The sequence below is a fragment of the Thauera sp. SWB20 genome, assembly GCF_000831325.1.
GTDB lineage: Bacteria > Pseudomonadota > Gammaproteobacteria > Burkholderiales > Rhodocyclaceae > Thauera > Thauera aminoaromatica.
This window is the reverse complement of record NZ_JTDM01000019.1, coordinates 280,340-391,451: the sequence shown is the minus strand read 5'-3', so window position 1 is coordinate 391,451 and position 111,112 is coordinate 280,340. Positions and strand designations below refer to the sequence as shown.

The window sequence follows — 111,112 nt, the reverse complement described above, 5'->3', positions numbered from 1 at the left end:
GCTTCGCCCACACCTCCAGACGGTGGTTTTCGAAGGCGTCCCGATCCGCACCCTCGATATCGACGGCATGCTGATGACGAAACAGACCTCGCGCGATACCGATCTACCCGACCGCAAACGCTTGCGACAACTGCGCGACGCCCTGCGTGCAGCGCAGGCACACCGCCCCCCGGACTCGAAATGACCGCTTCCCCGACTTTCCGCTCTACGCTGCTCTCGCAACGCGCTGCCGACATCCAGCCCTTCCACGTCATGGAACTGCTGCGCCGCGCGCGCGAACTCGAGGCGCGGGGGCGCGACATCATCCACATGGAGGTCGGCGAGCCCGACTTCGGCACCCCGGCACCGGTGGTCGAGGCCGCCACCCGCTTCCTCGCCGGCGGCGACGTGCATTACACCCCGGCGCTCGGCCTGCCGGCGCTGCGTGAGGCGATCGCGCGCTTCTATCACGACCGCTTCGGCGCCGACGTCGCGCCCGAGCGCATCGTCGTCACCGCCGGCGCCTCGGGCGCGCTGATGCTGGCGCTCGCCGCCACCACCGATCCGGGCGACGAGTGGCTGCTGCCCGACCCCGGCTATCCCTCCAACCGTCACCTGATCCGCGCCTTCGAAGGGGTCGCGCGCGCGCTCGCGGTCGATGCCGCGAGCCGCTACCAGCCCGGCCCCGAACAGGTCGACGCCGCCTGGGGCGAGCGCACCCGCGGGCTGATGGTGGCGACACCGTCCAACCCCACCGGCACGCTGCTGTCGGTCGCGGAGATCGCCGCGCTGCACCGGCGCACCCGCGCGCGTGGCGGCGTGCTGCTGGTCGACGAGATCTACCAGGGGCTGACCTACGGCGTGGAATCGGCCAGCGCACTTGGCGACCCGGTGCTGAACACGGCCGACGATGTCTTCGTGGTGAACAGCTTCTCGAAGTATTTCGGCATGACCGGCTGGCGGCTCGGCTGGCTGGTGGCGCCGGCGGGCTTCGTGCGCGAGCTCGAGAAGCTCGCCCAGCACTTCTTCATCTCGCCGTCGACGCCGGCGCAGCACGCCGCGCTCGCGGCCTTCGCGCCGGCGACGATCGCGATCCTGGAGGAGCGCCGCCACGAGTTTGCCCAGCGCCGCGACGTGCTGCTGCCGGCGCTGCGCGCGCTCGGCTTCGGCATCGCCGCGGAGCCGCAGGGGGCGTTCTACGTGTATGCGGACGTGTCGGCACTCGCCGACGACTCGGAAGCGCTCGCGCGCCGGATGATCGAGGAAGCGGGCGTGGCCGCGACGCCCGGCCTGGACTTCGGCCACCACCTGCCCCGCCGCCACCTGCGCATCGCGTACACCACGCACGGCGCGCGACTGCTGGAGGCTGCGGAGCGGATCCGCCGGCTGGGACTGGGAAGCTGAGCCGGAGGCCGCTCGCCCGAGGGGTGGGCGGTCGGCGCCTGCGACCGGCGCCAAACTTCGATCGGCGCCCGAATCGCGACTTGCGTCGCTCCTACGGCAAGACCCGCAGAGCCCCGGCGTAGGATGCAGCAACGCCCCACGCCCTCGAAACCGCCCCGGCTGCGATGAACCGCCCCGGCTGCGATGTAGGAGCGACGCAAGTCGCGATCCCCCCCGCCTGCGATGTAGGAGCGACGCAAGTCGCGATCCCCCGCCGGGCGCGGCGTAGGAGCGACGCAAGTCGCGATCCCCCGTCCGACGCCCCGCCCGCGCGCTTGCAGGGCGCAGGAACTCAGCTCGCCTGCTCCGCGCTGGAACGATCGCGGCCGGCGATCAGCATCAGGCGCTTCTTCAGCGCCATGACCTTGCGCGTGTAGCGTGCCTTCGGGTCGTTGAGCGCACCGTTGTAGTACTGCAGCGCGCGCTGCATGCTGCCGTAGCGCTGCAGCCCCTCGTGCAGCACCAGGGTGCCGACGCGGACATTGACCTCGGGATCGAACAGGACGTTGCGGCCGCGATTGGGACCGATCTTGTCCTTGTGATAGCGCGGAATCACCTGCATCAACCCGAGCGCGCCCATGTTGCTGACCGCGCGATGGTTGAAGCTCGACTCCACCGCCATGATCGCGACGATCAGCAGGGGGTCGAAACCGAGTTCCTCGGCGTGCGTCTCGGCCGCGGCCAGCGCGGGCTCGATCGTCTCCTCGGAAACCTGGTAGGTGTCGGCGATCCAGTCGCGCACACGCTCCATCTCGTCCGAGAGCGCGCCCTCGTCCTCGAAGGGGTTGTCGACCAGCGCCGCGATGTCGCGCAGCGCAGGCTGATGGAAGACCGGCGGGATCGGCTGCGCCACGGCGCGCGCGGCCTTGCGCTCGATCAGCCCCGGCGCGGCCACCGGCAAGCTCTCGTGCAAGCGGGTGGAGGCGGCGAGGGACGGAATCGAGGCCGCGAAGGAGGGAGCCGAAGCGCCCATCTCGCCCCGGCGGGGGGCAAAGGACAGCACCGAGGCCATGGCCAGTTCGGAAGCGGTCGGTTCGGCCTGCAGGCCGAGGACGTCGCCGTAGCGCACATCCGCGGCACCGGCGCCTTGCGTGCCGAGCCAGCCCATACCCATGAGTCCAACGGAAAGAACCGCACCGTGCGCCAGACTGCGCGCAGCGCCGCCCGCCTGACGCGCGAGCGCCTTGAATCGAGTTGCGTGTTTCATGGTGTCCTCCATGCTGTGGCCTGAGTCCTGCCGTGGAAGAGCCCTGTGGTGGGGGCCGCCCGGCACCGCCCTGTCGGGCAGCGTCCGCGTCGCTCGGCGGGTTGGCCGGCACGACGGGCAGGAGTACTCGGTCGCCAGTAGGTGTTAAGACCCATCGCCGCAACCAGACGACGGGCCCCGCGGTGCGTGCGTCCATGAAACTGCGTCTCCCTTCCAGGAGGCGCCGCACCGAGATCGGATTAGGAATGCTGCAATGCAACAGGAAGCGGATTGTATTCGCTCACAGGTTTATTGTCAAAACCTGACGACCTCATGGCAACAGCAAGAAACACTTGAATTCGCGGGAAGTTTTGAACGATCAGCAGCTTGCGCGGCGCTGTTCGCACATCACGTCAAGCCGCTTCCAGTCGAAAAAAGGCCCCGGATCGGTCTTGCGACCGGGCGCAATGTCGGAATGCCCGACCACCGCCTCGATCGGATAGCGCCGCTCCAGCTCGACGACCAGCGCCGCCAGGCGCGCGTACTGCGCGGGCTCGAAGGGCATCGTGTCGCAGCCCTCGAGCTCGATTCCGATCGAAAAATCGTTGCAGCGCTCGCGCCCCTTCCAGCACGACACGCCGGCATGCCAGGCGCGTCGATCGGGGTCGACGAAGCACAGCAGCTGGCCGTCGCGGCGGATGAAATAGTGGGCGGACACGCGCAGGTGGTGGATGGTCGCGTAGTAGGGATGGGCTTGCGGATCCAGGGTGTTGGTGAACAGTTGCTCGACTCCGGGGCCGCCGAATTGGTCGGGGGGGAGGCTGATGGCGTGGATGACGATCAGGCGGACGAGGGCGCCGGGCGGGCGCTCGTCGTGGTTGGAACACAGTGGGGTCAGGTCTTTCATTTACTCGTTTGCTCGCTTGCTCGCCCGGCGCCGGGAGGCTGGCGCGCCTTCCGGCCCTTGGCGACGATCCGGCTGATCGAACTGTAGTGGAGGCCGAAGAATTCGGCGAGTTGCGCGAGGGTGAAGGCGCCGGAGGCGGCGGCCTCGGCGATCGCGGCATCCCGCGACGGACAGCCTTCCGAGTACGCCTGCAAGGACGCGCCCTGCGGGCGGCGCTGCAGCCGCGGCACTTCGTTCAGGCGCCCGTCGTCCGGCACCGTGCGCGCCATCTCGTCGGCGAAGGCCTGGCTGCCCAGGTAGATCTGCGCGTTGAGACGGTCCCAGATCGGCGGCAGGCCGACGCCCGCGCGGACGAAATCTTCATATCGACGCACGGCGGCCGTGCGCTCCGTCCCGAACTGGCCCAGCACCCAGTCCGTCGCCAGCCAAGGGGGCGGATCGGCCAGCCCCATGAGCGCGCGATGGCTGCTCCAGGGCCACTCGCGCGCATCGCCGCAGAGGCCCGCGCGCACGGGATTGAGCACCACATAGCGGGACAGCTCGACGAGGTAGGCGTCGGCCTCGACCAGGATCGCCTTGTAGCGCCCCTGGAAGACGTGGCCGATGCGACCGTGGCGTCGATTCACGGCCTGGGTGTACACCCCGTTCAGCTGCCTCATGCCACGGGAGAGGTTCGCCTCGGCCGTCTCCACGACCAGATGATAGTGATTGCCCATCTGGCACCACGCGTGACAACGCCAGTTGAAGCGGTCGCACACCTCGCCGAAGACATCGAGCCACAACAGGCGATCGGCATCGTCGGCATAGATCGGCTCGCGACGGTCACCCCGCGAAGTCAGGTGGTACACCCCTCCGGCAAGCTCGATTCGCAACGGCCGCGCCATGATCCTCTCCCAGGGCAGGAACAGTGCGAATTATCCCGAATAGATAATCCGGAAGGCAAGACCAAAGCAAGAGCTCGCGTCCACGGCGGGGGCGGGTGAATGAGCAAATGAAAGACCTGACCCTAGGGGTCCCCTTTATTTCCGCCACTTGACAAAGTAAGGATCGTTCCTTACTTTCAGCCTCAATATCGATTCCCCGGAGGCTCACCATGCCGGCAATTCACGAAGTCGCAACCATCACATCCAAAGGTCAGATCACGCTACCCAAGTCCATTCGTCAGGCCCTGGGGGTGGATGTTGGAGGCAAGGTCGCCTTCGACCTCACCGGCGACCGAGTGATCGTGACGCGCGCAACCGAAATCGCGCACGAGGATCCCGCAATCGGCAGCTTCCTCGCTATTCTCGAAAAAGATATCCGTTCCGGCCGGCACATCACGATGCTACCCGACGATCTGACGCGCTCGATGCTCGCTGCGCTCGGCAAACACGTGGATCTGCGCGAAGACATCGAAGGCGACGTCGCGCTGTGATCCAGCGTCACGGATGGAATCTGCTCTTCCACGATTGCCTGATCGCGCAGCTCCAGAAACTGGATGCCGCTGCCGCGCGCGTGCGGGCGCAGGATCCAGAGCGCTACGAATCCAACGCAAACACCAAGCTGTTTGCCGCGCTGGCGAATTTGATCTTCGAGACCGTTCCAGGCGATCCGAACAGGGAAGAATACCGACAAGGCAATACCATGGGGCCGGGGTTCAGGCACTGGCGCCGCGCCAAGATCGGCCGGCGCTTTCGGTTGTTCTTTCGCTTCGACTCCAAGACCAGAATCATCATCTTTGCCTGGGTGAACGACGAGAACACCTTACGCTCGGCAGATTAGGAAGGTGGCGGCGTAAAACGCGAAATCGTGGCCTGTCCCCGACTTCCGTTGCGCACCAGGCGCTCGGACCGCGGGGAGCCCATCAACCCGCGCAGCTCGAGCACATCGGGGAAGGATGCGCACGGGGCGTTCCTTCGGAGGCTGCGGAACTCGCCCTGCGGGCTCGGACAGTCCTCGCCTCTCCAGGAACACCCCGCACGCATCCGGGAACCGTGGGCGCATCACGACCGAAAAGTGGAACTCGATGGGGGCGAAGCAGGCGCACCGCGAAATGCTTCCTGCCCCCGGCCTGCAGCACTCAACTGACTGCGGAGAAGGGGCGACGCATTCTGTCGCACGCCAAGGGCCGCGCCGCCACAATCACCGTAGCCCGGGATGTTGGGCATTCCCGGCGCAGGCGAGGACTGCCCGAGCGAAGCGAGTTCCGCAGCCTGCAGAAGGAATGCCCCGCGCGTCCCCGGCGGATTACGAGCACAGCGGGAAAGAGACACAAAAGTGGGAAATCGTGGTCTATCCCCCATTTCCCATCACGAAGCCACCGACGGGAGGGAAATGAGCAAATGAAAGACCTGACCCTGGAGCCCCCTCCGACCCTGGAGCCCCCCTTGATCTCGTGGGCGTAGACGAAAAAACGGGAGCCGAAGCTCCCGTTTTTACTTTCAAACCTGTCGAGGTGACAGATTAGAAGGTGTGACGCACGCCGACGGTGAAGATGTCGGAGTCGTCGCCGGTGTTGGTCGACACGGTCGGGACCAGGCCGAACTTCGAGGCATTGCTGTCGTTCGTGGTGCGGTTCCAGCCAGCGTACGCGGTGGTGCGCTTCGACACAGCGTGGGTGTAGGCCAGGGTGTAGCTTTCGGCACCAGTCTTGTTCGCGTTGTCGTAGTCGACTTCGCCGTAGGCGAGGTGGACGTTGCCAGCGGCACCAACCGGAACGATCACGCCAACTTGCCACAGATCCGCATCGTTGTTGTTGGTGTTGGCCAGCGACTCGGCGTTTTGGTACGAAGCAGCCAGCTTCACGACACCAAGGTCGTAGCTACCGCCGACGCCCCATTCCTTCTGCTTGCTGCTGTTGCCAGTGAAGCTGTTACCCTTCGACAGTTGATACACCGCACCAACCGCCAGCGGGCCGTTCGCGTAGTCCGCGCTCAGGCCGTAGGCGTCGTCGTAGCTGGGCGAAGTGCCAGCAACCGCCGGAGCCACCGCGCCCGAACGGGTCAGTTCGTTGCCGCGAGCAGCCCAGATGCCACGAACGGTCAGGCCCGAGAACGAACCGGTGTAAGCGACCGAGTTGTCCCAGCGAGCGGCGCTGTTCGGGGTGATGGTCATGCCGGCGTTGTACGACAGGATCGACTGCGGCGAAATGAAGGCACCCAGGACGGCGTCGTAGTTGAAGAAGTAGCCCGGAGCGTACTGACGGCCGACGCTGACGGTGCCGAAGGCGCCGCTCAGGCCCACGTAGGCTTGACGCGAGAAGACGGAGTCGCCATCGGTCGTGTCGTTCGTCGAACCATACTCGGGACCAGCAGTCGCGCCGGAAGCGGTACCAACGGCCGGCCAAGCAATGCCGTTACCGATGTCGAAGCCCTGCTCCAGAACGAAGACGCCCTTCAGGCCGTTGCCCAGGTCTTCGCTGCCCTTGAAGCCGATGCGGCTGCCCGACAGGACACCACTCAGAACACCGCGGAAGTCGGTGTCGCCGTGCGAACCGGCGGCCAGGCCAGCGTCAGCCACACCGTAGATGGTCACGTTCGACTGAGCGAAGGCCGGGGCCGAAACGAGGCCAGCGATAGCCAGCGCGATCAGTTTCTTTTGCATGTGTTTCTCCTCAAATTTGAAGTTGAGACCTTGGCACTTGCCTTGGCCCTACTCACCTCTCTGGCGAGAAGTTGGGGCGATTCTGCAAACCTGCGGCCGGCCTTGCAAGCATGACAACGCGAAAACGCGACATTCCGGGCTCGGTTGTTGCGGACGTGCAACACAACCCCCGATCAGCGCCGCGCATCGAGCCGCGGCAGATCCGAGTTCCATGCCAGCAGCTTTTCGTCCGCCGTCACCAGCGCCGCGCCGCGCACAGCCGCGGAGGCGGCGATGAAGCGGTCCGCGGGGTCGCGATGCAGATCGGCGAAGCCCGCGGCCGCGAGCACGATGCGTCCATCGAGCGCGATCTCGACCAGCCCCGCGCCCAGCAGGCCTGCCCGCCAGCTTTCAACAGCAAGCGGCAGGGCAATGCGCCCCTTCTCCACAAGCATCGCGCACTCCCAGAAGCTGATCGCGCTGACCGCGACCTCGCCCGCGCGCCAGGCCTGTTCGATGCGCGCACGCGCCTGCGGGCCGAGCGCGGCATCGTCGGCATCCATCCAGATGAGCACATGCGTGTCGAGGACGATCACGACAAGGCCTCCCAGTCCTCGTCCGCGACCGGCGACACGATATCGCCCAGGATGCGCACGCCCGGGTGCAGACCGAAAGGCGAGGATGCGCGCGCGCCCTGATAAGGATGCAGTTCGGCGACCGGCTTGCCGTTCTTCGTGACGACAAGGATCTCGCCGGAGGCCGCCACCTGGTCCATCAGGGCGAGGCAGCGAGCCTTGAATTCGGAGGCCTGGATGGTTTGCATGGTCGTACTCCCTGGATAATCGATGACCATGATCATGACCATGGTTGCATGCGAATGCAACAAGGCCTTGGGGCATGCAGCATGCACGGGTTCATTCAATACGAAATTGCGTCCATTTTGTACAAAACATACAATTCAATTTCACCAAAATGAACAGGAGTCGCCATCATGCGCACCGTATCCGCCACCGAAGCAAAGCAAGGGCTGGCCGGCGTGCTCGACCTGGCCGCGCACGAACCCGTCGTGATCCGCCGCCAGAAGCGCGATGTCGCGGTTGTTCTGTCGATGAAGGAGTACGAGCGCCTCACACGACTCAACGTCGCCGAGTTCCAGCGCTTTTGCGACGTAGTCGGCGAGAAAGCCGCAGCGGCGGGACTGACCGAGGACAAGCTCGCCGAATTGCTCGCCGATGACTGAATTCCTGCGCTTCGTCGTCGACACGAACGTCCTCGTCAGCCGCCTGCTGGCACCGCGCAGCACCGCCGCCCGGGCGGTCGATCAGGCGCTCGCCCGCGGCAGCCTGCTCGGCTCGGAGGAAACCTTGGCCGAGCTCGCCGAAGTGCTGGCACGGCCCAAGTTCGACCCGTATGTATCTCGAGAAGACCGGCGCGAGTTCATCCGTCTGCTCGGCGGCGTCATGCAGGTCGTGCCGATCCTTCGCAGGGTGGCGGCCTGCCGCGATCCGCGCGACGACAAGTTCCTGGACGTTGCGCTCGCAGGCGAAGCCGCGGCGATCATCAGCGGAGACAAGGATCTGCTCGTGCTGAATCCCTGGCACGGCATTCCCATCCTGACGCCAGCCGAGTTCCTCATGCGTTGAATGAAGGGCGCAGCGCAGCAGACCGGTCGGCTTACGAGTTCGAGGCATAGCCCGCCCACTCGAAACAAACAACGGACGTTTGCGCTGTTGCTACGCGAGCACTAAAATACACACGCCAGCGTATTTACAAAAGGTGATGCCATGGAAACACTGCCCAGCCGCGTCTTCAACAACGGCAACAGCCAGGCGGTCCGCATCCCGGCAGAGTTCCGCCTCGATACCGACCGCGTCAGCATCACGCGCAACGACGCGGGCGACCTGGTGATCCACCCCTTGCGGGTACAGCGTGGCACCGCGCTGATGCAGGCCCTGAAAGCGCTGGGCGAAGTGGACGACGACTTCGTCGCCGCGCTCGAGGCCGAGCGGGAAGCGCCGCTGCCGGTGCAGGAGCGCGAGGCGCTGTGATCTACCTGCTCGACACCAATATCCTGATCTACCTGATCAAGAACCAGCCGCCCAGCATCGCGCAGCGCATCGACGCACTTCCTGATAGCGACACCCTGTGCATGTCTTTCGTGACCTGGGCAGAGTTGTTGAAGGGCGCCGAGCGCAGCACCCGCAAGACGGAGGTGCTGCGGCGGCTGAACTCCCTGGCGCGCCAGATACCGGTGCGCTATCCCGCCGACCCAGCCATCTGCCGGCATTACGCGGAACAGGCCACCCGCCTCAAGGAGGCCGGCACACCGATCGGCGCAAACGACCTGTGGATCGCCTGCCATGCACTGGCCGAAGACGCCACCGTGGTCACCCACAATACGCGCGAGTTCAGGCGCATTGCTGGTTTGCGCGTCGAGGACTGGGTGTCCTCCGACGAGGACTGACGAGGACTACTCCGGAACTCCCGCCGCCCCTTAGCACTCTCACGCCCCGAGTGCTAAGATTGATGCGCAAGGAGGACCCAAGCCCATGTCACAAGCCCTGACTTTCCCCGTTCCCGCCGCCGGCAGCCTGGACCAGTACATCCAGAGCGTGAATCGCATGCCCATGCTGAGCGAGCAGCAGGAGGTGGAACTGGCGACGCGGCTGCGCGACGAGGGCGACGTGGATGCGGCACGGCAACTGGTGATGTCGCATCTGCGCGTCGTCGTGGCGATCGCGCGCGGATACCTCGGCTACGGCCTGCCCCACGCCGACCTCATCCAGGAAGGCAATATCGGACTGATGAAGGCGGTCAAGCGCTTCGACCCCACGCGCGGTGTGCGTCTGGTGTCGTTCGCGATCCACTGGATCAAGGCCGAGATCCACGAATACATCCTGAAGAACTGGCGCCTGGTGAAGATCGCCACCACCAAGGCGCAGCGCAAGTTGTTCTTCAACCTGCGCGGCATGAAGCAGGACAGCAGCACGCTGCAGCCCGCCGAGGTGCGCTCGATCGCGGCGCAGCTGGGCGTGAAGCCCGAGGAAGTGGTGGAGATGGAGACGCGCCTCACCGGCCGCGACATCCCGCTCGACGCCGGCAGCGACGACGAGGACGAGCGCTTCGCACCCATCGCCTACCTGCCCGATCCGCACGCCGAGCCCTCCGAGCAGGTCGAGCAGGCTCAGCTCGCCCGCCTGCAGGACAGCGGCCTGCGCGACGCGCTCGCCAGCCTGGACGAGCGCAGCCGCGCGATCGTGCAGCGGCGCTGGCTCGCCGAGGGCGACAGCGCCACGCTGCACGAGCTGGCGGCGGAATACGGCGTGTCGGCCGAACGCATCCGCCAGATCGAGGCCAAGGCGATGCAGAAGATGCGCGGGATGCTGGCCGCGGTGGCGTGACCACCCGCCCCAGACAGCGAAACGGCGGCCCGAGGCCGCCGTTTTCCCTTGGAGCGCGCGCCCTCACTTCCCCGCCAGCAAGGCCTTGATGTCCGCCACGACCACCTGCGGGTCCTCGGCGTGCCTCACGTACAGCCGCGGCCGGCCGTCGGGGCCGAAGACGTAGGTGCCGGCGGTGTGGTCGATGGTGTAGTGGCCGGCGAGGTCACCGCTCTTGCGGTAGAACACGCGGAATTCCTTCGCCAGCTCGGCGATCTTCTCGGGCGTGCCGTAGAGGCCGAGGAAGCGCGCATCGAACACCGGCACGTACTGCGCGAGCAGCTCGGGCGTGTCGCGCTCGGGGTCGACGGTCACGAAGAGCACCTGCACGCGCTCGGCGTCGGGGCCGAGCTCCTGCATCACCGTACTCATGCCCGACAGCGCGGTGGGGCAGACGTCGGGGCATTGCGTGTAGCCGAAGAAGATCGTCACCACCTTGCCCTTGAAGTCGGCGAGCGTGCGCTCGCGGCCGTTGTGGTCGGTGAGGCGCAGCGTCTTGCCATAGCTCGTGCCGGTGATGTCGGTGCTCTTGAACACCGGCTCGGCGGGCGTGCAGCCGGCGAGCAGGAGAAGGGGCGCGATGACGGCGAGGAGGAGGGTGCGCAGCGGCGCGCAGAGGCTGGAGGGCATGAGGGGACGGGCAAGCGGATCAGGAGTCGATGATAGTCCCTTCGTCAGCACGCCGGAACCCGCGCCGCAACGGGGAATCGCGACTTGCGTCGCTCCCACGAGAAACCGCCGCGTGTCCGAAGGCCCCTGTGGGAGCGACGCGAGTCGCGATCGCAGCGCTGGAGCACGCGCCGACGCGGATTCCCCGCGCGGCGGGGATCGCGACTTGCGTCGCTCCTACGAAAAACCGCCGCGCCTTCCGAAGGCCCCTGTGGGAGCGACGCAAGTCGCGATCGCAGTGCGCCCGTCACCTCCCCCCACACCTCACCCCGCCGACATCCTGCGCCGCAGCCAGCGCAGCGGGGCGCCGATCAGCGGCAGCTTCTCGTACAGCTCCTCGGCGGCATCCCAGTAGTCGCGGTGCAGCACCACGCGGCCGTCGGCGTCGAAGCGCAGATGCGTGACACCGCGCACCACGAGTGGCCGTCCGCGCAGCGCGAAGTGGAACGCCCAGCCCAGCATCGCCTGCTCGCCCTGCTCGATGCAGTCTGTGACCTCGAAGCGCGGCGCCTCGGCGGTGGCGAACATGTGCGCGAAGATGCGGCCGATGGCGGCGGTGCCGGCGACCTCGTTGAAGGGGTCCTTGAAGCGCGCGTCGGGGGCGTAGAGCTGGTCGAGCCCAGGCAGTGCGGCGGGAGTGAGCGTCTCGTAGAAGCGCGCCAGGCGCCGGGCGGGAGATTGCCGCACGGGTTCCGCCGAAGCGGCGCTCGATGGAAGGTGCTCCGGAGGCTTCGGGTCGGTCATGGCGGCAAGCCCTACAGGCCAGTTGCGCGGCGGATCAGCGCGAAATACAGCGGCCGCGGCAGCAGCTGCAGGAGCTTGAGCGCGCGCGTGAAGCGCTTCGGGAAGTGGATCTCGAAGTCGCCGCGCGCGAAGCCGTCGACGATCGCAGCGGCCGCCTGCTCGGGCGTCTGCAGCGCGGGCATGGCGAAGTCGTTCTGCGCGGTCAGCGGCGTGGCGACGAAGCCGGGGTCGATCAGGAAGACGCCGATGCCGCGCGGCGACAGGTCGAGGTGGAGGACCTCGGCGAAGTTGATCAGCGCCGCCTTGGACGGGCCGTAGACGAGCGCCTTCGGCAGTCCGCCGTAGCCGGCGACGCTGCCGACCAGCGCGATGGCGCCGTGACCCTGCGCGAGCAGGGTCGGCAGGACTGCCGCGGTGCCGCTCATGGTGCCGACGAGGTTGGTCTCCAGCGTCTCGCGCACGGCCTCCGCAGTGAGCTCCCAGGCGCGCAACGGGCGGTAGGTGCCGGCGTTGAAGACCACGAGATCGATGCCGCCCCAGGCGGCGAGCAGCCGGTCGCGCGCCCGTTCGATCTCGCCCGCGCGCGACAAGTCGAGCGCAAGCGCGAGCACTCCGGCGGAAGCGGGCGACTCGGCGCGGTGCGCAGGCTCGACGGCCGCATTCGCGAGCGCGCCCGCGTCCCCGGCGGTCGGGCCCGCGCCGGCAGCCGCGTCGCAGGCCGCGCACACCGCCTCGAGGCGCTCGCGCCCGCGCGCGGAGAGCGCCAGGCGCGCGCCCCTGCGGGCGAGCGCGAGCGCGAGCGCCTCGCCGATGCCCGAGGACGCACCGACGATCCACACCCGCCGCCCCGCCCATTCGCGGATCGGCGTGTTGAGCGGCGCGAACCCGCCGCGGCGGACAGCCGGTGCGGTCACGGGCGCGGCCTCTTGTGGAAGGACAGCGTGACCTCGCCGAGGCGGAAGCCCCACTTGCTCATCAGCGAGCGGTTGAGCATGACCTGCTCGTCCATCAGGAACATCCAGTCGTCGAAGTCGACGTTGTACACCTTGCCATCCACCGGCAGCGCCAGCACGTAGCGCCAGCGCAGCGCGTTGCCGGCCGCCTCGCCGGCGGCCTCGCCGACCACGTCGTCGGCACGGCCGCTGTAGCGCCCGGGACCGAGGCGCGTGATCGTCCACACGCGGCGCTGGGTCGTGCCGTCGGAGTAGGTGAACTGTTCGTCGAGCGTGCCGGTGTCACCCTGCCAGCTCGCCTCGATGAGCACGTGGAAGCGCTTGACCACCTTGCCCGAGCGGTCCTGGAACATGCCCCAGGCGTCGATCGTGCCGTCGAAGTAGTCGCGCAGCTCGAGCACGGGCGTTTCGGCACGGTATTCGTCGATCTTCACGCTGCTGCACCCCCAAAGCCCCATCAGGGCGACGCACATCAGGAAAAAGCGTTTCACGATTCCTCTCCTCCGACCAGATTCCGGCTTGCTGCGTCGTCGCAGCGTCGGTGCTGCGATCGCGACTTGCGTCGCTCCTACGGGCCGCCTCACCCGCTGCCGTTCCCCCCCCCCAGCGCCGGTCGCCGCGTTATCGCGACTTGCGTCGCTCCTACGGGCCGCCTCACCCGCTGCCGTTTCCACTGCGGCGCCGGTCGACGCTTGTGGGAGCGACGCAAGTCGCGATCCCGGGCGGGTCGTCTCCCGTGCCGGGATCGAGCACGGCTCGCCCGTGCCAGAGCAGGGCGATGGCGGCGAGCTTGAGGGCGACCGGTGCGAAGCCGTACACCGCCCCGAGCGCGGCGACCGCAGTGGGCTCGCGCGCGCCCGGGGCGTAGCCGAGCAGCGCGAGCAGGGGCAGCGCCAGGCCGGCGGCGAGCGCCAGGTTGGCCTTGGTGACGAAGCTCCACCAGCCGAAGCAGGCACCCGCCTCGAGCGCGCGCGAGCGGGCCGGCGCACGCCCGTCCCGCCCGCGCGCGAGCAGGTCCGCGAGCATGGAAGGCGGCAGGGTGAGGTCGGCGCCGAGCGCCAGGCCCGAGAGCGCGCAGATGCAGGCATAGGCGAACAGATCGCCGCTGCCGAGCAGGCCTGCCCAGGCGAACACCGCCACGGCGAGCGCCATGCCGGCGAGCCAGGCGCGCAGCTTGCCGATGCGCTGCGACAGCCGCGTCCACAGCGGCAGCCCGGCCGCGGCGGCGAGGAAATACAGGGCAAGGAAGGCGCCGGCAAGCGCCTCGGCCTGCAGCACGTCGGCGACGAAGAAGAGCACCGTCGCCGAGGGGATCGCGGCGGCGATGCCATTGACCGCGAACACCGCGAGCAGGCGGAGGAAGGCCGCGTCGGCGAGCGCCGCGCGCAGGCCCCGCCACACCGGCGCGTGCGTCGCAGCGAGCCGCGGCGGAGCGGGCGCACGCCACAGCGTCCACAGGCCGAAGACCACGAGCAGCGGAAGGAAAAGCCAGGCGAGCCGTGCGAGCCCCGCCGCGCCGCCGTCGCCACCGCCCCCTGACGCACCGACACCGCCCGCGGCGCCGCCTTCAGTGGCGACCGCCGACTGGCCGACGCCAGCCGTGCCACCGATCACCCCCTCGCCCAGCAGCCCCGGCAGCGCCGCCGCCAGCACCACACCGACGAGCGCGAAGGCCTCGCGGCTGGCGACGAAGCGGGTGCGCGCGGCCGGCGTGGCGGCAACCTCGGCGCCCCAGGCGTTGTAGGCGATGCTCGCCACCGAATAGGCCAGCGACACCGCCACCAGCAGGCCAAACAGCCACGCCGCCCCGGCGCCTGCGGGCGGGATCAGCAGGCCGAGCATGCCGGCGCCGAGCGCGGGCAGCGCCAGCGCGACCCACAGCCGGCGCCGCGGCAGGCGGTCGCTGGCCCAGCCGATGAGCGGGTCGGTGATGGCGTCGACGACGCGCGCCGCGAGCAGCACGGCACCGACCAGCGCGAGCGACAGGCCCAGGCCTTCCGCATACAGGCGCGGCACATGCACGTAGATCGGCAGCGCCGCGAAGGCGAGTGGCAGGCCGAGGGCGCCGTAGGCGAGCAGCGCACCCCACTCGACGCGGTCGGCATCCGGAGCACGCCCGGCGCCAGGCGCGCAGGCCGCGCGGGCACATGCTCCGCCCCCGTGGTGGCGATCCGGCGCGGCGCGTGCGCGGTCGCTCATCTCGTGACCTCCTCGAGCCCGAGCAGGCGTGCGCGCAGCGCGGGCTCGCGGGTGCGCTCGTCGAGCCAGATGGCGAAGAAGGCCTGCGCCAGCGCCGGGTCGTCGAGTTCGGCGGTGGCGCGGCCGTCGTGCCAGAAGGCCGCGCCCTGCCCCGGACGGTGCAGGCCGGTCAGCGTGTCTCCGGCCGCGACCGAAGGCAGCGCGGCAGCGAGCGCCTCGCCCCAGCGCGCCAGCGTCGGCTCGTCGGCGAGACCGAGGCGGCGCATCTCGTCGAGGCTGAGCTCGACCAGACGCGCGGACGTGACCGCGCGCGCGTAGCGGATCGACAGCACGTGCTCGTCTGCCGTGGCCTGTTCGCCCGGCGCGCGCGCCCACAGCGCGGCGTCGTAGAGCTTGAAGCCGAGCCAGCGCAGCTCGCCGCGGCCGACCTCGCGCAGCCCGACCGTGCTCGCCACGAGCTGCGGCGGCAGGCCGAGCGCGTGCACCGTCTCCAGCGCCAGCAGCATGCAGCACGCCAGCACTGCGCCGAGCGCGCGCGGGAGGCGGGCGAACCGCTCGAAGCTGCGACGCAGGCTCCGCGGGGAGCGTGCGGGAAAGCGGATCGGGGCGCTCATGGGGTCACCTCCAGGCCCTGAAATGCGGGGACGGCGCGGCCAGGGGGTCGGCACAGATCGCTTCCCTCCGCCGCGCCCATCACCATTCAGCCGCCTTGCGACCCTGCGGCGGCATGCGCGAACAAGTAGTGATGCACGTCGAGGTCGCCGGTGTCGAAGCCCGCCTCGCAGTAGGCGAGATAGAAACGCCACATGCGCAGGAAGCGCTCGGGGAAGCCCTGGGCGCGCACCGCTGCAGCCTGCGCGTCGAAGCTTCGATGCCAGTGCGCGAGCGTGCGCGCATAGTCGCGCCCGAAGGCGAAGTCGCCCACCACCTCGAGCCCGGCGCGCCCGGCCTGCTGCGCCACCGCGCCCGGGCTGGGCAGCATGCCGCCGGGGAAGACGTGGCGCTGGATGAAGTCGGTGCCGCGCCGGTAGCGCGCGAACAGCGCGTCGGCGATCGTGATCGCCTGCACCACGCAGCGCCCGCCCGGCTTCAGCAGTGCGGAGAGCTGGGCGAAGTAGGTCGGCCAGAAGCGCTCGCCCACCGCCTCGATCATCTCGATCGACACCACATGGTCGTACTGGCCGCGCACGTCGCGGTAGTCGCACAGCTCCAGATCCACCCGGTCGGCGAAGCCGCCGCGCTCGGCGCGCGCACGCGCGAACGCCAGCTGCGCCGGCGACAGCGTGATGCCCAGCACCTTGCAGCCGAACTCGGTGGCGGCGACCTCGGCGAAGCCGCCCCAGCCGCAGCCCACCTCCAGGATGGTCTGCCCGGGCCGCGCGCCGAGCTCGCCGAGGATGCGGCGGTACTTGCGCAGCTGGGCGTCCTGCAGCGACTCGTCGGGCGAGGCGAACACCGCCGCCGAGTAGGTCATGGTGGGGTCGAGCCAGAGCGCATAGAAGTCGTTGCCGAGGTCGTAGTGGGCCTCGATGTTGCGCCGCGAGCCGCTGCGCGTGTTGGCGCGCAGCAGGTGCTGCAGGCGGTGGCTGAGCAGGCGGAACATGCGGCCGTAGATCGCGCCCTGCAGGCGGCTGCGGTTGGCCGAGAGCAGGCGCAGCAGGCCGGGGAGGTCCTCGGTGTCCCACAGGCCGTCCATCCAGGCTTCGCCGAAGCCGATGTCGCCGCGTGCGAGCGCCTCATCGAACACGGCGTGGTCGCGCACCCGCAGGTGAGCGACGAGCGCACCGTGGCCGGCGCGCACGCGCACGCCGTCGGGCAGCTCCACCGCGATCGCGCCGCCGTCGAGGCGGTCGAGCATCTCCAGGCACAGCCGGGTGGCGCGCGGCAGGCGCGCGAGGCGCAGGCCGGCGAGCGGCTGCAGGGCATGGTCGAGCGCGTTCATCAGGTAGTCTCCTCGAGCGGCGGCGCGGGCTTGCGGAAGAAGCTCACCCGCCGCAGGGCCAGGCGCAGCGCCTGCCAGTGGATGCGGGCGACGACGCCCAGGGTCATGAAGGGCTGGCGCGCGAGCCACTTCGCCATGCTGGCCCCACCGACGGCCTCGGCGCGGCCCGCCAGGCGGGTGGAGAGCTGGCGCTCGCCGCCGTCCCAGAGCTCGATCGACACCGCATGCACGGCGCCGCGCTGCTCGAAGCGGAAGCGGTACTCGCCGCGCACCGGGAAGAAGGGGGAGACATGGAAGCGCTTGCAGGCGCGCAGCTCATCGCCCGCGCCGATGGGGCGCAGGTCGGCGTGGTGCAGCAGGTAGTTGTGACGCTCGCCGAAGGTGTTGTTCACCTCGGCCAGCACCGCACGCAGGCCGCCCGCGCGGTCGTGGCAGAACCAGAAGCTCACCGGGTTGAAGACGAAGCCGAGAATGCGCGGCATGGTCTGCAGCACGATCTCGCCGTCGCATGCCGCGGCCAGCCCGCGCTCGTTCAGGAGGGCGCGGATCCACGGCAGCAAGGGCGAGCCGTCGCGCGCGCCGTGGTCGCGGCTGCGGAAGCTGAACAGGTTGGCACGCTCGATGCCGAGCAGCGGAGCGCGCACTTGGTCCAGGCGGCCGAGCGGCAGGCGCAGGAAGGCGCTCGGGTACACGAAGCGGTTGTGCGCCTGCACGTGGCGCTCGTGCATGACCGCGCCGAAGCACACCGCGGGCTGGAGCGCGTCGGGCATCACGCCGCCTCCAGCGCCGTCCCGGCCCGCTTCGCCGCCGGCACGCGGCCGCGCCGCCACGGCACTTCCACGCCCATCGCCTCGACCACCGCCACCGCCGACTTGAGGCCGTCTTCATGAAAGCCGTAGCCGGTCCAGGCGCCGGCGAACCAGCAGCGCTCGCGGCCCTGGATGGAAGGCAGCGCGGCCTGGGCGTCGATCGCTCCGTGATCGAACACCGGGTGGGCGTACTCGATGCGACGGAAGGTCTTGTCGGCTGCGGGCGCGATGAAGGGGTTGAGCGACACCACGACCGGGGTCTGGAAAGGCAGCGGCTGCAGGCGGTTGATGAGGTAGCTGACCGACACCGGACGCGCGTCGGGCGCGCCCTTGCCGGCGAGGTAGTTCCACGCCGACCACACCTTCGGGCGGCGTGGCAGGAGCGCGGTGTCGGTGTGCAGGTACGCAACGTTGGCCTGGTAGCGCACGGCGCCGAGGATGCGGCGCTCGTCCGGCGTGGCCTCGCTGCCGAGGATGGCCAGGGCCTGGTCGCTGTGACAGGCGAAGACGACCTCGTCGAAGCGCTCCGGCCCGGCCGCGGTGTGCACCCACACCCCGTCCTCGCCGCGTACCACGCGCTGCACCGGCGCGTTCACCCGCACGTCGTCGAGGCGGGCGAGCATGCGGCGCACGTAGCTGCGTCCGCCGCCCTTCACCGTCATCCAGGTCGGACGATCGAGGATCTGCAGCAGTCCGTGGTTGTGGCAGAACTGCACGAAGGTCGCGAGCGGATAGGCGAGCATGGTGTGCGTCGGACACGACCAGATCGCCGCGGCCATGGGCAGCAGGTACCAGTCGCGGAAGGCCTGCGAGTAGTCCTCCAGGTCGAGATACTCGCCGAGCGACAGGGCCGGCATGCCACCTTCGCTCGCCATCCGCGTGGTCTCGCGGTTGAAACGCAGGATGTCGCGCAGCATGACGAGGAAGGCAGGACGCACCAGGTTGCCGCGCTGGGCGAACACGCTGGCAAGGTCGGTGCCGGCCCATTCGAGCTCGGGTTCGGCCAGGCTGACGCCGAAGCTCATCTCGGTCTCCACCGCCTCGACCTGCAGCAGCGCGAACAGCGCACACAGGTTGGGGTAGGTGCGGCGGTTGAAGACCAGGAAGCCGGTGTCCACCGGATGGGTGAGGCCGTCGACGGTCACGTCGATGGTGTTGGTGTGACCGCCGACGTAGCTGCCCGCTTCGAACAGCGTCACGCTGTGCTGCGGCGCGAGCAGCCAGGCGGTCGACAGACCGGCGATGCCGCCGCCGATCACGGCGATCCGCCGCCCCTCGGCACCCCGGCCCGCCTCGCCCGTGGCGTGCAGGCGCTCGATCTCACCCATCTTCATGGCGATTACTCCGGCGCGTTCTCGCCCTCGACGAGGGCGTAGGCGGAATGGTTGTGGATGGACTCGAAGTTCTCCGACTGCACCCGCCACGAGGCCACGCGCGCATCGGCACGCAGGCGCAACGCGATGTCGCGCACGAGGTCCTCGACGAACTTGGGGTTGTCGTAGGCGCGCTCGGTGACCCACTTCTCGTCCGGGCGCTTGAGCAGGCCGAAGACTTCGCACGAGGCTTCTTCCTCGGCCATGCGCACCAGCTCGCGCAGGCCGAGGTCGCCGCGCAGCGTGGCCGACAGGGTGATGTGCGAGCGCTGGTTGTGCGCGCCGTAGGCGGAGATCTTCTTGGAGCACGGGCACAGGCTGGTGACCGGCACCACCGCCTCGAGGGTGCTACGGATCTCGCCGCCCGCGGTCTTTTCCACCACCACGCGGGCGTCGATGTCGAGCAGGCTTTCGACGCCCGAAACCGGCGCGGCCTTCTTCATGAACCAGGGAAAGCGCGCCTCGATGCGGCCGCTCTCGGCTTCGAGCCGCACCAGCATGTCGGCGAACAGGCCGCGCAGACCGTCGAGATCGAGCGCGTCGCGCTCGGCCTCGAGCAGCTCGACGAAGCGCGACATGTGGGTGCCCTTCACCTCGGCGGGCAGGCCGACCGTCATCTCCAGCCTGGCGACGGTGTGCTGCACGCCGCCGTCGAGATCGCGCACCGCCATGGGGTAGCGCAGACCGCGCACGCCGACCTGCTGGATCGCCAGCGCGCGGTGGTCGGCGCTGGATTGCACGTCGGGCAGGAAGAATTTTTCCGGGGCGTTCATGAATGATCCTTTTGCTTGGTGGGGAGGGGGCGCAGCGGAAGATCCGCGCGGTGCACGAAGAGCAGGAGTTCGAGCGGGGTCTGGATCGAGGCCGGGGCCGGGGTCGCGACCGTGTTGTCCACGACGGGCCCGGCAGGAGCGACGGCAGCTGCCGCCGCGACGACCTGGGGCGGTGCGGCCGAAGCCGCGGAGATCCCGAAGGAGACGAGCACCGTAGCGGCGGAGAGGATGCCGGCGCGCCTGGAGAGCATTCTCGCGTTCATGGCCGTGTCCTGGACAAGCGTGGATAACGATTCCACGATAGGCGAGCACCGCAGGGCTGTCAAGAATTTGTCCAGGACAAATTGAAATTGTTTGCCATCCGGTCCAAAGCGCGATGGTCCCCGCCGCGAACAATGCCCTCCCCGCCCGCGCGATCCGGCATTACGCTGTCGTGACGCCCCCTTCCCGCACGAGAGGCCCGCCCTGGACACCAGCCCGCTCGCCATCTATCCGATCGTCGCCGGCCTGCTCGGCGGCATCGGCCTGTTCCTGCTCGGCATGCACATGCTCACAGAGGGCCTCAAGCTCGCCGCCGGCCGCGCACTCGAGGGCCTGCTCGAGCGCGGCACCGCCACGCCGGTGCGCGGCCTCGGCGCCGGCATGACCATGACCGCGCTGGTGCAGTCCTCCACCGCGGTCACGGTGGCGAGCATCGGCTTCGTCAACACCGGGCTGCTGTCGCTGCAGAACGCGATGTGGGTGATCTTCGGCTCCAACGTCGGCACCACGCTCAACGCCTGGCTGGTGGCGGCGCTCGGCTTCAGCTTCCGGATCGACGCCTTCGCGCTGCCCTTCGTCGGCATCGGCGCGACCCTGATGCTGGCCGGACGCACGGTGCGCCAGCGCGCGCTCGGCCAGGCGCTGGCCGGCTTCGGCGTGCTCTTCCTCGGCATCGACGCGCTCAAGGACACCTTCTCGGGTTTCGGCGCGACCATGAACCTGCAGGACCACATCGCACCCGGCTTCACCGGCTGGCTGATCCTGGTCGGCATCGGCACCGTGCTGACGGTGCTGATGCAGGCCTCGGGCGCGGTGATCGCGATCATCATCACCGCCGCCCAGGGCGGGCTGATGTCGATCGAGGCGGCGTGCGCGATGGTGATCGGCACCAACATCGGCACGACCTCGACGGCGATCCTGTCGGCGCTGGGCGCGACCTCGAACGCGCGCCGGGTCGCGGCCACCCACGTGATCTTCAACCTGGTGACCGGCGCGGTGGCGATCGCGCTGCTGCCGCTGCTGATCGGCCTGCTCGGCGCGCTGCGCAACTGGTTCGAGCAGCCGGCCACGCCGGCGGTGATGCTGGCAATGTTCCACACCGCCTTCAACGTGCTCGGGGTGCTGCTGATGGTGCCGCTGGCACGCCCCCTGCGCCGATTCCTGGCGAGCCACTTCCGCAGCCGCGAGGAGGAGATCGCCCGCCCGCGCTATCTCGACGCGCCCTCGCTGGCGGTGCCCGATCTGGCGCTGCGCGCGCTGCGCCTGGAGTTGGGCCGCACGCAGTCCTTCGCCCTCACCGCGCTCACCGCCGCCACGCGGGTGCCGCCGGACGAGCCCTGGATCGAGCGTCAGGCGAGCACGCTCGATGCGCTGGCGCCGGCGATCGGCGACTACGTACGCAAGCTCAACGCCATGCGCCTGCCGCCGGCGCTGGTCGAGGCGGTGGCGCACAGCCTGCGCGCGCTGCAGTATCAGGAGAGCGCGGTCACCGCGGTGCGCCAGGCGTGCGCGCTGGCCACCACGCTCGGCGCGCCGCCGGGCAGCGAGCTCGAGCCGATCGCCGCGGCCTTCCGCCAGGCCACCGGGGCGCTGGCCGCGAGCGCGGACGCGGCGCGCGAGGACTTCTCCGCGCCGGCGGTCGAGGTGCGGCTGGAGGAGGCGGAGCTGCGCTACCAGGCCTTCAAGGAGGCGCTGCTGCTGGAGGGTGCGCACGCCCGCATCGACATTCGCACGCTGCAGGACTGGCTGCGCCTGGCCAGCCTGGAGCGCCGCGCGATCGAGCAGGTGGCCAAGGCGGCGCGCATGCTGGCGGTACTGGACGGCGACCTGACGCCGCAGCAGGCGGAGGAAAAGGCGGGAGAGAACGGGGTGGAGTGAGCGCCGATCGATTGGGGGCGTGGGCGCATGCATCGCGGTCGGAAAATGAAGTCGCCTCCAGCGTCGGCGCCTCATTTGTCCTGGACAAAATAAACTCTCCCGCCTACCATCCTCTTAACGACCATCTCCCGAAAGCTGCTGCCGATGAACGCCCCGAACCCGTCTGAAACCGCCTTCAGCATCGCTGCCGTCGAACGCGACACGGGCCTGGCGAAGGACACTCTGAGGGTGTGGGAGCGGCGTTACGGCTTCCCTGCGCCGACGCGCGACGCCAACGGCGAGCGTGTCTACCCGTCCGACCAGGTGGAGAAGCTGCGCATGATCCGCCGCCTGCTCGACCACGGCCGTCGACCGGCCCGGATCGTGGGCGCAAGCGTCGAGGAGCTGTCTTCGATGCTCGATTCCTGCCTGTGCCCGGAGGGCGGCACGCCTGCCGGTCGCGACGACGGTCTGCTGCAGCTCGTGCGCCTGCATCGCAGCGTGGAGCTCGCCGCTGCACTGCGCCAGGCGCTGATGAAGCAGGGGCTGCAGCGCTTCGTCGCCGAGACGGTGGCGCCGCTGGCGGCGGCGGTGGGCGAGGCGTGGATGCGCGGCGAGGTGGATGTTCCCGAGGAACATCTGTTCACCGAGCAGGTGCAGAACCTGCTGCGCAGCGCGATCGGCGCGCATGCCGCGAGCGAAGGCCGACCGCGCGTGCTGCTGACGACCTTCCCCGAGGAGGAGCACGTGCTCGGCCTGCTGATGGCGGAGGCGATGCTGGTGCCGGAGGGCGCGAGCTGCCTGTCGCTCGGCACGCGCACGCCGCTCGCGGACATCCGCAGCGCGGCGGTGGGTGGCGGTTTCGACATCGTCGGGCTGTCCTTCAGCATCGCCTATCCGGCACGCCAGGCGATCGACGGCTTGCTCGAGCTGCGCGCGCTGCTGCCGGAGGAAATCGGGATCTGGGCCGGCGGCGGCGCGGTCCGCGACAAGCAGAAGCGCCTGCCGGGCATCCGTGTGGTAGGCGACCTGGCGGACACGCTGGCGGCGCTGCAGGAATGGCGCAAGGCGAGCGCCTGAGCGCCGCACGCGCCCTGCGACCGTGCGCGCGCCCGCTGACGACGGGCCTATTCCGGGTTCATGTGCGGTAAAACTTCACGGCATCCGCGCCAAGCCGCCCCGTAGAATCTCGCAAGCATATTCTTGCGCTCGCGCGCGTCCGTCAGGGCGCGCGCTTCTGCCGGATGCGCCACCGCCCGTGTTTCCACAACAGGAGTGATTCCATGAAGGGACTTTCGAAGGGAAGTCTGTTTTTTTGCGCCCTGCTGAGCGCAGCAGCCGGTCCCGCGTTCGCCGACGCGCTGATCGACGCGACCAAGCCCGAACGCCTCTACGAGATCGCCCGAGGATTCGGCTCCGCCGAGCTCGACAAGGACAGCCAGGGGGATCCGCGCATCACCGGACGGATCGAGGGCACGAAATACGGCATTTATTTCTACGGCTGCGTGAAGGGCGCCGACTGCGACGACATCCAGTTCTCCGCCAGCTGGAGCGGCCCCAAGGTCTCGCTGGAGAAGATCAACGACTGGAACCGGACCAAGCGCTTCGGCAAGGCTTACCTCGACAAGGACGGTGATCCGAACCTGGAGATGGAGGTGAACCTCGACTACGGCGTCAGCGCCAAGAACATCGAGGACTCCTTCAATTGGTGGACCAAGGCCCTCAAGGAATACAAGAAGGTCGTCCTCGAGGAATGACGGATGCGGGCCCGGGCGTCGCAGACGCCCGGCTGCCACCGGTCCGTGTCATCGGACGAGACCCGGCGCGGTAAAATGCGCGCCATGCCCACCGACTTCCCCCGCCTGCCCGGCGAACCACGCACGCCCCCCCCGACCACGTTCGACCAGCGCGACGTTCCCCTCGGCGACGCCGCGCATCGCGTGCTCGAGCACGTCTTCGGCTACCCCGCCTTCCGCGGCGAGCAGGGGGAAATCGTCGAGCACGTGGCTGGCGGCGGCGACGCGCTGGTGCTGATGCCGACCGGTGGCGGCAAGTCGCTGTGCTACCAGATCCCGGCGCTGCTGCGCCACGGCACCGCGATCGTGGTGTCGCCGTTGATCGCGCTGATGCAGGACCAGGTGAGCGCGCTGGTCGAGGCCGGCGTGCGCGCCGCCTTCCTCAACTCCAGCCTGGACATGGAGCGCGCGCGCGCGGTGGAGCGCGCGCTCTGGGACGGCGAGCTCGAGCTGCTCTACGTCGCCCCCGAGCGCCTGATGACACCGCGCTTCCTCGACCAGCTCGACCACCTGCGTGACACCGGTCGGCTCTCGCTGTTCGCGATCGACGAGGCGCACTGCGTGTCGCAGTGGGGCCACGACTTCCGCCCCGAGTACCTGCAGCTCTCCATCCTGCCCGAGCGCTACCCGGCCATCCCGCGCATCGCGCTCACCGCCACCGCCGACCGCCAGACCCGCGAGGAGATCGCCGAGCGCCTCAACCTGCAGGCGGCGCGCCGCTTCGTCTCCAGCTTCGACCGCCCCAACATCCGCTACACCATCGTCGAGAAGAACGACCCGCGCCGCCAGCTGCTCGACTTCATCCGCGAGGAATGTCCCGGCCAGGCCGGCATCGTGTATTGCCTGTCGCGGCGCAAGGTCGAGGAGACCGCCGCCTGGCTGCAGGAGCAGGGCCTCGCCGCCCTGCCCTACCACGCCGGCATGACGCAGGAGATCCGCGCCGAGCACCAGAGCCGCTTCCTGCGCGAGGACGGGCTGATCATGGTGGCGACGATCGCCTTCGGCATGGGCATCGACAAGCCCGACGTGCGCTTCGTCGCCCATCTGGACCTGCCGCGCTCGATCGAGGGCTATTACCAGGAGACCGGCCGCGCGGGGCGCGACGGCCTGCCGGCGCAGGCCTGGATGGCCTGGGGCGCGCAGGACGTGGTGCAGCAGCGCCGCATGATCGACGAGTCGGAGGCGAACGAGGAGTTCAAGCGCCTCGCGCGCAACCGGCTCGACGTGCTGGTCGGCCTGGTCGAGGCCACCGACTGCCGCCGCCAGCACCTCCTTGCCTACTTCGGTGAACAATCGACCCCCTGCGGCAACTGCGACAACTGCCTGCACCCGCCGCAGACGTGGGACGCCACCGAGGCGGCGCGCAAGGCCTTGAGCTGCGTATTCCGCACCGGCCAGCGCTACGGCGCCGGCCACCTGATCGACGTGCTGCGCGGCGAGCTCACCGAAAAGGTGGTCGAGCGCCGCCACCAGGACATCACCACCTTCGGCATCGGCAGCGAGCTCGACGAGAAGCGCTGGCGCACGGTGTTCCGCCAGCTCGTCGCGCGCGAGTTGGTCGCGGTGGACCACGAGCGCTACAACGCGCTGCGCCTCACCGACGCGGCCCGCCCGCTGCTGCGCGGCGAGGCCGAGTTCCACCTGCGCCTGGAGCCCGAGCGCAGCCGCAGCCGCGCCCGGCGGCGCAGCGGCGCAAGCCTGGATATCCCCGACGGCATCCCCACCACGCTCTTCGACCGCCTGCGCGCCTGGCGCTTCGCCACCGCCAAGGAGCGCAACGTGCCGGCCTACGTGGTCTTCCAGGACGCGACGCTGCGCGAGATCGCCATCGCCCGTCCGCACACGCTGGCGGAGCTGGCCGGCATCAGCGGCGTGGGCGATCGCAAGCTGGAGCACTACGGGGCGGCGATCCTGCAGCTGGTCGCCGAAGCGGGCTGATCCTCGATCACAGATAGTGGTCCGCCAGCAGCACGAGGAACAGCATCATCAGGTGGGTGATCGAGAAGCGGAAGGTGCGGATCGCCGTGTCGGCGCGCGGAGCGAACTTGAGCCGCCAGGCGTGGTGCAGGAACCGCAGGTTCAGGGCCAGGCTGCCCGCCAGGTAGAACGGCCCGCTCATCCCCACCAGATACGGCAGCAGGCACACTGCAAGCAGCAGCACGGTGTAGAGCAGCACCAGCGTGCGGGTGAACTCGATGCCATGGGTGACCGGCAGCATCGGCAGGCCGGCGCGGCGGTAGTCTTCGACGCGGTGGATGGCCAGCGCCCAGAAGTGTGGCGGGGTCCACGTGAAGACGATCATCATCAGCAGCCAGGCCTCGGCGCCGACCGTGCCCGTCATCGCCGTCCATCCCAGCACCGGCGGCAGCGCGCCCGCGACCCCGCCGATGACGATGTTCTGGGGGGTGGCGCGCTTGAGGAACACGGTGTAGACGACCGCGTAGCCGAACAGCCCGGCCAGCGTCAGCCACGCGGTGAGCGCATTGACCTCCACCAGCAGCAGCACGAAGCCCGCCGCGGCGAGCGCGCACGCGAAGCCCAGCGCCTGCGCGCCGCTCAGGCGCCCGCTGGGCAGCGGACGCAGCCGGGTACGCGCCATGCGGGCGTCGATCTTGTGGTCGAGCACGTGATTGAAGGCCGCCGCCGCGCCTGACACCATGGCGATGCCCAGGCTCGCCACCAGCATGCGCGCGAAGTCGGGCAGCCCGGTGGTGGCGAGCATCATGCCCACCCAGGCGGTCAGCACCAGCAGCGCCACCACGCGCGGCTTGGTGAGCTGCCAGAACGCGCGACCGAGCGCGAGCGCCTCGCCCAGGCTGCCTGCCGCCGTCGGAATTCGCTTGTAGCCGTCCATGTCCGCCTCCCCTGCCTCTCTCCGTCGGGCCTTGCCGCCCGAGATCGCGCGCCACTCTCCGGCAAGCCGCTCGCGAGCCCTCATCGAGCCCTCAGCGGGCCCTTAGCGGGCCCTCGAGCGCTCCCCCGTGCGAAGGTCCCGCCCACGCCCGTCCTCGGGCACCCGCCCCTCGAGCCGCGTTCACCCGGATCTGCCGCACCAGCAGCACCAGGGCGGCCAGCAGGCAGGCCGCGGTCAGGTTGTGGGCGACCGCATTGAAGAGCGGTACCTGGCCGACGACGTTGACCAGGCCGAGCGTCACCTGCAGCACCAGCAAGGCGCCGACCGCCGCCGCGAGCCGGCGCAGGCGCACGCTCGCCGCCCGACGCCGGCACAGCAGCACCAGGCTGGCGAGCACGGCGGTGGCCACCAGTGCACCGATGCGGTGGAGCACGTGGATGCTCATCCGGGCCTCGTAGGGCAGCACGCCGAACTCGTAGGTCTCGTGTCCCAGCGGCAAACCGAAGGCGGCGCGCAGCGAGAACCGCGCGCTCCAGCCGCTTTCGCACAAAGGCAGTTGATGGCACACCGCCGCTGCGTAGTTGGCCGAGGTCCAGCCGCCGAGCGCGATCTGCGCCAGCAGCACGACGACGGCGAGCCAGGCCAGCGGCAGCAGCCGGACAAGCCCGGGCTCGGCGGGCCGGGCAGGCTCGGGGCGGTCGTGGCCGAGCTCGACGCGCAGCAGCGCCAGCATCGACAGCAGCGCGAAGCCGCCGAAGAGGTGCGCCACCACCACCACCGGCATCAGGCTCAGCGTCACCGTCCACATGCCGAGCGCGGCCTGCAACACCACCAGCGCCAGCAGCGCCGCGGCCAACCCGCGCCCGCGCGGCAGGCGGCGCGAGACCGCGAAGATCGCCAGCACGCACAGCCCGAGCAGGCCGGCGAGGTAGCGGTGCACCATCTCGTTGCGCGCCTTGAAGGGATCGACCTGCGCAGCGGGGAAGCGCGCCTGCGCCGCCGCGATGTGCTCGTCATGCACCGGCGGCGTCAGCCGTCCGTAGCAACCCGGCCAGTCGGGGCAGCCCAGCCCGGCGTCGGTGAGCCGGGTGTAGGCGCCGAGCGCGATCACCGCCAGGGCGAGCACCAGGGTTGCATCCACCAGCCAGCGCACGCGCGTCATCGCCCTCTCCTCACACACCGCTGCGCTCGTAGTTCATCAGGCGCAGCAGGTCGCTGCGGATGTCGCCCGCCACCCGCTGCGCCTGCTGCGGGCCGGGCTCGACCGCGTAGCGCAGCAGGGCGAGGCCGCGCGGATCGACCAGCACGATCCGCCCCTGGACCTCGACATCGCCGACCTGCGCGGCCTGCCATTCGACGTGCGGAAAGCGCGCGCGCACGACCGGGCTCTCCACCGCCAGCACCAGCGCCTGCACCCGCGCCTGCTTGCGGCCGAGGCCGGCGTGAAGCTGCTGCAGGATCCGCAGTGCCTGCGCGCAGCGGGACGCGGGAGTGCCCGCCCCGCCCTCCTCCGCGCACGCCGGCTCGCCCTCCGCCGCCGGCACGTAGACCAGATGCCAGCGCCCGCCGCCACGTTCCGGCGCCGGCAGCAGCCGCAGCTCCTGCGTCAGCCACTCGCCGTGATTGACGGTCGGCGCGGCGGAAAACCAGCCCCAGCGCAGGCTCGCCCACGCCGCCGCCAGCGGGACCAGCGCACAGAGCACGAAGAGGCTGAAGAACTTACGGCTGCTCATGCGCGATCTCCCCTGAAACGGCCGGCACCCGGCGTGCGCTCGCAGCCAGCGCGACGGCGACCACCGCGAGTGCGAGCAGGCCCCATTGCAGCGCGTAGGCGCGGTGGCGCGCGGGCGGCAGCACCACCGGCCGGTAATGGATATGGAAGGGCGAGGCCTGCTGCTGGTAGATCAGCCCCGGCGCCAGAGGCACCGCCAGCCAGACCGCGAGTTGCGCCGGGTCCGCGCGCTGGATGCGCATCGGCCAATGCCCGTGGTCCTCTAGGTTGGTGCCGAGCAGCAGGCCGCCAAGCTCGGTGCGCAAGAGACCGTGCACGCGCAACTGCGACGGGATGACCGGCGTCGGCAGCACCTCGCGTCCGCCCTCGGCCGCGATCCAGCCGAGATTCACCAGCGCCGCCCGCGCCGGGGCGTTGCGGCTGCCGGCGACGCGGGCCGCGCCGATGTCCTCGACCGCGATCACCACGTCGTAACCCGGCCTGCGGTCGACGACGCGGTTATCCACCAGCCACACCATCGGCGCGATCCAGCGCGCCTCGAAGTCGAGCACCATGCCGTCGATCTGTGCCGCATCGGTACGCGCACCGAGACCGTCCAGGCCCACCGCGCCCTCGCTCGCCCACCGCGCGATCCGCGCCAGCGTGGCGGCCTTGTCCTCGCCGCGCTGCCATTGCCACGCCGACAGGCCTGCCGGCAGCGCGGCGATGGCGAGCACCGCGAGCATCCATCGCCAGCGCAGCACCCAGGCGTGGCCGAACGCGCTAATCTTCATCGGTCCTCCGCCGGAGCTCACCCATGGCCTTCAAGCTCGTCATCGTCGTGCTGCTCGTGCTGGTCGTCGTCAGCCTGTTCCAGGCGCTGTACGTGATGCTGAAGGGCGACGGCAGCGCCCCGCCGATGTCGAAGTTCCTCGGCCGCCGGCTGGCGTTCTCGGCGGCGGTACTGGGGCTGCTGCTGGTGCTGCTCGCCACCGGGGTGATCACGCCGCATGCACGTCCGTACTGAGTCCGCATGGCCGGGCCTCACAGCACATAGACGAAGACGAAGAGGTTGAGCCACACCACATCCACGAAATGCCAGTACCACGCCGCGGCCTGAAAACCGAAGTGGCGCTGGGCGGTGAAGTGGTCCTTGATCACGATGCGCAGCAGCATCACGAGCAGGATCAGCGCGCCGATGGTCACGTGCAGGCCGTGGAAGCCGGTGAGCAGGTAGAAGGTGTTGCCATACACGCCCGAATCCAGGCGCAGGCCGAGATCCCGATAGGCGTGCATGTACTCGTAGCCCTGCAGGAACAGGAACACCACGCCGAGCAGCACGGTGATCGACAGGAAGAGCTTCAGGCGCAGGCGCTTGCCCTGCTCGATCGCCACGTGCGCCACCTGCAGCGTCACCGACGAGGCGAGCAGGATCAGGGTGTTGAGCAGCGGAATGCCGGTCCATGGCATGGCCTGGGTCGCGGTGCCGCCGGGGGTCTGGAGCAGCGGCCAGGCGGCCTCGAAATTCGGCCACAGGATCGCGGCGGTCATCGCGTTGTCGCCGGCGCCGTCCAGCCACGGCACCGCCACCACGCGCGCATAGAACAGCGCGCCGAAGAAGGCGAGGAAGAACATGACCTCGGAGAAGATGAACCAGCTCATGCACTGGCGGAAGGAACGCTCGAGCTGCGCGCTGTAGAGCCCGCGCTGCGATTCGTCGATGACCTTGCCGAACCAGCCGAACAGCGTCACCACCAGCAGCGCGAAGCCAGCGCCGAACACCCAGGGGCCGCTACGCGCCTCGGGCTGGTCGAGCTGGCTGATCCAGGTCGCCGCGCCGTAGCCGATCAGCAGCAGGGCGAGCGCCCCGACGATCGGCCAGGCGCTGTCGTGCGGGACGTAGTACTTCTGCTGCGTGGTCGTCGCCATGGTGCTTCTCCCTTGCTGCGGTCGCGCGCGCCCGGGCCGCGCCGCGTCAGCGGCTCGCGCGCTGGCCGACGCTGCGATACAGGCGATACGACAGCGTCAGGTTCTTGAAACGCTCGGGCAGTTCCGGATCGACGTAGAACTGCACCGGCATGAGCTTGCGCTCGCCCGGCGCCAGCGGCTGCTCCTGGAAGCAGAAGCATTCGATCTTCATGAAGTGGCGTGCGGCCTCGCCGGGCGACACCGAGGGTACTGCGGTGGTCACGATCGGCTGGTCGCTGCGGTTCTCGACCACGAAGGACACGAGCTGCAGCTCCCCCGGGTTGAGCCGCAGGCGCGCGGTCTCGGGCGCGAAGTCCACCGCCACCGCGGGGTCGTGGGTGGCGAGGAACTCGACGCTGACCTCGCGCCCGCGGTCGACGCGGTCCGGGGCCGCCGCCGCCACCTTGTCGGTCTTGCCGTTGATGCCGGTGATGTCGCAGAACACGTCGTACAGCGGCACGAGCGCGAAGCCGAAGGCGAACATCGCCGCACAGGCCAGCAGCAGCTTGTTGATCAAACTACGGTGGGCAGACATCTCGCGTCCTCCCTGTGCCGCCGTGCGCTCACTTGACCACCGGCGGAGTGTCGAAGGTGTGGTAAGGCGCGGGCGACGGCACCTCCCACTCCAGCCCCTGTGCGCCCTCCCACACGCGATCGGTGGCCTTGTCGCCGATGCCGCGCATGCAGCGCACCACGCCCCACAGGAAGAGCAGCTGCGACAGGCCGAACAGGAAGCCGCCGATGCTCATGAAGGCGTTGAGGTCGGCGAACTGCAGCGCGTAGTCGGGAATGCGCCGCGGCATGCCGGCGAGACCGACGAAGTGCATCGGGAAGAACAGCATGTTCACCGACACCAGCGAGCACCAGAAGTGCACCTGGGCGAGGCGCTCGTCGTACATCACGCCGGTCCACTTCGGGATCCAGTAGTACACCGCGGCGATGATGCCGAACACCGCGCCGGTCACCAGCACGTAGTGGAAGTGGGCGACGACGAAGTAGGTGTCCTGGTACTGGAAGTCGGCGGGGATGATGGCCAGCATCAGCCCGGAGAAGCCGCCGATGGTGAACAGCACGATGAAGGCGAGCGAGAACATCATCGGCACCTCGAAAGTCATCGAGCCGCGCCACATCGTCGCCACCCAGTTGAACACCTTCACTCCGGTGGGCACGGCGATCAGCATGGTGGCATACATGAAGAACAGCTCGGCGACCACCGGCATGCCGGTGGTGAACATGTGGTGACCCCACACGATGAAGGACAGGAAGGCGATGCTGGCAGTGGCGATCACCATCGACTCGTAGCCGAACAGCGGCTTGCGCGCGAAGGTGGGGATGATGGTGGAGACGATGCCGAAGGCCGGGAGGATCATGATGTACACCTCCGGATGGCCGAAGAACCAGAAGATGTGCTGGAACATCACCGGGTCGCCGCCGCCCGCGGCGTCGAAGAAGCTGGTGCCGAAGTACTTGTCGGTCAGCACCATGGTGACCACGCCGGCCAGCACCGGCATCACCGCGATGAGCAGGAAGGCGGTGATCAGCCAGGTCCACACGAACAGCGGCAGCTTCATCCAGCCCATGCCCGGCGCGCGCAGGTTCCAGATGGTGACGATGACGTTGATCGCCCCCATGATCGAGGACACCCCCATCAGGTGCACCGCGAGCACGAAGAAGGCGGTCGAATCTCCGCTGTACTTGGTCGACAGCGGCGCGTAGAAGGTCCATCCGGCGGCCGGCGCGCCGCCTTCCATGAACAGCGTGGACAGCAGGATCGCGAACGCGCACGGCAGGATCCAGAAGCTCCAGTTGTTGATCCGCGGCAGCGCCATGTCGGGAGCGCCGATCATCAGCGGGATCATCCAGTTCGCCAGGCCGACGAAGGCCGGCATCACCGCGCCGAACACCATCACCAGGCCGTGCACCGTCGTCATCTGGTTGAAGAAGTGCGGATCGACGAACTGCAGCCCGGGCTGGAAGAGCTCGGCGCGGATCACCATCGCCAGGCTGCCGCCGGTAAACAGCATGGCGAGCGAGAACAGCAGGTAGAGCGTGCCGATGTCCTTGTGGTTGGTGCTGAACAGCCAGCGCGCGAGGCCGCGCGGCTTGTGGTCGTGGTCGCGCGGACGCCCTGCAGCGCCGTGTGCATCGAGGGTGCCGGTGACCTGGGTGCTCATGACTCACTCCCCCTTCGCGATCGCGGCCGCGATGTCGGCCGGCTGCACCTGGTCGCCCTTGGCGTTGCCCCAGGCGTTGCGCTCGTACGTGATGACCGCGGCCAGCTCCTTGACACCGAGCTGCTTGCCGAAAGCCTGCATCGCGGTGCCGGTCTTGCCGAACAGCACGATGTGGAGGTGGGCCGCCGGCTCGCCGGTGGCGATCGCGCTGCCCTTCAATGCCGGGAACACGCCGGGCAGGCCCTCGCCGCCAGCCTGGTGGCAGGCGACACAGGCCCGCTCATAGACCTGCCGGCCGAGCGCCATCTGTTCGTCCATGCTCATCGGTACGGCGCTCTCGGCCTCGGCCTTGGCCTGCTCGGCGGCGGCCACCTGCTGCGCCGCCCAGGCCTCGAAGTCCGCGGGCGTCTTCACCTCGACCGCCACCGGCATGAAGCCGTGGTCGCGCCCGCACAGTTCGGCGCACTTGCCGTAGTACAAGCCGGGCTTGTCGATGCGCGCCCAGGTCTCGTTGATGAAGCCGGGCACCGCGTCCTTCTTGATCGCGAAGTCGGGTACCCACCACGAGTGGATGACGTCGTCGGCGGTCAGCAGGAAGCGCACCTTCTTGCCACTGGGCAGCACCAGCGGCTTGTCCACCGCCCTCAGGTAGTCCGGCGTCTTGTCCGCCGCGTTGGCGATCTGCGCGCGCGGCGTGGCGAGCACCGAGTAGAACTCGATCGGGTAGTCGAGGTACTTGTAGTGCCACTTCCACTGCGAACCGGTCACCAGCACGGTGAGCTCGGATGCGGAAGTGTCTTCCATCGCGATCAGCGTGCGGGTGGCCGGAACCGCCATCGCCACGAGGATCAGAACCGGGATCGCGGTCCACAGGATCTCGACCTTCAGGCTGCCATGGAACTGCGCCGGCACTGCCCCCCTGGCCTTGCGGTGACGCACGATGGACCAGAACATCAGGCCGAACACGACCAGCGCGATGGCGACGCAGATGTAGAAGATGGTCATGTGCAGGTCGAAGACCTGCCGGCTGAGCTCGGTGGCGCCGCGCGTCATGTTCAGGCGCATGTCCTGCGCGCCCGCAGGAACGCCGGCCACCAGCATCGAGGCCGCGACCAGGGCACGGCCGGGAGGGAGCGTCCCGGGCCTCGCCCCGGATGAATGGTGTCTCACTGCCGACCCCCCTTTATCGTTATGGGCGTGAAACCGCCGCGAATGCGTGCACGAAGGTCCGCCGTCCCGAGTCGGCGTCATGGCGTGGTGCGCGGTCCTGGGGAACGGACCCGGGCCGCCAGGCCTTGCCTGGGCGGCCGCCATCACGACGGGCGGAACTCTTACGTCAATATATGCGGGAAAATACGAAAGGCAAGGATGGATGCGAACGGCAGCGCGAGCCATTCGCATTCGCACTGCATGCAGGCGCATCGGCAAGCGCAAGACGATGCCTCGCGCGCGCAGCACAGGGACGCGCACGGCCGGGCCGCTGGGGGCTGCACCGAGCCTCGGGCATGGCCGAATGCCCGGAGGCGTTCTTTGCCGTGCCCGGGCGCGATCCGAACGCCTCCGAGCGTTCGATCGTGCCTTCGCTCGGGGCATGGTGGACGTGCCGTGCCGTGCAACCGCCCCGCGCGACGCCCGCGGCTCAGCGCCGGAAGCGCTCCTCGGCGATCGCGTCGGCGACCTCGGCGGTGGGACGGTCCTCCTCGCGCGCGCGCTCGAAGACTTCCATGAGGTTGTCGCGGATCCCCTCGATGTGGCGGATCAGTGCGGCGCGCTCGAAGCCGATGCGCTCGTGATACACGTCGATGATGCCGCCGGCGTTGATGACGTAGTCGGGCGCATAGAGGATGCCGCGCTTCATCAGCTCGAGGCCGTGGCGGGGCTCGGCGAGCTGGTTGTTGGCGGCGCCGGCGACGATCTTCGCCTTCAGCTGCGGGATGGTCGAATCGTTCAGGATGGCGCCGAGCGCGCAGGGCGCGAACACATCGACGTCGAGCCCGAAGATCTCCTCCGGCGCGACCACGGTGGCACCCAGTTCCTTGCCCGCCTGCACCAGCGGCTCGCGGTGAATGTCGGTGACCCACAATTTCACGCCCGCCTCCCCGAGCTGGCGGGCGAGATCGAAGCCGACGTTGCCCACGCCCTGCACGGCCACGCGCAGGCCTTCGAGCGAGTCGCGGCCGAGACGCTCCTTCACCGCCGTCTGGATGCCGACGAAGGTGCCGTAGGCGGTGGCCGGCGACGGGTCGCCGCTGCGCGTGCCCTCGTCCGAAGGCTTGTCGTGGATGCCGGCGACGTGACGGGTGAACTGCGTCATGTACTTCATGTCGGCAACGCTGGTGCCGGAGTCCTCGGCGGCGATGTAGCGGCCGTTCAGCTGCTCGAGCGCGCGCGCGAAGGCGGCGAGCAGCGCGGGCGTCTTGTCGGTACGCGGGTTGCCGATGATCACCGACTTGCCGCCACCGAGCTTGAGCCTGGCCATCGCCGACTTGTAGGTCATGCCGCGCGACAGGCGCAGCACGTCGCGCACCGCCTCCTCCTCGCTGGCATAGGGCCACATGCGGCAGCCGCCGAGCGCGGGGCCGAGGTTGGAATTGTGGACGGCGATGATCGCCTTCAGTCCGCTCTTGTCGTCGCTGACGAAGACCACCTGCTCGTGGTCGGCGAAGTCGCTCAGGGAAAATACGGCCATGCTGTGTCTCCTTCCTTGTGGGAACGTGGATGATTTCCACAGTCTCGGCGCCAGGGGTGGCGACGCCGGCGCTGCGGCAGGGGTGAAGAGGGGTTTCGGTTCGCCGTCGATCGCGACTTGCGTCGCTCCCACCGGCACCTCCGGAAGCGCGCCGGTTTTCCGTAGGAGCGACGCCAGTCGCGATTACGGCGCTGCCGGTCTGTACCGCGCTCGTTTCGCGATCGTCGATCGCGACTTGCGTCGCTCCCACAGCGCCTCCGCCAGCGCGGCGATCTTCGTAGGAGCGACGCAAGTCGCGATTACGGCGGCGTGCCTCAGCCCGGGATGATCGCGATGGTCTTGCGCGCCTTGGTTGCGAGCGGCGTGCCCGGTGCGCGGCGGTGGCGGAAGTCCTCCAGCAGTGCGGCCTGGCGCCTGCGTGCGCCGGCGAGGTAGCGCTCGCGCACGTGGCCGTAGCCGCGGATCTGCTCGGGGAGGGCCGCCAGCTCGATCGCGGCCTCGTGGTTGGCGCGGTCGAGGTTGACGACGATCTCGTCGACCACACGCTCGTAGTCGGCGATCAGCTCGCGGTCGAGCTTGCGGTCGTGGCTGCGGGCGAAGGGGTCGAGCCTCGATCCGCGCAGGTGGCGGAGCTTCGCCAGCACACGCATCGCCTTCAGCATCCAGGGACCGTAAGCCTTTTTCTTCAGCTCGCCGCTGGCTGGGTCCTTGTCGGCCAGCATCGGCGGCGCGAGGTGGAAGACGAGCTTGTAGTCGCCCTCGAACTGCTCCTCGACGCGCGCGAGAAAGTCGCTGTCCGTATACAGGCGCGCGACCTCGTACTCGTCCTTGTAGGCGAGCAGCTTGTGGTAGCCGCGCGCCACCGCCTCGGTCAGCAGGGTGATGCCGGGCGCGACCTTCGCCTCCGCGACCCGCACGCGCTCGACCAGGCGCAGGTAGCGCTCGGCGTAGGCGGCATCCTGGTAGTCGGTCAGATGGGTCTTGCGACGCGCGATCAGCTCGTCGACGCTGGTCGACAGGCGGTGGTGCGCGGGCGTGCCGAAGCGCGGCTTGGCGGCCTCACGCACCGCACGCAGATCGACCGCGGCGCGCCGGCCCCACAGGAAGGCGGCCTTGTTGGCCTCGATCGCGGTGCCGTTGATCTCGATCGCGCGCTCGATCGCCTGCCGCGAAAGCGGCACCAGGCCGCGCTGCCAGGCGAAGCCGAGCATGAACAGGTTGGTGGCGATCGAATCGCCGAGCAGCTCGGTGGCGAGCGCGGTGGCGTCGAGAAACTCGGCCTTGTCCGCACCGACCGCGTCGACGATCTGTGCCTCCATCGCCGCCGCCGGGAACTGCGGGTCGGGGTTGGCGAGCACGTCGCCGCTGCGCGCCTGGGCGGCGAAGCCGCGCACGAACTCGCTGGTGTTGGTCTGATCGCGATTGATGAGGACGCGGGTGAGCCCATGCTGCATCTTGGCGAGCGATTCGTCGCTGGCCGCCACCACGAGGTCGCAGCCGATCACGGCGTTGGCCTCGCCGGCGGCGACGCGCGCGGCGTGGAGCTGCTCCTGGCGGTCGGCGATGCGCACGTGCGACCACACCGCGCCGCCCTTCTGCGCCAGCCCCGCCATGTCGAGCACCGAGATGCCCTTGCCTTCCAGGTGCGCGGCCATGCCGAGCAGGGCGCCGATGGTCACCACGCCGGTGCCGCCGACACCGGTGATGAGGATGCCCCAGGGCGCGGCGGTGTCGGGCAGCTGCGGCTCGGGGAGCTCGTCCGCGAGACGGCCGCCGAGGGCGCTCGCGCCGCTCGCCTTGCCACGCCGAAGCTTGCCGCCCTCGACGGTGACGAAGCTCGGGCAGAAGCCCTTCACGCAGGAATAGTCCTTGTTGCACGAGGACTGGTCGATGAAGCGCTTGCGGCCGAACTCGGTCTCGACCGCGCCCACCGACATGCAGTTCGACTTGTCGCTGCAGTCGCCGCAGCCCTCGCACACGAGGTCGTTGATCACCACGCGCTTGGCGGGATCGGGGAACTTGCCGCGCTTGCGGCGGCGGCGCTTCTCGGCGGCGCAGGTCTGGTCGTAGATGATCGCGGTGACGGCCGGCGCGCTGCGCAGCTCGCGCTGCACGGCGTCGAGCTCGTCGCGGTGGCGCACCGCCACGCCGTGCGGCAGATCGGCCGGGCCGTAGGCGCGCGGCGTGCCGTCGTTGACCACCACCACCGTGCCCACGCCCTCGGCGAGCAGCTGGCGGGCGATGATCGGCACCGACAGCGTGCCGTCGTGCGGCTGGCCGCCGGTCATCGCCACCGCGTCGTTGTAGAGCACCTTGTAGGTGATGTTCACCTTCGCCGCCACCGCGGCGCGGATGGCGAGGATGCCCGAGTGCATGTAGGTGCCGTCGCCGAGGTTGGCGAACACGTGCGGGGTGTTGGTGAACGGCGCCTGGCCGATCCAGGGCACGCCCTCCCCGCCCATCTGGCAGAAGGTCTGCGTGTGCTCGGGCGACAGCCAGGTCGCCATGTAGTGGCAGCCGATGCCGGCGATCGCGCGCGAGCCCTGCGGCACCTTGGTCGAGGTGTTGTGCGGGCAGCCGGAACAGTAGTGCGGCACGCGCTGGATGGACAGCCGCGGCCTGGCGAGCGCGGCCTCCTTGGCCTCGATGAAGGCGAGCCGCGCCTTGATGCGGTCCGAGGTGTGGAAGCGCGCGATGCGGCCGGCGATCGCGCGCGCGATCATCGCCGGGGTGAGCTCGCCGGCGGCGGGCAGCAGCCAGTCGGCGTGCGGCAGGCTCCACTCGCCCTTCTCGTCGAACTTGCCGATCACGCGCGGGCGCACCTCATCTTTCCAGTTATAGAGCTCTTCCTTCAGCTGGTACTCGAGGAACTGGCGCTTCTCCTCGATCACGAGGATCTCGTCGAGGCCGTCGGCGAAGCGGCGTACGCCCTCGGCGTCGAGCGGCCACACCATGCCGACCTTGTACAGGCGCAGGCCGATCGCCGCGGCGGTGGTCTCGTCGATGCCGAGGTCGTCGAGCGCCTGGCGCACGTCGAGGTAGCTCTTGCCGCTGGTGAGGATGCCCAGGCGCGCCTGCGGCGGGTCGATGACCATGCGGTCCAGCCCGTTCTTGCGGCCGTAGGCGAGCGCGGCGTAGAGCTTGTGGTGGAGCAGGCGCTCCTCCTGCACCAGCGGGGGGTCGGGCCAGCGCAGGTTGAGGCCGTCGAGCGGCAGCGGGAACTCCTGCGCGCTCGGGATCCGGATGTCCACGCGGAAGGGATCGATGTCGACCGAGGACGAGGTCTCGACCGTGTCGGTCAGCGCCTTGAACGCCACCCAGCAGCCCGAGTAGCGCGACATCGCAAAACCGTGCAGGCCGTACTCCAGGTATTCCTGGATGCCGGCGGGGGCGAGCACCGGCATCATCAGCGCCTTGAACACGTGCTCGGTCTGGTGCGGCAGGGTCGAGGACTTGGCGGCGTGGTCGTCGCCGGCGATCACCAGCACGCCGCCATGCTGCGAGGTGCCGGCGGCGTTGGCGTGGCGGAAGACGTCGCAGGTTCGGTCCACGCCGGGTCCCTTGCCGTACCAGATGGAGAACACGCCATCGACCTTGGCGTTGGGGTCGAGGCCGAGCTGCTGCGTGCCCCACACCGAGGTCGCGGCGAGGTCCTCGTTGAGCCCGGGCTGGAAGCGGATGTTCATCGGCTCGAGGAAGCGCTTCGCCTTCCAGAACTCCTGGTCGACGCTGCCGAGCGGCGAGCCGCGGTAGCCGGTGACGAAGCCGGCGGTGTTCAGGCCGGCGGCCTCGTCGCGCAGCTTCTGCATCATCGGCAGGCGTACCAGGGCCTGGATGCCGGTCATCCAGGCGCGGCCGGTCTTGAGGGTGTATTTATCGTCGAGGCTGACGGTGGGGGCGATGTTCGACATGGTGGCGTGAACCGCCGCCGGTCGGCAGGCCTGCGCGTCTGGCGCGGGCTGCCGGCGGGTCGGCGTGGTCTCCTCTGCGGGTGGGTCGGTGCGCAACCGCGGCCGGCTCGGCCTGCGGCGCTCGTGGATGCACATGCTAGGGCGAGCGGCGGAAAAGATTTTGCGCAATCGGGGCTGCGGACGCCGATATAAGAAAAATTATTTCACGCATCAAGCCGTACGATGCGCGCCATCCGGACCCAACCGTCCGGCGACCACAAAAGGGGTCGGCACGGATCCGCACACGTCGCGGCGCAGGCATCCCCGCTTGGGCGGCAGGCCTCGGACGTTTAGAATCCGCGCCTTTTCCCTCCACACGCCACGAGCGTGAAACGATCCGAGGAGACCTGCATGAACCCGAACGCCGCCACCCGCGGCGCCGCCCCCGCGCGGCCGCACGCCCCCGTCGCACCCACTCTCCGCAGGGAACGCTGACATGGCCAAGCACGCACACAGCCAATGGTCGTCGCGGATGGGCTTCGTGCTCGCCGCCACCGGCTCCGCCGTCGGCCTCGGCAACATCTGGAAGTTTCCCTACATGGTCGGCCAGAGCGGCGGCGCCGCCTTCGTGCTGGTCTACCTGGCCTGCATCGCCTTCATCGGCGTGCCCATCCTGGTCGCCGAGTGGATGATCGGCCGGCGCGGGCAGAAGAACCCGATCAACACCATGGCCCAGGTCGCGCGCGACAACGGCCACAGCACCAACTGGGCCGTGGTGGGCGCGATCGGCGTGCTCGCCGCCTTCCTGATCCTGTCCTTCTACTCGGTGATCGGCGGCTGGGCGCTGGCCTACATGCGCGACGCCGCCACCGGCGCCTTCATCGGCCTGGACAAGGCGGCGATCGGCGGCGCCTTCGAGGGCTTCCTCGCCCGCCCGGCCGAGCTGCTGACCTGGCACTCGATCTTCATGCTGCTCACCGTCGTCGTCGTGGCGCTCGGCGTGTCCGCCGGCCTGGAGCGCGGCACCAAGCTGATGATGCCGGCGCTCGGGGTGATCCTGCTGGTGCTGGTCGGCTACGCGATGACCACCGGCAGCTTCGGCCAGGGCCTCGCCTACCTCTTCAACCCGGACTGGAGCAAGCTCGACGGCAAGGTGCTGCTCGCCGCGCTCGGCCACGCCTTCTTCACCCTGTCGCTGGGCATGGGCATCATGATGGCCTACGGCTCCTACCTCGGGCAGGAGGTGAACCTGCTGCGCGCCGCGCGCACCGTGGTGATCATGGACACGGTGTTCGCGCTGTGCGCCGGCATGGCGATCTTCCCGATCGTGTTCGCCAACGGCCTGGACCCCGCGGCCGGCCCCGGCCTGGTGTTCGTGACCCTGCCGCTGGCCTTCGGCCACATGGGCGGCGGCCTGGTCATCGGCGCACTGTTCTTCCTGCTGCTGACCTTCGCCGCGCTGACCTCGTCGATCTCGCTGCTCGAGCCGGTGGTGGAGCTGATCGAGGAGCGCACCCCGCTCGGCCGCGTCGCCGCCACGCTGATCGCCGGCATCACCATCTGGGCGCTGGGCATCGCCGCGCTGCTGTCCTTCAACGTGTGGAGCGACGTCAAGCTGCTCGGCATGAACATCTTCGACCTGCTCGACTATGCGACCAGCAAGTTCATGCTGCCGCTCGCCGGCCTGGGTGCAATCGTGTTCGCGGCGTGGAAGCTGGACCAGCAGGGCGTGAAGGCGGAACTGGGCCTTGGCGATGCCACATTCGGCTTGTGGACCCTGCTGTCGCGCTACGTCGCGCCGGTGGGCGTGCTGTTCGTGTTCTGGAGCAACCTGTAGGAACCGACGCACCGATCGCGACTTGCGTCGCTCCTACAAAATCGCGGCGCGTCCAGCCGCGCCCGTAGGAGCGACGCGAGTCGCGATTCCGCCCTGCCCGTAGGAGCGACGCGAGTCGCGATCCTGCCTCGCCCGTAGGAGCGACGCGAGTCGCGATCCGGCGCTCCAGCAAGCGCGGCGCGAAGCCTGCATCGTGCCGACACCGCGACCGCCCTGCCCGCCTCACAGCGGCAGGGCGGTCTCGTTCTTGATCTCGCGCAGGGCCACCGCGGAATGGGTGACGTCGATCTCGGGGATCTTGAGCAGGAATTCGTGCATGAACACCGACAAGGCCTCGAGGTTCGGCAGGTAGAGCTTGAGCAGGCAGTCGGTCTCGCCGAGCAGCTCGTAGCACTCCACTACCTGCTCGCAGGCCTTGACCACGCGCTCGAAGCGATCGAGCACGTCGGCGCTGTGCTGCTTGAGCTTGACGCGCACCCACACGCAGGTGCCCAGGCCCACCTTGTGGCGGTCGACCAGCGCGACGTAGCCGCGGATCACGCCCGCCTCCTCCATCTCGCGCACACGCCGCCAACACGGCGTCGGCGACATGCCGACCTTGTCGGCGAGCGCCTGCGTGCTGAGGGTGGAGTCCTTTTGCAGCAGGGTCAGGATGTGACGCTGCGCCGGGTCGAGTTTCATGTCTCCCTGCCTTGCCCGGCTCGAAACGCCGGGTTCTCCTGGTGTCGATGGCGAGGCGGCCGCGCCGCCTCGCGGCGGGGGCGCCCGCCCCCGCGAGGGATCACAGCACCTTGAGCAGTTCGACCTCGAACACCAGGGTGGCGTTGGGCGGGATCACGCCGCCGGCGCCGCGCGCGCCGTAGCCGAGCTCGGGCGGGATGGTGAGCTTGCGCTTGCCGCCCACCTGCATGCCCTGCACGCCCTCGTCCCAGCCGCGGATCACGTGGCCGGCGCCGAGCGGGAAGACGAAGGGATCGTTGCGATCCTTGCTCGAGTCGAACTTGCGCCCGTCGGTGAGCCAGCCGGTGTAATGCACCGACACCATGCGGCCCTTCTCGGCGGTATCGCCGCTGCCGAGCTCGAGTTCATCGATGACGAGCCCGCTGGCGGTGGTGGTCTGGGTCATGCCGTTCTCCTGCCGTGAGTGAAAGCGCGCATTCTACCTGCTGCCTTCGGGCCAGCGGCGCAGGTCGAAGTGGCTGCGGAATTTCGTGATCTTGGGGGCCACCACGTACTGGCAATACGGCTGGTCGCTGTTGTTCACATAGTAGTCGTGGTGCTCCGGCTCGGCCGGCCAGAAGCGCGGCGCACGCTCGACCCGGGTGACGATCGCCTTCGGGAACACGCGGCGCTCGCCGAGCGCCTCGATGGTGGCGAGCGCGGTGTGCAGCTGCGCCTCGGAGGTGGCGAAGATCACCGAGCGGTACTGCGGGCCCACGTCGTTGCCCTGGCGGTCGACCGTGGTGGGGTCGTGGATGGTGAAGAAGACGTCGAGCAGCTCACGGTAGCTCACCTTCGCCGGATCGAACACGATCTTCACCACTTCGGCGTGACCGGTGCCGCCGGAGCACACGTCGCGGTAACTCGGCAGCTCGACGTGGCCGCCACAATAGCCGGGCACGACCTCATCCACGCCGGCCACCAGGTCGAACACCGCCTCCAGGCACCAGAAACAGCCCCCGCCCAGGATGGCGGTCTCGCGTACCGGATCGTTCTTGCTCTCTGTCATCTGTTCGCTCCATCGGGGTTGGTCATGGCATCGGAGAGACCGCACGGGAGGGGAATCATTCCCCGCCCGCAACGCGCCTCAACGGAAGGAGAAGCCGTACTGGAGGTCGAGGGCGGTGTCGGTGCCGCCGCGTGCGATCACCGACAGGCGGCGCGAGACCTGGTAGGTCAGCTTGACCAGGGTGGCGGCCCCGCCCAGGCCCTGCTCGAAGTTGAGGAAAAGGTCCGGCCCGAGGCGCTTGCCCAGGCTCAGCACCTGGCCGGCGACCGAGGGCCCGCCCGAGACCGTCTGACCGCTGCCGAGCACCCGGCTGCTGCGCGTGCGCGTGGTGCTGTTGAGCTCGCCCTGGCCGATCGAGAAGGAGTCGAAGCCGAGGCTGCGCGAGAGCTCCTCGGTCATGCCGCCACCCGGCCCGCCGAGCAGGGCCGCGGCGGCCGGGAGCAGCAGGCCGAGGTCGGCGCCGGAGCCGGCGTCCGGCGCGCGCCCGAGCACGATCCACGACAGCTTGGTGGGGTCGGGCACCTCGGGATCGGACACCAGCTTGATCTGCGGGCGCTTGGCGCTGCCGGTGATCGCCACCCCGGCCTCCACCTCCAGGCCCTTGCGCAGCGCGACGATGTTCAGCCCGGGCGCGTCGAGCGGGCCCTGGAAGTTGATCAGGCCGCGCTCCAGGGTGAGGTTCTGGCCATAGCCGCGGTAGCCGCCGCCCACGGTCTCGATCGTGCCCACCGCCGACAGCGGCCGCCCCGGCTGCAGGCGGATGCGCAGCCCGCCGGCGAGCCGCGTCTCGAGGCCGAGCGCCGAGAGGTAGAGCGCGTCGCCGAGGCCGACGCTGACATCCGCATTCACCGCGAAGCCGCCGCCCTGCTGCGCCGGTGCGGGCTCACGCCCGAGCACGACGACGTCGTCGGAGAGGCTGGGCGGCAGCGCCTCGGCGAACTCGAGGTAGCCGGCGTCGGCGCGGAACTCCGCGTCCAGCGCCAGCGACTCGAAGGTGCTGCGCGCCGTGCCGCCGCCCGATAGCAGCATCCAGCGGTCGTCGCGCTGCAGCAGCGGCAGGCGGTCGGCGTCGAAGCGGAAATCGCCCGCGCCGCTGTCGAGCGCAAGCTCGCCGCGCGCGGTGAAGCGCCCGGGCGTGGCGGTGAGGCGCTCGAAAGGGATGCGATTCTCGCGCGGACGCACGCGGTTCTCGGAGACGAACTCGAGCCGCTCCAGGCGCACGCGCTCCTGGTCGAAGTCGACATCGAGCTCGCCACCAGCGAGCATCAGGCCCTGGTCGACGAGGGTGAAGCCGAGCTCGCGTCCCTCGATGCGGCCGCTCGCACGCGGCGACTCGATCGTGCCGCCCACGGTGAAGTCGCCCCGGATGCGCCCGGCGAGCTCGACGCTCTCCTGCGAGAGGCGCCCGAGCCAGGCGAGCGAGGGCATGTCGATCCGCGCCGCGCCGCGGATCGCGGTCGCCGGCGGCACGCTCCACAGGCCGTCGGCACCGCGTCGCGCGCGCAGCCCGGCCTCGCCCTGCACGCTGCCGAGCTCCTTGCCCTGCACGTCGACGGCGAGGTCGATGCGATCGCCGCGCGCGTTCAGCACCGCCTCGAGCTTCTCCAGGCCGAGCCGGGTACGCAGCTCGCCCTCCACGCTGATGTCGCCGGATTCGCGGAACACGCGCGCCTCGCCCTCCAGCGTGCGCCCGACCGCGAGGTCCCAGCGCGCCCCCAGGCTCAGCGGGTCGGCGTTGCGGCGCGGACGGCCGTCGCGGCGCCGGGGTTCGGTCTCGACCACCAGCCCGGCGAGGTCGCCGCGCAGCACGCTCTGCGTCGGCGACCAGGCGGTCTCGAGCAGGCGGATGCGGCCCTTGTCGCCGGCCTCGATCTCGACGCGACCGAGGCGCACGCGATCGGCGCCGAGCTCGAGCGTGGCCGGCGCCTGCAGACGGGCGGGGAAACGTCCGCCGACCTCGAGCGCGGTGAGGCGGCCGCTCCAGCGCGGCGCCTCGCCCGCAGGCAGGCCGCCTTCGAGCGCGAGGCGCAGGGTGTCGGCGACGCCCTCCACTTTCGGTGTGGCGAGGTCGGCGTCGAGGCGGTGGCGCGCGCGCGTGCCGCCGGCCTCGATGCGCGCACTCGCCAGCCAGTCGGGCGGTGGCGCGCCGTCGGCGCCGCGCGCGCGGCTGCCGAGCCTGCTGAGGCCGAGCGCGAGCTCGAAGGGGCCGTCGATGCCGGAATCGAGGCGGACACGGGCGTTCAAGCCCGCCAGGCGCACGTCGCCGGGCAGGGCGAGGTTCTCGCCGAAGAGGTCCAGGCGCCCGTTGGGCGCTTCCAGCGTGCCACCGATGCGGCCCTCGGCGCCGGCGCGCCCGCCGAGCCCGAAGCCGATCGCCGCCAGCGCGGGCGCGTCCAGGCGCAGCGCCAGGCTGTCGCCGGGCGCGCCGAAAGCCCCCTCGGCGCGCAGGGTGTTGCCGGCTATGTTCAGGTCGATCTTCGCCTCGGGCACGCGCAGGCCTTCGACACGCAGGCGGCCCTCACCGCGCAGCGGGCGCCCGTCGAGGCGGCTGTCGGGGAGGGTGAAGTCGAGCGCGACCGCCTGCGGCAGCCCCTCGGCAGACAGGTCGCCGCGCGCGTCCAGATCGAGGTCGAGGCGAGCGCTCGGCAGCTCGGACCGCAGCGCGCGCGGATCGACGCCGCGCAGGCGGGCCGAGAGGGTGAAGCTGCGTGCCGCTCCGGCGTGCACGGCGGCGGGCAGGTCCGTTGCCTGCGCAGGAACAGGGGGGGCAGCGGCGCCTTCACGAGCGGTTTGCGCCCCCCCCTCGCCGGCGGCGCTCGCAGCGGCCACCGGCGAGGGGGGCGCGGCGGGCACGACGCTCAGGCTGGCGTCGGCGTCGATGCGCGCCGCGCCCACCATGAGGGCCAGCCGCGCCGTCTGGCGCTGCGCGCCGGCCTCGGCATCCACCCGGCCGGCGACGATCTGACGCGGCAGGCGGCCGTCGAGCGCGCGCGTATCGATGCCGGCGAGTTCGAGCGCAGCGACGAACTGGCCGAACCCGGCCTCGGCCGCTGGCGCGGCGGAGGCGGTCGCGTCGGGCAGCGCAGGCGGGTGCCAGGCCACGCGACCGGCGATGGTGCCGCCGCCGGCGAGGCGGAACTCGACGGCGTCGAGGGCGAGCTCGGCGCGCTTCCAGTCGAGTTGCGCCGACAGCGCCTCGAGCGGAATCCCGCCGGCGTCCACCGCGGCCGGGCGGGCGTTGGTGACGCGGATCGGGCCGGCGAGCAGGCCTTCGCCCGCGGCGGGGGCGGCGAGCTCGGCCTCGATGGCGAACTCGCCGCTGGGCGCACCGGCAGCGAAGGCCGCCGGATCGATGCCGCCGGCCTTCAGCCGCAGTTGCCGCAGGGGATCGGCGGCGAAGCTCTCGACCCGGGCCTCGATCTGGGCATGCGCCGCACCCAGCGTGGCCTTGGCCTGCAGGCGCGGTTCGAGCAGGCTGTCGGCCAGCGTCGCCTGCACCGCGACGGCGTGGGTCTCGACCACGCCGTCGAAGCCCGCCTCGCCTGCGAGCGCGAAGGGCGCCACGCCGTCGAGCGCGAGCGCCGCGCGGGCGCGGCCCTGCGGCAGCGCGACGGAGAGGGATTCGAGGCGGTGATGGCGGCCGTCGCTGGAGAGCGCGGCCTCCAGGCGAGAGAACACCAGGCCCTGCTCGGCGGCGACCTCGGTCGCGGCCTCGGCTGCGAGCGCCGGGTCGCTGGCGACGTCGGCGGCGCGATCGAGCGCCTGCGCCGCCTCGCCCGCCGCAGCCGCGACCTCGCCCTGCACCGGCGCGGCAGCGTCCGCCGAACCCGGTGTGGCGCCGGCGAGCGGCACGGCAAGGTCACCGCCTGCGGGCAGTTCGCGCATCAGGAAGGCGCCGACGGCGAGCCGGCGCAGCGCGATCGCGACCGGCAGCGCCAAGGAGGATGGCGCCGCCAGGGGCGCAGAGGCGGGCGGGTCCTCGGCCACCGCCTGGGCGAGCAGCACGCGACCCGCGGTCAGATGCTCGATATCGACGCGGCGCTGCAGCAGCGCCGCGGGCGTCCACGCGAGCGAGAGCGCGCGCACTTCGAGCTCCAGCCCCGGCCCGCGCCAGGCCAGCCGATCCACGTCGAGACGGCCGAACAGCCGGCCGCGCGCGCCCTCGACCTGCAGCGCGCCGGAAGTGGCCCGGGCGGCGAGGCCGAGCGCGGCGTCGAGGCCGGATTGCGTGCCGGCGAGCCAGGCGCCGCCGCCGCACAGCAGCGCCAGCGGCAGCGCGACGCCCCAGCCGAGCGCGCGCGCCAGCCGGCGCCGGCGTGGCGGCGCGGCGGGCGCGGGCGAGGCGTCGTGGTCGTGCGCGCTCACCCGGGCGCCTCAGCGGCCGAACAGCGCCTGCAGCTCGGCGCCCGGATGCGGCGCACGCATGAAGGCCTCGCCGACCAGGAAGGTGTGCACCGCATTGGCCTGCATCAGGGCGACGTCCTCGGGCTTCAGGATGCCCGACTCGGTGACCACGATGCGGCCCGCCGCGCCGCTGGCGATGCGCGGCAACAGGTCGAGCGTGGTCTGCAGCGAGACCTCGAAGCTGCGCAGGTTGCGGTTGTTGATGCCGATCAGCGGGGTGTCGAGCTGCAGCGCGTGCTCGAGTTCGGCGCCGTCATGCACCTCGACCAGCACCGCCATGCCGAGCTCGGTCGCGAGCTGCTCCATGTCGCGCATCTGCGCCAGATCCAGGCAGGCGGCGATCAGCAGGATGGCGTCGGCGCCCATCGCGCGCGCCTCGAAGACCTGGTAAGGATCGACGAGGAAGTCCTTGCGCAGCACCGGCAGGTGGCAGGCGGCGCGCGCGGCCTGCAGGTACTCGGGCGCCCCCTGGAAGAAGCCGCGATCGGTCAGCACCGAAAGGCAGGCGGCGCCGGCACGCTCGTAGTCGGCGGCGATCTCGGCGGGGTGGAAGTCGGCCCGGATCACGCCCTTGGAGGGGCTGGCCTTCTTGATCTCGGCGATCACCGCGGGGCGGCGGGCAGCGTGCCTGGCGCGGATCGCGCCGACGAAGTCGCGCGCCGGCGGCTGCGCGGCGGCGTCCTCGCGCACCAGGCACTGCGGCCGCGCGGCGGCGGCCGCGGCGACCTCCTCGACCTTGACCGCGCAGATCTTCTGCAGGATGTCGCTCATCGGCCGCTCCCGAACTGCCGGGTGAAACGCACGAACTCGTCGAGCTTGGCGCGCGCGGCGCCGCTCTCGATGATCTCGCGCGCACGCAGGATGCCGGCGCCGATGGTGTCGACCAGGTTGGCCGTGTACAGCGCCACGCCGGCGTTGAAGGCGACGATCTCGCGCGCCGGGCCGGGGCGGTTGTCGAGCACGCCAAGCAGCACCTCGCGCGACTCGGCGGCGTCCTCGACGCGCAGCTGGCGGCTGCCCGCCATGGCGAGGCCGAAGTCCTCGGGGTGGATCTCGTACTCGACGACCTTGTTGTCCTTGAGCTCGCCGACCAGGGTGGCACCGCCCAGGCTGACCTCGTCCATGCCGTCCAGGCCATGCACCACCAGCACGTGGTTGGCGCCGAGGCGCTGCATCACGCGCGCCTGGATGCCGACCAGGTCGGGATGGAACACGCCCATCAGCGTGTTGGGCGCGCCGGCCGGGTTGGTGAGCGGGCCGAGGATGTTGAAGATGGTGCGCACACCCATCTCGCGCCGCACCGGGGCGACGTTCTTCATCGCGCTGTGGTGGGCGGGCGCGTACATGAAGCCGATGCCGGTGGCCTCGATGCACTCGGCGACCTGCTGCGGGGTGAGATCCAGGTTGACGCCGAGCGCCTCGATCACGTCGGCCGCGCCCGACTTGGACGACACCCCGCGTCCGCCATGCTTGGCGACGCGCGCGCCGGCGGCCGCGGCGACGAAGATCGTGGTGGTGGAGATGTTGAAGGTGTTGGCGCCGTCGCCACCGGTGCCGACGACGTCGAGGAAGTGGTCGTGCGGCGGCTCGACCACGACCTTGGTGGACATCTCTCGCATCACCGTGGCGGCGGCGGTGATCTCGCCGATGGTCTCCTTCTTGACGCGCAAGCCGGTGAGGATGGCGGCGGTCATCACCGGGGAGATCTCGCCGGCCATGATCTGGCGCATCAGCGAGAGCATCTCGTCGAAGAAGATCTCGCGGTGTTCGATCGTGCGTTGCAGGGCTTGCTGGGCGGTAATCGTGGTCATGGGGCTCTCGCAGCGTTCGTTTCAGGCGGCCGCCGGCTGGCTGGCGCCGCGGTCGAGGAAGTTCTTCAGCAGCGCGTGGCCGCACTCGGTGAGGATGGACTCGGGGTGGAACTGCACGCCCTCGACGTCGAGCGTCCTGTGGCGCACGCCCATGATCTCGCCGTCCTCGGTCCACGCCGTCACTTCCAGACAATCGGGCAGGCTGGCGCGTTCGATCGCCAGCGAATGGTAGCGCGTGCAGGTGAGCGGGTTGGGCAGGCCGCGGAAGACGCCCTGGTCGATGTGATGCACCGGCGAGGTCTTGCCGTGCATGAGGCGCTTCGCGTGCACGACGCGCCCGCCGAAGGCCTCGCCGATGCTCTGGTGGCCGAGGCAGACGCCCAGGATGGGGAGCTTGCCGGCGAAGGCCTTGATCGCCGCCACCGAGATGCCGGCCTGGGCCGGGGAGCACGGCCCGGGCGAGATGACGAGATGTTCGGGCGCGAGGCGGCCGATCTGCTCGAGGGTGATCTCGTCGTTGCGATACACCTTGACCTTGGCGCCGAGTTCGCCGAAGTACTGCACGAGGTTGTAGGTGAAGCTGTCGTAGTTGTCGATCATCAGCAGCATGGTCTTTCCCTTCGCGAAGCCGCGCGCCGCGCGGGCATCGCCAGTATCGAGGCGTGGTGGACGGAGGGCGGCGCAGGCGCCGCGCTCAGAAGCGGGTGTCGAGTCCGCCTTCGGCCATCTCGGCGGCGCGCAGCATCGCGCGCGCCTTGCTCTGGGTCTCGTTCCACTCGGCGTCGGGGTCGGAGTCGGCGACGATGCCGGCGCCGGCCTGGACGTGGATCTGGCCGTCCTTCACCACCGCGGTACGGATCGCGATCGCCAGGTCCATGTCGCCATGGAAGCCGAGGTAGCCCACCGCGCCGGCGTAGATGCCACGCTTGACCGGCTCGAGCTCGTCGATGATCTCCATCGCGCGCACCTTGGGCGCGCCCGACACGGTGCCCGCGGGGAAGGTGGCGCGCAGCACGGCGAGCGCGTCGAGGCCCTCGCGCAGCTTGCCTTCGACGTTGGAGACGATGTGCATCACGTGCGAGTAGCGCTCGACGGTGAAGCGCTCGGTGACCCTGACCGTGCCGACCTCGGAGACGCGGCCGGCGTCGTTGCGGCCGAGGTCGAGCAGTTGCACGTGCTCGGCGATCTCCTTCTGATCGGCGAGCAGTTCCTGTTCGAGCGCAAGGTCCTCGGCCGGGGTGGCGCCGCGCTTGCGGGTGCCGGCGATCGGACGCACGGTGACGACGTCGTCCTCGAGCCGGGTGAGGATCTCGGGCGAGGCGCCGACGACGTGGAAGTCCTCGAGGTTGAAGTAGAACAGGTAGGGCGAGGGGTTGAGCGAGCGGATCGCGCGGTACAGCGCCATCGGGCTGGCGGCGTAGGGCTTGCTCATGCGCTGCGACAGCACGACCTGCATGAGGTCGCCGTCGACGATGTACTGCTTGGCGCGGCGCACCGCGTCCTTGAAGGCTTCCTCGCCGAAGCTCGACACCGGCTCGGCGGACTCGCCGCGGAACTCCTCGGGGATCTCCACCGCCTCGCGCAGGCGGGCGAGGAGCTCGCGCAGGCGCCTCTGCGCGCGCTTGTACGCGCCCGGCACCTCGGGCTCGGCATAGACGACGAGGGTGAGCTTGCCACTGAGGTTGTCGACGATCGCGACTTCTTCCGACAGCAGCAGCAGGATGTCGGGCGTGCCGACGGTGTCGGCTTTCTCGGTCTTGGCCAGGCGCGGCTCGATGTAGCGCACGGTGTCGTAGCCGAAACAGCCCACCAGACCGCCGGCGAAGCGCGGCAGGTGCTGGCGCGGCGGCACCTTGATGCGGTTCATGAACTCGGCGACGAAGTTGAGCGGGTCGCCGTAGTCGCGACGCTCGACCAGGCGGTTGCCGGTGAGCAGCAGGGCGGAGCGGCCATAGACCTCGATGCGGGTGGGCGAGGACAGGCCGATGAAGGAATAGCGCCCGAAGCGCTCGCCGCCCTGCACCGATTCGAGCAGGTAGGTGTAGGGCTCGTTGGCGAGCTTCAGGTAGATGGAGAGCGGGGTGTCGAGGTCGGCGAAGGTCTCGAGGGTGAGCGGGATGCGGTTGTAGCCCTCGGCGGCGAGGGCGTTGAATTCGTGTTCGAGCATGGGGGCTCCACGTGGGACGGATCGATCGGAAGGGCTTGCAGCGGGCGGGGAAGGCGTCGCGCAGCGTGCGCGGCGGGCCCCGCAGGGGGAGGTCGCGTTCAGTGGCCCAAAGGCCAACGCCAGCCGCCGCGCCAGTCGGGCTGGGCGGAGGACGAGGCGGAGAACAGGCGATCCCGGGGTGCGAGCATCACGATGAAGTCGTTGGTGGAGAGACGGACGAGGGCGGATGAAAGGGCGCCGGCGCAGCCACCGGACCTTGCGAGCCCGCAGCGGGATTGCGAGGGATTGCGCCGCCCCTGCCGCCGGTTTGCGCCTATGCAGGACCGATATGGTCCAGCACTTCGAGTGCGTTCGATAGTAGCCCATCGCATTCGATGCTGTCCACCGGCATGCCTTCGCTGTAGCCGTAACGCACCAGCAGCACCGGCATGCCCGCGTCGCGCGCGGCGAAGGCGTCGTTGGCCGAGTCGCCGACCATCAGCGCCTGCCGGGCGGCCACGCCGAGGCGCGCGCAGGCCAGGTGCAGCATCGCCGGGTCGGGTTTCTTGACCGGCAAGGTGTCGCCGCTGACCACGGCGTCGAAATAGTGCGCAATCGCCATGCGCTCGAGCAACGGCAGCGTGAAGGCCTCGGCCTTGTTGGTGACCACCGCCAGCGGCAGCCCGTGTCCGCGCAGGCGCTCGAGCAGTTCGCCGACCCCGGGGTAGATGCGCGTGCGCGCGCCGTTGACCACAGCATAGTGGCGGCGGAACACGGCCACGGCGGAGTCGATCTCGTCCTCATCGGCGTGCGTGCCCTCGGTGAGGCAGCGCCGCACCAGGTTGGGAATGCCCTTGCCGACGAAGCTGTGGATCTCCTCCAGGCTGCGCGCCGGGCGGGCGAGCTCGGCGAGCATGAGGTTGGCGGCGTCGGCGAGGTCGGCGATGGTGTCGAGCAGGGTGCCGTCGAGGTCGAACAGCACCGCGCGCGGCGCGAAGCGCGCGTCCATCCTCATGCCTGCACCGCGGCGAGCTCGGCGCGCAGCGCACCCAGGATCGAGTCGTAGCGGTGCGGATCGGCGGCCTTCGCGGCACCGAATACCGCGGAGCCGGCGACGAAGGTGTCGGCTCCGGCGCGGGCAATCGCGGCGATGTTGTCGGTCTTCACCCCGCCGTCGATCTCGAGCAGGATGCGGCGACCGCTGCGCGCCTCGTAGGCGTCCAGCCTGGCACGCGCGGCGCGCAGCTTGTTGAGGGTCTCGGGGATGAACTTCTGCCCGCCGAAGCCCGGGTTGACGCTCATCAGCAGCACCACGTCGAGCTTGTCCATGACGTGGTCCATCCAGTCGAGCGGGGTGGCCGGGTTGAACACCAGGCCGGCCTGACAGCCGGCGTCGCGGATCAGCCCGAGCGTGCGGTCGACGTGCTCGGAGGCCTCGGGGTGGAAGGTGATGACGTTGGCGCCGGCCTTGGCGAAGTCGGGCACGATGCGATCGACCGGCTTCACCATCAGGTGCACGTCGATCGGCGCCGAGGTGTGCGGGCGGATGGCCTCGCACACCAGCGGGCCGATGGTGAGGTTGGGGACGTAGTGGTTGTCCATCACGTCGAAGTGAATCCAGTCGGCGCCGGCGGCGATGACGTCGCGAACCTCCTCGCCGAGGCGGGCGAAGTCGGCGGACAGCAGGCTGGGGGCGATGCGGTACATGGTGGGCTCCGGTGCGGGTGGCAGCGCGGATTCTAACCCGCGCCCCGCCGATCGGCCGCCCCTGCCGCGCTCAGCGCACGCAGACCTTGCGCACCTGCTTCATGTCGGTGATGCCGGCGAGCACCTTCTCGATGCCGTCCTGGCGCAGCGTGCGCATGCCTTCGGCGAGCGCCTGGCCGAGGATCTGGTCGACGCGGCCGCGCGACTGGATCTGGCGCTTGATCGCGTCGGAGCCGAGCATCAGCTCGTGCAGGCCGACCCGCCCCTTGTAGCCCTGGTTGCAGTGCTCGCAGCCGACCGCGCGGTAGAGCCTGAAGCCGCCGTCCTTGTCGCCGAAGGCCTCGCGCCAGCGCCCCAGCACGCGCTCGCGGGCGGTCTTCGGGTCGGCGGCGAAGTCCGGGGTCAGGTGCATGTCCTCGCAATATTCGTCGAGCAGGCTGGCGAGCTCGTCCTCGCCGACGCGGTAGGGTACCCGGCACTTCAGGCACAGGCGCTTGGCCAGGCGCTGGGCGAGCACGCCGAGCAGCGCGTCGGCGAAGTTGAACGGGTCCATGCCCATGTCGAGCAGGCGCACGACCGATTCGGGCGCGCTGTTGGTGTGCAGGGTCGAGAACACCAGGTGGCCGGTCAGCGAGGCCTCGATGCCGACCGAGACGGTCTCGTGGTCGCGCATCTCGCCGACCATGATCACGTCCGGGTCGGCGCGCAGGAAGGCGCGCATCATGGTGGCGAAGTCGATGCCGGCCTTGCGGTTGACCTGCACCTGGCGCAGGCCCTTCTGGGTGATCTCGACCGGGTCCTCGACCGTCCAGATCTTGGTATCCGGGGTGTTGATGTAGCTCAGGATGGAGTGCAGCGTGGTGGTCTTGCCCGAGCCGGTGGGGCCGCACACGAAGAAGATGCCGTAGGGCTTGGCGATCGCGCTCTTGAGGCGCTCGAGATTGAAGGGCAGCAGGCCGAGCTGGTCGATCGGGATCGGCTCGCTGTGCGCGAGCAGGCGCATCACCACGTCCTCCATGCCGCCCTGGGTGGGCAGCGTGGCCACGCGCAGCTCCAGGTCGACCGGGGCGAACTTGCGGAAGCGGATCTTGCCGTCCTGCGGCTTGCGGCGCTCGGAGATGTCGAGGTCGCACATGATCTTGATGCGGGTGACGAGCGGGTTGCGGTAGCTTGCCGGGATCTCGATGTAGGGCACCAGCGAGCCGTCCTTGCGGAAGCGGATCTGGGTCTTCTCCTTGCCCGGGCGGGGCTCGATGTGGATGTCGGAGGCGCCCTGACGATAGGCGTCGATGATGATCTTGTTGACCAGCTTGACGAGCTCGTTGTCGGCGGCGGCGTTGACCTCGTCCCGGAGCGAGAGGGCGTCCTCCTCGTGATCGTCGAGACCGGACAGCAGGTCCGAGACCGAGGCGTCGTCCAGGGTCACACCGAAGAACTGCTCGACCGTCAGCTCGAAGTCGCGCTGGGTGGTGACGCGGTAGGTCAGCCGCTTCTTCGGCAGCACGTTCTGCGCCACGCCCGAGCTGCGCACCTGCTCGGGGTCGACGCACAGGATCACCACGCCCTCGGGGTTCTCCTCCCAGGGCAGCCACAGGCTGCGCTCGACGAACTCGCGCTTGATGTTGCGCAGCAGGTCCATCGGCTTGACGTGGTTGGCGACGAAGGGCTGATAGGGCACGCCGAAATAGCGCGAGGCCGCTGCGCCGAGTTCGGCGTGGCTGAGGCCGAGCTGCTCGATCAGCAGGTTCTCGGTGCCCGCCCCGCTCTCGCGCGCCTCGCGGGTGGCGTCGGCGAACTCCTCGGCGGTGATGCGGCCATCGACCACCAGCGCCTCGAAGCGCGAACGCAGGCGCCCGGCCTGGCGGTTGTGGCGCAGGAAGGCGACGCCGAGCGTCTGTGCGAGCCCCATCAGCCCCTCCTCGGTCATCTTGGAGAAGGGTTCGCGGTTGAGCGTGTTGATGAGCTGCACGACCCCGAGCAGGCTGCCGGTGTCGGGATCGCGGATGGGCGCGACCAGCATCTGGCGCGAGTGGAAGCCGGTGCTGGCGTCGACCTCGCGGCGCAGCGCGAGGTGCGGCGAGATTCGGCGCAGCTCCTCGTCGTCGTACACGTCGCGGATATTGACCAGTTGGCCGCTCAGCGCGACGAAGCCGGCGATGCTGTTCTCGCCGATCGGCAGGCGGATGCTCTGCACCCCGCTCAGCCCGGTCTTGACCCGGGTGACGATCGAGGCCCCGCCCTCCTCCAGCGCGTAAATGGTGAAGCGCTCGGCCTCGAACAGCGAGCACAGCTCGGGCGCGAGCTCGAGCATGATCTCGTCGGTGTCCTTGCTCGCATGGATGCGGTTGGTCAGCGTCTGCAAGCCCTTGAAGAAGGCGAGACGGTGCGTGACGGCGCTGGACACGGAGGTGTTCATGAGGATTCCTCGGGATGGAGACGCCCGGGGGCGAGCGGTGGCATGCAAGGTAGCGGATTCCGCGCCGCGCCCGGTACCCGCATCAGAACTCCAGGAGGTCGCCGCGACCGAGTGCGCGCAGCGGTCGTCCGGGCGCGCAGGCCCCGAGCTGGTCGATGATGCGCTGCCCGACGCCCGGCTTGAGGTGGCTGATGTGGATCTCGGGCGTGCCGCGGATCTCGTCGAGCACCGCGCGCGCCATGCTCGGGCAGAGGTGGCGCGAAGCCACGGCGAGCCCGTGCTGTTCCTCGGCGAAGGCGGTCTCGAGGATGAGGTGGCGCAGTTGCGGACAGTCGTTGATCGCCTCGATCAGCTCGGGACAGTAGGCGGTATCTCCGGAAAACACCAGCTGCCCGTGCGCACTGTCGAGCCGGTAGGCCACCGCGGGGACGGTATGGCGGGCAGGCAGCGCGGTGATGCCGCGCCCGCCGCAATCGCGGCGCTCGCCGACGTGGATCGGATGGAAGCGCATGAAGGGCTGGTGGTGGTCGGGAATCGCGGAAAAATCGGGCCACACCAGCCAGTTGAAGATGTGCGAGTGCAGGATGCGGATGGTCTCGGGCGTCGCATGCACCTGCACCGGCGCCTGGCGCAGTTCGCCCACCGAGTCGATCATCAGCGGCAGCGCGGCGATGTGGTCGAGGTGCGCATGGGTGAGGAAGACGTGGTCGATCCGCGCCAGCTCGTCCAGCGTCAGGTCGCCGACGCCCGTCCCGCAGTCGATCAGGATGTCGTCGTCGAGCAGGAACGAGGTGGTGCGCGGTTGCGCCCCGCCGATTCCGCCGCTGCACCCCAGCACCTTGAGCTTCATGGCCTCCGTCATCCGCGTCCGCGGCGGCCGGAGGCCACCGTGCAAACCCATGCGAAACCTTAGCACCGACCGCGCGCCGGCCGCGCGGGAGAATGTCACGCCCTCCCCGGCCCCTCAGGCGCGCAGGAAGAACTCCATCTTGACGCCCGCGATCTCGATGATGTCGTGGTCGCGCAGGGGACGCGCCTGGGCGTCGATCGCCCTGCCGTTGACGAGCGGAAAACTCGCCCCCTCGACGTGGGTGATGAAGTAGCCGTGCGGGCGGCGCGTGATCACCGCGACCTGGCGCCCCGGCTTGCCGAGCGTGGTGAGCGACTTGGTGAGCGGCAGCTCGCGCCCGGCGTTGGCGCCACTGAGCACCTGGATCACACCCTGCCCCTCGCCCGCCGCGGAGGCGGCGGTGGCGGCCGCGGCCGCGGTGCCGGCCTGGCGCGCGGCGGCGGAGAGGATCTGCGTGTCGCTCGGCGCCGGCGCACCCGGCGGAAGCACCGTCTCGGTCGTGGCGCGCGGCATCTCGAAGGCCTTGTAGGCCGCGGTCTCGATCATCTCGGACGGCGCCAGCCCGGGCTTGGCATCGTCCACGATGTACTTGATGCGGTACTTGCCGAGCTCGATGACGTCGTTGTTGCGCAGCACGTTCTTCTTGACCGGCTGGCCGTTGAGGTAGGTGCCGTTGGTGCTGTTCTGGTCCTCGAGGAAGGCGTCGTTGGTGATGCAGGTGATCACCGCGTGATGGCCGCTGATCGCGAGATTATCGATCTGGATGTCGTTGTCCGGCTTGCGCCCGATGGTGGTGCGCTCCTTGACGAGCGCCATTTCCTTGAGCACCAGCCCGTCCATGCTGAGAACCAACTTCGGCATGCCCATACCCGTCTGTAAGTGGAACGGCCGGCGCGCCTGCGCCGCCTGCGAGGAATCCTCCGCCCATTCTAGCGCGCGCACCGCGCCGGTTAACAAAAAAGGGCGCCGGAAAATCCGGCGCCCCTTGCCATGCCCCGGGGGACGGCTTACAGCATCGCCTTGAGCAGCTTGCCCATCTCGGACGGGTTGCGCGTGACCTTGAAGCCGCACTCTTCCATGATGGCGAGCTTGGCGTCGGCGGTGTCGGCGCCGCCGGAGATCAGCGCGCCGGCGTGGCCCATGCGCTTGCCGGCCGGCGCGGTGACGCCGGCGATGAAGCCGACGATCGGCTTCTTCATGTTGGCCTTGCACCACTGCGCGGCTTCGGCTTCGTCCGGACCGCCGATCTCGCCGATCATGATCACCGCGTCGGTGTCCGGATCGTCGTTGAACATGCGCATCACGTCGATGTGCTTGAGGCCGTTGATCGGGTCGCCGCCGATGCCGACCGCCGAGGACTGACCGAGGCCGATCTCGGTGAGCTGGGCGACGGCTTCATAAGTCAGCGTGCCGGAGCGCGAGACCACGCCGATGCGGCCCTTGCGGTGGATGTGGCCGGGCATGATGCCGATCTTGATCTCGTCGGGCGTGATCAGGCCGGGGCAGTTGGGACCGAGCAGCAGGGTTTCCTTGCCGCCGGCGGCGACCTTCTGCTTCATCCTGTTGCGCACGACCAGCATGTCGCGGACCGGGATGCCCTCGGTGATGCAGATCGCCAGGTCGAGGTCGGCCTCGCAGGCCTCCCAGATCGCGGCGGCCGCGCCGGCGGGCGGCACGTAGATCACCGAGACGGTGGCGCCGGTGGCGTCCTTGGCATCCTTGACCGAGCCGTAGATCGGCACGTCGAGGATCTTCTCGCCGGCCTTCTTCGGGTTCACGCCGGCGACGAAGCAGTTCTTGCCGTTGGCGTACTCGATGCACTTCTCGGTGTGGAACTGGCCGGTCTTGCCGGTAATCCCCTGGGTGATGACCTTGGTGTCTTTGTTGATCAGGATGGACATTCGAAGTGCTCCTTACTTGACCGCAGCGACGATCTTGGTCGCGGCTTCCGCCATCGTGTCGGCGGCGATGATCGGCAGGCCCGAATCGGCGAGGATCTTCTTGCCGAGGTCTTCGTTGGTGCCCTTCATGCGCACCACGAGGGGGACGGAGAGGTTCACTTCGCGGGCCGCGGCGACCACGCCGGTGGCGATGGTGTCGCAGCGCATGATGCCGCCGAAGATGTTGACCAGGATGCCCTTGACCTGGGGGTTCTTGAGCATGATCTTGAAAGCTTCGGTGACCTTCTCGGTGGTCGCGCCGCCGCCGACGTCGAGGAAGTTGGCCGGCTCGGCGCCGAACAGCTTGATCGTGTCCATGGTGGCCATCGCCAGGCCGGCGCCGTTCACCAGGCAGCCGATGTTGCCGTCGAGGCTGATGTAGGCGAGGTCGTACTTGGAGGCTTCGATCTCGTCGGCATCCTCTTCGTCGAAGTCGCGGAAATCGACGATCTCCGGGTGACGGTAGAGGGCGTTGGAGTCGAAGTTGAACTTCGCGTCGAGCGCCTTGATGTTGCCGTTGCCCTCGAGGATCAGCGGGTTGATTTCCGCCAGCGAGGCATCGGTCTCCATGTAGCAGGTGTAGAGCTTCTTGAAGGCGTCGACCGCCTTGGCGACCGAGCCTTCGGGCACGCCGATGCCCTTGGCAAGCTCGGTGGCCTGCGCGTCGGTGAGACCGACGAGCGGATCGACGAAGACCTTGATGATCTTCTCGGGGGTGTTGTGGGCGACTTCCTCGATGTCCATGCCGCCTTCGGAGGAGGCCATCATGGCGACCGTCTGGGTGGCACGATCGGTCAGCGCCGCGACGTAGTATTCGTGCTTGATGTCGGCGCCTTCCTCGATCAGCAGGTTGCGCACCTTTTGGCCTTCGGGGCCGGTCTGGTGGGTCACGAGCTGCATGCCGAGGATGTCGTTGGCGTGCTGGCGCACTTCGTCGAGCGAGCGGGCGAGCTTGACGCCGCCGCCCTTGCCGCGGCCGCCGGCGTGGATCTGGGCCTTGACCACCCAGATCTTGCCGCCGAGTTCCTCGGCCGCCTTCACGGCAGCGTCCACCGATACGCAGTGGAAACCGCGCGGCGTGACGACGCCGTACTTCCTCAACAGTTCTTTTGCCTGATACTCATGAATTTTCATGGTTGCCCTTCGATCGAAGCCGCGACGGCAGCCGCCGCCGCGGACAGGTTGATGGCATGCTTCGGAGCGATCGCTCCACGACCGGCGCCGTCTCCCTCGACCGTCGCCCGCCGCACTGGAATCGGGACCCCCCGACCCGACCCGCGGACCGGGCGCGCACGCCGCGGTCGCAAGACCCCATAATTATAACTGGTTTTGCGCGGTGCACAGCCATGCGCCGGCAGCCGCACCGGGCCCGCTCCACCCGCATCCCGCACCGTGCCGGCTGCCGTGTGGCGGAAGCATCCGGGAACGCTGAATACGTCACACCTGCAACAAAACACGGTCGCATTGCGGCACGAGTCGCTGGAATGCCTACGGCGAGTCTGCTAAAACTCGGCAATCATTCGATCCACCGCCGGACGCGCGGAATATGAACAACAACAGCATGCCGCTCGCAATCGCAGTCGCAATCGCCCTCGCCTCGCTCGGCACCGCCCCTCCCGCGGCGGCGGTGGCGCTCGGCGAGGTCGCCGCACTCTCCGCGATGGGGGAGAGCTTCCGCGCGGAGATCCGCCTGCCGGACGGAAAACCTGCCGATGCCGAATGCTTTCGCGTCGCCCCCCTCTCCGGTGGAGAGTTTCCGGCCTTGCGCCAGGGCCGTATCGCCGTCAGCGGCAGCGGTGCCGAAGCGCGCCTGGTGGTGCGGGACGCCGCCCGCGTCAACGAGCCGGTGCTGAAGCTGGCGATCGAGAACGTGTGCGAGGCGCGCCTGCGGCGCGAGTACACGCTGCTGATGCCCTTCGCACCCGGCGCCCGCCTGCCGGCGGCTGCGGTGGCAGCCGCCGCGCCACCCCCGGCCGCCCGCGCGCCCGCGCGGACACCGCGCACGGCACCGCCCGCGCAGGCGAAGGCGGCGCCGAAACCACGCGCGCGCACCCTCGGCACGAGCGGCGACGAATCGCTCGTCACCCTGGCGTCGTCGCTGTACCCGGACGACCCCGCCGCGCAGGCGCGCTTCATCGAGGCGACCGCCGCGGCAAACCCGAAGCTGTTCGCCGACGCCGCCGCACTCACCCGCGTCCTGCCCGCAGGCACGGCGCTGCGCCTGCCCGACCTGCGCCCCGCCGCGCCGCAGTCCGAAGCGGCACCGGCACCGGTTGTCGCCCAGGGACCCGACCGGCTCGTCGTGGACAAGACCGTCGCCACGCGGAGCACGGGCGGGACCACGGCGGCGCATGGCGACGCCCCCCCGCGCAATCACGCGGAGCGCGAGCGCGCGCTTGCCGCGGCGATCGACCGCAGCATCATCGCCGAGATGGAGCTGCTCGCCCGCATCAAGGAGCTCGAGGAAATCCAGGCCGGGCTGAAGGAGCGCCTGCTGAGGATGCAGGCCGTCCCCGCCGTCGCAACCGCCCCGGCCGTCGCAGTCCCCGCCTCGCCTCCGCCGCGGACCGAGCCGGTCACCCCCGCCGAAAAGCGCCCTGCGCTCGCGGCCGAGAACGCCTGGGGCCGCGACGCCTACCTGTTCGGCGGACTCGGGTTTGCCGCCTTGGCCCTCGTCGCGCTGTTGCGCCGCTCGCGGCGTCCGACGCCGGCAGCGCCGTCCAGTCGGCCGACGGACACCGCCACCGCAACAACGCTCGGCAGCGCGGAGTCCCGCAAGGGCCGCGCGCGGGCCGAAGAGACCGGCTTAGGCTTCGGCGTCGGCACCGTCGACACTCGCCTCGAGTGGCCGGCGGGGACGGCAACCGAGACCATCCAGGAGCACAAGTCCGCGGTCGAGCTCGCCGACATCATGATGAGCTTCGGCCGCGTCCGCGGCGCAGCCGAGACGCTCGCCGAGTTCATCCGCGGCAATCCGCGCGAAGCGGTCTCGCCCTGGCTCAAGCTGCTCGAGGTCTACCGGGCAGCGGGCCTGCGCGACGAGTTCAACGCGATCGCCGGGGAGCTCAACAAGACCTTCAACGTCACCACGGTCAACTGGCAGAGCTACGACGCGCTGCGGGCGTCGAAGATGAGCCTGGAGGACCTGCCGCACATCTGCGAGGCCCTGCAGAAGACATGGCGCACCGCCGCCTGCCAGCGCCACCTGCAGCAGCTGCTGCGCGACAACCGCAACGGCACCCGCGCCGGCTTCCCGTTCTCGGTGATCGACGAGATCCTCACCCTCACCGCCATCCTCGAGGAAGACCTCGGCCCCTGCCCGCCGGCCGCGGACGAGCCCCCCCGGCGCTAGACCGGGTTGTCGAGGTCGACGAAGCTCGCCTCCAGCCCGAGCACCTCGTTCAGGTAGTGCGCCATGGCGCGTGCGCCGTAGCGCTCGGTGGCGTGGTGGCCGGCGGCGATGTAGGGCACGCCGGACTCGCGCGCCAGATGCACCGTGGGCTCGGAGATCTCGCCCGACACGTAGAGCTCGGCCCCGGCCAGGATCGCCTGCTCGAAAAAGCCCTGCGCACCGCCGGTGCACCAGGCGATCCGGCGCACCGTACGCTCGCCGTCACCGACCAGCAGCGGCTCGCGCCCGAGCCGCCGGGCAAGCGCGCGCGCGATCTCGTCCGCACGCTCGCCCTCCCGCGCCGGCCGGCCGATCCAGCCCAGCTCCTGGTCGGCGAAGCGCGCCGTCCCCTGCCAGCCCATCAGGCGCGCGAGTTGCGCGTTGTTGCCGAGCTCCGGATGCACGTCGAGCGGCAGATGGTAGGCGAACAGGCTGATGTCGTTGGCGAGCAGGGTATGCAGGCGCCGACGCCGGAAGCCGGTCACGCGACCGTCGTCGCCCTTCCAGAACAGGCCATGGTGAACGAAGACGGCGTCATACGCCCCCGTTGCTGCAAGGTCGAGCAGGGCCTGGCTGGCAGTCACCCCGCACAGCACGCGCCGGACCTCCGCGCGTCCTTCCACTTGCAGGCCGTTTGGGCAATAATCCTTCAGCCGTGAAGCGTCGAGCAGGGTGTCGAGATGACCCCCGAGTTCGGTGAGCTGCATGCGTCCTCCTTCATCCTTGCTTCGCGCGTGGCTCCTCGACCGGAGAACGCTCCGGCCGGCCGGGCGCGACCCCTTCTTCTTTGAAGCCCGACATTATGCGCCGCTTGTGGCTCATCTTCGCGCAGGCGGTGACCGTCAGCGTCGCCGTGCTGTTCGTGCTCAACACCCTCAAGCCGGAATGGCTGCGCAAGGCCACGCCCGCGGCGGTGGTGGCGATCCTCGAGGCACCTGCGGGCAGCGAGCGTGCGCCGGCGGCAGGCTCCTACGCCCCGGCTGCACAGCGTTCGATGCCGGCGGTAGTGCACATCTTCACCAGCAAGGGCGGTCGCGGCCAGCGCCACCCGCTGCTCGACGACCCGCTGTTCCGCCACTTCTTCGGGGAGCGCCCGGACAGCGCACCGAGCGAATCCGGCCTCGGCTCGGGCGTCATCGTCAGCCCCGACGGCTACGTACTCACCAACAACCACGTCATCGAGACCGCCGACGCGATCGAGGTCGCGCTCAACGACGGCCGCAAGTTCGCCGCCCGCCTGGTCGGGCGCGACCCCGAGACCGACCTCGCGGTGCTGCGCATCGACGGCGCCGAGGCGCTTCCGGCGATCACCTTCCCGGCCGCCGACAGCCTCGCGGTGGGCGACGTGGTGCTGGCGATCGGCAACCCCTTCGGCGTCGGCCAGACGGTCACCATGGGCATCGTCTCGGCGCTCGGTCGCAGCCAGCTCGGCATCAACACCTTCGAGAACTACATCCAGACCGACGCCGCGATCAACCCGGGCAACTCGGGTGGCGCGCTGGTCGACAGCGCGGGCAGCCTGGTCGGCATCAACACGGCGATCTACTCGCGCTCGGGCGGTTCGCTCGGCATCGGCTTCGCAATCCCGGTCTCGATCGCGCGCGACGTGCTCGAGCAGATCGTCGCCACCGGCGAGGTCGTGCGCGGCTGGGTGGGCGTGGAGATCCAGGACCTCACACCCGAACTGGCCGCCTCGTTCGGCTATCGCGACGCCGGCGGCGCGCTCATCGCCGGCGTACTGCGCGGCAGCCCGGCAGATCGGGCGGGCGTGCGTCCGGGCGACGTCCTGGTCGCGCTCGACGGCGAGAGCGTGCGCGACCCGCGCGCGATGCTCGACATGGTCGCGGCGCTCTCACCCGGCAAGCGTGCGGTGTTCAGGGTGCGGCGCGGCGCCGAGGCGCTCGACCTCGAGGTGGAAGTGGGCCGCCGCCCGATCCCGCCCGCCGCGCGCTGAGGCACCGACCGACGCGGCCCGCGGCATTCAGCGGGGCTCGCCCTCGCCATCCGCAGCAGCCGGCCCGGCGAGCTGCTGTACCGTCTCGCCGGCGGCCTCCTGCTGAGGGGAAGGCCTGGACAGCATGCCCGCGAGCACGATGCCAAGCTCGTAGAGCAGGCACATCGGCACGGCCAGCATGAACTGCGAGACCACATCCGGCGGGGTGACGATGGCGGCGACCACAAAGGCGCCGACGATCACGTAAGGGCGCGACTCGCGCAGCTTGGCGACATCGACGATGCCGGCCTTGACCATCAGGATCACCGCCACCGGCACCTCGAAGGTGATGCCGAAGGCGATGAACATCGACATCACGAAGGACAGGTACTGCTCGATGTCCGGCGCCGGGACGATGCTCTTGGGAGCGAATTCGGCGATGAACTTGAACACCGTGCCGAACACGAAGAAATAGCAGAAGGCCATGCCGAGCAGGAAAAGCAGCGTGCTGCCGAGCACCAGCGGCAGGGCGAGGCGCTTCTCGTGCGCGTACAGCCCGGGCGCGATGAAGGCCCAGGCCTGGTAGAGCACCCAGGGCAGCGCGAACACGAAGGCGACCATCATCGTCACCTTGACCGGGACGAAGAAGGGCGTCACCACGCCGGTGGCGATCATGTTGGTACCCGCAGGCAGCGTGTCCATCATCGGCTTGGCGAGGATGTCGTAGATCGCGCCCGCCCACGGCATCAGGCAGACGAAGACGATCACGATCGCGAGCAGCGCGCGGATCAGGCGGTCGCGCAGCTCGATCAGGTGGGCGATGAAGGTTTCCTGTTGTTCGCTCATGCCTTGACCTTGTCAGCTCCAGGCGCGGTGCGGGGCGTGCTATCCAGCCCAAGCTCGAGTTGCGGGGCGGGACGGGCGGGCGTCGCATCCGCTCCGGCCGGCGCGGGCGCTGCCGCCGGATTCGCGACGGGCGTCGGAGCGCCGGCCGGCGCGGGCGCCGCGGTGCCCGACGCGGAGGCAGGCGACTCGGGGAGGATGGAGCGCACCTCGGCGACCGTCTCGCCGATTCCCGACTCGACCCCGGCGACACCGGTGCGCACCGAGGTCTCGAGTTCCTGCGCCTGGTGCCGCACCTGTTCCTGCAGCTTCTTGAGTTCCTCGAGCTGCATCTCGCGCTGGATGTCGGACTTGACGTCGGAGACGTAGCGTTGCACGCGCCCGAGCAGGTGCCCGGCGGTGCGCGCGACCTTGGGCAGGCGCTCCGGCCCGACCACGATCAGCATCACGATGCCGATCACCACGAGTTCCGAAAAGCCGAAATCGAACATGTGTGCTCGCTCGAGACAGGGGCCGCCACCGGCCCGCCGTAAAACGAAGGGGCGCTCCGGTCAGGGCGCCCCCGATGCTGGTTCGAGACGCGAGGCTCAGGACCGGTTCTGGTCGACCTTCTCGCGCGCCTCGCCCTCGATCGTCTGGCCCTGGGCGAGCTTCTGCTGGGAGGCGTCGCCCGCTCCGGCCGAATCACCCTCCTTCATGCCTTCCTTGAAGCCCTTCACCGCACCACCGAGGTCGGAACCGATGTTGCGCAGCTTCTTGGTGCCGAACACCAGAAGGACGATGACCAGCACGATCAGCCAGTGCCAGATGCTGAAAGAACCCATACCGCTCTCCTTAACGCTTCAACATGGGCGGCAGGGGATCGGGCCCGCCCAGAATGTGCAGGTGCAGATGATACACCTCCTGCAGGCCGACCCTTCCGGTATTGACGATGGTGCGGAAGCCGTCGGTACAGCCCTGCTCGCGGGCGATCCTGCCCGCCGCAACCATCAGACGCCCCATCGCCGCCTCGTGTTCCCCGTCGAGGTGCGCCATCGAGTCGACGTGCACCTTGGGCACCACCAGCACATGCACGGGTGCGGCGGGATGGATGTCGTGGAAGGCGAAGACGTGCTCGTCCTCGTAGACCTTTTTCGACGGAATCTCGCCGCGCACGATGCGGCAGAAGACGCAGTCGCTCATGCGCGCGAACCTTCCGCAGTGCGCGACTTCTTCTCGTCGATGCCCGACACGCCCTCACGGCGACGGAACTCGGCGAGCACGTCGTCCACGGACAGCCCGTGGTGGGCGAGCAGCACCATGGAGTGGAACCAGAGGTCGGTCACTTCCCACACCAGGTGCAGCATGTCCTTGTCCTTGGCCGCCATGATGGTCTCGGCGGCCTCCTCGGCGACCTTCTTGCAGATCGTGTCGGTGCCCTTCTGGTACAGGCTGGAGACGTAGGAAGAATCCGGATCGGCCTTCTTGCGCGCGGCGAGGGTCTCGGACACGCGGTGCAGCACTTCGATATCGATCATTTGTAGATCTCCTGCGGGTCTTTCAAAACCGGCTCGACGGCCTCCCAGCGGCCATCGGCAAAATACTTCTGGAAGAAGCAGCTGTGACGTCCGGTGTGGCAGGCGATCCCGCCCACCTGCTCGATCCTGAGCAGGACCACGTCGTTGTCGCAGTCGATGCGCATGTCCAGCACCTTCTGCACGTGGCCGGACTCCTCGCCCTTGTGCCACAGCTTGCGCCGCGAACGCGACCAGTAGATGGCTTCGCCGGTCTCGGCCGTGCGCTGCAGCGCCTCGCGGTTCATCCAGGCGAACATCAGCACGTCGCCGGTGGCGGCTTCCTGCGCGATGACCGGCACCAGGCCGTGCTCGTCCCACTTGATTTCGTTCAACCAGCGCGTGCTCGTGCTCACAAGCGTACCTCGATGCCGCGCGCGCGCATCAACTCCTTGGCCTCGCGCACGGTGTGCTGTCCGAAATGGAAGATGCTCGCCGCCAGCACCGCGTCGGCGCGGCCTTCGGAGACCCCCTCGGCGAGATGCTCGAGCGTGCCGACGCCACCGCTGGCGATCACCGGGATGCGCACCGCATCCGACACCGCGCGCGTGAGCGCGAGGTCGAAGCCGCTCTTGGTGCCGTCGCGGTCCATGCTGGTGAGCAGGATCTCGCCCGCCCCCAGCGACTCGACCTTGCGCGCCCACTCGATGGCGTCCAGCCCGGTGTTGTTGCGCCCGCCGTGGGTGAACACCTCCCACTTGCCGGGCGCGGTCTGCTTGGCGTCGATCGCCACCACGATGCACTGGCTGCCGACCTTGCTCGCGGCCTCGAAGACCAGCTGCGGGTTGGTCACCGCCGCGGTGTTCATGCTGACCTTGTCGGCGCCGGCGTTGAGCAGCCGGCGCACGTCCTCGACCACGCGCACACCACCACCGACGGTGAGCGGGATGAAGACCTGCTCGGCGACCTGCTCGACCACGTGCAGGATGATGTCGCGGTCGTCGGAGCTCGCGGTGATGTCGAGGAAGGTGATCTCGTCGGCGCCCTGCTCGTCGTAGCGGCGGGCGATCTCGACCGGATCGCCGGCGTCGCGCAACTCGACGAAATTGACCCCCTTGACCACGCGCCCGGACTTCACGTCCAGGCAGGGAATGATGCGCTTGGCTAGCATCGGCTGCCCCTGCGGGAGAAGCTCATTCGCGCGCGCCCTCGAGCTCGTCCGCGCGCGCCTGCGCGGCGGCGAAGTCGAGCGTGCCCTCGTAGATCGCGCGCCCGGTGATCGCGCCCATGATGCCCTCGTCCTCGACCGCGCACAGCGCGTCGATATCGCGCAGGTCGGTGATGCCGCCGCTGGCGATGACCGGGATGCGCAGCGCGCGCGCCAGGCGCACGGTGGCCTCGATATTGACGCCCGAAAGCATGCCGTCGCGGCCGATGTCGGTGTAGATCACCGACTCCACGCCATAGTCCTCGAACTTCCTCGCCAGATCGACCACGTCGTGGCCGGTGAGCTTGGACCAGCCGTCCACCGCCACCTTGCCGTCCTTGGCGTCGAGGCCGACGATGATGTGGCCGGGGAAGGCGCTGCAGGCGTCGTGCAGGAAGCCGGGGTTCTTGACCGCGGCGGTGCCGATGATGACGTAGCTGATGCCGTTGTCGAGGTAATGCTCGATCGTGTCGAGGTCGCGGATGCCACCGCCGAGCTGGACCGGGATGTCGTCACCGACGACGTCGGTGATCGAACGGATCGCGGCGCCGTTCTTCGGCTTGCCGGCAAAGGCACCGTTGAGGTCCACCAGGTGCAGGCGGCGCGCGCCGGCCTCGAGCCAGTGGCGCGCCATGGCGCCCGGATCGGAGGAGAACACCGTGGCGTCGTCCATCTCGCCCTGTTTCAGGCGAACACATTGACCGTCCTTGAGGTCGATGGCGGGAATGAGCAGCATACCGGGATCAGCAGTGGAGAAACGTAGAGGGAATCACCGGCCGCTCAGGGCTGCCAGCGGATGAAATTGGCGAGCAGGCGCAGGCCGGCCGCGGCGCTCTTCTCGGGGTGGAACTGAGCCGCGAAGATATTAGCCCGCGCTACCGCACTGGTAAAGCGAACGCCATAGTCGGTCTCGGCCGCAGTCAGCGAGGCCTCCGCAGGCACCACGAAGTAGCTGTGCACGAAGTAGAAGCGCTCGCCGTCGGGGATGCCGTCCCACATCGGGTGCGGTCCGCACTGACGTACTTCGTTCCAGCCCATGTGTGGCACCTTGAGCCGGCTGCCGTCGGCCGCGAACATGCCGGTCTCGGGAAAGCGCACGACCTCCCCGGACAGGATGCCCAAGCCCGGCACGTCGCCCTCGGCGCTGTGCTGGAACAGCATCTGCTGGCCGATGCAGATGCCGAGGAAGGGTTTTTCGGCCGCCGCGGCGCGTACCGCAGGTCGCAGGCCGCGCGCGTCGAGTTCGCGCATGCAGTCGGGCATCGCGCCCTGCCCCGGAAACACGACCCGCTCGGCGGCGGCGACACGCGCCGGGTCGGAGGTGACGAAGACCTCGTGACCGGGCGCCACGTGTTCGATCGCCTTGGCGACCGAGCGCAGGTTGCCCATGCCGTAATCGATGATGGCCACGCTGGTCATCGGCTTGACTCGCTTTTCGACAGGATGGCGGCCGCGCGACGCGACCGCGGGAAGGGAGGAATCAGAGCGCGCCCTTGGTCGAGGGGATGGTCCCGGCGGCGCGCTCGTCGTGCTCGGCCGCCATGCGCAGCGCGCGGGCGAAGGCCTTGAACACGGTCTCGCACTGATGGTGGGCGTTGTCGCCGCGCAGGTTGTCGATGTGCACCGTGACGCCGGCGTGATTGACGAAGCCCTGGAAGAACTCGCGCGCCAGATCCACGTCGAAGTTGCCGATGCGGGCGCGGGTGTAATTCACGAAGTAGTGCAGCCCCGGGCGGCCGGAGAAATCGACCACCACGCGCGACAGCGCCTCGTCGAGCGGCACGTAGGCATGGCCGTAGCGGCGCAGCCCTTTCTTGTCGCCGAGCGCCTTGGCGAAGGCCTGCCCGAGCGTGATGCCGACGTCCTCTACGGTGTGGTGGTCGTCGATGTGGGTATCGCCCTCGCAGTGGATGTCGAGGTCGAACAGGCCGTGGCGGACGATCTGGTCGAGCATGTGGTCGAAGAAGGGCACGCCGGTGTCGAGCCGGCCCTGCCCGCTGCCATCGAGGTCGATGCGCACGGTGATCTTGGTTTCGAGGGTGTTGCGCGTGACTTCTGCTTGCCGCATGGGAGCTACCGGCCAAAATGGGTTGTCTGCCCGTCATGATAACATCGCGCAGCGAACTCGCCGCGATGCGCCGCAAGGTGCGTTGTGCGCGTCCAAGCCTCCGTTCCACCCCAACCGCAGACACCCGCATGAGCCGCTTCTGGAGCGCCGTCGTCCACGGCCTGACCCCCTACGTGCCGGGCGAGCAGCCCAAGCTCGACAACCTCGTCAAGCTCAACACCAACGAACACCCCTGCGGCCCCTCGCCGAAGGTGCTGGAGGCCATCCGCGCCGCCACCGGCGACGGCCTGCGCCTCTACCCCGACCCCAACGCCGACGCGCTCAAGGCCGCGCTCGCCCGCCATCACGGCGTGCGCCCGGAGCAGATCTTCGTCGGCAACGGCTCCGACGAGGTGCTCGCGCACGCCTTCATGGCGCTGCTCAAGCACGAGCGCGCGCTGTGGTTCCCGGACATCACCTACAGCTTCTATCCGGTGTATTGCGGGCTGTACGACATCCAGCCGCGCATCGTGCCGCTGGCCGAGGACTTCTCGATCCGCGTGGAAGATTACCTGCCGCGCGGCGACGAGCGCGCCGGCGCGATCATCTTCCCCAACCCGAACGCACCCACCGGACGGCTGCTCGCGCTCGCCGAGGTCGAGCGCATCGTCGCCGCCAACCCCGAGGCCGTGGTGCTGGTCGACGAGGCCTACGTGGACTTTGGCGGCGACAGCGCGATCGCGCTGGTGGATCGCCACCCCAACCTGCTGGTCACGCGCACCTTCTCCAAGAGCCGCGCGCTGGCGGGCCTGCGCGTGGGCTACGCGGTGGGCGACGCGGCGCTGATCGAGGCGCTGGAGCGGGTCAAGAACAGCTTCAACTCCTACCCGCTCGACCGCCTCGCGATCGCCGGCGCGGTGGCCTCGGTGGAGGACGAGGACTACTTCCGCGCCAGCTGCGCCCAGGTGATCGAGACGCGCGCGCGGCTGGTCGCCGACCTGCAGGCGCTCGGCTTCGAGGTGCTGCCCTCGGCGGCGAACTTCATCTTCGCCCGCCACCCGACGCGCGACGGCGCCGAACTCACCGCCGAACTGCGCAGGCGCGCGATCATCGTGCGCCACTTCAAGGCGGCGCGCATCGACCAGTTCATGCGCATCACCGTCGGCACCGACGCGCAGTGCGCGATTCTGGTGGCGGCCCTGCGCGAGATCCTCGCCGGCTGAAGCCGATCAGCCGCCGCGCGCCACCGCTGGCGCCGACGCGCGCGGCGGCGCCAGCAACAGGCGGTTGGCGAGGAGCACCGCGATCGACACCACCACCACGATCACCGTGGCGAGCGCGTTGATCTCGGGCTTGAGGCCGTGGTGCAGGCGCGCGAACACCAGCACCGGCAGCGTCGTGCTGCCCGGGTCGGACAGCATCGCGGCGAGCACGAAGTCGTCCATCGACAGCGTGAACGCGAGCAGCCAGCCGGCCGCCAGCGCAGGCGCGATCACCGGCACGGTGATCACGAAGAAGACCTTCAGCGGCGGACAGCCGAGGTCGAGCGCGGCCTCCTCGAGCGCGCGGTCCATCTCGCGCAGGCGCGACGCCACCAGCACCGCCACGTAGGCCGCGCACAGCGTGGTGTGCGCCACCCAGATCGCCGCCACCCCGCGCCCGCCCAGCACGGCGAGCGCCGGATGGGTGAACAGCAGCACCAGCGACAGACCGACCACCACCTCGGGCATCACCATCGGCGCGCTCATCATGCCGACGAAGAAGCGACTGCCGGGATAGGGCCCGGCGCGCACCAGGATCACCCCGGCGGCGGTGCCGACCACCACCGCGGCGGTGGCGGCGAGCGCGCCGACACGCAGCGACAGCAGCACGGCCGCATGCAGTTCTGCGTCGCGCGCCAGCGCGGCGTACCAGCGCAGCGAGAAGCCGTCGAACCGGGTGGTGATCTCCCCGGCGGTGAAGGAGAACACGATCAGGCACAGGATGGGCACGTAGAGGAAGGCGTACACGCCGACCACCCACATCCGTCCGCCCCAGCCGCCGCCGTTCATTCGCCCCTCCCGGCCCCGCGCCCATGGCGCTGCAGCAGCACGATCGGCGCGATCAGCATCGCCACCATGAGCACCGCGACCGCCGCCGCCATCGGCCAGTCCTGGTTGGGGCCGAAGTCGTCCCAGATGCTGCGCCCGATCGTCATCACGCTGCCGCCGCCGAGCAGATCGGGGATGACGAACTCACCCACCGCCGGGATGAACACCAGCATCGAGCCGGCGACGATGCCGCGCGAGGACAGCGGCAGGGTGATGCGCAGGAACACCGTGGCCGGCCGCGCGCCCAGGTCGCGCGCGGCCTCGGGCAGGCGCTGGTCGAGCTTGACCAGATTGGCGTAGAGCGGCAGCACCATGAAGGGCAGGTAGCTGTAGACCATGCCGACCAGCACCGCGCCGGTGTTGTAGAGCAGCGGCAGCGGCTCCGCCACCAGGCCGAGGCCGAGCAGCACCTGGTTGATCAGCCCGGTCTCGCTGCTGTCGAGCAGACCCATCCACGCATAGACGCGCAGCAGGAAGGAGGTCCAGAACGGCAGCATCACCAGCATCAGCAGGAGGTTGCGCATCGCCTCGGGCGCGCGCGCGAGACGATAGGCGAAGGGATAGCCGAGGACAAGGCAGCACAGCGTGGTGAGCGCTGCGAGCAGGAGCGAATTGGCGTAGGCGGCGAGGTAGGGCCGGTCCGCGGCGAGCGTGCCGAGTGCCGCCAGCTCGCCGCCGAGGCGAGCGTAGCTGGCGGGATCGGGACGGAAGGCCGGCGCCCCGTCCACAGCCGCGCCGGCGAAGGGCGACACGTAGGGCGGCACGGCGAGGTCCGGCGTGGACAGGCTGACGTTCACGATCAGCGCGAAGGGCAGCACGAAGAAGAACAGCATCCACACCCACGGCAGCAGGCCGACCCAGAAGCGGCCATGCCCTTGCGCAGAAGCCGGACGCGCCTTCATCGCAGCAGCAGCACGCCGTCGGGCGCCGGCCACGACACCCGCACCGGCTCGCCGCGCGCCGGCGGCGCGGCCTCGCCCCAGTGCGCCGCGGGCACGCTGGCGATCATCGAGCCACCGCCGGGCAGGCGCAGGTGGTAGATGGAGCGGCCGCCGAGATAGGCGATCTCGGCGACCTCGGCCGGCGCGGCGTTGTCATCGGGCTGTTCCGGCACGCACGCATCGCCGGCGGCGCGATGATGCACGCGCACGCACTCGGGGCGCAGCGACAGCCAGGCTTCACCGCCCTGCTGCAGCGCAACGGTGGCCACGAAGCGAATCGGCTGCGGAAACTCGCCGCCGACCAGGCGATCGCCCTCGATGCGGCCGTGGAAGAGGTTGGTCTCACCGATGAAGCTCGCGCTGAAGCGGCAGTTGGGGCGCTCGTAGATCTCACCCGGCGTGCCGACCTGCACCAGCCCGCCCTCGGACAGGATGCCGATGCGGTCGGCCATGGTCATCGCCTCCTCCTGGTCGTGGGTGACGAGGATGCACGTGACCCCCACACGCCGGATCAGGCCGACGAGCTCGAACTGGGTCTGCTGGCGGATGCGCTTGTCGAGCGCGGCGAGCGGCTCGTCGAGCAGCAGCAGGCGCGGCTCGCGCGCCAGGCTGCGCGCCAGCGCCACGCGCTGCTGCTGTCCGCCGGAGAGCGCGTGTGGGCGGCGCCCGGCGTAGGCGCGCATCTGCACCAGCTCGAGCATCTCGTCGACGCGGGCCGCGATCGCCGCGCGCGCCATGCGCGGCCGCAACTGGCGCAGGCCGAAGGCGACGTTGCCCGCCACCGTCATGTGCGGGAACAGCGCGTAGGACTGGAACATCATGTTGGTCGGACGACGGTGCGCGGGCACCGCGGCGAGATCCTCGCCGTCGAGCAGGATGCGCCCGCAACTCGGCGTCTCCAGGCCGGCGATCATGCGCAGCAAGGTGGACTTGCCGCAGCCCGAGCTGCCCAGCAGCGCGAAGATCTCGCGCTCGCCGATGTCGAGCGAGACCTCGCGCACCGCCCAGGTGTCGCCGAAGCGTTTTCCCAGGCTTTCGATGCGCAGATGAACGCGCTCGCCGGCCAAGCTTTCGGGCCCATCCTGCGGCATGCGCTCGCTCATCGCATCACCCGCTGCGCCCGCCGCTCAGCGTGCCGCCTTGAAGCGGTTCAGCGCCTGGGTCAGCTCGCGCTGCACGTCCTTGCCGAGCACCGGCTTGGCGCGCAGCGTACGCTTGACCGCCTCCGGCACGTTGATCGCCGGGTCGTCGCGCAGCGTGGCGTCGGTGAGCGCGAGCGCCGCGGTGTTGGCACTGATGTAGAAGGTCTCGTTGGAGATGCGCGCCACCGTGGCCGGGTCCATCATCGCGTCGATCCAGCGGTGGGCGTTATGCGGGTGCGGCGCGTCGCGCGGGATCGCCATCACGTCCACCGACATCATCGCGCCCACGGCCGGGATCAGGTACTGCAGCCTGACCTCGGAGCCGCCGATCTGCGCGCGCCGCGCGGCGATGCGGGCGTCGCCCGAGAACATCATCGCCACGCACAGGCTGCCCTTGGCCATCTGCTCGATGGGCGCAGTGTTGAAGCTGCGGATGTCCTTGCGCACCGGGCGGATGTGCTCGACCGCGGCGCGGATGTCGGCCGGGTCCATCTTCACCGGGTCGAGGCCGGCGTCGAGCATGGCCGCGGGGATCACGTCGCTGGCCTCGTCCATCAGCGCGATGCCGCAGCCCTTCAGGCGCGCGGTCAGCGCAGGGTCGAAGAGCAGGTCCCAGGCGTTGTCGGGCAGCTTGCCGTCGAGCGCCTTCATGACCTTGTCGACGTTGATCGCCACCCCGATGGTGAACCACATGTAGGGTACGAGGTAGCGGTTGCCGGGGTCGGCGACCGCCACCGCCTCGAGGATCAGCGGGTCGATATGGACGAGATTGGGCAGGCGCGACTTGTCGAGTGGCTGGAAGATGCCGGCCTGGATCTGCTTGCCGGCGTACTCCACGCTCGGGTACACAACGTCGTAGCCGCTGCCGCCGGTCAGCAGCTTGCCCTGCAGCGTGGCGTTGCTGTCGTAGAGTTCGTAGCGCACCTCGATCCCGCTCGCCTTCTCGAAGGCGGGGATGGTGTCGGCGGCGATGTAGTCGTTCCAGTTGTAGACGTTGAGGATGGGCTCCTCGGCCGCCACCGCCACCCCGGCGGCCAGGGCCAGCGCCGCCATCCAGCCGAACTTCAGCGTCATGCCCGCCTCCCCGCGATCGACAAGGGAACACCGCCTGCCCGCCCGGGTCGGGGGACCCGGGCGGGCAGGCGTCAAACCTTCAGCCGCATCTCCGCCGAGCGCGCGTGCGCCTGCAGACCCTCGCCATGGGCCAGGATGGAAGCCACCTTGCCCAGGTGCTGCGCGCCCGCCTGCGAGATGTGGACGATGCTGGTGCGCTTCTGGAAGTCGTAGGTGCCGAGCGGCGAGGAGAAACGCGCGCTGCGCATGGTCGGCAGCACGTGGTTGGGACCGGCGCAGTAGTCGCCGAGCGCCTCCACCGCCCAGTGGCCGACGAAGATCGCGCCGGCGTGACGGATGTGGGCGATCCAGTCCTCGGCATCTTCCAGCGCCAGCTCGAGGTGCTCGGGCGCGATGCGGTTGGCGAGCGCGCAGGCCTGCTCCAGGCTGTCGACGTGGATCAGCGCGCCGCGGTTGGCAAGCGACCTGGCGATCGTGTCGCGGCGCGGCATGGTGGGCAGCAGGCGGTCGATCGCGTCGTGCACCGCGTCGATGAAGCCGGCGTCGGTACACAGCAGGATGGACTGCGCGAGCTCGTCGTGCTCGGCCTGGGCGAAGAGGTCCATTGCCACCCAGTCGGCGTGGCCGGAGCCATCGGAGATGATCAGCACTTCAGACGGGCCGGCGACCATGTCGATGCCGACGGTACCGAACACGCGGCGCTTGGCCTCGGCCACGTAGGCATTGCCCGGGCCGACGATCTTGTCCACCTGCGGGATGGTCTGCGTGCCGTAGGCCAGCGCCGCCACCGCCTGCGCGCCGCCGATGGTGAACACGCGGTCGACGCCGGTGATCGCCGCCGCCGCCAGCACCAGCGGATTCTTCTCGCCACGCGGGGTGGGCACGACCATGATCAGTTCGCCGACACCGGCGACCTTGGCCGGGATCGCATTCATCAGCACCGAGCTCGGGTAGGAGGCGCGCCCGCCCGGCACGTAGAGGCCGACGCGGTCGAGCGGGGTGACCTTCTGGCCCAGGCGGGTGCCGTCGGCCTCGGTGAATTCCCACGACTCGCCCTTCTGGCGCTCGTGATAGACGCGCACGCGGTCGGCGGCGATGGTGAGCGCCTCGCGCTGCTCGGGGCGCAGGCTGTCGAGCGCGAGCAGCAGCTCGCTCCTGGGCAGCTCGAGCGCGACCATGGATTGCACGTCGAGCCCGTCGAAGCGGCGGGTGTATTCGACCACCGCGGCGTCGCCGGTGGTGCGCACCGCCTGCAGGATCTCGGTGACCGCCGCGTCGATGCGGCCGTCGGCCTCGGCCTCGAAGGCGAGCAGGGCATCGAGGGTGGACAGGAATTCGGGTTCGCGCGCGGCCAGGCGGCGGATCGGGGTCTGGCTCATCGGTAGGGACTCCTCAGGACTGGATCGCGCCGGCGAAGGCGTCGAGCACCGGCTGCAGCAGTTCGCGCTTGAGCTTGAGCGAGGCCTGGTTGACGATCAGGCGCGAGCTGATCGGCATGATGTCCTCGACCTCTTCGAGGTTGTTGGCGCGCAGCGTGCCGCCGGTCGACACCAGGTCGACGATGGCGTCGGCGAGCCCGACCAGGGGTGCGAGCTCCATCGAACCGTAGAGCTTGATCAGGTCCACATGCATGCCCTTGCCGGCGAAGTGGGCCTTGGCCGCGTTCATGTACTTGGTGGCGACGCGGATGCGCCCGCCCGGGCGGGTCGCGGCGGCGTAGTCGAAGCCCTTCTGCACCGCCACGCACAGCCGGCACTTGGCGATCTCGAGGTCGAGCGGCTGGTAGAGGCCCGCACCGCCGTGCTCGACGAGCACGTCCTTGCCGGCGATGCCGAGATCGGCGGCGCCGTACTGGACGTAGGTGGGCGTATCGGTGGCGCGCACGATGACCAGGCGCACATCCGGCCGGTTGGTGCCGATGATCAGCTTGCGCGAGGACTCGGGGTTGTCGGTGGGCACGATGCCCGCTGCGGCGAGCAACGGCAGGGTCTCTTCGAAGATGCGGCCCTTGGACAGGGCGAGCGTGATGCTGGACACGTGAAAAGCCTTGATCGGGGGGACTCGTCATTGTAACCCGGCGCCGCTTCTGTTAACCTTCGACGCGACTGGCTGAACCGCACGCGGCGGTTCGGCCTTTTCTTTTGTTTCGCCGCAGCGTCGGCGCGCACCTCAGGCAGGAAACCCGCACCATGAAACCGTCGATCATCGTCTCCAGCAGCGACCTCGAGCGCCTCGAGGGTCTGCTCACCCTCCCCGCCTTCCGCAGCCGCAGCGACCTCGACGGCCTGCGCGCGGAACTCGAGCGTGCCGACGTGCGCGAGCCGCAGGACATGCCGGCCGACGTCATCACGATGAACAGCCGCGCGCGCTTCGTCGAGGAAGGTACCGGCCGCGAATACGAGCTGACCCTGGCCTACCCCAAGGACGCCAACGCCGAGGCGCACCGCGTGTCGATCTTCTCGCCCGCGGGCAGCGCCCTGCTCGGTCTTTCGGCCGGCCAGTCGATCGACTGGAAGTCGGCCGACGGCAAGGAAATCCGCCTGAAGGTGCTGGAAGTCACCTGGCAACCTGAAGCCAACGGACAGTTCGAACTCTAAGCGCTCCCGCAGCGTTCCGCGGCTGCCCTGCGGGAGCGACGCAAGTCGCAGTTCGGCGACGGCACGACGGCCGCGTGCACGCGAGCGCATGCCGCCGTCGCAGCTCTCAAACTCCTCTCAACCGAGCCGCCGCACCCTCGCCCCGAGCGCGGCGAGCTTCTCCTCCAGACGCTCGTAGCCGCGATCGAGGTGGTAGATGCGCTCGATCGTGGTGTCGCCCTCCGCCACCAGGCCGGCTACGACCAGGCTCGCCGACGCGCGCAGGTCGGTCGCCATCACGGTCGCGCCCTGCAGCCTGTCCACGCCCTGCACCACCGCGGTGTTGCCGTCGATGCGGATGTCGGCGCCGAGGCGCTGCAACTCGACCGCGTGCATGAAGCGGTTCTCGAAGATGGTCTCGCGGATCATCGCCACGCCCTTGGCGACCGCATTGAGCGCCATGAACTGCGCCTGCATGTCGGTCGGGAAGGCCGGATAAGGCGCGGTGCGCAGGCTCACGGCATTGAGCCGTGCCGGCGCGGTCAGGCGGATCGCGTCGCGCTCGGACACCACCTCGCAGCCGGCGTCCATGAGCTTGTCGATCACCGCGTCGAGGTAGCAGGACGAGGTGCCGGTCAGGCGCACCGAACCACCGGTGACCGCCGCCGCGCACAGGTAGGTACCGGTCTCGATGCGATCGGGCATGATGCGGTGGGTCGCGCCGTGGAGCCGCTCGACGCCGCGGATGCGGATCACGTCGCTGCCGGCGCCCGAGATCTGCGCACCCATCGCCACCAGGCAGTTGGCGAGATCGACCACCTCGGGCTCGCGCGCGGCGTTCTCGATCACGGTTTCGCCATCGGCCAGCGCCGCGGCCATCATCAGGTTCTCGGTACCGGTCACCGTCACCATGTCGGTGAACAGGCGCGCGCCCTTCAGGCGCGGCACGGTCGCATGCACGTAGCCGTGCTCGACGCCCACCGCCGCGCCCATGGCCTGCAGGCCCTTGATGTGCTGATCCACCGGACGCGCGCCGATTGCACAGCCGCCGGGCAGCGACACCCGCGCCTCGCCGCAGCGCGCGACCAGCGGGCCGAGCACCAGGATGGAGGCGCGCATGGTCTTGACCATCTCGTAAGGTGCGACCGGGTTGTCGAGCGCGGAGGCGTCGAGCATCACCACGTCGGCCTCGCGCTTGACGCGCACGCCCATCTGAGCGAGCAGCGCCAGCAGGGTATCGATGTCGTTGAGACGCGGAACGTTGGTGAAGGTGACCGGCTCCGCGGTCAGCAAGGCCGCGCACAGGATGGGCAGGGCGGCGTTCTTGGCGCCGGAAATGGCGATCTCGCCCGCCAGGCGGGCGCCGCCTTCGATCAGCAGTCTGTCCATGCGCGGCTCACATCCCGAGTTCGCCGCGGCCTTCTTCCCACTGCGCGGGCGTGAAGGTCTGCAGCTGCAGGGCGTGGATCTCGTTACCCATCAGGCGGCCCAGGGTGGCATACACCGCCTGGTGCTGGCGCACCTTCATCTTGCCCTCGAAGGCAGCGCTGACGACGATGCCGCGAAAATGCACACCATCCTCGCCCTCGATGACCACCAGCTCGCAGGGCAGGCCCTGCTCGATCAGGCGCTTGACTTCACTTGCTTCGAACATTTGGAATCCTTTACGAACGCAACTTGTAACCGCGCGCGAGCATCGCCAGGGTGAGCGCCGCGAGCAGGACGAAACACAGGCCCACGACGCCGAGCGAAAGCCAGGGCGAGGTGTCCGATTGACCGAAGAAACCGTAGCGGAACCCGTCGATCATGAAGAAGAACGGGTTGAAATGCGACACGTCCTGCCAGAACCGTGGCAGCGAGTGGATGGAGTAGAACACCCCCGACAGCATCGTCAGCGGCATGATGAGGAAGTTCTGGAAGGCGGCGAGCTGGTCGAACTTTTCCGCCCAGATCCCCGCGATCACCCCGAGCGAACCGAGGATCGCGCCGCCGAGCACGGCAAAGCCCAGCACCCACAGCGGATGCGCCATCGGCACCACGACGAAGGCGGCCGACACCGCGAGCACGCCCGCCCCCACCATCAAGCCCCGCAGGATCGAGGCGATCACGTAGGCGGCGTAGAACTCACGGTAGGACAAGGGCGGCAGCAGCACGAAGATGATGTTGCCGGTGATCTTGCTCTGGATCAGCGAGGACGAGCTGTTGGCGAAAGCGTTCTGCAGCACCGACATCATCACCAGGCCGGGCACCAGGAAGCTGGTGTAGGCGACCTCGCCGTAGACCGTGACGTGGCGGTCGAGCACATGGGAGAAGATGAGCAGGAACAGCAGCGCGTTGAGGACCGGCGCAGCGACGGTCTGGAAGCTGACCTTCCAGAAGCGCAGCACTTCCTTGTAGAGGAGGGTGCGGAAGCCGGCGAGCGGCGACTCGGCCGCCATCGGCTCGATGCGCGGGACGGCGTGGGGAGATTGTTCAGGCACGGTTCATCACCTCGACGAAGACGCGTTCGAGATCGGGCTCGCCGAGCCGCATCTCGACGAGGCCGGCTCCACCCTCGCGCAGACGGGCGAGCAAGGTCTCCACCTCGCCATAGCTGTCGAAGGCGAAGTCCACCCAGCCGCCCTCGCCGGCGCTGCCGCCCAGCTCGACGCCGCGCGCGGGGTGCTCCAGGCGCACGGACAGGCTGTGGGTGGCGAAGCGGCGCAGCAGGTTGGCGGTCGTGTCGAGCGCGACGATGCGCCCGGCCTTGAGCATCGCGATGCGTCCGCACAAGGCCTCGGCCTCTTCCAGATAATGCGTGGTGAGCACGATGGTGTGGCCGTCGCGGTTGAGCTTGCGGATGAACTGCCACAGGCCCTGGCGGAGCTCCACATCCACGCCCGCGGTGGGCTCGTCGAGCACGATCACCGGCGGCCGGTGGACCAGCGCCTGTGCCACCAGCACGCGCCGCTTCATGCCGCCCGAGAGCATGCGCATGTTGGCGCTCGCCTTGTGGGTCAGGTCGAGGCTGGCGAGGATCTCGTCGATCCAGTCGTCATTGCTGCGGATGCCGAAGTAGCCCGACTGGATGCGCAGCAGCTCGCGCACCGAGAAGAAGGGATCGAAGACGAGCTCCTGCGGCACCACGCCGAGGTTGCGGCGGGCGTTGCGATAGTCGGCGACGACGTCGTGCCCCATGATCGCGAGCGTCCCGCTGTCGGGCCGCACCAGACCGGAGAGTGCCGAGATCAGCGTGGTCTTGCCCGCACCGTTGGGGCCGAGCAGGCCGAAGAACTCGCCCTGGCCAACCTCGAGGTCGACCCCGCCGAGCGCCTTCAGGCTGCCGTAGTGCTTGCTTACACCCTGGATACGGATCGCCGGCGTGCTCATGCGGCGCGCTCCAGCGGCAGCAGGCCGTCGATATCGTAGAGCGCAGCCAGGCTGGTCAGCCCGGCAGGCGGGTTGCGCAGCATCAGCGCGTGGCCGGCCGCACGCGCGCAGCGCATCCAGTCGAGGATCAGCGCGAGCGCCGCGGAGTCCGCGGCGGAAACCGCCGCGAGATCGACCACCAGGTCGCCCGCGCGCGCGCGCCGCTGCCCCTCGGCGAGCAGCGCCGGCGCGCTCTGCATGGTCAGCGCGCCCGCGGGCGCGAACAGCGCGGGATCGCTCACGCGCCGCGCCCCGCGTCGCCCTGGCTCATGCCCTGCTGCTCGGCGAGCGCGCGGTTGCGCTCCTCGAGCGAGCGGATCAGGCCATCGATGCCACCGCGCGCGATCTCCTGTCCGAAGCTGCTGCGGTAGTTGGTGACCAGGCTGACGCCGGCGACGATCACGTCGAACACCTTCCAGCCCTGTTCGCCCTTCTCCAGCATGTAGTCGATGCCGATCGGTTGCGCACCGGCCTGCACCACCTCGGTGCGGACCTGCACCCTCGTGTCTGCAGGGGCGAAGCGCGAGGGACGGAACTCGATGCGCTGGTCGCGGTACTGCGTCAGCGCGTTTGAATAGGTACGCACCAGCAGGGTGCGGAAGGCATCGGTCAGCCTGGTCTGTTGCTCGGCGCTGGCCTGGCGCCAGTCGCGCCCGACCGCGAGCATGGTCATGCGGCGGAAGTCGAAGTGCGGCAGCACCTTGGCGTCGACCAGCGCAATCACGCGCTGGGTGTCGCCGGCCTGGATCGCCTTGTCGGCGCGCACGATCTCGAGCACTTCGGTGGTGACGTCGCGCACGAGCACATCGGGCGCCTTGTCGGCGCTGGCCGTCGCGGGCAGCGCGGCGCCGAGCAAGGCGCAAAGAAGGAAGGCGCGGAGGAAATCGAGGATCTTGTTCATGGTTCTCGCTTACTGGACGGATTGGCGGGCGACGCGGCGGCCGGCCGTGGCCGGGCTCGCACCGATGTCCGCGTGTTCGAGGTTCCCGACCGCAGAGGCCGCGGCCGTATCGACGTCGCCACCGGGCGGTGCGGCCGACTGTTCGTCGAAATCTTCGTACACGCGTTCCTGGCGGCCATCGCTGACCTTGTAACGGCGTTGTTCGAGATAGAAGTCGCGCACGAAGACATAGCGGTCGAGCGCCGCCTCCTCGAGCGTGCGGTCGGCACCGAGCAGCGTGGAGCGGAGGTGCACAACGCGCGTGCCCAGCACGGTGTTGCGCGTCGCCACGTGATCGATGCTGAAAGGCTCGTTGGCGATGAAGTCGGCGGGCAGCGCGACCGCATCCCGCACGGTCCGCGGACCGAAGAAGGGCAGCACGATGTAGGCGCCCTCGCCCACGCCCCAACGGCCGAGCGTCTGCCCGAGGTCCTCGTCGTGCTTGGGCAGGCCCGCCTCGCCGGCGACGTCGAGCAGGCCGAGCAGGCCCCAGGTGGAATTGAGCGCGAAGCGCATCAAATCGCCCATGCCCTCGGCGACCTTGCCCTGCAGCAGGTTGTTGAGCGCGACCCAGGGATCGCCGAGGTTGCCTAGCACGTTGCCGACACCGGTACGCACCGGATGCGGCAGCACCGCCTCGTAGACCTGGGCTGCGGGCTTGATCACCACCTTGTCGACCTGTTCGTTGAAGCCGAACATCGCGCGGTTGTAGCCCTCGAGTGGATCATCGGGATTCGCGGTGGTCGCACAGCCGGTGGCGAGCGCGGCCGACAGCGCGGCCGCGACCAGGCCTGCACGGGAGGAGCGGAAGACGTTTCGCATTGCTGTTTTCTCCGGAGTTCCTTGCCGACCTACTGGGCGGGCGCGTCGGCGGCGCGGTCGAACATGAACTGGCCGATGAGTTTCTCCAGCACCACCGCGGACTGCGTGATCAGCACGCGGTCGCCACCCTTGAGCATCGCGGTGTCGGCACCGGCCTCCAGCCCCACGTACTGCTCGCCGAGCAGGCCGGAGGTGAGGATGGACGCGGTGGTGTCGGCGGGAAACGCATAGCGCTTGTCGATCTCGAGCTCGACCACCGCGCGGTAGATCGCGGGATCGAAGCGGATCACCGCGACCCGGCCCACGAGGACGCCGGAGCTCTTGACCGGCGCGCGCACCTTGAGCCCGCCGATGTTGTCGAAGGGGGCCTCGACGCGATAGGTCTCGGCGCCGTCGAGGCCGGAGAAATTGCCGACCTTCATGGCGAGGAACACCAGCGCGGCAAAGCCGATCGCCACGAAGAGGCCGACCCACAGGTCGAGCGCGGTACGACTCATCATCAACCCCTGAACATGAAGGAGGTAAGCACGAAATCCAGCGCCAGGATCGCCAGCGCGGAGGTCACCACGGTGCGGGTGATCGCGCGCGACACGCCCTCGGCGGTCGGCTGGCAATCGTAGCCCTCGAACACCGCGATCAGCGACACCACGGTGCCGAACACCGCGGACTTGATCACGCCGTTGACGACGTCGTAGCGGAACTCGACCGCGGCCTGCATCTGCGACCAGAACGCGCCGTCATCGACGCCGATCACGACCACGGTGATCACCCAGCCGCCGAACACGCCCATCGCCGAGAACAGCGCCGCCAGCAGCGGCATCGACAGCACGCCACCCCAGAAGCGCGGCGCGACCACGCGCGCGATCGGGTTGACCGCCATCATGTCCATCGCCTTCAACTGCTCGGTGGTCTTCATCAGGCCGATCTCGGCGGTGATCGCCGAGCCGGCGCGGCTGGCGAACAGCAGCGCGGCGATCACCGGACCGAGCTCGCGCAGCAGCGACAGCGCCACCATCACCCCCACCGCGTCGGCCGAGCCGTAGCGCTGCAGGATGTCGTAGCCCTGCAGCCCGAGCACGAGACCGACGAAGAGCCCCGAGACCATGATGATCAGCAGCGACAGCACGCCGTTGAAATAGAGCTCGCGGATGGTGAGATGGATGCGCCGCAGCGACTGCCCGGAGTTCAGCAGCACCGCGAACAGGAAGCGGGTGGCGAAGCCCAGGCGCCAGATGCCATCGATGGTCAGCGCACCGATGCGGCGCAGCGCGGAGGCGATCGCGCTCATGCGCCCTCCCCGCCGAGCAGGCGCTCGATCGGCTCGGCCGGATAGTGGAAGGGCACCGGCCCGTCGGCCTCGGCGTGGACGAACTGATGCACGAAGGGATCCCTCGAGGCGCGGATCTCGTCCGGCGTGCCCTGCGCCACGATGCGGCCGTCGGAGACGAAGTAGATGTAGTCCACGATCGCCAGCGACTCGTGCACGTCGTGGGTCACCATCACCGAGCTCGCGCCGAGCGCGTCGTTGAGCTTGCGGATGAGCTGGCCGATGATGCCGAGCGAGATCGGGTCGAGGCCGGCGAAGGGCTCGTCGTACAGGATCAGCAGCGGGTCGAGCGCCACCGCGCGCGCCAGCGCCACCCGCCGCGCCATGCCGCCCGAGAGCTCGTTGGGATGCAGCTTCGCCGCGCCGCGCAGCCCCACCGCCTGCAGCTTCATCAGCACCAGGTCGCGCACCATGCCCGCGGGCAGGTCGGTGTGCTCGCGCAGCGGGAAGGCCACGTTGTCGAACACGCTCATGTCGGTGAACAGCGCGCCGAACTGGAACAGCATGCCCATGCGCCGACGCAGCGCGTAGAGCTCGCTGCCCGACAGCCGCGCCACGTCGCGCCCCTCCACCTCCACGGTGCCGCCGGTCGCGCGCAGTTGCCCGCCGATCAGGCGCAGCAGCGTGGTCTTGCCGCAGCCGCTGCCGCCCATGATGGCGACCACCTGGCCGCGATGCACGCTCAGGTCGATGCCGCGCAGCACCTCGCGCTCGCCATAGGCGAAGCGCACGTCGCGCAGCGAAACCAGCGGGGAGGGATGTGGGGCGGACACGGTCACGTCGATCGGCCGAATGTGAAAACTCTTGAATATATCAGAGATTTGCGCCCGCTGGCGGACTGATGCTGCAGCGCAGCAAGCAGGTCCGGGCCATTCCCCCGCAGGACACCTCCTCCGCTCCGGTGACGACCGCGGCACCCAGAAAATAATTCCATGCGCTTATTCACATTTTATTTCAATACGAATAGCATGTTCGCATGACATGCACATCGACCGACCTGCGCAGGCTGCTCGCGACCGCGGCGCTTCTGGCGACCGCTGCATGTGCGCCGCTCGGCCGCCCGCCCGCACTCGAGGGGCATCTCGACAAGCGCACCGCGATCGAGCGCACCGCGCCTGTCGGCACGGCGACAAGAAGCCTCGCGCCGCCGATCGCGGAGTCGCCTTCTTCCAGCCGAGGTGCTGCAGCGAGCGCGGCGACGGGCGCGCCTCCGCCCGCTCCGGCCCGCGGGCGAGCAGCTCCCGCGGTGCGCGGATACTCGATCGACGTTTTCGACATCCCGGCCGAGCAGCTGCTGCTCGCCATCGGCCGCGACGCCGGGCTGGAGCTCGACCTCCATGCCGGAATCACCGGAAACGTCAGCCTGCAGGCCCACGACCGCCCGCTCGGCGAGCTGCTGGAGCGCATCGCCCGCCAGGTCGACCTGCGCTATGAGCTGCGCGGCCGCCACCTGCGCGTGCGCCCCGACACCCCCTACATCCGCAGCTATGCGGTGGACTATGTGAACCTGAGCCGCGACATGCGCGGCACCGTCGCCACCAGCACGCAGATCGCCACCTCGGGCAGCGCCGGCGGCGCCGGTCAGCGCGCGTCTTCGACAGGCGGCGCTGGCAACGCCTCGATCACCCAGATCGAGACGCGCTCGGCCAACGACTTCTGGAACACGCTCGAGCACAACCTCGCCGCCATCCTCGCCGGGCCGGGGCGCGCGCCCGACTGCGGGGGCGAGCGCCGCGGCGAGTCCCCCGCCGGCTGCCGCAACGCCGACCTGATGCTCAACCGCGAGAGCGGCATCGTCATGGCGCGCGCCACCCAGCGCCAGCACGAGCAGCTGGAGGCCTTCCTCGCGGGGGTGCAGCGCGCGGCGCGGCGCCAGGTGATGATCGAAGCCACGATCGTCGAGGTCACCCTCGCCGACGGCTACCGCCAGGGCATCGACTGGACCCGGCTCGGCGTGCCGAGCTGGAGCGTGCGCCCGCGCGGCAGCGGCGACGCCACATCCGGCCAGCCCACGCTGAGCTACCTGTCGGCCAACTCCGACATCCGTCTCGAACTGCTGGAGACCTTCGGCACCGTCAAGGTGCTCTCCAGCCCGCGCCTGTCGGTGCTCAACAACCAGACCGCGATGCTCAAGGTCGTCGAGGAGGTCGTCTACTTCCTCGTAGACAGCACCACCACCGAGTACGACGACCGCAAGCAGGCCCGCATCTCCGCGACCACCACGCCGCAATCGGTCTCGGTCGGCATGGTCATGTCGGTCACGCCACAGATCTCCGCCGACGGCGACATCACCCTCAACGTGCGGCCGACCATCTCGGGCATCTCCGGCTTCAAGGACGACCCCAACCCCTCGCTCGGCGACATCCCCAACCGCGTGCCGCAGATCCGCACACGCGAAATCGAGTCCATGCTGCGCCTGCGCAGCGGGGAGGTCGCCGTCCTCGGCGGGCTGATGGAGGACCGCATCGACCACGACACCGGCCGCATCCCGCTGTTCGGCGACCTGCCCGTGGTCGGCGAACTATTCACCCGCCGCGACAACAACGTGCGCCGCACCGAGCTGCTCATCTTCCTGCGCCCCCTGCTGATCGACGAGCCGGGCATGCGCGGCGGCTACGCCGAATACGCCGGCCACCTGCCCGACGACGACTTCCTCCTCGACTCGCCCTCGCCCGGCCAGCGCAACTTCCCCCACCTGCCGCTGCGCCCGCTGCTCGCACCCGCAGGCGCGGTCTCCGCCGCCGAAGGCTTTTCGGAAGCGGCCTATCCCGACCCTGCCGACCCCCGCTCTCCTGCCGCCTCCTCCACGTCCGCCAGCGCCGCCAACGCGGATGCCGGCACGAGCCCGCCATGAACGCTCCGCTCCCCATCGGCCAGATCCTCATCGCCGCCGGCCTGATCGGCGAGGACCAGCTCCGCATCGCGCTCCACGAGCAACGCGGCCGCGCCCGGCCGCTCGGCCGCGTGCTGGTCGAACTCGGCTTCGTCAGCGAGGCCGCGCTGCGCGAGGCGCTCGCCGCACGCAGCGGCCTGCCCTGCGTCGACCTGGCCAGCGCGCTCGCCGACCCCGACGCGATCGCGCGCGTGCCGCAGGCGCTCGCAAGGCGCCACCGCCTGCTGCCGCTCCAGTACGACGCCGCCCGCCACCGCCTGATCGTCGCGATGGCCGACGCCCACGACATCGTCGCCCTCGACCGTCTGCGTGCCGAGCTCGGGCCGGACGTGCACGTCGAACTGCGCCTGGCCGGCGACAACGAACTCGGCCGCGCGATCGAACAGCACTACGGCCAGGCGAGCTCGATCGAGGACATGGTGCGCGAGCTCGAACGCCGCGCCGGACAGCCCATCGCTGGCGCGCGCGACCCGCAACTCGTCGTGCGCCTGGTCGACGCCCTGCTCGCCGAGGCCGCCGCGCGCGGCGCCTCCGACCTGCACCTGGAGCCCGAGGCCGGCTTCCTGCGCGTGCGCCACCGCATCGACGGCACGCTGCGCCAGGTGCGCGCGATGCACAAGTCGTGCTGGGCGGAGCTCGCCGTGCGCATCAAGGTGCTCGCCGGCATGGACATCGCCGAGTCGCGCAGCCCGCAGGACGGGCGCATCGGCCTTGCGCTCGGCGGCCGGCCGATCGACTTCCGCGTCGCCACCCAGCCCACCTTGCACGGCGAGAACATCGTGCTGCGCATCCTCGACCGCGACAAGGGCATCGTCCCGCTCGACGCGCTCGGCCTCGACCCCGCGCAACGCGCCGCCCTCGACCGCATCCTCGCCCGCCCCGAGGGCCTGATCCTGGTGGTCGGTCCCACCGGCAGCGGCAAGACCACGACGCTGTATTCCATGCTCGGCCACCTCAACACCGAGGCGGTCAACATCATGACTCTGGAAGATCCGGTCGAGTATCCGCTCGCGCTGATCCGCCAGACCCAGGTCGGCGACGCCTCACGGCTCGACTTCGCCGACGGCGTGCGCGCGCTGCTGCGCCAGGACCCCGACGTGATCCTGATCGGCGAGATCCGCGACGCCGACACCGCCACCATGGCCTTGCGCGCCGCACTCACCGGCCACCAGGTGTTCGCCACCCTGCACGCCAACTCGATCTTCGGCGCGCTGCCGCGCCTGCACGAGATTGGCATCGGCGCCGAACTGCTCGCCGGCAACCTGTGCGGCATCCTCGCCCAGCGCCTGGTGCGCCGGCTGTGCCCCACCTGCCGCGAGCCGGTGCCGGACGACGCCCCCGAGCGTCACCTGCCCGGCCTCGCCGCCGATGCCCCGCCAGCGCCGAGCTGGCGCGCGCGCGGCTGCCCCGAATGCGACTTCCGCGGCTATCGCGGCCGTCTCGCGATCATGGAGATCCTGCCCTTCGACGCCGAGCTCGACGAGCTCGTCGCACGCCGCGCCAGCCCGGGCGAGCTGCGTGCAGCCGCACGCACGCGCGGCCATCGCAGTCTGGCCGAGGACGGACTGCGCCGGGTGCTCGACGGCAGCACCAGCCTCGCCGAGCTCGCCCGCGTGGTCGACCTCTCCGCGCTCGCGGCTACGGCGAAGACCGCGCACAGAGGTGAGGCATGAGCGTGCCCCTGCGGCCGCCCGAAGGGCAGCGCGCTCGTCCGCCGCGGAGGATGTCGTGCAGCGACGGGAGGAAGGCCCCATGAGCACCTGGCGCTACCGCGCGCTCGCTGCCGACGGCCGCCGCGTGCGCGGCGAGCTCGATGCGGCCGACCTCGGCGAACTCGAGCGCCTGCTCGAAGCGCGCGCCCTGCTGCTGATCGACGCCCAACCACGCGGCGTGCGCGGCCTGCTGCCGCGCCGGCGCATCGCGCGCCGCGAGCTGATTCCCTTCTGCTACCACCTCGAGCAACTCCTCGCCGCCGGCGTGCCGCCCTTCGAGAGCCTGGCCTTGCTGCGCGACGCCGGCGCCGAGCCGCGGCTGCAGCAGGTGATCGGCGCACTGATCGCGGACGTCGAGCGCGGCCTGCCGCTGTCGGGCGCCGCCGCTCGCCAGCCCGAGGCCTTCTCCGCGGTCGCGGTGAGCCTGCTGCGCGCGGGCGAGCAGGCCGGCCGCCTGCCCGAGGCGATCCGCGACATCGGCGCCGCGCTCGCGCAGGAAGAAGAACTCGCCAGCCACGCGCGCCGCATCGCGATCTATCCCGCCATCGTCGCCACGGTGCTGCTGGCCGCGGTGGTGGTCGCCCTCATCCACGTGGTGCCCGAACTGGAGCGTCTGCTGCGCGGCACCGGCCAGCGCCTGCCGCTGCAGACGCGCATTCTGGTGGGACTGTCCGCGGCGGTGCGCGACTGGGGCTGGGCCATGCTGCTCGTCACGCTCGCCGGCGCGGCGAGCAGCGCCCACGCGCTCGCCCGCTCCGAAGCGCTGCGCACCCGCGTGCACGCCCTGCTGTTGCAACTGCCGCTGGTCGGCGGGATCCTGCGAAAGCTCGCCCTCGCGCGCTTCGCCGCGCTCTTCGCCACCCTCTACGGCGCCGGCATCAACGTCATCGACGCGCTCCACACCAGCACCGGCGCCACCGCCAACCTCGCCCTGCGCGCCGGACTGCGCGAGGCCACGGGCGCGATCGAGCAGGGCCGCCCGATCTCGGTCGCCTTCGAGGCGACCCGGGTCTTCCCGCCCCTCGTCATCCGCATGCTGCGCCTGGGCGAACACACCGGCGCGCTCGACGACGCGCTCGCCAAGGTCGCCAGCCTCTACCGCCGCGACGTCGCCGAGGGCATCGCCCGCCTGCAGGCCGCGGCCGAACCCGCACTCACCATCCTCATGGGCGGCCTGCTGCTGTGGATCGCGAGCGCGGTCCTGGGGCCGATCTACGAGCTCATCACCCGCCTGCCGGTCTGACCATGCGTCGCGAACCCCTGCTCCTCGCCGTGGCTCCGTCCGGCCTCCTCGCATGCATCGGGAATGACGACGGCATCACCCTCCTCGCTGCCTTCACCTGCGGCGAGGAGGCCACCTTCGCAAGCTGGCTCGCCCGCCGCCCGCCGGACGAGCCCTGCCGGATGTTGGTCGACCTGCCCGACGAGGCCTACCAGATCGAGGACCTGCCGCGCGTGCGCGGCAGCGACCGTCGCGCCCTGTTCGCGCGCCGACTCGCTCACTGGTTCCCCGAGCCGCGCTTCGCACGCGCCACGCCGCTCGGCGCCCTGCCCGACGGACGCCAGGGCGCCGAGCGGGTGCTTTTCGCCGGAATGGAGAGCAGCACCGACCTCCTGCCCTGGCTGGATCGCCTCGCGGCCGACGGACGCCGCCCCCAAATCCTCGTCCCCGCCAGCGCCCTCCTGCCACGCCTGCCCCTGCCAGGAGCACGCCAGCGCCGCCACGGCAAGGCGCCGCCACGGCCGCGCCTGCTCGCCACCCACGGGCGCGCGGGCCTGCGCATTTCGCTGCTGGCCGGCGAACACACCCTGTTCTCCCGCCTCGTGCGCGGCCACGCCGACTCCCTCGCCGATCCGCAAGCGCTGGCGACGGAGCTCGAGCGCACCCGCGACTACCTGGCCGCCCAGCACCGCATCGCCAGCGATGCGCCACTCGATCGCATCGTCGCGGACCTTCCGGCTCAGACCGGGACGGAGCACGCCACACTGCCTCCGATCGGCGTCGTCGCCGCCGACACGCTCGCGGGCTGCGGACTCCCGAACAGCTACGACGCCCATTTGCTGCTCGCCCTGCGCCACGCCCCCACGACGATCGGCTGGCCGCTCGCGGCCGGCGCACGGCGCTGGCCCGGGCTGCCCGAAAGACGCGTGCTCGGCGCGCTCGCGCTCGTCGCCTCGACGATCCTGGGAGCCCTCGTCTGGATGGACCACCAAGCGCAAGTCGAGGCCGCAGCCTTGGCCGCGACCGAGCGCGCCCGTGCGGCGCGTGCCGCCGCGCTTGCGGCCGAGGAGGCGGAACTCGCCGCACGCGAGGCCGAACGCGCCGCACTCGCCGCCCTCGATGCAGCGCCGCCGCCCCTTCCGACCCCAGCGCCGGCCCCCGCCGAGCCTGCACCGGCAGCCTGTCCGCCTGCCTCCAGCCCGCCGCCCGGGCCCATCGCCAGGCGCATCGACGGCGTCCTGCGTCGCCCGGATGGCGAGATCCTGCTCTGGGTGGAGGGAACCTGGCAGTCCGCGCGCGCACTCGGCCTGCACCCGATCGCAGGCGACGCCGCGGTGGTAGTGGCGGCCGGCCGGCGCACGCAGCTACGCAGCGGAGAGCTCGTGCCGACCGCCGTCGCGACGGTCACGGCCGGGCCTGGGCAGGCCTACCCCGAGCGCGACGATGCGGCACCCGCAGATCGAGCAGCGGGCCCCGCCGACAGCGCTGCAAGGCCCGGTGTCGACATGCGCGGAGCGCGGCCATGATCCGGAGGGCCCGCCTGCCCTGCCGGGAGCGGCGCCGCCAGCGGGATCCGCACTCCGCTCGCGTGCCCGCGCGGGTGATGCGTCCCCGGCGACCCGGCGCGATCCGCGGTCAGGCCCTGATCGCCGCCCTGCTGGTGCTCACCCTGCTCGCGGCGGGCGGCCTGCTCGCCGGCGGCGAACTGCGCGCTCGCGCCCACGCGCTCGCCCACGCGCGCAGCGTCGAGGTGCTCGCCACCGCACGCGCCGCGCTGATCGGCTACGCGATCAGCTACGCCGAGACCCACCCCGGAGAGGGCTACGGTTTCCTGCCCTGTCCGGATGCCGGCAACACCGGCTCCACCCCGATCGGTGCCTGCGGTGCGCGCGGCACCGCCGCGATCGGGCGCCTGCCCTGGCGCACCCTCGGCCTGCCCGAGCTGCGCGACGGCTGGGGCGAATGCCTGTGGTACGCGGTCGCCGGCAGCGTCAAGCACAACCCCAAGCCGGCGGCGTTGAACTGGGACAGCCCGGGCCAGTTCGGCCTGCTCGATCCCGCCGGGCGCAGCCTTCAGGCAGCGTCCGGCGACGGCATGGCGGTGGCGATCGTGTTCAGCCCCGGGCCGCCACGCAGCAGCCAGATCCGTCCGCCCACCCGGGGCACGAGCTGCACAGGCAGCGACTCGGCCGCAGCCGACCTTTCGCACTACCTCGACCCCGGCCATGCGCGCGCAGGCAGCGGGGTGATCGAGATCACCCTCCACCCGGCCACCCTCGACGACGAGGCGCCCAACGACCTCGCCACCTGGATCGGAATCGACGACGTCTTCGACGCACTGCGTCGGCGCCGCGACCACGCCAGCCATCTCGATGCGCTCCTCGCCCGCAGCGCGAACGCGCTTGCCGGCCGGCTTGCGGCGAGCCGCACCGAATGGCTCGCACGCCACGCCCGCCCGCTCGGCACGCTCGCGGTGGGTGTGCTGCCCACGGCGGAGACCTTGGGCATCGCCGCCGCACAACGTCCGCTCATCGACGACTGGCACGAGCAGATCCGCTTCGCCGCCTGCCCCGACGGCAGCGCCTGCATCGGTGTGACGCGGCCCGCGGCACCCGGCGAGCGCTGCCGGGCGGTGCTGGCATTCGGGGGCGAGCGCATCCGCAGCGGCCCCGAGCGCCAACTGCGAACCACCGCTGCCGAGCGCGCCGATCCGGCGGCCTGGTTCGAGGGCCGGAACGTCGCCGCGCTACGCCTGGGCAATCCCGAGTTCGAGGGTGCCGCGCACTTCCGCGTCACCGCGCCCGATCGCCCCGCCAGCGAGGACGTTGTCCGATGCCTGCCCTGACCCCGCCTCCCGCTCGCATGCACAAGCCCGCGCATTCGAGCGCTCCCGCGCGCGGCTTCACGCTGGTCGAGCTCGCCATGGTGCTGGTGATCCTCGCCCTGCTTGGCGGCAGCCTGCTGGTCCCGGTGGCGAGCCGGCTGGAAGCGCGCGACCGCAACGCCACGCTCGAGCGTCTGCACGACATCCAGCTCGCGCTTACCGGCTTCGCCATCATCCACGGCCGCCTGCCCTGCCCGAGCACCGAAACCGATCCCGCCAGCCCTGGCTACGGGCTCGAGGACGGCCCGCCCTGCAACCTCGCGCGCGAGGGCGTGCTGCCCTGGCGCAGCCTGGCGATGCCGGCGACCGACGCCTGGGGCCGCGACCGCCACTCCGCCGCCGACGACTGGACGGGGTACTGGCGCTACCGCGTCGACCCCGCCTTCAGCGTGGCGCCGATCGGCGCCGCCACCACACCCGGCGCGCGCCTGCAGATCCGCGATCACGACGGCCGGCGCATCACCACGACCGACTCGCAGGCGGTCGCGATCGTGTGGTCGACCGGCGCCAACCTGCACGCCGACGGCGACAACACCAGCCACGCCAGCGCCACCCCGAGCTACCAGGCCGGCGAACCGGGCGCCGATTTCGACGATCTGCTCGCCTGGCTCGGGCGCCCGCTGCTGATCGCCCGTCTCGCCCAGGCCGGGCGGCTGTGATCCCGGCCGCGCATCCGCACATAGCCCTTTCCATCACCACTGCCACATCACCCGGGAGACAAACCATGCAAAAGAAACCGCAAACCGGATTCACCCTCGTCGAGATCGCGATCGTGCTGCTCGTCGTCGGCCTGCTGCTCGGCGGGGTCATGAAGGGGCAGGCGCTGATCGACAGTGCCCGTGTCAAGAACCTCGCCCAGGACCTGCGCAGCGTGCCGGCGATGGTCCATGCCTATCAGGACCGCTTCCGCGCCCTCCCCGGCGACGACCCCGCCGCCGTCCGCCATCTCTGCTCCGGCGGCAGCAGCTGCACCGTGGCCGGCAACGGCAACGGCGTGATCGACGGCACCTGGGATGCGGGCGCCGACACCGAGTCCGTCCGCCTCTGGCAGCACCTGCGCCTGGCCGGCATCGCCACCGGCAGCACCGACACCGCCGACGCCGGCTTCCTGCCGCGCAACGCACTCGGTGGCCGGCTCGGCGTGCAGCGCGGTGGCAGCGTGCTCGGCCTGCCGGGCAGCCTGGTGGTGTGCTCGGACAACGTGCCCGGCAAGCTGGTCACACAGATCGACATCGCGCTCGACGACGGCGACCCCGCGGCCGGCTCGCTGCGTGCCGGCACACCCGGCGACACCGGGCTGGTGGCGATCTCCGCGGCCAACCGGCTGCTCGAAGCGAACGCGCACACGGTGTGTTCGAATCTGTGAGGCGTGAGGCGTGCGGAGCGCGGGCGGCTCAGCCACCCAGCAGGCGCTCCTCGGCTGCTTCCAGGCCGCCGGGGACGCCGAGCAGCACGATCACGTCACCGCTCTGGATGCGTGTCTCGGCACCCGGCGAGAGCGCGCGGATGCCGCGCCGACGCACTGCCGACACCGCCACGCCGAACTCCTCCAGCCCGAGTTCGCCGATGCTGCGCCCGACTCCCGCCGCGCCCTCCGGGACGATCACCGAGCGCAGGCGCGCCTCCGCGCCGGCGCCCGCATCGCCCGCATCGCTGCTGCCCTGGAAGAAGCCGCGCATCAGCGCATAGCGCTGGCTGCGGATCTCGCGGATGCGCCGCACCACGCGACTGAGCGGCACCCCGGTGAGCGCGAGCGCGTGCGAGGCGAGCATGATGCTGGCCTCGAAGGCCTCGGGCACCACCTCGGCCGCCCCCGCCTGGGCAAGCTTCTCCAGGTCGGCCTCGTCGCCGGCGCGCACCACCACCGGCAGGCCGGGACGCAGCGCGTGGGCGTGATGGATCACCCGCAGCGCCGCCTCCAGCGCGTCGAAGGACACCACCAGCGCGCTCGCGCGCTGGATGCCGGCGGCGACCAGGGTCTCGCGCCGCGCGGCGTCGCCGTACACCACGGTGTCCCCGGCCGCGCCCGCCTCGCGCACGCGCTCCGGGTCGAGGTCGAGCGCGACGTAGGCGACGTTCTCCTGTTCGAGGAAGCGCGCCAGGTACTGGCCGCTGCGTCCGTAGCCGCACACGATGATGTGGCGCTCGGTGTTGAGCGACTGCGCCGCCACCCGGGTGAGCTCCATCGAGCGCAGCAACCATTCCGAGGCGACGAAGCGCATGACCAGGCGGTCGCTCACCTGCACGATCAGCGGCGCGACCAGCATCGACAGCACCAGCGCGGCCACCGCGGCCTGGGCGAGGCCGTAGGGCATCAGCCCGAGGTCGAGGATCTGCGACAGCAGGACGAAACCGAACTCGCCGCCCGCGCACAACCACAGCCCGGAGCGCATCGCCGTGCCCGCCGGCGAACCGAACACGCGCGAGGCCGCGAACACCAGCCCGAACTTGAGCACCAGCAGCGCGCCGAGCAGGCCGAGCACTGCCGGCAGGTTGCGCACGATCTCGGCGACGTCGAGCAACATGCCGACGGTGACGAAGAAGAGCCCGAGCAGCACGTCGCGGAAGGGCTTGATGTCCTCTTCCACCTGGTAGCGGTACTCGGTCTCCGAGATCAGCATGCCGGCAAGGAAGGCGCCGAGCGCGAGCGACAGCCCGACCCGCTCGGACAGCCAGGCCAGCCCGAGCGTGATCAGCAGCACGTTGAGCATGAAGAGCTCGCCCGAGCGCCGCCGCGCCATCACGGTGAACCACCAGCGCATCAGGCGCTGGCCGAAGACCAGCACCAGCGAGAGCAGGAAGACCACCTTGAAGGCCGCCAGGCCGAGGGTGAACATCATCTCCTCGGCCGGGCGCGACAGCGCCGGCAGCAGGATCAGCAGCGGCACCACCGCGATGTCCTGGAACAGCAGCACGCCGATCACCTCGCGGCCATGACGGCTGTCGAGCTCCATGCGGTCGGCGAGCAGCTTGGAGAGGATCGCGGTGGACGACATCGCCAGCGTGCCGCCGAGCGCGAAGCTGGTGATCCAGCCCAGCCCGCCGAGGCGACCGAGCAGGGTGGCGAGCGCGATCGTCGTCAGCACCTGGGCGAGTCCGAGCCCGAACACGATGCGCTTCATCGCCATCAGGCGCCCGAGCGAGAACTCCAGCCCGATCGAGAACATCAGGAACACCACGCCGAACTCGGCGAGGTGGCGCGCGCCGGCGGACTCCTGCATCAGGTCGAGCGCATGCGGCCCGCCGAGCGCGCCGACGAGCAGGTAGGCGAGCACCGGCGGCAGGTTCATGCTGCGGAAGAGGGCCACCATCACCACGGCGGCGGCCAGCAGCAGGACCACGAATTCGAGGGTATTCAGCATGGAAGCCCGGCCGCGTGTGGCGCCAGCGCTGCCGGGCGGCGGCGCGGGTGTTTGGTATACAATCCGCTCGATCGGGAGCTTGCCGGCAACGGCGCGCCGTCATCCCGTCGAGCCACCGGTCTCCCTTCCGCGCCAGTTTAAAGCATCGAATCCATGGACCCAATTTCCGCTTCGGGCGAAAGCCGAGCCGTCGCCCTCGCCCGCCGCGTGCTGCGCATCGAGGCAGACGCCGTGGCCGCGCTCGGGGCGCGCATCGGCGAGGAATTCGAGCGCGCGGTCGAGATCATCCTCGCGCGCCATGGCCGGGTGATCGTCACCGGCGTTGGCAAGTCGGGCCACATCGGCCGCAAGCTCGCCGCCACGCTCGCCAGCACCGGCACCCCGGCCTACTTCGTGCATGCCGCCGAGGCCGCACACGGCGATCTCGGCATGATCACGCCGGAAGACGTGGTGATCGCACTGTCGAACTCCGGCTCCAGCGAGGAGCTGCTCACCATCGTGCCCCTGGTCAAGCGCCAGGGCGCCCGCCTGATCGCGATGACCGGCAAGCCGGACTCGCCGCTCGCACGCGAGGCCGATGCGCATCTGGACGCCGGCGTGGCCGAGGAGGCCTGCCCGCTCAACCTCGCGCCCACCGCGAGCACCACGGCGGCGCTCGCGCTCGGCGACGCGCTCGCGGTCGCGCTGCTCGACGCCCGCGGCTTCGCCGCCGAGGATTTCGCCCGCTCCCACCCCGGCGGCGCGCTCGGCCGCCGGCTGCTGACCCACGTCGGCGACGTCATGCGTCCCGCGCCGGCGGTCCCGCGCGTGGGCAGCGACGCCCCCCTCACCCAGGCCTTGCTGGCGATGACCGCCGGCGGCATGGGCATGACTGCGGTGGTCGACGCCGACGAGGTGCCCGTGGGCATCTTCACCGACGGCGACCTGCGGCGCGCGCTGGAGAAGGGCTGCGACGTGCGCAGCGCGCGCGTCAGCGAGGTCATGACGCGCAGTCCGCGCAGCATCGCGCCCGGCGCGCTCGCGGCCGAGGCCGCCGCGACGATGGAGAACATGCGCATCAGCCAGCTCCTGGTGCTCGACGACGCCGGCCGGCTCGCCGGTGCGCTCACCACCCACGACCTGATGCTCGCGAAGGTCATCTGAATGCGGGTCGACACCTGGCGCCTGTATCCGGTCTTCGCCCTCGCGCTGCTGGCGGGCGGATCGGTGTGGCTCGAGCGCATCACCCGGATCGACGATCCGGCGGCGAGCATCGAGCAGACCGGTCCGGACTTCATCGCCCACGACACCCGCGTGGTCGGCTTCGGCGCCGACGGTGCGCAGCGCTACGAGCTCGTGGCCGAACGCCTGGAGCATTTCCCCGTCGGCGACATCACCCGGCTGCACACGCCCCGCCTGCAGCTGCACGGCGCGGAAGGCACGACCACGATCACCGCGCGCGCGGCCGACGTCTCGCCCGGTGGCGAGCAGGTGGACCTCACCGGCGAAGTGCGCGTGCGGCGTCCGGGCCAGGCCGGGGCGCTGCCGCTCGCGCTCGACTCGGAGACGCTCGCGGTGTGGCCGGACGCCCAGCGCGCGCGCACCGACTCGCCGGTCCTGATGACCCGCGGCGCCGGGCGCGCGACGGCCAAGGGCATGCGCGCGGACAACCTGTTCGGCACGCTCGAACTCATCGGCGAGGTCAGCACGACGATGCCACCCCGCCGCCAAGGATCCCCCTCATGAAGCGAATCCTCCTCGCTACCGTGGCCGCGCTGCTCGCCGCCGTCACCACCCCGGCGCTCGCCGAGAAGGCCGACCGCGACCAGCCGGTCAACATCGAGGCCGACCGCCTCACGGTGGACGACCGCAACAAGGTGCACATCTTCGAGGGCAGCGTGGTCCTGACCCAGGGCACGCTCACCATCCGCGGCGACAAGCTGGTCGTGACGCAGGACGCCGCCGGCTTCCAGAACGGCGTCGCCACCGCAGCCGGCAAGGGCTTGGCCACCTTCCGCCAGCGCCGCGACGGCAGCGCCGAATACGTCGAAGGCGAGGCCGAACGCATCGAGTACGACAGCCGGACCGAGAAGGCCAGGCTCTTCAACCGCGCCAAGGTGAGCAGCGGCGGCGACCAGGTCAGCGGTCACTACATCGAGTACGACGCGATCACCGAGAACTATCTCGCCACCAACGCCCCGGGCAGCCGCCAGGGTGCGCCCGCGGGCCGGGTGCGCGCGGTGATCCAGCCCAAGTCCGACGGACAGCCCTCCGGCGGACAATGATTCCCCCCCACGATCGGATAACCAGGAAGGAGACAGCATGAGCTTCGAGATGATTCTCGCCGAGAAACGCGGCCGTGTCGGCCTCATCACCCTCAACCGCCCCAAGGCGCTCAACGCGCTCAACGATCAGGTGGTGAACGAGATCACCGCCGCCCTCAACGACTTCGAGTCCGACGATGGCATCGGTGCCATCGTCATCACCGGCTCGGAGAAGGCCTTCGCCGCAGGCGCCGACATCGGCGCGATGGCGAACTTCTCCTACATGGATGCCTACAAGAGCGAGTACATCACGCGCAACTGGGAGCGCGTGAAGACCTGCCGCAAGCCGGTGATCGCCGCGGTGGCGGGCTTTGCGCTCGGCGGCGGCAGCGAGCTGGCAATGATGTGCGACATCATCATCGCCGCGGACACCGCGAAGTTCGGCCAGCCGGAAGTCAAGCTCGGCACCCTGCCCGGCGCGGGCGGCACGCAGCGCCTGCCGCGCGCGGTGGGCAAGGCGAAGGCGATGGAGCTGTGCCTGACCGGACGCATGATGGACGCGGTCGAAGCCGAGCGCGCCGGCCTGGTCGCGCGCGTGGTGCCGGCCGACAAGCTGCTCGAGGACGCGCTCGCCACCGCGGAAACCATCGCCGGCTACTCGCTGCCGGTGGTCATGATGATCAAGGAATCGATCAACCGCGCCTTCGAGAGCAGCCTCAACGAGGGCCTGCTGTTCGAGCGCCGCGTCTTCCACTCCGCGTTCGCGCTCAACGACCAGAAGGAAGGCATGGCGGCCTTCGTCGAGAAGCGTAAGGCGAACTTCCGCCACGACTGATCGTCCCGCGCTCGATCCGCACCGCGGCCGGCGTCCAGCCGGCCGCTTGCGTTTACCCGCGGGAAGACGTCATGCGCCTGCAACCCGTGCCCGGCACACTGCTTCGGCGTACTCGCCGCCCGTGCAATGCAACACCCCGAACCCTTCACCGGACGAAATGGCGTCCTGGCGCAAGTGATTGATTCCTTCAATCAATCCGGGATGTTGCGATGCACCAAAATATGCTTGACAGCCTCGATCGGGTCCGTATAATCCGAACCATGCTGCAACGCAACATCGCAGCTACCCGAGCGATGTTGATGCACCCACACTTTCCAAGGAGATCCACATGAGCAACTTCGTCACCCCCGAGCAGTTCGCCACCGCCAACAAGGCCAACATCGAGACCCTGCTGACCCTGGCCAACACCGCCTTCGCCAGCGCCGAGCGCCTCGCCGCCCTGAACCTGAACACCGCCCGTTCGCTGCTGGAAGACGGCGTGGCCAACACCAAGGCCCTGCTGGCTGCCAAGGACGTGCAAGAGCTGGTGAACCTGCAGGTTTCGCTGGCCCAGCCGATCGTCGAGAAGGCCGTCGCCTACGCCCGCAGCGTCTACGAGATCTCGTCGCAGAGCCAGGAAGAGATGTCGAAGGTCTTCGAAGGCCAGGTCGCCGAGCTCAACAAGGGCGTCGCCACCGCGCTCGACAAGGCTGCCAAGTCGGCTCCCGCCGGTTCGGACGTCGCCGTCGCCGCTGTCAAGTCGGCCATCGCCGCCGCCAACAGCGCCTACGACAGCATGAGCAAGGCCGCCAAGCAGGTCGCCGAGATCGCCGAAGCCAACGTGGCTGCCGCGACCAACGCCACCGTCAAGGCCGTCAGCACCACCGCCAAGACCACCGCCAAGAAGGCTGCCTAAGCTTTCTCCGGCACCGTCTGACGAAAAGGCCCCGCATGCGGGGCCTTTTTGCGTCTACCGGCTGGTGACGCGGCAGGGCGCGGACTGCAGCGAAAACACACGCACGCCGCTTCAGTCGTAGCGGATGTAACGGAAGCGGTCGTCCGCGTTCGGCGTGCCTTCCAGCGCCCCGCCCTCGCGCGCGGGCTGCCAGTGCACGACCTCCTCGATCTTGCGCGCGAGCGCGAAATCGCGTGCGGTGATGCCGCGCGGCGAATGCGTGGACAGGCGCACCCGCACCCGGTCCCAGCACAGCTCCAGCTCGGGATGATGCCAAGCCGCCTCGGCCAGGTGCCCGACCACACCGGCCACCATCAGTGTCGCCTTCCAGCCGCCGGTGCGGTAGTCGCGCACCAGCGCGCCGGCCTCGAGGCGCCAGTGCGGCAGCCCCGCCGCAAGGCTGGCGAGGATCTCGTCCTCGCCGAGTGCGCGGATTTCTTCACCCATCGTCCCTCTCCCGATGTCTGGGGCCGCCCCGGCGGCCTATGCGGGAGACCGGGCGAGAACGCGCTCAGTTCCCCTCGTCTTCCGCCGCGGCATCGCCCGCGGCCGGCGGCATGCCCGCCTCTTCGCGATAGAGATGCGGGAACAGCCGGCGCATCTCGCCTTCGATCCAGGCCTCCGCCTGCTCGTTCACATCGGTGGCCTTGGCACCCTTGACGTCGATCACCGGGCCGATGCTGACGACGATCTCGCCCGGGCGCTTGATGAAGGCGTTGCGCCTCCAGAACTCGCCCGCGTTGTGCGCCACCGGCACCACGGGGACGCCCGCGCGCTTGGCGAGGATGGCCCCGCCGGGCTTGTAGCGCAGCGTCGCACCCGGCGCCACCCGAGTGCCCTCGGGGAAGACCACCACCCACAGGCCCTCCTTGAGGCGCTCGCGGCCCTGCTCCACCACCTGGGTGAGCGCGTCCTTGCCCGCGGAGCGGTCAATGGCGATGCCCGGGATCCTGCCCAGCGCCCAGCCGAAGAAGGGCACGCGCAGCAGCTCGCGCTTGAGCACGTAACACAGCGGCGGAAAGATCACCTGCAGCGCGATCGTCTCCCATGCCGACTGGTGCTTGGACAGCACCACCGCGGGACCGGCCGGGATGTTCTCGGCGCCGATCACGCGGTAGCGGATGCCGAGCACGTGGCGGATCACCCACATCATGATCGGCACCCAGCTCGTGATCAGCCGGTGCCGGGTCATCGGCGGCAGCCAGAAGATGAGGGTGGCGAAGAACGCGTAGGGCACCGTGATCACGGTAAGCACGAGTGCGAACAGGATGGAGCGGAGCAGATGCACGATTCTCGTCCGGTGAAGAGTGCGTGAGGGATGCGGCAGCGCTGTCGCGCCGCGCCGCTCAGGCGGTCAGCGCGGCGGCGACCGCATCGAGGTCGGGATACACCAGCGTACCGGGCGGAAGCTCGCCGCTCGCGCGCGTGGTTTCGCCCTTTCCGGTGAGCACCAGCCAGGGCTGCGCGCCAGCCGCCGCGGCGGCCTGGAGGTCGCGCAGGCCGTCGCCGACGCAGGGCACGTCGGCGAGCTCGACGTTGAAGCGCTCGGCGATCTGCAGCAGCATGCCCGGCTTGGGCTTGCGGCAGTCGCAGGTGGAGTCGGCCGCGTGCGGACAGAAGAAGATGCCGTCGAGCCGCCCGCCCGCCTGGGCGAGGCTCCTGACCATGCGGTCGTTGATGGCGTTGAGCGTGTCCATGCCGAACAGCCCGCGGCCGATGCCGGACTGATTGGTCGCCACCACCACCCGCCAGCCCCACTGGTTGAGCCGTGCGATCGCCTCCAGCGCGCCGGGGATCGGCTTCCACTCCTCGGGCGACTTGATGTACTGCCCCGAGTCGACGTTGATCACGCCGTCGCGGTCGAGAATGATGAGCTTCATCACGGGCTCCTTGCGGGGGCGAAGCCCGCGGCGACGCACGCCGCGGGGGCTATGACGATCAGGCCGACAGGCGCGAGATGTCCGCCACCTGGTTCATCAGGCCGGCGAGCTGGGCCAGCAGCGCGATGCGGTTGGCACGGGTCAGCGGCTCCTCCGCCATCACCATGACGTCTTCGAAGAACTGGTCCACCGCTGCGCGCAGTCCGGCGAGTGCCCGCAGCGCATCCGTGTAGTCCTCGTTGGCGACGTGCGAACGCACCAGCGGCGCCACCTCGACCACCTGACGGAAGAGCGCCTTCTCGGCAGCTTCCTGCAGCAGCGCGAGGTCGGGCTCGCCCGGCGCGCCTTCGGCCTTCTTGAGGATGTTGACGATGCGCTTGTTGGCCGCGGCCAGGGCCTCGGCCTCGGGGAGCGCGCGGAAGGCCTCCACCGCGGCGAGCTTGGCCGGCACCAGGTCGATGCGCGCGGGTCTCAGCGCCAGCACGGCGTCGATCACGGCGCCGTCACGGCCCGTCTCCCGTAGCAGGTTCTTCAGACGCTCGTACATGAAGTCCTGCAGCTGCGCGGCGAAGCCTTCGGCCGTCAGCAGGCCGGGCTTGAAGCCGGCAGCCGCGGTGTCGATCAGCCTGGGCAGCTCGAGCGGCAGCGGCGCTTCCATGAGGATGCGCAGCACGCCGAGCGCGGCGCGGCGCAGCGCGAACGGATCCTTGTCGCCGGTGGGCACCATGCCGATACCGAAGAAGCCGACCAGGGCGTCGAGCTTGTCGGCCAGCGCCACCGCGGCGGCGACGTTACCGGCGGGCAGTGCGTCGCCGGCGAAGCGCGGCTGGTAGTGGGCCTGGATGGCGTCGGCCACCACCTCGCCCTCGCCGTCGGCGAGCGCGTAGTAGCGTCCCATGATGCCCTGCAGCTCGGGGAACTCGCCGACCATGTCGGTGACGAGGTCGGCCTTGGCCAGGCGCGCGGCACGCTTCGCCGCGGCGACGTCGCCGTGCAGCTGTGCAGCGATCGCACCGGCCAGCGCCTCGAGGCGCTCGACGCGTTCGAGCTGGCTGCCGAGCTTGTTGTGATAGACCACCGGCGCCAGGCGCGGCAGGCGGGCCTCGAGCTTCTGCTTCTTGTCCTGCTCGAAGAAGAAGCGCGCGTCCGACAGGCGCGGGCGCACCACGCGGGCGTTGCCGGCGACGATGTTGATCGGGTCGGCCACCTGCATGTTGGAGACGATCAGGAAACGATTGAGCAGCTTGCCGGCGCCATCGAAGAGCGGGAAATACTTCTGGTTGGCGCGCATGGTCAGGATCAGGCACTCCTGCGGCACGGCGAGGAACTCGGCCTCGAACTCGCCCACGTACACCGTCGGGTGTTCGACCAGCGCGGCGACCTCGTCGAGCAGGTCGGCGTATTCATTGAGCAGCGCACCCTGCTTCGCGGCCTCGGCGAGCAGCTGGCGCTCGATGTCGGCGCGACGCTCGGCGAAGTTCGGGATGACCTTGCCCTCGGCGAGCAGCGTGGGCTCGTAGGCGTCGGCGGTGGCGATGGAGAGGTCGCCGCGGCTCATGAAGCGGTGGCCGCGGGAGGTACGGCCGGAATCCAGATCCAGCACGCGGCCCGGCACCACCTCGGCGCCGTGCAGCAGGGTGAGCTTGTGCACCGGGCGCACGAAGGTGGCGTCGCCATCGCCCCAGCGCATGACCTTGGGGATGGGCAGCGCCTTGATGGCGTCCTGCACGACCCCCGACAGCACATCGGCGAGCTTCGCGCCCGGCACCATGGCGGTGTGGAACAAGGCCTCGGCCTTCCCGTCCAGGCGGCGCTCGAAGCGGGCGACGGCCTCGGCGGCGATGCCCTTCGCTTCCATCTTCTTCAGCAACGCCGGGGTGGGCTTGCCCTCGGCGTCGAGCGCCACGGACACGGGCATCAGCTTTTCGGTGACCTCCTTCGCGGCGGCCTCGGCAGCCACCTGCGCCACGGTCACCGCCAGCCGGCGCGGACTGGCGAAACTGCGGAAGGCGGCGTCGACAGGCGCCAGTCCCTTGGCTTTCAGGCCCTCGGCGATCCTGGTGGCGAAGGTCTCGCCCAGGCGCGGCAGGGCCTTGGGCGGCAGTTCTTCGGTGAGCAGTTCGACGAGCAGGGTCGCAACGGTCATCACGCGGCCTCCTTTTCAGCATTCAGCATCGGGAAGCCGAGGGCTTCGCGGGATTCGAAATAGGCCTGGGCGACCGCGCGCGAGAGGTTGCGGATGCGGCCGATGTAGGCGGCGCGCTCGGTCACCGAGATCGCGCCGCGGGCGTCGAGCAGGTTGAAGGTGTGGGCGGCCTTGAGCACCATCTCGTAGGCCGGCAGTGCCAGCCCGACCTCCATCACGCGCCTGGCCTCGGACTCGTAGTTGTTGAATAGCGAGAACAGGAAGTCGACGTTGCTGTGCTCGAAGTTGAACGTCGATTGCTCGACCTCGTTCTGGTGGTAAACGTCGCCGTAGGTGACCTTGCGACCGTCCGGCGCGACAGACCACACCAGGTCATAGACGTTCTCCACGCCCTGCAGGTACATCGCCAGGCGCTCGATGCCGTAGGTGATCTCGCCCAGCACCGGCTTGCAATCGAGGCCGCCGACCTGCTGGAAGTAGGTGAACTGGGTGACCTCCATGCCGTCCAGCCAGACTTCCCAGCCCAGTCCCCAGGCGCCCAGGGTGGGGTTCTCCCAGTCGTCCTCGACGAAGCGGATGTCGTGCACCGTCGGGTCGATGCCGAGCGCGCGCAGGCTGTCGAGGTAGAGCTCCTGGATGTTCAGCGGCGAGGGCTTCAGCACCACCTGGAACTGGTAGTAATGCTGCAGGCGGTTGGGGTTCTCGCCGTAGCGGCCGTCCTTGGGGCGGCGCGAGGGCTGCACATAGGCGGCGTTCCAGGGCTCGGGGCCGATCGCACGCAGGAAGGTGGCGGTGTGGCTGGTGCCGGCGCCCACCTCGAGGTCGTAGGGCTGCAGCAGCACGCAGCCGCGCTCGCCCCAGAAGTGCTGGAGCGTGAGGATGACTTGCTGGAAGGTCGGTTTCACGAGTCGGGATTCGGTGGTCATGGTCTCGGGCAGCCTCCGGGCTGCGCAGCGCACGCAAAAACGATGATTTTACCGGGCTTCGGTCCGGCGCGGGCGTGCCGCGGCGGCGGCGAGGAGTGCGAGGACGATCGGGATCGCGGCGGCGAGGAGCGCGAGGCGATCGCCCCAGCGCGCATAAGGAGTCATGCCCTGGTGGCCGCGCACCTCGGCATGGAGCACGCCGCGCGCGAACGCGGGCAGCACGGCGGCGACGCTGCCGTCGGGCTGCACCACCGCGGTCATGCCGGTGTTGGTGGCGCGCAGCATCGGACGACCGGTCTCGAGCGCGCGCACGCGGGCGATCTGCAGGTGTTGCGGCTGGGCGAGCGAGTCGCCGTACCAGGCCAGGTTGGAGAGGTTGAGCATCAGCGTGGCCGCAGGCAGCGCGCGGATCAGCTCGGCGCCGAAGAGGTCCTCGTAGCAGATGTTGAGCGCGACCTGCTGCGCGCCGAAGCGCATCGGCGCCTGGTCGGGCGCGCCGCGGGTCTGGTCGGACATCGGAATCTGCGCCAGCGCGTAGAACCAGCCGAACAGCGGCGGTGAATATTCGCCGAAGGGCACCAGGTGCTGCTTGGCGTAGAGCTGCACGGGCGCGCTGCCGAGGCTGATCGCGGCGTTGTAGATGCGCTCCTCGGCGTCGCGGCGGAAGGCGCCCATCACCAGGTCGGCGCCGGACGCGGCGGCGAGGCCGGCGAAGGCTTCGAGATAGCCAGCGGGCAGGCGGTCGAGCAGGGTCGGCACGGTGGTCTCGGGCAGCACCACCAGCGCAGGCGGCTGCGCCTGCCCGAAGGCGTCGCGCGCGAGCTCGAGGTTGACCCGCAGCACCTCCTCGAAGCGCGCCGGATCCCATTTGAGGCTCTGCGCGAAATCGGTCTGCACCAGCGCCACCTTCAAGGGCGCGCCGACCGGCTGGGTCCAGGCATGGCCGAGCAGCGCGAAGCCGGCGGCGAAGGGAGCGCACAGCGCCAACGCCGGGCGCCAGGCGAGCAGCACGCGCACGCCGCCCGCCCGCAGCGCGAATGCGCACAGCGCGGCGACGAAGGCGCTCAGCGCCCCCACGCCATACACGCCGAGCACCGGCAGCAGGCCGGCAAGCGGGCTGGGCGGCGTCTGCGCATAGCCGATCGCAAGCCAGGGGAAGCCGGTGAAGAGCACGCCGCGCAGCCATTCGGAGCCCAGCCAGAGCGCGCCGAAGAGCGCCGCTGCGCGCACCGGCGCGCCTGCCACGCGCTCGCCGCGCAGCGCGACGAAGGCCGCCCCGGCGAGCGCCGGATAGAGCGCGAGGTAGGCGCAGAACAGCGCGATCGCCAGCGCGGCGACCGGCGCGGGCACGCCGCCGTAGCGTTCGAGCGCGACGTAGAGCCAGGACACTCCGGCGGCGAAGGCACCGAAGCCCCACGCGAAGCCGAGCGCGAAGCCCTCGCGCGCGCGCGCCGCGCCGGCGAGCAGCCAGACGAGCACGCCGAGGCCGAGGAAAGCGAGCGGGAACAGCCCGAAGGGCGCGAAGGCGAACACCGTCGCGCCGCCGGCGAGCAGCGCGAGCAGCCAGGCGCGCCGCATCACGCCTGTTCGGACAGCGGCTGCGGCAGGCGCTCGACGATCAGCGTGTACACCCGCCGGCTGTCGGCGCGCAGCACCTGGATCTTCAGGCCTTCGAGCTCCACCGCCTCGCCACGCTTGGGCAGGCGGCCAAAATGGCGGATCACCAGGCCACCGACGGTGTCGTATTCCTCGTCGCTGAAGTGGGTGGCGAAGGCCTCGTTGAAGTCCTCGATCTCGGTGGTCGCCTTCACGCGGTAGCGGCCGCTGTGGTCGAGACGGATGTTGTCGCCGACCTCGTCGAAGTCGTACTCGTCCTCGATGTCGCCGACGATCTGCTCGAGCACGTCCTCGATGGTGACCAGGCCGGCCACGCCGCCGTACTCGTCCACCACGATCGCCATGTGGTTGCGCGACACGCGGAACTCGCGCAGCAGCACGTTGAGACGCTTGGATTCGGGCACGAAGACTGCGGGGCGCAGCATGTCGCGCAGGTCGAACTCGCGCCCGGCGAAGTAGCGCAGCAGGTCCTTGGCGAGCAGGATGCCGACGACGTCGTCCTTGCCGTCGCCGATCGCGGGGAAGCGCGAGTGGGCGGTGTCGATCGCGAAGTTGGCGATCGTGTCGATCGGGTCGTCCAGATGCACGCAGTCCATCTGGGCGCGCGGGACCATCACGTCGCGCACCTGCATGTCGGACATCTGCAGGGCGCCTTCGATGATGGTGAGGGCGTCGGCGTCGATCAGGTTGCGGTCGAAGGCCGAGTGCAGCAGCGCGAGGAGTTCATCGCGATCTTCCGGTTCGCGCGAGAGAAGGGCCGAAAGTCGCTCGAGTAAGGAGGGTTTGGGGGAACTGTCCATTTTGGGGGTCGGTGTCTCCGCTTCAGGCGCTCAAGGCGTAGGGGTCGGCATAGCCGAGCTCGCGCAGGATCGCGGTCTCGAGCGCTTCCATCTCGGCCGCCTCGGTCTCGTTCTCGTGATCGTAACCCTGCAGGTGCAGCATGCCATGCACGACGAGGTGGGCGAAGTGCGCCTCCAGGGTCTTGCCCTGGGCGGCGGCCTCGCGCACCACCACCGGAACGCACAGCACCAGGTCGCCGGCGAGCGGCACGTCTGCGGCCGCCGCGGGCAGGCCGGGCAGGTCCTCGCCCTCGGCGTAGGCGAAGGTCAGCACGTTGGTGGCGTAGTCCTTGCCGCGGTAGTCGCGGTTGAGTGCGCGCCCCTCGGCCTCGCCCACCAGGCGCACCGTGACCTGGGCGCTGGCGCGCAGCGCCGCCGCGGCCCAGCGCCGGATGTGGTTCTTCTTGGGGCAGTTGGCCTTGTCCTCGCCCTCGACCGCCTTCTGCACCTGCAGCTTCAGCACCGGCGGATGCTCGCCCGCGGGCAGCGCGAGCGGCTCGACGAAGCTCATGTCGTGGTGCACATCCACGCGCAGGGTCATCAGGTTGCAGGCACCGGGCTGCAGCGACAGCATCGGCACCGCGTTGTCGTCGTCGGTCTCGGCCTCGATCTCGAGGTCGCCCCAGGCCTTCTCGGGGAAGGCGAGCAGCAGCTTGCGACCGTCGCCGAGCTCGATCTCCAGGCGCTCGGCGCGGATGCGCGCAGCCTTGCCGTCGGCATCGACGGCGATAATCCTGGGCCAGGTGCCGGCCGACTTGCGCGCGGCCGCCTGGTTCGTCCTGTCGGTCCTGTTGGTCTTATTCGCCATCTTCGGCTTCCTGCTCCTGCGGGTGCGGCTGCTGGCGCGCGGCGCGGGCCGCGGCCTTCTCGCGCTCGAGGCGCGCAGCCTCGAGGTCGTAAGCTTCGACGATGCGCGCGACAAGCGGATGACGCACCACGTCTTCCTTGCTGAATTCGGTGAACGCGATGCCGCGCACCCCCGCCAGCACCGCGCGCGCCTCCTTGAGACCGCTGCGCTGGCCGCGTGCCAGGTCGATCTGGGTGAGGTCGCCGGTGACCACCGCCTTGGCGCCGAAGCCGATGCGGGTGAGGAACATCTTCATCTGCTCGGGGGTCGTGTTCTGCGCCTCGTCGAGGATGATGAAGGCATTATTGAGCGTGCGCCCGCGCATGAAGGCGAGCGGCGCGATCTCGATGCTGCCGCGCTCGAAGAGCTTGCCGACGCGGTCGAAGCCCATCAGGTCGTAGAGCGCGTCGTAGAGCGGGCGCAGGTAGGGGTCGACCTTCTGCGCCAGGTCGCCGGGCAGGAAGCCCAGGCGCTCGCCGGCCTCGACCGCCGGGCGGGTGAGGATGATGCGCTCGACGAGGTCGCGCTCGAAGGCGTCGACCGCGCTCGCCACCGCGAGATAGGTCTTGCCCGTGCCGGCCGGGCCGATGCCGAAGGTGATGTCGAAGTCCTGGATGTTGCGCAGGTAGTCGACCTGGCGCGGCGTGCGGCCGTGGAGCTCCGTACGGCGCGTCATCAGCACCGGCGCGGGCTGCGCCGCCTCGCCCTTGTTGGCGATCTCGATGAGGCCGAGCTGGACCTCGTCGCGCGACAGGTCCTTGTCGGCGAGCGCGTAAAAATGCTTGAGCGCCATCTCGCCGCGCAGCACCTGCGCGGGGTGGCCCTGCAGCGTGAAGTGTTCGGCACGCCGGCTCACGGTGATGTCGAAGGCGTTCTCGATCTGGCGCAGGTTCTCGTCGAGCACGCCGCACAGCTTGGCCAGCCGGGCGTTATCCACCGGCTCGAAGAAGACTTCCAGGATTTTCGCCATTCAGGATTCCCGGGTGAGGATTTCGCCGCGCAGGCTGTGCGGCAGGGCTGCGGTGATGCGCACCTCGACGAACTGCCCGACGAGGCGATCGCGGACGGGCGAGTCGGAGGGGAAGTTGACCACGCGGTTGTTGTCGCTGCGGCCCATCATCTCGGCCTCGGCGTTCTTCTTCGCCGCGCCCTCGACCAGGATGCGCTGCACCGTGCCGACCATGGCCTCGCTGTTGGCCTGGTACTGCGCGTCGATGCGCTTTTGCAGGCGGGCGAGCCAGGCGAGCTTGGTCTCCTGCGCCACCGGGTCTTCGAGGTCGGCGGCCGGGGTGCCGGGACGCGAGCTGTAGACGAAGCTGAAGGAGCCGTCGAAGCCGACGTCGTCGATCAGCTTCATGGTCTTCTCGAAGTCCTCCTCGGTCTCGCCGGGGAAGCCGACGATGAAGTCGGAGGTCAAGGAAAGATCCGGCCGCGCCGCACGCAGCTTGCGCACCACGGACTTGAACTCGAGCACCGAGTAGCCGCGCTTCATCGCCGCCAGCACGCGGTCCGAGCCCGACTGCACCGGCAGGTGCAACTGCGACACCAGCTTGGGAAGCTTCGCGTAGCAGTCGATCAGACGCTGCGTCATCTCGCGTGGGTGCGAGGTGGTGTAGCGGATACGCTCGATGCCGGGGATCTCGGCCACGCATTCCAGAAGGAAGGCGAAATCACCAACGTCGGTGCCCTGCTCGCCGTCCTCGCGCGAGAGCACGCCGCGCCAGGCGTTGACGTTCTGGCCGAGCAGCGTCACCTCCTTGACGCCCTGTGCCGCGAGACCGGCGATCTCGGCGAGCACGTCCTCGAGCGGGCGCGACACCTCGTCACCGCGGGTATAGGGCACGACGCAGAAGGTGCAGTACTTCGAGCAGCCTTCCATGATCGACACGAAGGCGCTCGCGCCCTCGACGCGCGCCGGCGGCATGGCGTCGAACTTCTCGATCTCGGGGAAGGAGATATCCACCTGCGAGCGCCCGCTCTGCTTGCGCGCCGCGATCAGGCTCGGCAGGCGGTGCAGGGTCTGCGGGCCGAACACCACGTCCACATAGGGCGCGCGCTTGACGATGGCCTCGCCTTCCTGGCTGGCCACGCAGCCGCCCACACCGATGATCAGCCCGGGCTTCTTCTGCTTGAGCAGACGCACGCGGCCGAGATCGTGGAACACCCGCTCCTGCGCCTTCTCGCGCACCGAACAGGTGTTGAAGAGGATCACGTCGGCCTCTTCCGGGTTGTCGGTCTTGACCAGTTCTTCGTGAGCGCCGAGCACGTCCGCCATCTTGTCGGAGTCGTACTCGTTCATCTGGCACCCGAAGGTGCGGATGTAGAGTTTCTTCATCTATCAGGGAATGTCAGGCAAGGCCTTGCGGCAGGTCGGGCGGGCATCGCGGCATCCATCAAGGCCGGGACGGCGCCTTGGGCATCGGCGCCGCAGCCTCTTCCGGGGTGAGGATCCACACCCGATGCACCTGGCCGTTGCGGTCGACCAGCATGCGCACCACGTACTCGCCAGACACATGCGAGGGCAGCACGATGCGGTTGTGGGTATCGCGGATCTGCGCGCCGGGGCTGAGTTGCAGCGTGGCATCCTTGACCTGCACCACGCTGGCCGAGGAAAACGTCATCTTCACCCGCGCCGCGTCGTCGGGAATCGGCCGCGGCAAGGCAGCAAAGGCCACGGAGGACGCGAGGCCGGAGAGACCGGCCAGCAGGACGGAGAGGAAATGCGGGCGCAAGGACGGGCCGGAAAGATCCGGAACGGTAGGGAACAGGGCGCCGATGATCGTCCATCGCCCCGGGGATGTCAATGCAAAAGCCTTATAAATCAAGCGTTCCACTCGCAGAACCCTAGCCCCTGCACGCACTTGCGGAGCCTACTGCGCGCGCATGGCCGCCCTGCCCCGGTGCCGCGGCGCACGCGCAACCGGCATGGCCCCATCCGCAGAAGGTCCTCTTCGGGCGCGCTGACGCTTGACGACCCCGCCGCAGACCCGCTATATTCGCGCGCTCTGTTGGTGATGTAGCTCAGACGGTTAGAGCGATGGATTCATAACCCATAGGTCGGCGGTTCGATTCCGCCCATCACCACCACCAGATACGAAGCCGCTGATCCGCGAGGGTCAGCGGCTTTTTTCATCTCTGAAGCCTCTGCGGGTGGTTCGCAGAGCCGGGTCGCTCGGGACTCGCGTAGCAAAACGATCGCTCCGTCTCGCCGCCCGCTTGCAGTCCGCAAGCAAACCGCGTCTTCCTCCACGGACGAACGCCCCGTAACGAGGCATGATTGCTCCATGTCCTCCACCCATGCCGCCACCCTTCCCAAGCAGCCTCCCCGCCGCCCGCCCCATCGCGACGGCGGGCGGCGCTTCCTGCTGCTGGCGGGGGGCTACTGGAACTGCGCGCGCAAGTGGCAGGTGCGCGGGACGGTGCTGGCGCTGGCGCTGCTGACGATGGCGCAGGTCGGGCTGGCGATCTGGGTGAGCTACTGGAACCGCGACCTCTTCGACGCGCTCGAGGAGCGTGCGCT

General features: G+C 69.8%; 113 protein-coding genes and 1 tRNA gene (2 of these 114 cut by a window edge). 33 read left to right on the top strand and 81 right to left on the bottom strand.

What is annotated here, in order from left to right:
* Together PO78_RS13705 and PO78_RS13700 are read left to right on the top strand one after the other, a co-directional pair.
* On the top strand, positions 1-184 hold the 3' end of the coding sequence (locus PO78_RS13705) for a nucleotidyl transferase AbiEii/AbiGii toxin family protein (protein WP_012584844.1). The gene continues 332 nt to the left of window position 1, outside the view; the window shows 184 of its 516 coding nt (coding positions 333-516); its start codon lies off the left edge, out of view; the stop codon is at positions 182-184.
* Positions 181-1,383: a pyridoxal phosphate-dependent aminotransferase gene (locus PO78_RS13700; protein WP_043744394.1), complete on the top strand. Its 1,203-nt coding sequence runs from the start codon at positions 181-183 to the stop codon at positions 1,381-1,383. The genes PO78_RS13705 and PO78_RS13700 overlap by 4 nt, the downstream gene beginning before the upstream one ends.
* A gap of 331 nt (positions 1,384-1,714) precedes the next feature.
* On the opposite strand, the gene PO78_RS13695 is transcribed toward PO78_RS13700, so the two are convergent.
* The 3 genes from PO78_RS13695 to PO78_RS13685 form a co-directional block, all read right to left on the bottom strand.
* Positions 1,715-2,629: a lytic transglycosylase domain-containing protein gene (locus tag PO78_RS13695; RefSeq protein WP_043744391.1), complete on the bottom strand. Its 915-nt coding sequence runs from the start codon at positions 2,627-2,629 to the stop codon at positions 1,715-1,717.
* 358 nt (positions 2,630-2,987) lie between these two features.
* Positions 2,988-3,515, bottom strand: coding sequence for a 1,6-anhydro-N-acetylmuramyl-L-alanine amidase AmpD (ampD, locus tag PO78_RS13690; RefSeq protein ID WP_043744388.1), 528 nt, complete (start codon positions 3,513-3,515; stop codon positions 2,988-2,990).
* On the bottom strand, positions 3,512-4,399 hold the full coding sequence (locus tag PO78_RS13685) for a transposase (RefSeq protein ID WP_051021687.1): 888 nt from the start codon (positions 4,397-4,399) through the stop codon (positions 3,512-3,514). Before PO78_RS13685 ends, ampD begins: the two co-directional genes overlap by 4 nt.
* Before the next feature lie 209 nt (positions 4,400-4,608).
* On the opposite strand from PO78_RS13685, the gene PO78_RS13680 reads away from it, so the two are divergent.
* Both PO78_RS13680 and PO78_RS13675 read left to right on the top strand, forming a co-directional pair.
* Positions 4,609-4,929, top strand: a complete 321-nt coding sequence (locus tag PO78_RS13680) for a type II toxin-antitoxin system PrlF family antitoxin (protein ID WP_040828726.1) — start codon at positions 4,609-4,611, stop codon at positions 4,927-4,929.
* Positions 4,926-5,276: a type II toxin-antitoxin system YhaV family toxin gene (locus PO78_RS13675; protein ID WP_004303924.1), complete on the top strand. Its 351-nt coding sequence runs from the start codon at positions 4,926-4,928 to the stop codon at positions 5,274-5,276. The genes PO78_RS13680 and PO78_RS13675 overlap by 4 nt, the downstream gene beginning before the upstream one ends.
* 681 nt (positions 5,277-5,957) lie before the next feature.
* Here the strand turns inward: PO78_RS13675 and PO78_RS13670 are convergent.
* The 3 genes from PO78_RS13670 to PO78_RS13660 form a co-directional block, all read right to left on the bottom strand.
* Positions 5,958-7,097, bottom strand: a complete 1,140-nt coding sequence (locus tag PO78_RS13670; protein ID WP_043744385.1) for a porin — start codon at positions 7,095-7,097, stop codon at positions 5,958-5,960.
* A 173-nt stretch (positions 7,098-7,270) separates the two neighbouring features.
* Complete coding sequence (locus tag PO78_RS13665) at positions 7,271-7,672, bottom strand: type II toxin-antitoxin system VapC family toxin (protein WP_043744383.1); 402 nt, start codon at positions 7,670-7,672, stop codon at positions 7,271-7,273.
* On the bottom strand, positions 7,669-7,899 hold the full coding sequence (locus PO78_RS13660; protein ID WP_012584826.1) for a type II toxin-antitoxin system Phd/YefM family antitoxin: 231 nt from the start codon (positions 7,897-7,899) through the stop codon (positions 7,669-7,671). The genes PO78_RS13665 and PO78_RS13660 overlap by 4 nt, the downstream gene beginning before the upstream one ends.
* Positions 7,900-8,067: 168 nt before the next feature.
* On the opposite strand from PO78_RS13660, the gene PO78_RS13655 reads away from it, so the two are divergent.
* The 5 genes from PO78_RS13655 (at position 8,068) to rpoH (ending at position 10,477) form a co-directional block, all read left to right on the top strand.
* Positions 8,068-8,316, top strand: a complete 249-nt coding sequence (locus PO78_RS13655; protein ID WP_043744380.1) for a type II toxin-antitoxin system Phd/YefM family antitoxin — start codon at positions 8,068-8,070, stop codon at positions 8,314-8,316.
* Complete coding sequence (locus tag PO78_RS13650) at positions 8,309-8,719, top strand: putative toxin-antitoxin system toxin component, PIN family (protein WP_043744377.1); 411 nt, start codon at positions 8,309-8,311, stop codon at positions 8,717-8,719. The genes PO78_RS13655 and PO78_RS13650 overlap by 8 nt, the downstream gene beginning before the upstream one ends.
* 141 nt (positions 8,720-8,860) lie before the next feature.
* A complete protein-coding gene (locus tag PO78_RS13645) occupies positions 8,861-9,124 on the top strand; it encodes an antitoxin (protein WP_004303913.1) in 264 nt (87 codons plus the stop codon).
* The gene (locus tag PO78_RS13640; RefSeq protein ID WP_004303911.1) at positions 9,121-9,540 is read left to right on the top strand and encodes a type II toxin-antitoxin system VapC family toxin; all 420 of its coding nucleotides are present in this window, start codon (positions 9,121-9,123) and stop codon (positions 9,538-9,540) included. Before PO78_RS13645 ends, PO78_RS13640 begins: the two co-directional genes overlap by 4 nt.
* A gap of 85 nt (positions 9,541-9,625) precedes the next feature.
* Positions 9,626-10,477 carry an RNA polymerase sigma factor RpoH gene (rpoH, locus tag PO78_RS13635; protein ID WP_004303909.1) on the top strand — a complete coding sequence of 284 codons (852 nt, stop codon included), beginning with the start codon at positions 9,626-9,628 and terminating at the stop codon, positions 10,475-10,477.
* Between the two features lie 63 nt (positions 10,478-10,540).
* Here rpoH and PO78_RS13630 read toward each other — a convergent pair whose 3' ends face one another.
* From PO78_RS13630 to PO78_RS13580, 11 genes are all read right to left on the bottom strand, one after another.
* Complete coding sequence (locus PO78_RS13630) at positions 10,541-11,146, bottom strand: SCO family protein (RefSeq protein WP_004303907.1); 606 nt, start codon at positions 11,144-11,146, stop codon at positions 10,541-10,543.
* Between the two features lie 303 nt (positions 11,147-11,449).
* Entirely contained in the window at positions 11,450-11,929 is a 480-nt protein-coding gene (locus PO78_RS13625; RefSeq protein ID WP_197068775.1) for a nuclear transport factor 2 family protein, read from the bottom strand.
* Positions 11,930-11,940: 11 nt separating this feature from the next.
* The gene (locus PO78_RS13620; protein WP_043744373.1) at positions 11,941-12,843 is read right to left on the bottom strand and encodes an SDR family NAD(P)-dependent oxidoreductase; all 903 of its coding nucleotides are present in this window, start codon (positions 12,841-12,843) and stop codon (positions 11,941-11,943) included.
* Positions 12,840-13,373, bottom strand: a complete 534-nt coding sequence (locus PO78_RS13615) for a DUF3833 domain-containing protein (RefSeq protein ID WP_004330039.1) — start codon at positions 13,371-13,373, stop codon at positions 12,840-12,842. The genes PO78_RS13620 and PO78_RS13615 overlap by 4 nt, the downstream gene beginning before the upstream one ends.
* 163 nt (positions 13,374-13,536) lie before the next feature.
* Entirely contained in the window at positions 13,537-15,081 is a 1,545-nt protein-coding gene (locus PO78_RS13610; protein WP_052484419.1) for an MFS transporter, read from the bottom strand.
* A complete protein-coding gene (locus tag PO78_RS13605) occupies positions 15,078-15,695 on the bottom strand; it encodes a chalcone isomerase family protein (RefSeq protein ID WP_004323816.1) in 618 nt (205 codons plus the stop codon). The genes PO78_RS13610 and PO78_RS13605 overlap by 4 nt, the downstream gene beginning before the upstream one ends.
* A gap of 86 nt (positions 15,696-15,781) precedes the next feature.
* Positions 15,782-17,023 (bottom strand): SAM-dependent methyltransferase, encoded by a 1,242-nt coding sequence (locus PO78_RS13600; RefSeq protein ID WP_043744369.1) that lies wholly within the window; start codon positions 17,021-17,023, stop codon positions 15,782-15,784.
* Positions 17,023-17,793: a DUF1365 domain-containing protein gene (locus PO78_RS13595; protein WP_043744554.1), complete on the bottom strand. Its 771-nt coding sequence runs from the start codon at positions 17,791-17,793 to the stop codon at positions 17,023-17,025. The genes PO78_RS13600 and PO78_RS13595 overlap by 1 nt, the downstream gene beginning before the upstream one ends.
* Positions 17,793-19,166, bottom strand: a complete 1,374-nt coding sequence (locus tag PO78_RS13590) for an NAD(P)/FAD-dependent oxidoreductase (protein ID WP_012584815.1) — start codon at positions 19,164-19,166, stop codon at positions 17,793-17,795. Before PO78_RS13590 ends, PO78_RS13595 begins: the two co-directional genes overlap by 1 nt.
* A gap of 5 nt (positions 19,167-19,171) precedes the next feature.
* Positions 19,172-19,978 (bottom strand): GTP cyclohydrolase FolE2, encoded by an 807-nt coding sequence (gene folE2, locus PO78_RS13585; protein WP_012584814.1) that lies wholly within the window; start codon positions 19,976-19,978, stop codon positions 19,172-19,174.
* Positions 19,975-20,241, bottom strand: coding sequence for a hypothetical protein (locus PO78_RS13580; protein ID WP_012584813.1), 267 nt, complete (start codon positions 20,239-20,241; stop codon positions 19,975-19,977). The genes folE2 and PO78_RS13580 overlap by 4 nt, the downstream gene beginning before the upstream one ends.
* 91 nt (positions 20,242-20,332) lie before the next feature.
* On the opposite strand from PO78_RS13580, the gene PO78_RS13575 reads away from it, so the two are divergent.
* The 4 genes from PO78_RS13575 (at position 20,333) to recQ (ending at position 25,830) form a co-directional block, all read left to right on the top strand.
* Positions 20,333-22,117 carry a Na/Pi cotransporter family protein gene (locus PO78_RS13575; protein ID WP_012584812.1) on the top strand — a complete coding sequence of 595 codons (1,785 nt, stop codon included), beginning with the start codon at positions 20,333-20,335 and terminating at the stop codon, positions 22,115-22,117.
* Between the two features lie 144 nt (positions 22,118-22,261).
* Positions 22,262-23,176, top strand: coding sequence for a MerR family transcriptional regulator (locus PO78_RS13570; protein ID WP_004307857.1), 915 nt, complete (start codon positions 22,262-22,264; stop codon positions 23,174-23,176).
* A 203-nt stretch (positions 23,177-23,379) separates the two neighbouring features.
* On the top strand, positions 23,380-23,853 hold the full coding sequence (locus tag PO78_RS13565; protein ID WP_004307858.1) for a YbjN domain-containing protein: 474 nt from the start codon (positions 23,380-23,382) through the stop codon (positions 23,851-23,853).
* 84 nt (positions 23,854-23,937) lie between these two features.
* Positions 23,938-25,830 (top strand): DNA helicase RecQ, encoded by a 1,893-nt coding sequence (recQ, locus tag PO78_RS13560; RefSeq protein WP_370695902.1) that lies wholly within the window; start codon positions 23,938-23,940, stop codon positions 25,828-25,830.
* Between the two features lie 7 nt (positions 25,831-25,837).
* Here recQ and cyoE read toward each other — a convergent pair whose 3' ends face one another.
* The 4 genes from cyoE to PO78_RS13540 form a co-directional block, all read right to left on the bottom strand.
* Positions 25,838-26,746 carry a heme o synthase gene (gene cyoE, locus PO78_RS13555; protein WP_004307860.1) on the bottom strand — a complete coding sequence of 303 codons (909 nt, stop codon included), beginning with the start codon at positions 26,744-26,746 and terminating at the stop codon, positions 25,838-25,840.
* 91 nt (positions 26,747-26,837) lie between these two features.
* The gene (locus PO78_RS13550) at positions 26,838-27,908 is read right to left on the bottom strand and encodes a COX15/CtaA family protein (RefSeq protein ID WP_004307862.1); all 1,071 of its coding nucleotides are present in this window, start codon (positions 27,906-27,908) and stop codon (positions 26,838-26,840) included.
* A 10-nt stretch (positions 27,909-27,918) separates the two neighbouring features.
* A complete protein-coding gene (locus PO78_RS13545) occupies positions 27,919-28,479 on the bottom strand; it encodes a hypothetical protein (protein WP_004307863.1) in 561 nt (186 codons plus the stop codon).
* Positions 28,466-29,251 (bottom strand): SURF1 family protein, encoded by a 786-nt coding sequence (locus PO78_RS13540; RefSeq protein WP_004307865.1) that lies wholly within the window; start codon positions 29,249-29,251, stop codon positions 28,466-28,468. Before PO78_RS13540 ends, PO78_RS13545 begins: the two co-directional genes overlap by 14 nt.
* 23 nt (positions 29,252-29,274) lie before the next feature.
* Between PO78_RS13540 and PO78_RS13535 the strand changes: the two genes are divergently transcribed.
* Positions 29,275-29,484, top strand: coding sequence for a DUF2909 domain-containing protein (locus PO78_RS13535; protein WP_004307868.1), 210 nt, complete (start codon positions 29,275-29,277; stop codon positions 29,482-29,484).
* 17 nt (positions 29,485-29,501) lie between these two features.
* Here the strand turns inward: PO78_RS13535 and PO78_RS13530 are convergent, their stop codons facing one another.
* From PO78_RS13530 to PO78_RS13500, 6 genes are all read right to left on the bottom strand, one after another.
* Positions 29,502-30,386 carry a cytochrome c oxidase subunit 3 gene (locus PO78_RS13530; protein ID WP_043744365.1) on the bottom strand — a complete coding sequence of 295 codons (885 nt, stop codon included), beginning with the start codon at positions 30,384-30,386 and terminating at the stop codon, positions 29,502-29,504.
* A 46-nt stretch (positions 30,387-30,432) separates the two neighbouring features.
* The gene (locus tag PO78_RS13525) at positions 30,433-30,960 is read right to left on the bottom strand and encodes a cytochrome c oxidase assembly protein (protein ID WP_012584807.1); all 528 of its coding nucleotides are present in this window, start codon (positions 30,958-30,960) and stop codon (positions 30,433-30,435) included.
* A gap of 28 nt (positions 30,961-30,988) precedes the next feature.
* On the bottom strand, positions 30,989-32,599 hold the full coding sequence (gene ctaD, locus PO78_RS13520; protein ID WP_043744363.1) for a cytochrome c oxidase subunit I: 1,611 nt from the start codon (positions 32,597-32,599) through the stop codon (positions 30,989-30,991).
* A 3-nt stretch (positions 32,600-32,602) separates the two neighbouring features.
* Complete coding sequence (gene coxB / locus PO78_RS13515) at positions 32,603-33,664, bottom strand: cytochrome c oxidase subunit II (protein WP_082047782.1); 1,062 nt, start codon at positions 33,662-33,664, stop codon at positions 32,603-32,605.
* 574 nt (positions 33,665-34,238) lie between these two features.
* Complete coding sequence (locus PO78_RS13510) at positions 34,239-35,288, bottom strand: Glu/Leu/Phe/Val dehydrogenase dimerization domain-containing protein (RefSeq protein ID WP_012584804.1); 1,050 nt, start codon at positions 35,286-35,288, stop codon at positions 34,239-34,241.
* A gap of 314 nt (positions 35,289-35,602) precedes the next feature.
* Complete coding sequence (locus PO78_RS13500) at positions 35,603-39,199, bottom strand: indolepyruvate ferredoxin oxidoreductase family protein (RefSeq protein ID WP_043744360.1); 3,597 nt, start codon at positions 39,197-39,199, stop codon at positions 35,603-35,605.
* A 475-nt stretch (positions 39,200-39,674) separates the two neighbouring features.
* On the opposite strand from PO78_RS13500, the gene PO78_RS13495 reads away from it, so the two are divergent.
* The gene (locus PO78_RS13495; protein WP_004307881.1) at positions 39,675-41,015 is read left to right on the top strand and encodes a sodium-dependent transporter; all 1,341 of its coding nucleotides are present in this window, start codon (positions 39,675-39,677) and stop codon (positions 41,013-41,015) included.
* A gap of 222 nt (positions 41,016-41,237) precedes the next feature.
* Here the strand turns inward: PO78_RS13495 and PO78_RS13490 are convergent, their stop codons facing one another.
* The 15 genes from PO78_RS13490 to sucC form a co-directional block, all read right to left on the bottom strand.
* Positions 41,238-41,696, bottom strand: coding sequence for an Lrp/AsnC family transcriptional regulator (locus PO78_RS13490; RefSeq protein WP_004307883.1), 459 nt, complete (start codon positions 41,694-41,696; stop codon positions 41,238-41,240).
* Positions 41,697-41,796: 100 nt separating this feature from the next.
* Complete coding sequence (locus tag PO78_RS13485) at positions 41,797-42,141, bottom strand: FKBP-type peptidyl-prolyl cis-trans isomerase (RefSeq protein WP_004307885.1); 345 nt, start codon at positions 42,139-42,141, stop codon at positions 41,797-41,799.
* Positions 42,142-42,174: 33 nt separating this feature from the next.
* On the bottom strand, positions 42,175-42,744 hold the full coding sequence (msrA, locus tag PO78_RS13480) for a peptide-methionine (S)-S-oxide reductase MsrA (RefSeq protein ID WP_004307886.1): 570 nt from the start codon (positions 42,742-42,744) through the stop codon (positions 42,175-42,177).
* Between the two features lie 78 nt (positions 42,745-42,822).
* Positions 42,823-47,109, bottom strand: coding sequence for a translocation/assembly module TamB domain-containing protein (locus PO78_RS13475; RefSeq protein ID WP_043744358.1), 4,287 nt, complete (start codon positions 47,107-47,109; stop codon positions 42,823-42,825).
* A 9-nt stretch (positions 47,110-47,118) separates the two neighbouring features.
* Positions 47,119-47,919, bottom strand: a complete 801-nt coding sequence (gene trpC / locus PO78_RS13470) for an indole-3-glycerol phosphate synthase TrpC (RefSeq protein ID WP_043744355.1) — start codon at positions 47,917-47,919, stop codon at positions 47,119-47,121.
* Positions 47,916-48,959 carry an anthranilate phosphoribosyltransferase gene (gene trpD, locus PO78_RS13465; protein WP_004322778.1) on the bottom strand — a complete coding sequence of 348 codons (1,044 nt, stop codon included), beginning with the start codon at positions 48,957-48,959 and terminating at the stop codon, positions 47,916-47,918. Before trpD ends, trpC begins: the two co-directional genes overlap by 4 nt.
* A 21-nt stretch (positions 48,960-48,980) precedes the next feature.
* Positions 48,981-49,568, bottom strand: coding sequence for an aminodeoxychorismate/anthranilate synthase component II (locus tag PO78_RS13460; RefSeq protein WP_004322779.1), 588 nt, complete (start codon positions 49,566-49,568; stop codon positions 48,981-48,983).
* A gap of 85 nt (positions 49,569-49,653) precedes the next feature.
* Positions 49,654-51,126 carry an anthranilate synthase component I gene (trpE, locus tag PO78_RS13455; RefSeq protein WP_043744350.1) on the bottom strand — a complete coding sequence of 491 codons (1,473 nt, stop codon included), beginning with the start codon at positions 51,124-51,126 and terminating at the stop codon, positions 49,654-49,656.
* Positions 51,127-51,439: 313 nt separating this feature from the next.
* A complete protein-coding gene (locus tag PO78_RS13450) occupies positions 51,440-52,120 on the bottom strand; it encodes a phosphoglycolate phosphatase (RefSeq protein WP_040829465.1) in 681 nt (226 codons plus the stop codon).
* Positions 52,117-52,812, bottom strand: a complete 696-nt coding sequence (rpe, locus tag PO78_RS13445; protein ID WP_004322782.1) for a ribulose-phosphate 3-epimerase — start codon at positions 52,810-52,812, stop codon at positions 52,117-52,119. The genes PO78_RS13450 and rpe overlap by 4 nt, the downstream gene beginning before the upstream one ends.
* A gap of 70 nt (positions 52,813-52,882) precedes the next feature.
* Complete coding sequence (locus PO78_RS13440) at positions 52,883-55,228, bottom strand: GspE/PulE family protein (protein WP_004322783.1); 2,346 nt, start codon at positions 55,226-55,228, stop codon at positions 52,883-52,885.
* Positions 55,229-55,310: 82 nt separating this feature from the next.
* Positions 55,311-56,078: a 3',5'-cyclic-nucleotide phosphodiesterase gene (locus tag PO78_RS13435; RefSeq protein ID WP_004322784.1), complete on the bottom strand. Its 768-nt coding sequence runs from the start codon at positions 56,076-56,078 to the stop codon at positions 55,311-55,313.
* Positions 56,079-56,192: 114 nt separating this feature from the next.
* The gene (locus PO78_RS13430) at positions 56,193-56,939 is read right to left on the bottom strand and encodes an FHA domain-containing protein (RefSeq protein ID WP_041589783.1); all 747 of its coding nucleotides are present in this window, start codon (positions 56,937-56,939) and stop codon (positions 56,193-56,195) included.
* A gap of 146 nt (positions 56,940-57,085) precedes the next feature.
* Entirely contained in the window at positions 57,086-57,979 is an 894-nt protein-coding gene (gene sucD / locus PO78_RS13425) for a succinate--CoA ligase subunit alpha (RefSeq protein WP_004327115.1), read from the bottom strand.
* Positions 57,980-57,991: 12 nt separating this feature from the next.
* Positions 57,992-59,152, bottom strand: a complete 1,161-nt coding sequence (sucC, locus tag PO78_RS13420; RefSeq protein ID WP_004327114.1) for an ADP-forming succinate--CoA ligase subunit beta — start codon at positions 59,150-59,152, stop codon at positions 57,992-57,994.
* 412 nt (positions 59,153-59,564) lie between these two features.
* Here sucC and PO78_RS13415 point away from each other — a divergent pair, with 412 nt between their 5' ends.
* The gene (locus PO78_RS13415; protein ID WP_043744346.1) at positions 59,565-61,370 is read left to right on the top strand and encodes a type IV pilus assembly protein FimV; all 1,806 of its coding nucleotides are present in this window, start codon (positions 59,565-59,567) and stop codon (positions 61,368-61,370) included.
* On the opposite strand, the gene PO78_RS13410 is transcribed toward PO78_RS13415, so the two are convergent.
* A complete protein-coding gene (locus PO78_RS13410) occupies positions 61,367-62,116 on the bottom strand; it encodes a Nif3-like dinuclear metal center hexameric protein (protein WP_043744343.1) in 750 nt (249 codons plus the stop codon). The genes PO78_RS13415 and PO78_RS13410 overlap by 4 nt on opposite strands.
* Positions 62,117-62,211: 95 nt before the next feature.
* Here PO78_RS13410 and PO78_RS13405 point away from each other — a divergent pair, with 95 nt between their 5' ends.
* Positions 62,212-63,363 carry a trypsin-like peptidase domain-containing protein gene (locus PO78_RS13405; protein ID WP_012584706.1) on the top strand — a complete coding sequence of 384 codons (1,152 nt, stop codon included), beginning with the start codon at positions 62,212-62,214 and terminating at the stop codon, positions 63,361-63,363.
* Positions 63,364-63,390: 27 nt separating this feature from the next.
* Here the strand turns inward: PO78_RS13405 and tatC are convergent, their stop codons facing one another.
* The 10 genes from tatC to hisB form a co-directional block, all read right to left on the bottom strand.
* Positions 63,391-64,188, bottom strand: a complete 798-nt coding sequence (gene tatC / locus PO78_RS13400; RefSeq protein ID WP_004326515.1) for a twin-arginine translocase subunit TatC — start codon at positions 64,186-64,188, stop codon at positions 63,391-63,393.
* Positions 64,185-64,676, bottom strand: coding sequence for a Sec-independent protein translocase protein TatB (gene tatB / locus PO78_RS13395; protein ID WP_012584705.1), 492 nt, complete (start codon positions 64,674-64,676; stop codon positions 64,185-64,187). The genes tatC and tatB overlap by 4 nt, the downstream gene beginning before the upstream one ends.
* Positions 64,677-64,772: 96 nt before the next feature.
* On the bottom strand, positions 64,773-65,009 hold the full coding sequence (tatA, locus tag PO78_RS13390; RefSeq protein ID WP_004307332.1) for a Sec-independent protein translocase subunit TatA: 237 nt from the start codon (positions 65,007-65,009) through the stop codon (positions 64,773-64,775).
* Positions 65,010-65,019: 10 nt separating this feature from the next.
* Positions 65,020-65,367, bottom strand: a complete 348-nt coding sequence (locus PO78_RS13385) for a histidine triad nucleotide-binding protein (protein ID WP_004307334.1) — start codon at positions 65,365-65,367, stop codon at positions 65,020-65,022.
* Positions 65,364-65,702, bottom strand: coding sequence for a phosphoribosyl-ATP diphosphatase (locus PO78_RS13380; protein WP_004307336.1), 339 nt, complete (start codon positions 65,700-65,702; stop codon positions 65,364-65,366). Before PO78_RS13380 ends, PO78_RS13385 begins: the two co-directional genes overlap by 4 nt.
* Positions 65,699-66,094 carry a phosphoribosyl-AMP cyclohydrolase gene (gene hisI, locus PO78_RS13375; RefSeq protein WP_004307338.1) on the bottom strand — a complete coding sequence of 132 codons (396 nt, stop codon included), beginning with the start codon at positions 66,092-66,094 and terminating at the stop codon, positions 65,699-65,701. The genes PO78_RS13380 and hisI overlap by 4 nt, the downstream gene beginning before the upstream one ends.
* Positions 66,091-66,849, bottom strand: coding sequence for an imidazole glycerol phosphate synthase subunit HisF (gene hisF / locus PO78_RS13370; RefSeq protein ID WP_043744339.1), 759 nt, complete (start codon positions 66,847-66,849; stop codon positions 66,091-66,093). Before hisF ends, hisI begins: the two co-directional genes overlap by 4 nt.
* Positions 66,850-66,871: 22 nt before the next feature.
* The gene (hisA, locus tag PO78_RS13365) at positions 66,872-67,621 is read right to left on the bottom strand and encodes a 1-(5-phosphoribosyl)-5-[(5-phosphoribosylamino)methylideneamino]imidazole-4-carboxamide isomerase (protein ID WP_004307342.1); all 750 of its coding nucleotides are present in this window, start codon (positions 67,619-67,621) and stop codon (positions 66,872-66,874) included.
* Between the two features lie 44 nt (positions 67,622-67,665).
* Complete coding sequence (gene hisH / locus PO78_RS13360) at positions 67,666-68,304, bottom strand: imidazole glycerol phosphate synthase subunit HisH (protein ID WP_012584702.1); 639 nt, start codon at positions 68,302-68,304, stop codon at positions 67,666-67,668.
* A gap of 61 nt (positions 68,305-68,365) precedes the next feature.
* Positions 68,366-68,953: an imidazoleglycerol-phosphate dehydratase HisB gene (gene hisB / locus PO78_RS13355; protein ID WP_004307346.1), complete on the bottom strand. Its 588-nt coding sequence runs from the start codon at positions 68,951-68,953 to the stop codon at positions 68,366-68,368.
* 128 nt (positions 68,954-69,081) lie between these two features.
* Between hisB and hisC the strand changes: the two genes are divergently transcribed.
* The gene (gene hisC, locus PO78_RS13350) at positions 69,082-70,155 is read left to right on the top strand and encodes a histidinol-phosphate transaminase (RefSeq protein ID WP_004307348.1); all 1,074 of its coding nucleotides are present in this window, start codon (positions 69,082-69,084) and stop codon (positions 70,153-70,155) included.
* Positions 70,156-70,161: 6 nt separating this feature from the next.
* On the opposite strand, the gene PO78_RS13345 is transcribed toward hisC, so the two are convergent.
* The 6 genes from PO78_RS13345 to hisG form a co-directional block, all read right to left on the bottom strand.
* The gene (locus tag PO78_RS13345) at positions 70,162-70,983 is read right to left on the bottom strand and encodes an ABC transporter permease subunit (protein WP_004307351.1); all 822 of its coding nucleotides are present in this window, start codon (positions 70,981-70,983) and stop codon (positions 70,162-70,164) included.
* Complete coding sequence (locus tag PO78_RS13340; protein WP_004307352.1) at positions 70,980-71,924, bottom strand: ABC transporter permease; 945 nt, start codon at positions 71,922-71,924, stop codon at positions 70,980-70,982. Before PO78_RS13340 ends, PO78_RS13345 begins: the two co-directional genes overlap by 4 nt.
* Positions 71,921-73,066: an ABC transporter ATP-binding protein gene (locus PO78_RS13335; RefSeq protein ID WP_043744335.1), complete on the bottom strand. Its 1,146-nt coding sequence runs from the start codon at positions 73,064-73,066 to the stop codon at positions 71,921-71,923. Before PO78_RS13335 ends, PO78_RS13340 begins: the two co-directional genes overlap by 4 nt.
* Positions 73,067-73,090: 24 nt before the next feature.
* On the bottom strand, positions 73,091-74,179 hold the full coding sequence (locus PO78_RS13330) for a polyamine ABC transporter substrate-binding protein (RefSeq protein WP_043744332.1): 1,089 nt from the start codon (positions 74,177-74,179) through the stop codon (positions 73,091-73,093).
* A 71-nt stretch (positions 74,180-74,250) separates the two neighbouring features.
* Entirely contained in the window at positions 74,251-75,558 is a 1,308-nt protein-coding gene (hisD, locus tag PO78_RS13325; protein ID WP_012584699.1) for a histidinol dehydrogenase, read from the bottom strand.
* A 13-nt stretch (positions 75,559-75,571) separates the two neighbouring features.
* The gene (gene hisG, locus PO78_RS13320; protein ID WP_004307358.1) at positions 75,572-76,216 is read right to left on the bottom strand and encodes an ATP phosphoribosyltransferase; all 645 of its coding nucleotides are present in this window, start codon (positions 76,214-76,216) and stop codon (positions 75,572-75,574) included.
* Between the two features lie 152 nt (positions 76,217-76,368).
* Between hisG and rnk the strand changes: the two genes are divergently transcribed.
* Entirely contained in the window at positions 76,369-76,776 is a 408-nt protein-coding gene (rnk, locus tag PO78_RS13315) for a nucleoside diphosphate kinase regulator (RefSeq protein ID WP_004307360.1), read from the top strand.
* A gap of 117 nt (positions 76,777-76,893) precedes the next feature.
* Here rnk and murA read toward each other — a convergent pair whose 3' ends face one another.
* From murA to PO78_RS13265, 10 genes are read right to left on the bottom strand one after another with little or no spacing between them, the layout of a single operon-like run.
* Positions 76,894-78,144, bottom strand: a complete 1,251-nt coding sequence (murA, locus tag PO78_RS13310; protein WP_004307362.1) for a UDP-N-acetylglucosamine 1-carboxyvinyltransferase — start codon at positions 78,142-78,144, stop codon at positions 76,894-76,896.
* 7 nt (positions 78,145-78,151) lie between these two features.
* A complete protein-coding gene (locus PO78_RS13305) occupies positions 78,152-78,409 on the bottom strand; it encodes a BolA family protein (RefSeq protein WP_004307364.1) in 258 nt (85 codons plus the stop codon).
* Positions 78,410-78,419: 10 nt separating this feature from the next.
* Positions 78,420-79,193, bottom strand: coding sequence for an ABC transporter permease (locus tag PO78_RS13300; protein ID WP_004307366.1), 774 nt, complete (start codon positions 79,191-79,193; stop codon positions 78,420-78,422).
* A 34-nt stretch (positions 79,194-79,227) separates the two neighbouring features.
* Positions 79,228-80,124, bottom strand: a complete 897-nt coding sequence (locus PO78_RS13295; RefSeq protein ID WP_004307368.1) for an ABC transporter ATP-binding protein — start codon at positions 80,122-80,124, stop codon at positions 79,228-79,230.
* On the bottom strand, positions 80,121-80,405 hold the full coding sequence (locus PO78_RS13290) for an STAS domain-containing protein (protein ID WP_004307370.1): 285 nt from the start codon (positions 80,403-80,405) through the stop codon (positions 80,121-80,123). The genes PO78_RS13295 and PO78_RS13290 overlap by 4 nt, the downstream gene beginning before the upstream one ends.
* On the bottom strand, positions 80,402-81,064 hold the full coding sequence (locus tag PO78_RS13285) for an MlaC/ttg2D family ABC transporter substrate-binding protein (RefSeq protein ID WP_004307372.1): 663 nt from the start codon (positions 81,062-81,064) through the stop codon (positions 80,402-80,404). Before PO78_RS13285 ends, PO78_RS13290 begins: the two co-directional genes overlap by 4 nt.
* 9 nt (positions 81,065-81,073) lie before the next feature.
* On the bottom strand, positions 81,074-81,925 hold the full coding sequence (locus PO78_RS13280) for an MlaA family lipoprotein (protein WP_004307374.1): 852 nt from the start codon (positions 81,923-81,925) through the stop codon (positions 81,074-81,076).
* Positions 81,926-81,954: 29 nt separating this feature from the next.
* On the bottom strand, positions 81,955-82,422 hold the full coding sequence (gene mlaD / locus PO78_RS13275) for an outer membrane lipid asymmetry maintenance protein MlaD (protein ID WP_040828939.1): 468 nt from the start codon (positions 82,420-82,422) through the stop codon (positions 81,955-81,957).
* A gap of 2 nt (positions 82,423-82,424) precedes the next feature.
* A complete protein-coding gene (gene mlaE, locus PO78_RS13270; protein WP_043744327.1) occupies positions 82,425-83,213 on the bottom strand; it encodes a lipid asymmetry maintenance ABC transporter permease subunit MlaE in 789 nt (262 codons plus the stop codon).
* Positions 83,210-84,031 (bottom strand): ABC transporter ATP-binding protein, encoded by an 822-nt coding sequence (locus PO78_RS13265; protein WP_004307379.1) that lies wholly within the window; start codon positions 84,029-84,031, stop codon positions 83,210-83,212. The genes mlaE and PO78_RS13265 overlap by 4 nt, the downstream gene beginning before the upstream one ends.
* A 467-nt stretch (positions 84,032-84,498) precedes the next feature.
* On the opposite strand from PO78_RS13265, the gene PO78_RS13260 reads away from it, so the two are divergent.
* The 7 genes from PO78_RS13260 (at position 84,499) to PO78_RS13230 (ending at position 93,329) form a co-directional block, all read left to right on the top strand.
* Complete coding sequence (locus tag PO78_RS13260) at positions 84,499-86,106, top strand: pilus (MSHA type) biogenesis protein MshL (RefSeq protein WP_043744324.1); 1,608 nt, start codon at positions 84,499-84,501, stop codon at positions 86,104-86,106.
* On the top strand, positions 86,103-87,818 hold the full coding sequence (locus tag PO78_RS13255; RefSeq protein ID WP_043744321.1) for a GspE/PulE family protein: 1,716 nt from the start codon (positions 86,103-86,105) through the stop codon (positions 87,816-87,818). Before PO78_RS13260 ends, PO78_RS13255 begins: the two co-directional genes overlap by 4 nt.
* Positions 87,819-87,897: 79 nt before the next feature.
* Complete coding sequence (locus PO78_RS13250; protein WP_004307385.1) at positions 87,898-89,100, top strand: type II secretion system F family protein; 1,203 nt, start codon at positions 87,898-87,900, stop codon at positions 89,098-89,100.
* Positions 89,101-89,102: 2 nt separating this feature from the next.
* Positions 89,103-90,605, top strand: coding sequence for a hypothetical protein (locus tag PO78_RS13245; RefSeq protein WP_043744318.1), 1,503 nt, complete (start codon positions 89,103-89,105; stop codon positions 90,603-90,605).
* Positions 90,602-91,924, top strand: coding sequence for a hypothetical protein (locus PO78_RS13240; RefSeq protein ID WP_082047760.1), 1,323 nt, complete (start codon positions 90,602-90,604; stop codon positions 91,922-91,924). Before PO78_RS13245 ends, PO78_RS13240 begins: the two co-directional genes overlap by 4 nt.
* Entirely contained in the window at positions 91,912-92,622 is a 711-nt protein-coding gene (locus PO78_RS13235) for a type II secretion system protein (protein ID WP_004325900.1), read from the top strand. The genes PO78_RS13240 and PO78_RS13235 overlap by 13 nt, the downstream gene beginning before the upstream one ends.
* Before the next feature lie 65 nt (positions 92,623-92,687).
* Positions 92,688-93,329, top strand: coding sequence for a prepilin-type N-terminal cleavage/methylation domain-containing protein (locus PO78_RS13230; protein WP_004325898.1), 642 nt, complete (start codon positions 92,688-92,690; stop codon positions 93,327-93,329).
* Positions 93,330-93,357: 28 nt separating this feature from the next.
* Here the strand turns inward: PO78_RS13230 and PO78_RS13225 are convergent, their stop codons facing one another.
* Entirely contained in the window at positions 93,358-95,325 is a 1,968-nt protein-coding gene (locus tag PO78_RS13225; protein ID WP_012584690.1) for a monovalent cation:proton antiporter family protein, read from the bottom strand.
* A gap of 153 nt (positions 95,326-95,478) precedes the next feature.
* On the opposite strand from PO78_RS13225, the gene PO78_RS13220 reads away from it, so the two are divergent.
* The 5 genes from PO78_RS13220 to PO78_RS13200 all read left to right on the top strand — a co-directional run bounded on the left by PO78_RS13220 (position 95,479) and on the right by PO78_RS13200 (position 99,298).
* On the top strand, positions 95,479-96,468 hold the full coding sequence (locus tag PO78_RS13220) for a KpsF/GutQ family sugar-phosphate isomerase (protein WP_043744312.1): 990 nt from the start codon (positions 95,479-95,481) through the stop codon (positions 96,466-96,468).
* Positions 96,469-97,050, top strand: a complete 582-nt coding sequence (gene lptC / locus PO78_RS13215; RefSeq protein ID WP_012584688.1) for an LPS export ABC transporter periplasmic protein LptC — start codon at positions 96,469-96,471, stop codon at positions 97,048-97,050. It abuts the gene before it with no gap.
* Positions 97,047-97,589 (top strand): lipopolysaccharide transport periplasmic protein LptA, encoded by a 543-nt coding sequence (gene lptA, locus PO78_RS13210; RefSeq protein ID WP_004322696.1) that lies wholly within the window; start codon positions 97,047-97,049, stop codon positions 97,587-97,589. Before lptC ends, lptA begins: the two co-directional genes overlap by 4 nt.
* Positions 97,590-97,626: 37 nt before the next feature.
* Complete coding sequence (locus PO78_RS13205; protein ID WP_004322698.1) at positions 97,627-98,403, top strand: enoyl-CoA hydratase; 777 nt, start codon at positions 97,627-97,629, stop codon at positions 98,401-98,403.
* A gap of 328 nt (positions 98,404-98,731) precedes the next feature.
* Positions 98,732-99,298 carry a phasin family protein gene (locus tag PO78_RS13200; RefSeq protein WP_012584687.1) on the top strand — a complete coding sequence of 189 codons (567 nt, stop codon included), beginning with the start codon at positions 98,732-98,734 and terminating at the stop codon, positions 99,296-99,298.
* Between the two features lie 111 nt (positions 99,299-99,409).
* On the opposite strand, the gene PO78_RS13195 is transcribed toward PO78_RS13200, so the two are convergent.
* The 11 genes from PO78_RS13195 to PO78_RS13145 form a co-directional block, all read right to left on the bottom strand.
* A complete protein-coding gene (locus PO78_RS13195) occupies positions 99,410-99,784 on the bottom strand; it encodes a 4a-hydroxytetrahydrobiopterin dehydratase (RefSeq protein ID WP_004322701.1) in 375 nt (124 codons plus the stop codon).
* 64 nt (positions 99,785-99,848) lie between these two features.
* Positions 99,849-100,625 (bottom strand): lysophospholipid acyltransferase family protein, encoded by a 777-nt coding sequence (locus PO78_RS13190; RefSeq protein ID WP_012584686.1) that lies wholly within the window; start codon positions 100,623-100,625, stop codon positions 99,849-99,851.
* A gap of 58 nt (positions 100,626-100,683) precedes the next feature.
* Complete coding sequence (gene gmhB, locus PO78_RS13185) at positions 100,684-101,217, bottom strand: D-glycero-beta-D-manno-heptose 1,7-bisphosphate 7-phosphatase (RefSeq protein ID WP_043744309.1); 534 nt, start codon at positions 101,215-101,217, stop codon at positions 100,684-100,686.
* Between the two features lie 58 nt (positions 101,218-101,275).
* Positions 101,276-103,363, bottom strand: coding sequence for a glycine--tRNA ligase subunit beta (glyS, locus tag PO78_RS13180; protein WP_004322707.1), 2,088 nt, complete (start codon positions 103,361-103,363; stop codon positions 101,276-101,278).
* A complete protein-coding gene (gene glyQ, locus PO78_RS13175) occupies positions 103,363-104,289 on the bottom strand; it encodes a glycine--tRNA ligase subunit alpha (RefSeq protein ID WP_004322709.1) in 927 nt (308 codons plus the stop codon). The genes glyS and glyQ overlap by 1 nt, the downstream gene beginning before the upstream one ends.
* Before the next feature lie 48 nt (positions 104,290-104,337).
* Complete coding sequence (lnt, locus tag PO78_RS13170) at positions 104,338-105,867, bottom strand: apolipoprotein N-acyltransferase (protein WP_043744306.1); 1,530 nt, start codon at positions 105,865-105,867, stop codon at positions 104,338-104,340.
* Complete coding sequence (locus PO78_RS13165; protein WP_004323398.1) at positions 105,867-106,706, bottom strand: HlyC/CorC family transporter; 840 nt, start codon at positions 106,704-106,706, stop codon at positions 105,867-105,869. Before PO78_RS13165 ends, lnt begins: the two co-directional genes overlap by 1 nt.
* 22 nt (positions 106,707-106,728) lie before the next feature.
* Positions 106,729-107,553 carry an rRNA maturation RNase YbeY gene (gene ybeY, locus PO78_RS13160; protein ID WP_004323399.1) on the bottom strand — a complete coding sequence of 275 codons (825 nt, stop codon included), beginning with the start codon at positions 107,551-107,553 and terminating at the stop codon, positions 106,729-106,731.
* On the bottom strand, positions 107,543-108,562 hold the full coding sequence (locus PO78_RS13155; protein WP_004323400.1) for a PhoH family protein: 1,020 nt from the start codon (positions 108,560-108,562) through the stop codon (positions 107,543-107,545). The genes ybeY and PO78_RS13155 overlap by 11 nt, the downstream gene beginning before the upstream one ends.
* Positions 108,563-109,927 (bottom strand): tRNA (N6-isopentenyl adenosine(37)-C2)-methylthiotransferase MiaB, encoded by a 1,365-nt coding sequence (gene miaB / locus PO78_RS13150; protein WP_043744303.1) that lies wholly within the window; start codon positions 109,925-109,927, stop codon positions 108,563-108,565.
* Between the two features lie 58 nt (positions 109,928-109,985).
* Positions 109,986-110,324, bottom strand: a complete 339-nt coding sequence (locus PO78_RS13145; RefSeq protein ID WP_004323403.1) for a hypothetical protein — start codon at positions 110,322-110,324, stop codon at positions 109,986-109,988.
* A gap of 278 nt (positions 110,325-110,602) precedes the next feature.
* On the opposite strand from PO78_RS13145, the gene PO78_RS13140 reads away from it, so the two are divergent.
* Positions 110,603-110,679 (top strand) — tRNA-Met (locus tag PO78_RS13140).
* Between the two features lie 197 nt (positions 110,680-110,876).
* Positions 110,877-111,112 carry the 5' portion of an ABC transporter ATP-binding protein/permease gene (locus PO78_RS13135; protein WP_004323406.1) on the top strand. 1,573 nt of this gene lie beyond the right edge of the window, so the window shows 236 of its 1,809 coding nt (coding positions 1-236); the start codon lies at positions 110,877-110,879; its stop codon lies off the right edge, out of view.

Bases quoted from the DNA above. Each gene is read 5' to 3' on its own strand.
- hisF (WP_043744339.1), bottom strand. From the start codon at position 66,849: ATGCTAGCCAAGCGCATCATTCCCTGCCTGGACGTGAAGTCCGGGCGC.
- PO78_RS13230 (WP_004325898.1), top strand. From the start codon at position 92,688: ATGCAAAAGAAACCGCAAACCGGATTCACCCTCGTCGAGATCGCGATC.
- PO78_RS13300 (WP_004307366.1), bottom strand. From the start codon at position 79,193: ATGGCGGCCGAGTCGCCGCTCGCCGGCTTCCGCACCCTCCTCTACAAG.
- PO78_RS13565 (WP_004307858.1), top strand. From the start codon at position 23,380: ATGAAGGGACTTTCGAAGGGAAGTCTGTTTTTTTGCGCCCTGCTGAGC.
- trpE (WP_043744350.1), bottom strand. From the start codon at position 51,126: ATGCTCGAACACGAATTCAACGCCCTCGCCGCCGAGGGCTACAACCGC.
- PO78_RS13295 (WP_004307368.1), bottom strand. From the start codon at position 80,124: ATGAGCACGCCGGCGATCCGTATCCAGGGTGTAAGCAAGCACTACGGC.
- PO78_RS13285 (WP_004307372.1), bottom strand. From the start codon at position 81,064: ATGAACAAGATCCTCGATTTCCTCCGCGCCTTCCTTCTTTGCGCCTTG.
- PO78_RS13685 (WP_051021687.1), bottom strand. From the start codon at position 4,399: ATGGCGCGGCCGTTGCGAATCGAGCTTGCCGGAGGGGTGTACCACCTG.
- PO78_RS13450 (WP_040829465.1), bottom strand. From the start codon at position 52,120: ATGAGGATGGACGCGCGCTTCGCGCCGCGCGCGGTGCTGTTCGACCTC.
- PO78_RS13485 (WP_004307885.1), bottom strand. From the start codon at position 42,141: ATGACCCAGACCACCACCGCCAGCGGGCTCGTCATCGATGAACTCGAG.
- PO78_RS13550 (WP_004307862.1), bottom strand. From the start codon at position 27,908: ATGACGCGCGTGCGCTGGCTGGTGGATGCAACCCTGGTGCTCGCCCTG.
- ampD (WP_043744388.1), bottom strand. From the start codon at position 3,515: ATGAAAGACCTGACCCCACTGTGTTCCAACCACGACGAGCGCCCGCCC.
- PO78_RS13495 (WP_004307881.1), top strand. From the start codon at position 39,675: ATGGCCAAGCACGCACACAGCCAATGGTCGTCGCGGATGGGCTTCGTG.
- gmhB (WP_043744309.1), bottom strand. From the start codon at position 101,217: ATGAAGCTCATCATTCTCGACCGCGACGGCGTGATCAACGTCGACTCG.
- lnt (WP_043744306.1), bottom strand. From the start codon at position 105,867: ATGCGGCGCGCCTGGCTGCTCGCGCTGCTCGCCGGCGGCGCGACGGTG.
- PO78_RS13240 (WP_082047760.1), top strand. From the start codon at position 90,602: ATGATCCGGAGGGCCCGCCTGCCCTGCCGGGAGCGGCGCCGCCAGCGG.
- hisH (WP_012584702.1), bottom strand. From the start codon at position 68,304: ATGACCAGCGTGGCCATCATCGATTACGGCATGGGCAACCTGCGCTCG.
- trpD (WP_004322778.1), bottom strand. From the start codon at position 48,959: ATGACCACGATTACCGCCCAGCAAGCCCTGCAACGCACGATCGAACAC.
- PO78_RS13590 (WP_012584815.1), bottom strand. From the start codon at position 19,166: ATGAAGATGGGTGAGATCGAGCGCCTGCACGCCACGGGCGAGGCGGGC.
- PO78_RS13650 (WP_043744377.1), top strand. From the start codon at position 8,309: ATGACTGAATTCCTGCGCTTCGTCGTCGACACGAACGTCCTCGTCAGC.
- folE2 (WP_012584814.1), bottom strand. From the start codon at position 19,978: ATGAACGCCCCGGAAAAATTCTTCCTGCCCGACGTGCAATCCAGCGCC.
- PO78_RS13235 (WP_004325900.1), top strand. From the start codon at position 91,912: ATGCCTGCCCTGACCCCGCCTCCCGCTCGCATGCACAAGCCCGCGCAT.
- PO78_RS13340 (WP_004307352.1), bottom strand. From the start codon at position 71,924: ATGAAGGCGCGTCCGGCTTCTGCGCAAGGGCATGGCCGCTTCTGGGTC.
- PO78_RS13245 (WP_043744318.1), top strand. From the start codon at position 89,103: ATGCGTCGCGAACCCCTGCTCCTCGCCGTGGCTCCGTCCGGCCTCCTC.
- PO78_RS13250 (WP_004307385.1), top strand. From the start codon at position 87,898: ATGAGCACCTGGCGCTACCGCGCGCTCGCTGCCGACGGCCGCCGCGTG.
- PO78_RS13510 (WP_012584804.1), bottom strand. From the start codon at position 35,288: ATGGCCGTATTTTCCCTGAGCGACTTCGCCGACCACGAGCAGGTGGTC.
- PO78_RS13535 (WP_004307868.1), top strand. From the start codon at position 29,275: ATGGCCTTCAAGCTCGTCATCGTCGTGCTGCTCGTGCTGGTCGTCGTC.
- PO78_RS13660 (WP_012584826.1), bottom strand. From the start codon at position 7,899: ATGCAAACCATCCAGGCCTCCGAATTCAAGGCTCGCTGCCTCGCCCTG.
- PO78_RS13305 (WP_004307364.1), bottom strand. From the start codon at position 78,409: ATGTTCGAAGCAAGTGAAGTCAAGCGCCTGATCGAGCAGGGCCTGCCC.
- trpC (WP_043744355.1), bottom strand. From the start codon at position 47,919: ATGAGCGACATCCTGCAGAAGATCTGCGCGGTCAAGGTCGAGGAGGTC.
- PO78_RS13385 (WP_004307334.1), bottom strand. From the start codon at position 65,367: ATGAGCGACTGCGTCTTCTGCCGCATCGTGCGCGGCGAGATTCCGTCG.
- PO78_RS13680 (WP_040828726.1), top strand. From the start codon at position 4,609: ATGCCGGCAATTCACGAAGTCGCAACCATCACATCCAAAGGTCAGATC.
- cyoE (WP_004307860.1), bottom strand. From the start codon at position 26,746: ATGGACGGCTACAAGCGAATTCCGACGGCGGCAGGCAGCCTGGGCGAG.
- PO78_RS13225 (WP_012584690.1), bottom strand. From the start codon at position 95,325: ATGCTGAATACCCTCGAATTCGTGGTCCTGCTGCTGGCCGCCGCCGTG.
- PO78_RS13430 (WP_041589783.1), bottom strand. From the start codon at position 56,939: ATGCCGAAGTTGGTTCTCAGCATGGACGGGCTGGTGCTCAAGGAAATG.
- PO78_RS13545 (WP_004307863.1), bottom strand. From the start codon at position 28,479: ATGAGCAGCCGTAAGTTCTTCAGCCTCTTCGTGCTCTGTGCGCTGGTC.
- rpoH (WP_004303909.1), top strand. From the start codon at position 9,626: ATGTCACAAGCCCTGACTTTCCCCGTTCCCGCCGCCGGCAGCCTGGAC.
- sucD (WP_004327115.1), bottom strand. From the start codon at position 57,979: ATGTCCATCCTGATCAACAAAGACACCAAGGTCATCACCCAGGGGATT.
- coxB (WP_082047782.1), bottom strand. From the start codon at position 33,664: ATGCGCCTGAACATGACGCGCGGCGCCACCGAGCTCAGCCGGCAGGTC.
- PO78_RS13630 (WP_004303907.1), bottom strand. From the start codon at position 11,146: ATGCCCTCCAGCCTCTGCGCGCCGCTGCGCACCCTCCTCCTCGCCGTC.
- PO78_RS13440 (WP_004322783.1), bottom strand. From the start codon at position 55,228: ATGAACACCTCCGTGTCCAGCGCCGTCACGCACCGTCTCGCCTTCTTC.
- PO78_RS13460 (WP_004322779.1), bottom strand. From the start codon at position 49,568: ATGCTGCTGATGATCGACAACTACGACAGCTTCACCTACAACCTCGTG.
- hisD (WP_012584699.1), bottom strand. From the start codon at position 75,558: ATGAGCCAGACCCCGATCCGCCGCCTGGCCGCGCGCGAACCCGAATTC.
- PO78_RS13415 (WP_043744346.1), top strand. From the start codon at position 59,565: ATGAACAACAACAGCATGCCGCTCGCAATCGCAGTCGCAATCGCCCTC.
- PO78_RS13500 (WP_043744360.1), bottom strand. From the start codon at position 39,199: ATGTCGAACATCGCCCCCACCGTCAGCCTCGACGATAAATACACCCTC.
- PO78_RS13700 (WP_043744394.1), top strand. From the start codon at position 181: ATGACCGCTTCCCCGACTTTCCGCTCTACGCTGCTCTCGCAACGCGCT.
- msrA (WP_004307886.1), bottom strand. From the start codon at position 42,744: ATGACAGAGAGCAAGAACGATCCGGTACGCGAGACCGCCATCCTGGGC.
- PO78_RS13655 (WP_043744380.1), top strand. From the start codon at position 8,068: ATGCGCACCGTATCCGCCACCGAAGCAAAGCAAGGGCTGGCCGGCGTG.
- PO78_RS13195 (WP_004322701.1), bottom strand. From the start codon at position 99,784: ATGGGTGAAGAAATCCGCGCACTCGGCGAGGACGAGATCCTCGCCAGC.
- hisB (WP_004307346.1), bottom strand. From the start codon at position 68,953: ATGCGGCAAGCAGAAGTCACGCGCAACACCCTCGAAACCAAGATCACC.
- PO78_RS13645 (WP_004303913.1), top strand. From the start codon at position 8,861: ATGGAAACACTGCCCAGCCGCGTCTTCAACAACGGCAACAGCCAGGCG.
- tatC (WP_004326515.1), bottom strand. From the start codon at position 64,188: ATGAGCGAACAACAGGAAACCTTCATCGCCCACCTGATCGAGCTGCGC.
- recQ (WP_370695902.1), top strand. From the start codon at position 23,938: ATGCCCACCGACTTCCCCCGCCTGCCCGGCGAACCACGCACGCCCCCC.
- rpe (WP_004322782.1), bottom strand. From the start codon at position 52,812: ATGTACCGCATCGCCCCCAGCCTGCTGTCCGCCGACTTCGCCCGCCTC.
- rnk (WP_004307360.1), top strand. From the start codon at position 76,369: ATGAAACCGTCGATCATCGTCTCCAGCAGCGACCTCGAGCGCCTCGAG.
- PO78_RS13540 (WP_004307865.1), bottom strand. From the start codon at position 29,251: ATGAAGATTAGCGCGTTCGGCCACGCCTGGGTGCTGCGCTGGCGATGG.
- PO78_RS13525 (WP_012584807.1), bottom strand. From the start codon at position 30,960: ATGTCTGCCCACCGTAGTTTGATCAACAAGCTGCTGCTGGCCTGTGCG.
- hisA (WP_004307342.1), bottom strand. From the start codon at position 67,621: ATGCTGCTCATTCCCGCCATCGACCTCAAGGACGGTCAATGTGTTCGC.
- PO78_RS13345 (WP_004307351.1), bottom strand. From the start codon at position 70,983: ATGAACGGCGGCGGCTGGGGCGGACGGATGTGGGTGGTCGGCGTGTAC.
- PO78_RS13255 (WP_043744321.1), top strand. From the start codon at position 86,103: ATGAACGCTCCGCTCCCCATCGGCCAGATCCTCATCGCCGCCGGCCTG.
- PO78_RS13335 (WP_043744335.1), bottom strand. From the start codon at position 73,066: ATGAGCGAGCGCATGCCGCAGGATGGGCCCGAAAGCTTGGCCGGCGAG.
- lptA (WP_004322696.1), top strand. From the start codon at position 97,047: ATGAAGCGAATCCTCCTCGCTACCGTGGCCGCGCTGCTCGCCGCCGTC.
- glyS (WP_004322707.1), bottom strand. From the start codon at position 103,363: ATGACCGTTGCGACCCTGCTCGTCGAACTGCTCACCGAAGAACTGCCG.
- PO78_RS13155 (WP_004323400.1), bottom strand. From the start codon at position 108,562: ATGGCGAAAATCCTGGAAGTCTTCTTCGAGCCGGTGGATAACGCCCGG.
- PO78_RS13530 (WP_043744365.1), bottom strand. From the start codon at position 30,386: ATGGCGACGACCACGCAGCAGAAGTACTACGTCCCGCACGACAGCGCC.
- mlaE (WP_043744327.1), bottom strand. From the start codon at position 83,213: ATGAGCGCGATCGCCTCCGCGCTGCGCCGCATCGGTGCGCTGACCATC.
- tatB (WP_012584705.1), bottom strand. From the start codon at position 64,676: ATGTTCGATTTCGGCTTTTCGGAACTCGTGGTGATCGGCATCGTGATG.
- murA (WP_004307362.1), bottom strand. From the start codon at position 78,144: ATGGACAGACTGCTGATCGAAGGCGGCGCCCGCCTGGCGGGCGAGATC.
- PO78_RS13580 (WP_012584813.1), bottom strand. From the start codon at position 20,241: ATGAACGCGAGAATGCTCTCCAGGCGCGCCGGCATCCTCTCCGCCGCT.
- ctaD (WP_043744363.1), bottom strand. From the start codon at position 32,599: ATGAGCACCCAGGTCACCGGCACCCTCGATGCACACGGCGCTGCAGGG.
- PO78_RS13570 (WP_004307857.1), top strand. From the start codon at position 22,262: ATGAACGCCCCGAACCCGTCTGAAACCGCCTTCAGCATCGCTGCCGTC.
- mlaD (WP_040828939.1), bottom strand. From the start codon at position 82,422: ATGAGTCGTACCGCGCTCGACCTGTGGGTCGGCCTCTTCGTGGCGATC.
- PO78_RS13380 (WP_004307336.1), bottom strand. From the start codon at position 65,702: ATGATCGATATCGAAGTGCTGCACCGCGTGTCCGAGACCCTCGCCGCG.
- PO78_RS13410 (WP_043744343.1), bottom strand. From the start codon at position 62,116: ATGCAGCTCACCGAACTCGGGGGTCATCTCGACACCCTGCTCGACGCT.
- PO78_RS13625 (WP_197068775.1), bottom strand. From the start codon at position 11,929: ATGACCGACCCGAAGCCTCCGGAGCACCTTCCATCGAGCGCCGCTTCG.
- PO78_RS13330 (WP_043744332.1), bottom strand. From the start codon at position 74,179: ATGACGCTGAAGTTCGGCTGGATGGCGGCGCTGGCCCTGGCCGCCGGG.
- glyQ (WP_004322709.1), bottom strand. From the start codon at position 104,289: ATGACCACCGAATCCCGACTCGTGAAACCGACCTTCCAGCAAGTCATC.
- lptC (WP_012584688.1), top strand. From the start codon at position 96,469: ATGCGGGTCGACACCTGGCGCCTGTATCCGGTCTTCGCCCTCGCGCTG.
- PO78_RS13595 (WP_043744554.1), bottom strand. From the start codon at position 17,793: ATGCCCGACGCGCTCCAGCCCGCGGTGTGCTTCGGCGCGGTCATGCAC.
- sucC (WP_004327114.1), bottom strand. From the start codon at position 59,152: ATGAAAATTCATGAGTATCAGGCAAAAGAACTGTTGAGGAAGTACGGC.
- PO78_RS13200 (WP_012584687.1), top strand. From the start codon at position 98,732: ATGAGCAACTTCGTCACCCCCGAGCAGTTCGCCACCGCCAACAAGGCC.
- PO78_RS13165 (WP_004323398.1), bottom strand. From the start codon at position 106,706: ATGGACAGTTCCCCCAAACCCTCCTTACTCGAGCGACTTTCGGCCCTT.
- tatA (WP_004307332.1), bottom strand. From the start codon at position 65,009: ATGGGTTCTTTCAGCATCTGGCACTGGCTGATCGTGCTGGTCATCGTC.
- PO78_RS13280 (WP_004307374.1), bottom strand. From the start codon at position 81,925: ATGCGAAACGTCTTCCGCTCCTCCCGTGCAGGCCTGGTCGCGGCCGCG.
- PO78_RS13610 (WP_052484419.1), bottom strand. From the start codon at position 15,081: ATGAGCGACCGCGCACGCGCCGCGCCGGATCGCCACCACGGGGGCGGA.
- PO78_RS13490 (WP_004307883.1), bottom strand. From the start codon at position 41,696: ATGAAACTCGACCCGGCGCAGCGTCACATCCTGACCCTGCTGCAAAAG.
- PO78_RS13220 (WP_043744312.1), top strand. From the start codon at position 95,479: ATGGACCCAATTTCCGCTTCGGGCGAAAGCCGAGCCGTCGCCCTCGCC.
- PO78_RS13600 (WP_043744369.1), bottom strand. From the start codon at position 17,023: ATGAACGCGCTCGACCATGCCCTGCAGCCGCTCGCCGGCCTGCGCCTC.
- PO78_RS13435 (WP_004322784.1), bottom strand. From the start codon at position 56,078: ATGAAGCTCAAGGTGCTGGGGTGCAGCGGCGGAATCGGCGGGGCGCAA.
- PO78_RS13405 (WP_012584706.1), top strand. From the start codon at position 62,212: ATGCGCCGCTTGTGGCTCATCTTCGCGCAGGCGGTGACCGTCAGCGTC.
- miaB (WP_043744303.1), bottom strand. From the start codon at position 109,927: ATGAAGAAACTCTACATCCGCACCTTCGGGTGCCAGATGAACGAGTAC.
- PO78_RS13605 (WP_004323816.1), bottom strand. From the start codon at position 15,695: ATGAGCGCCCCGATCCGCTTTCCCGCACGCTCCCCGCGGAGCCTGCGT.
- hisC (WP_004307348.1), top strand. From the start codon at position 69,082: ATGAGCCGCTTCTGGAGCGCCGTCGTCCACGGCCTGACCCCCTACGTG.
- PO78_RS13670 (WP_043744385.1), bottom strand. From the start codon at position 7,097: ATGCAAAAGAAACTGATCGCGCTGGCTATCGCTGGCCTCGTTTCGGCC.
- PO78_RS13205 (WP_004322698.1), top strand. From the start codon at position 97,627: ATGAGCTTCGAGATGATTCTCGCCGAGAAACGCGGCCGTGTCGGCCTC.
- PO78_RS13695 (WP_043744391.1), bottom strand. From the start codon at position 2,629: ATGAAACACGCAACTCGATTCAAGGCGCTCGCGCGTCAGGCGGGCGGC.
- ybeY (WP_004323399.1), bottom strand. From the start codon at position 107,553: ATGGCGAATAAGACCAACAGGACCGACAGGACGAACCAGGCGGCCGCG.